Raw genomic sequence first — 115343 nt, forward strand, 5'->3', positions numbered from 1 at the left:
GGAAGTTCACACCCCGGATGCGGGTGCTGGAACACACCGGCGTGGGTCGGGCGCGCTCCATTGAGCAGTTTGCTGACTACGATCTCATTCTGACGACCTACGGCACGCTGCGCCGCGACATTCTGCTGCTCAAGGACTTTGCTTTCGATTACGTCATCCTGGACGAAGCCCAGGCCATCAAGAATGCCCGCAGTGAATCGGCCAAGGCCGCCCGCCTGCTCAACTGCCGCCACCGGTTGGCGCTGAGCGGGACGCCGGTGGAGAACCACCTGGGGGAGTTGTGGAGTCTGTTCGAGTTTCTCAATCCGGGCATGCTCGGCGCGGCCTCGGTGTTTCAACTTACGGCGTCCGGCGGGCGGACGGTGGATGCCGAGCTGCAACCGCTGCTGGCCCGCGCGCTGCGGCCCTTCATCCTGCGCCGCACGAAAGAGCAGGTGGCGCGTGACCTGCCGCCCAAGACCGAGCAGACGATTTACTGCGAAATGGAACCTGAGCAGCGCCAGGCGTACAACGAACTCCGTGACCACTACCGCCGGACCCTGCTGGGCCTGGTGGATACCAAAGGGCTTCAGCGCACGCGCCTTCAGATTCTGGAAGCGTTGCTGCGGCTGCGGCAGGCAGCCTGTCATCCGGGACTGCTCGATCCGGCGCGGGTGGAGGGCCCCAGCGCCAAGCTCGACACGTTTTTCATGCATCTGGCGGAAGTGCTCGAAAGCGGCTCCAAGGTACTGGTCTTCTCGCAGTTTACAAGCCTGCTGGCGCTGATTCGGAAGCGCCTCGACGCCGACGGCATCACGTACGAATACCTCGATGGGCGCACGCGCAACCGCCAGGAACGGGTGGAGCGTTTCCAGCAGGACCCGAACTGTCAGCTTTTTCTCATCAGCCTGCGGGCTGGAGGCCAGGGCCTCAATCTCACAGCGGCGGAGTATGTGTTTTTGCTCGATCCGTGGTGGAATCCGGCCGTGGAGACCCAGGCCATTGACCGTGCGCACCGGATTGGGCAGGTTCGTCCGGTATTTGCCTACCGGCTCATTGTACGGGATACCGTCGAGGAAAAAGTCCTGGAGTTGCAGGCGACCAAGCGGGAGCTTGCCGACGCCATCATTACGGCCGACAATAGCCTGCTGCGCCAGCTCGAACGCGCCGACCTTGAACTGTTGCTTTCATAAGGGGCCGGCCATCCAACCGGAACAAAACCGATGCTTGATTTCACCCACGACGCCAGCCGCCAGAGTTGGGTCGCATCAGCCAACGCGGCTGACACGGAGTTTCCCCTTCAGAACCTGCCTTTGGGACGTTTTTCAGAACCTGCTCAGCCAGCGCCCCGGCTGGGTGTCGCCATTGGCGACCAGGTGCTTGATCTGACCCGCCTGGCGGCGACGCTTTCGCCTGTGGAAGCCGGCGCTGCCGCCGCGTTTTTTGCGGCTTGTGCAACCGGTGACCTGGCGGCTGTGTGCGCCCTGCCGCCGGAGGCGGTAACGGCCGGGCGGCGGTGGTTGTCCGACGCCCTGTGGGAGGGGGCGGCCGATACCGCAGCCTGGCAGGCGCGGTTGTCGCCGTGGTTGCTGCCGCAGGCGGCTGTGACCATGCACCGGCCGCTGGAGTTCAAAAACTACACGGATTTTTACGCCTCGGTCTTTCACGCGACGAACGTCGGCGCGATGTTCCGTCCTGACAATCCGCTGCTGCCGAACTACAAGTACATTCCAATTGGCTATCACGGCCGGGCATCGTCGGTGGTCGTCAGTGGGACGCCCGTCCGGCGGCCGCAGGGGCAGACCCGTCCCGACCCGGAAACGCCGCCGGTCTTTGGCCCTTCGCGCTGGCTCGACTACGAGCTGGAGGTTGGCATTCTCGTCGGACGGGGCAACCGGCTTGGCGAGCCGATTCCCATTGCCGAAGCAGAAGGGCATATCTTTGGTTTGTGTCTGCTCAACGACTGGTCGGCGCGGGACATCCAGGCGTGGGAGTACCAGCCGCTGGGGCCGTTTCTTTCCAAGAGTTTTGCCACGAGTGTTTCGCCGTGGGTGGTGACGCGGGACGCCTTGGCGCCGTTCCGGTGCCCGGCCATGGCGCGGCCGGAGGGTGATCCGGCGCCGCTTGATTATCTGTGGAATGAGGCTGATCAGTCCGGCGGGGGCTTTGATGTCACACTGGAAGTCCATTTGACAACGGCCCGGATGCGGGAGCAGGGACTGCCGCCGGTACGGTTGAGCCAGAGCTGGTTGCGTGATCTCTACTGGACGCCGGCGCAGATGATCGCCCATCACACGAGCAATGGCTGTGACCTTCAGCCGGGAGACCTGCTGGGGAGTGGCACGGTTTCGGGCCCGACGAAAGACGCGCGGGGGTGTTTGCTGGAGCTGACCTGGCGGGGCAGCGAACCACTGGCGTTGCCGTCCGGCGAGACGCGCCGCTTCCTGGAAGATGGCGATGAAGTGACGCTGCGGGGCTTTTGTAAGCGTGATGGCTTCCGGCGGATTGGCTTTGGGGAGTGCCGCGGGCGCATTGCAGGCTAGGGAACAAGGGGGCGTACGGCACGACCGGTGCGCGTCACGCTGCTGGAAGGAAGCTATTTGAACAGCTTTTTCACGTGATCATCTGCTTCGCAGGCAGTGGTTCGAGTTCTGGTGCTTTCATGGTTCCTCCGGGGGCACCAGTGGCTCAATCATCCCGATCAACGCCGGCACATCATGTTGGACAATCTCCCACATTCTCGTCAGGTCAAGGTGAAAGTAATCGTGGGCGATTCGGTGGCGCAGTCCAATGATCTGGAACCACGGAATCTCAGGATGCGCGGCTCTCGTCTCGTCGGAGACCTTGCGCGCTGCCTCACCAATGTTCTCCAAGGCCTTGGCGATGGCGTGCTGGTGCAGGGAACTCTGTTGAAATACCTCCCAGGTCAGGTCCTTACAGAACTCGCGGGATTCTCGGGCAGCAATGAGCATGTCGAGCAAAAGAGCCGAGTCACGCCACATAGATGTGCTCCAGGTGACTCAGGATATGTTTGCGCCGGATATAGTTCCTGCTCTGCTCAACCAGTCGCCGTTCGACCAAGTCCACCTTGCGTCCGAACAAAGACTCCAGTTCACGGGTCATCTCCGACTGGTCATGAAACCCCCAGTGGACACCCGGCTCAAAAGTGACCAACACATCCACATCGCTATCGGGCCGGAAATCCTCGCGCAATGCTGAACCGAAGATGGCGAATTCCCTGATGCGCCAGCGCCGACAAAAATCGGCAATCGCTTCGTGTGACAGTTCAATGCGCAGGGCCATGGCTATGTCTCCAGCAGGGTTTTCCGGGAGTTGATTGGCAATGGACAACATTACCATCTCCGGCAGGAATCTTCAGACGGTAACGTCTGATTCCTTGACGAAAGCGGCGATCCGGCGGGTGGCAAGGGCGATGTCCAGTAAGGTTGCTCATCGCGCCACATAGAACGTCTGCGCACTCTCCAGAATGTGACGGCGACGAATCCAGTTGTCGCTGTGCTCGATGCACTGCCGCTCAACCAGGTCCACCGGACGCCCCAGAATCTCGCTCAGTTCCTGCTCCGCGCCAGAGATGTCCAGCAGGCTCCATCTGGCTTCGGGCGCAAACTCCACAAGCACGTCCACGTCGCTTTCGGGGCCAAAGTCATCCTGCAAAACCGATCCGAACAGCCACAGGCGCTGCACCTTCCATTTACGGCAGAACGCCTCGATCTTTTCCATTGGGGCTTGAATCGGCAATGGCATGACACCCTCTCCACCGGCACAACTCAGGTGCGCGTTACGATACTCCAGCAGAAAAATTCCAACGCCTCTGGAACTTGTATCACAGCGGGTTGCCGGGGTGTATCGCCGCCCAGGGAAAAGGCAGCCTACAAAACAGGGGTAAGCCGAAATGGTGCGAACCAGTCGCCGTCTGGCCGCCGGTTCAGGCCAAGGCGGGCAAGCGGGCCGGGCATGAGCCAGCCATGGCGCTGAACGTGTCGAGGCATCCGGGACAGAAGCTCCTCGCGCGCTTCGCAGGGGAATTTCCGAGCAGCTATCACTGTCCTGCCATCAAACCAGAGTTGATTCCAGGATTTTTCAGACTTTGCCTTGATTCGCCTGCTCTCTGTGGGATACGAAGGCGATAAACGTCTGCTTTTATTACATCTCCCTATTGTCACTGGTTCTGGAGGCTTGCCCATGGCACGGTTGATGCCGCCCCGTCGCTTGTGTATTGGATTTCTGGTTGGTTTGCTTGTCATGCTCGTCGCCGTTGGGCTGCCTGTTCGGCAGCAGGCGGCCGGACGGGGCTATTCCGTAACCATGTCAGAGGTGGCCATGCCGACGGATTTCACCATTTCCATTGGGGGTTTTTGTTTTGATCCCAGGAAGGACGACCCGGCGCGGGCGCTGGCGGCGCGGGGCGGGTATCTCACGGAAGCCGCCGGTGACAGCTACCAGATTGTCCAGTTCAACGGACGGGCGCAGGATGCCTGGCTGGCAGAACTGCGGCAGGCAGGCATCGAGCCGCTGCAATACATTCCGCATCAGGCATACCTGGCGTATGTCCCGGCTGGCGTCCGTGAGGCGGTAGCGCAAAAGGAGTACATCCGGTGGATGGGGCTGTACCAGCCGGCCTACAAGCTCAGCCCGGCGTTGCAGTGGCTGCTGACCGGAAAAGCCGGAAAGCCGTCCGCAGATGGGACGTACCTTGTGGCCACGTTCAAGCGTTCGGGACTGGAAACGGCGACTGAGCGGTTGGAAAGCCTGGGCAAGGTCATCACGGTGGAGACCATGCCGGCGGGTGCGGTGTTTGATGTGCTGCGGGTGCGGTTGTCGCCAGCGGCCGTCATCCAGGCGGCACAGGCGTCTGAAGTCATGGCGATTGAGCCGTATGTCACGCCGATGCCCGAAGACGAGCGCAATGCGCAGGTCACGGCCGGAAACTACACCGGAACCGGCATAGATAACCTGGCCGCGCCGGGCTATAACCCACAGACGCAGTTTGGCAGCAACGGCAGCGGGATTACGGTCGGGGTGGTGGATGATGGGGTGGAGATTCCCGGTCCGCAGGGCTTTTACATCACGACGGCGAATGCCGTGGCGGGACCGCCCCGTGGCGCTGACAGTTCACAGTCGTTTCGCGGCGGTCACGGGCATCTATGTGCCAGCATCATTGCCGGCACAACGCCCTTTCCGAACATTCTCGACCCACGCGGCTACAACTACGGACTGGGCGTTGCGCCAGGCGCACACATTGTCAGTGTGCCGCTGATTACGGGCGGAGCTTTTCAGGGGGGCGACGTAGCGGCGGTCAACGATACTGTCACGACACTGCCGCCAAATGGCATTCGGGCGACGATTTCCAACAACAGTTGGGGCGCCGGCGTTGCCACCGACTATGGCACCCGTGAGGCGCAGTACGACACCTTTACCCGTGATGCTTCGCAGGCGGATGGGATCGATCCGGTGCTGTTTGTGTTCTCTGCCGGCAATGACGGTCCGGGCCCGCAAACCCTGACGCGCCCGAAAGCGGCCAAAAATATCATCACCGTTGGTTCATCGGTGGGGCTGCGCCCGGAGTTGCCGCCCTTTCAAGGCGTTCCCAACACCAACATAGACTTTATCTCCAACTATTCGAGCCGTGGGCCGGCGGCGGATGGCCGTATCAAGCCGGATGTCTGCGCACCGGGGCAGCAGATTACCGGGCCACAGACAACCTCGGCCCGGGTTGGTACGCCGTTGGGGGATGGCGTTCACATTCGTGGCAGCGGGACTTCCTTTGCCGCGCCGCATGTCTCCGGGGCGGCCGCTGTGTTTTCCGGCTGGTGGCGTGCGACAAATGCCGGGCAGTTTCCGGCGCCAGCGCTCATCAAGGCGGCCCTTATCAATGGCGCGGTGGATATGAATGCCGAGCATCCGGGCGTGCCGGGCAGCAGCTCGACGGAGCCGATTCCCAACATTGCGGAAGGGTGGGGGCGCATCAACCTGCGCAACTCCATTCCCGGCGGCGTCCCCACGGTGTATGTCAACGAAAACGTGCCGCTGCTGGACAACGGGCAGACGTACGTGTTTACCGGGCAGGTGGCCAACGGCGGACAGCCCTTACGGGTGACGTTGGTCTATACGGATGTGCCGGGTGCGCCCGGCGCCAACCCGGCGCTGGTCAATGACCTTGACCTCAGCGTGTCGGTTGGGGGACAGACCTACCGGGGGAACGTCTTTGCCAACGGTCTTTCCACGCCAGGTGGCAATGCCGACAACCGGAACAACGTCGAGAATGTCTTTCTGCCGCCCCAGCCGGCGGGGACGCCGGTTGTGGTGCGGGTGGCGGCGACGGCACTCAACGGAGATGGGATTCCAGGCAACAGTGATACGACCGACCAGCATTTTGCCCTGGTCATCAGGAATGCCGTGGCCAGCACGCCAACCACGCCGTTGCTTGCGGTGTCGAATGTCATGGCAACAGAGGTCGGCGGCAACGGCAACGGTTTCATTGAACCCTGCGAGCAGGGCAGTCTGATGCTTGGGTTGCGCAACGATGGGACGCCGGCCACGGGACTTTCGGCGACCTTGACGGCGCTGACGCCGGGTGTCTCCATCCTCAGCGGCACAGGAACTTTTGCCAACATTGGGCAGGGGCAGAGTGTGACCGGCCCCAGCCCGGTCTTTCGCTTTTTGCTTGGGCCAACAGTGCCATGTGGGCAGGCTGTGCAGTTTCAACTGACGGTGAACTTCACCGGCGGCGGCAGCCCGTTTGTCACCACGGTGCAGGTGCCAACCGGGGGAAACAACTATGTGTTTACGCCATCGGGTGGGGCCACGATTCCCGCCGGTGGGCAGCTCGTTGCTGGCAGCCAGCAGGACGATGCCTTGATTCCACTCACGGCCCCATTTGCCTTTTCCATTTACGGGACGAATGTCGCTGCTGGCGCAACGGTGACTGCCGACACGAACGGCGTTCTGCGTCTGGCCGGTGGTGGTGCAAGTGAGTTTGAAAACACGTCGCTGCCATTTCTCGGTTTTGGCAGTGCGCCGGCGCTCTGCGTGTTTTGGGATGACATTGACCTCCGGGCTCAGCAGTCGGGGCCACCCAGTGGCATCTTCACCCAGGTTACGGGAAGCGCCCCCAACCGGCAGTGGATCATCGAGTGGCGCGGGGTACGGTTTGGGACCTCAGAGGAAATCCGTGTGGCGGTAGTGCTCCAGGAAGGCACGAACCGCTTTGAGTACCGCTATGCCCAGACCGGTCCGGGAAATGGCAATAGTGCCACAGTGGGCGTCCAGGCTACGGGAAGTGGTTCGCTCTTCACACAATTTTCGTTCGATCAGCCCAATGTGACGCCTGGATTGCGGCTTGAGGCACAGCTTGGCTGTGGGCCGTGCGTTTTGTGTGAGTATGCCGTCAGCCCGTCAACCTTGAGCGTGGGTGGGGATGCCGTACCGAGCGTGACGGTGACGGTGACGACGGGTGCAGGCTGCGCGTGGGAAGCGACGGTGCGCAACACCGATGCGCCGTGGGTGAAGCTGGTGTCGGCACAGTTGGCCAGTGGACAGGTGGTAACGCCCCGGATGGTCGGCGAGCTTGGGGATGTGAACCGGCGGCTGGCGCTGACGGGGACGGGAAGCGCGACGGTGACTTTGGCCGTCGGGCGCAATCCGGGCGGGGCGGCGCGGACGGGGACGGTGCTGGTGGCCGGGCAGGTGGTGACGGTGACGCAGGCTGGTGGCAGTGGTGGCGGTGAGCCGTTAGGGGTTGGGATGGCGATGTTCCGTCCGTCGAACGGGTATATGTACCTGAAGAACCGGCTGATTTCGGACTTTGCCGACCAGGACTTTTTCTACGGGACAGCCGGAGACGTGCCGATTGCCGGGGACTGGGACGGGGATGGTATTGACACGCCGGGGATTTACCGGAATGTGGGTGGCGTGATGACCTTTTTCCTCATCAACAACAACACGGGTGGTTTTGCGGACGTGTCGTTTGCGTTCGGGCAGCCGGGGGATATTCCGATTGCCGGCGATTGGGATGGCAATGGGACGGTGACGTGTGGGGTGTACCGTCCGGTCAATCAGACGTTCTTCCTGCGGAATACGAATACGGCCGGGAATGCGGACTTGGCGGTGGTGATTACCGGGGCGCAGGCGACAGACCGGCCGGTGGTTGGGCGGTGGGTGGCTGGCAGCCCGGTGACGGGAGTGGGGCTGTACCGACCAAGCAACGGGCAGTTTTTGCTGAAGAATGCAAACGTAAGCGGCCCGGCGGATGCGACGTTTGTGATGGCAACGACGGGGACGGTGGTGGCGCCGGTGGCTGGGGATTGGACGCGGCAGGGATTTGCGACGGTGGGTGTAGTGGTCAGCCTTGGGGGGACGATTCAGTTCCAGTTGCGGACCTCGAACACGGCCGGGCCGCCAGAGCTACGGGTGAACTATGGTGTGCCGGGGGATGTGCCGCTCATTGGCAACTGGGACGGGCAGCCCAAGCTACCGCCGGTGTCAGTGCCGTGAGGAATGGCGAGTGGCGAATAGCGAGTGGCGAGTGGTAGGGGCGGTTCCGGGAACCGTCCCTACGGGGAACCGCCCGTACCGGCGAATGGCGAATGGAAAATGAAGAATGAAGGGCAACGATGGGGTATTCTCCATTCGCCACTCGCTATTCGCTACTCGCCACTCGCTACTCACTGCATCTTCCATTCAGGCACGATTATGACCCAACTGGCACACCTCACGCGCCTGCTGGCGAAGCTTGGGAAAAAGCCGAACATTGCGCCAACGCCGTCGCGTTTGGTCTATCAGGAAAACAAGTTGCGGGTACTTGGCTACGCTCCTGCCGGGAAGCAACGGGGGCATAGTCCTTTACCGGTGCTTATCGTCAATTCGCTCATCAACAAGTACTACATCCTGGATTTGACGCCCGGCAAAAGCTTTGTGGCGTATCTGGCCGGAGAGGGCATCCCGGTGTACATGATTGACTGGGGCGTACCGGATGCCGGCGATGCCCGCCTCACCCTGGCGTATCACGTCAATCACTATCTGCGGCGGGTGGTGGAATCCGTCTGCGCCGACGCCGGCGTAGAGCAGGTCATCCTGCTGGGCTACTGCATGGGTGGGACGCTGTCGCTGATGTACACGGCGCTGCATCCGGCACGTGTCGCGGGGTTGGTGTTGCTGGCCACGCCGGTGGACTTTGCCAATGACGCCATACTCAACCTCTGGACGCGCCGGGAGTATTTTGATGTGGACAAGCTCGTGGATACGTTCGGCAACCCGCCGGAGCAGCTTCTGCAATCCACCTTTATGATGATGAAGCCGACGAAAAACATCACCAAGTATGTGGATTTGCTCCAGCATGCCGACAATGAGGATTTTGTGGAGACTTTTCTGGCCTTTGATTACTGGGTCAACGATGTTGTTTCGCTGCCGGGGGAGACGTTTCGGCAGTTTGTAAAGTGGTGTTATCAGGAAAATCAACTCGTGCAGGGGAAACTCAGGCTGGGGCGGCGGACGGTGAAGCTGGAGCAGATCGCCGTGCCGGTGCTCAACGTGGTGGCCAACCACGATGACGTTGTGCCGCGTGTATCTTCGGAGGCGTTGATGGAGCGGGTTGGGAGCCGGGAGAAGGAACTGCTGGCGGTCAATGGTGGGCATCATGGGTTATCCATTGGGAAGAGTGCCGTGGAGGTGGTGTGGCCGCGGATTGCGGCGTGGGTGCGGGAGCGGCGCGTGGGGTGAGGTGGGTTGGTGGTCTGGGAAATTCCTTAGTCTGATAACGTAAGTAAGGTTGACGGGCTTTCGGAGACTGGGTTTCGGAAGCTTTGGCGGCGGTGACCACAAGCCTGTGACGGTGACGTGTGTGACCGCGAAGCTGGCGGCTCTCGACGGGTGAGAGGGAGCAGGGAAGTGGTTGTGGGCAGGTGGTGTGTCGTGAGGTGGGGGGGATGCAGACGTTTGTCTGATAACGTAAGCCCTACCCGGAAATCAGCAGCGCTGCCAGCGACAGGAAATTTTCAGGATTGAGGACGAAATCATGGAGAAACGGGACCAGTTGGTCGACTAGCTTGAAAAGCGGCTCGCCCAGCGCACCAGCACCGAGACCTTGTTCACCATCCGCTGGGCGGTCGTTTAAGGCGCGCGCATCATGGGCGCAAGGAAATCAAATAAGAGAGGACGATACCGGAAATGAGCCAGAAATACGAAAAGCTGAAGGGTCTCCTTAGAGAACTATTCCAGCTTGATCAGCCTGACCTCGACTTCGGCATCTACCGTATCCTGCACGCCCGTGCAGAGGAGGTCACGCGATTTCTGGACCAGGACCTGCTGCCGCAGGTCAAGGCCGCCTTTGCCCAGTACCAGCTGGCGGACAAGGCGACGCTCGAGAAGGAACTGGCCGAGGCGATTAAACAGGCTCGCGCGCTCGATGCCGACCCGGAGACGCTGCCCAAGGTCAAGGAGCTGCGGACACGCCTTGCCGAAGCTGCGGTAGCTGCGGTGGACCTGGAGGCACTCGAAGCCGAGGTCTATGACCATCTCTACCGCTTTTTCCGTCGCTACTACTCCGAGGGCGATTTTCTGAGCCGGCGCGTTTACAGGCCGGGCGTCTATGCCATCCCCTACGAGGGCGAGGAAGTGAAGCTGCACTGGGCCAATGCCGACCAGTACTACATCAAGACGAGCGAGTACCTGCGCGACTACACCTTCCGCCTGCGGCCCGAAGACTGGCAGAACCCCATGCGCGTGCATTTTCGCCTTGTGGACGCCGCCGAGGGCGAGCACGGCAACGTCAAGGAGCAGGCCGGCAAGGAGCGCCGCTTCAAGCTGGCGGCGGAGAACTTCGCCACTGTGGAAGACGGCGAGCTGGTGATCCGCTTCACCTACGCGCCCGACCCGGCCAAGCAGAAGGAACTGAACACTGCTGCGGAAAAGGCAATCCTGAGCCTCGGCGATCCGTCACTGTCCGGCTGAGTGCGGCTGCTGTCTGCCCGGCATGTGCGCGCCGACGGCACCCTGTCCGAGGCCACACGCCTGCGCGTCCATCTGGACCGCTACACCGCGCGCAACACCTTCGACTACTTCATCCACAAGGACCTGGGCGGCTTCCTGCGGCGCGAGTTGGACTTTTACATCAAGAACGAGGTCATGCACCTGGATGATGTGGAGAGCGAGTCCGCCCCGCGCGTCGAGCAGTATCTCTCCAAGATCAAGGTCATCCGCCGCATCGCCCACAAGATCATCGACTTTCTCTCGCAGCTCGAAGACTTCCAGAAGAAGCTGTGGCTCAAAAAGAAGTTTGTAGTGGAAACACAGTACTGCGTAACCCTCGACCGCATCTTTGCTATCCAAGACGAAATCATGCGGCAGGGGCTAATCCACGAAATCATCGAGAACGATGCTCAGCGGGAAGAATGGGTTCGGCTCTTTGCCATTGATGAGATCTCCGTAGAGTTCCTCAAGGCGAACCCCTACTTGGCGCTGGATACCCGCCACTTCCCCGAAGACTTTAAGTTACGGCTTCTGGCGTCCTTCGACGACCTTGACAGGCAATGTGACGGTCTTCTCATCCATAGCGAAAATTTTCAGGCGCTGTCACTTTTGCGAGGACGATATTATCAGCAGATTTGTTGTGTGTATAACGATCCTCCGTATAACACAGAGGCCGACCGAAGCTCAGGGAAGTTCCTCTACAAGGACGGCTACGAGAGATCTTCTTGGATCAGCTTTCTCTACGACCGGATCCATCAAACCTTGCCTCTACTTGCTGATGATGCACTGTTTCTGGTGAGCATTGACGAACACGAGTTTGGTCGCCTGAACGAGTTGCTCAGCCGGCTACTCCAAACGCGCGTCGGAGTATTCACGTGGGTAAAGAAGGCCAAAGGCAGTCACTTGTCACAAACAATCCGCGATATGACGGAGTTCGTTCTGGCCTACTGCCGAGTGAAAGACGGATTGGTTTTATATGGAGAAGCAGCTTACTCAGAAAAGACCCAGCCCCTTGCAAAGAAGACCAACGCAAGAAAGACCTTGAAATTTCCGCCGCGATGTGTCAGTACGAAACTGGCTGATGGCAAATATCAGGCTGGCAAGAGAGGGGAAGGGGATTCAGCACTCACATTCATCGAACCGTTCGAGGTTGCCAATGGCATTGTAACCACCAAAATTGTGGTGGAAGGACCTTTCGTCTGGACCCAAGAAAAGCTGTGCAAAGAGCTTAAGTTAGGAACAATTCCGCTGTTGTCAAGCCAATTCGGCTTCAACGTCATGAGACACGACCAAGCGAAAAAGTTCAAACGTCCGTCCACGCTCTTGAGTTCTGAACAAGGTATTGGAACGAATGAGACCGCATTTCAAGAATACGCCAGCTTGTTCGGTATCGAGCCTCGTGGCCTTTATCCGAAACCGGTGAGCCTGATTTCATACCTTATCCAAGCGCGGACTTTCTTTTCGAAGGAGGGGCTGATCCTTGATGCTTTTGCAGGCTCGGGGTCCACAGCCCACGCGGTTATCAACCTCAACCGCGAGGACGGCGGCAGGCGCAAGTACATCCTCGTGGAGATGGGCGAATACTTCGACACGGTGCTCGTGCCCCGCATCAAGAAAGCGGTCTACTCCAAGGATTGGAAGGACGGCAAGCCCGTCTCCCGCGCGGGCATTAGCCATATGTTCAAGTATGTGCGCCTTGAGTCCTACGAGGACACGCTCAACAACCTGGAACTCAGGCGAACGCAGGCGCAGCAAAGCCTGCTCGACCATCCGCAGGCACAGGGGCCGGACCGGCTCAAGGAGCAGTACCTGCTGCGCTATATGCTAGACGTGGAGTCGCGCGGCAGCCCGTCGCTGCTCAATGTCAAGGCTTTCGACGACCCCACGGCCTACGCCTTCAAGGTCAAGCGCCCCGGCTCGGACGAATCGCGCGTGATGAACGTCGATCTCATCGAAACCTTCAACTGGTTGATTGGCCTCAGAGTGCAGCACCTCGCTGCGCCGCAGACCTTCAGCGCCGAGTTCGAGCACGACACCGAGGGGCGTCTGCGCCTCAAGGGCCAGCTCATGCAGATTGCCCCTCACCCCGGCCCTCTCCCAGCAAACGGGGAGAGGGAGAAAATTGTGTGGTGGTTCCGCACCGTGACGGGCACGACACCCGATGGACGCAAGACACTGATCATCTGGCGTACGCGGCCCGGCGGGGAGTCTCTCAAGGGCATCGAGCAGGACAACCTGGTTCTCGACGCCTGGTTCACCAAGCAGGACTATTCGAGTAAGGACAGCAAGTTCGACCTCATCTACGTCAACGGCGGCAACAACCTCGAAAACCTGAAGGCCCCCGATGACACCTGGAAGGTGCGCCTGATCGAAGAGGACTTCTTCCGCCTGATGTTCGAGACGGAGGGGGTGTGATGCCGCGCGGACGCCCCAGAGGAAGCACAGGCGCAGCAACGGCGGCGGGCCAGAGGCGTCAGGCCAGCGTGCGCGCCTCCGTGCCGTTCAACCAGAAGCTTGTCCTCAACCAGTGGCTGCTTGACCTGTTCGGCGTCGGGCACTTCGAGCAACTGGCCGGGCACCTGCGCGGCGAGACGCTGGAGGGGCTGGACACGAACAACATCCACCGTTTCCATCACGCGCTGTGCCTGCATTTGCCGGCAGAGAACCGGCCCGGACTGCCGGACGAGCGGCTGCTGGAATACGATCAGTCCATTGTCTCCATCACGCAGCGTCTGAACGAACGGCGCCTGACCCGGGGCGAGTCGCCTGTCGTCTGGAAGTACTTCCAGTATCTGGCGCTGCTGTTCACGGAGATTTACCTTGACGCCTACTTTCGTGACCCACGCGCCCTGCTTCGCCAGATCAACGAGCGGATTGCCGCACTCAATCACGGACTGGACGAAGCCGACCGCGTGACGCCGCTCGACGAGGGCGAGGACGCCGACGCCTGGCCGCAACTCAACAAGATCGCCTTCTGGATGGCCACCGGCAGCGGCAAGACGCTGCTGATGCACGCCCACATTCTGCAGTACCGGCGCTTCCTTGAGACCCACGGCCGGGCGCGCGAGCTGAACCGCATCATCCTGCTCACGCCCAACGAAGGGCTTTCGCAGCAGCACCTGCGTGAGTTTGAAAAGGCCGGCATCGAGGCCGAGGTCTTCAACAAGGACGGCCGGGGGCTTTTCACCGGACAGGCGGTGGAGATTCTCGAAGTCACCAGGCTCAAGGAGGAAACGGGTGAGAAGACCGTTGCGGTGGATGCCTTCGGGGACAACAACCTGGTGCTGGTGGACGAAGGACACCGCGGCGCATCAAGCGGCGGCGAAGGCGCGTGGATGAAGTATCGCAATGCACTGTGCGAGAAGGGCTTTTCGTTTGAATACTCGGCCACCTTCGGCCAGGCGGTGAAGGGAAGCAGGCTGCTCACTGACCTCTATGCCCGCAGCACGCTGTTCGATTACTCATACCGCTGGTTCTATGGCGACGGCTTCGGCAAGGATTACCAAATCCTGAATCTTGAGGATGACAGCGACGAGGAATGGATGCAGTGCTATCTGACCGCGTGCCTGCTCGCCTTCTTCCAGCAACAGCGGCTGCACCGCGAGCACGAGGCGGCATTTCGCCCGTTCAACATCGAGCGACCGCTGTGGGTCTTTGTGGGCGGCAGCGTGACGGCGACACTGGCCAACCGTGACGCCTCGGACATCGTGGAAATCCTGTGTTTTCTCGCCCGGTACGTGGCCAATCGCGCCGAAAGCATCGGGCGCATCCGCCGCGTCCTGCATGAAGGGCTGGTCACCGCGACCGGCAGGAATCTGTTTGCGGGCCGCTTCAGCTACCTGAACACCTGTGGGCTGACGCCGGAGCAGGTCTTCGAGGAAACCCTCGCCACCCTCTTCAACGCGCCGGCGGGTGGGGCCCTGTACATCGAGAACCTGAAGGGTGCGGCTGGCGAGGTTGCCCTGCGGGTGGGCGACAACGATCCGTTTGGCGTCATCAACGTCGGCGACGACGCCAGACTGGTGAAGCTCTGCGAAGAAAAGAAGCTGAACGTCGGCGAGCGCGAATTCAAGGACTCGCTGTTTCATGGCCTGGAAAAGCCGGATTCGACCATCAATGTGCTCATCGGCTCGAAGAAGTTCACCGAGGGCTGGAGCAGTTGGCGGGTGAGCACGATGGGACTGATGAACGTGGGGCGGAGCGAGGGCGCGCAGATCATCCAGCTCTTCGGGCGGGGGGTGCGGCTCAAGGGCGTGGGGATGAGCCTCAGACGCAGTGCGCGCGCCACGCTGCCCGCCGGGCTGGAGCGGCCGAAGCACATCGGGACGCTGGAGACCTTGAACATCTTCGGCATCCGCGCCGACTATATGGCGCAGTTCCGCGACTTTCTCGAAGAGGAGGGCCTTCCTTCCAACGACGAGTGCATCGAGATCATCCTGCCGATCGTCAAGAACCTGGGCACGCGCCCGCTTAAGACGATCCGCCTCAAGAGGGTGATCAACGGTGTCAGCACGGAGTTTGGCGACGCCTTCCGCAGGCTCGGGCCGGTGCCAACTGTCAATCCGCCAGACCCAACGCGCGAGCCGGCGACTGCTTACCTGCAGAAGAACCAGGTTGTCCTCAACTGGTATCCGAAGATTCAGGCGATGAAATCCGCCGGGGTGGTGGGCGGGGACGATGACAGCACGCCCAATCAGGACTGCCTGACCGCACATCACGTTGCGTTTCTCGATCTCGACCGGCTGTATTTCGATCTGGAGCGCTTCAAGGCTGAGCGCGGGTGGCACAACCTGAACCTGACCCGAACGGGCATTGTCGCCTTGCTTGCGGACACGACCTGGTACCGGCTGCTGATCCCGAAGTCGGTGCTGGCGTTCGATTCGTTCGGGAATGTGCGCATCTGGCAGGAAGTGGCGCTGGCGTTGCTGCGCAAGTACGTCGAGCGCTACTACACCTTCCGCAGGCGCGAGTGGGAGTTGCCACATCTGGAGTACTGCGACATCAGCGCGGACGATCCCAACTTCCCCTGCGTCAACGGCCAGCGCGGCCCCGAATACGGCTATCGCATCCTGATTGAGGAATCACAGGAGGAGATTGTCAGGAAGTTGGCCGAGCTGAAGGGGGCCATCGGACAAGGCAGCCTCAAGCCTTGGGAGTTTCGGGGGATCAAGGCCATCTGGTTCAGCCGGCACCTCTACCAGCCGTTGCTCTCTCTCGATGGCAGCGTGGTTGAGATTTCGCCGGTGCCTCTCAACTTGGGCGAGCGTCGCTTTGTCGAAGACCTGAAAGCGTTCTACGATGCCAACCCGGCGTTCTTTAACGGGTGCGAGCTGTACCTGCTGCGCAACCTGAGCCGGGGCCGTGGTGTCGGGTTCTTCGAGGCCGGCAACTTCCACCCCGATTTCATCGTCTGGCAGCTTGTGGGTGATAAGCAGCACATTGCTTTCGTTGATCCCAAGGGTATCCGCAATGTCGGACTGGAAGACCCCAGGATGAGCTTCTACAAGACGGTCAAGGAGATCGAGAAGCGGCTGGGCGACCCGAATATCACGCTCGAGGCCTTTATCGTCTCAAACACACCGTCGCATGTGATGTGCCGGCAGTGGGGCATCGGGAAGGACGAGATGAACAGGCGCCACGTGGTGTTTCAGGATGAGGACGGGGACAGCTACATCCAGACGATTCTTCAGCTCGCAACCGGCGGGCAGCCCTGATGCCTTGACGTTTCAGCGGGAAGGGGGCGGTGAAGGCGGAGGCGGAAGGGCATCGCCATCTGGTGCTGGAGCGCATTTTCCCTCGCAGGGGATAATCACACCCAACAGATGGCAGACGGTAAAGGTGTCCGGTTGGGCCGGAGGTGTGGGAATCCGGCAGACCGAACCCGGCATGCAGTCCACATCCGTGGCGCAGTCACAACTCGCCAGGCGCGGCGCCGCAAAAAGACCATCGGTTTCGTAGCGTGTGGCAAAGTCAGGTGCGCCGGGATCACCCGGAAAGGGGCTGAAGGGAATGGGGTCAATGTCTTCCTGGAGCTTTTCGTACCGCGCCAGCCACCCTTTGATGACGGGCACACTGGCGGGCAGTATCCACACCTGGTTCCGGTGGCGCAGGTGCAGACTGGGGTGAAACCACTCCCGGTGCAGGGCCAGGGCAAGGTTTTTTTCTTCCGGGGTCAACTCCTGCAACCAGTCTGCACCCACTTCCCGAAACAGGCGGAGGGCGTTGGGGTTGTTGGGCGGTGCATCCTGCAGGCGGTACAACTCAGCAGTCTTGGCAAACAGGCTCCGCACCACAGCTTCCTGCTGGGGGAAGCGTTGCCGGGCTTTTTCTTCCAGCAGGGTGAGAAGTGTCCGGGTGGTATCGGGATCGTTGATGCGCAGCACAAAAAAACGCATTGGTGGCGGGATGGAAAAAAGGTGGTCCATCCATTGCTCAGGTGGTCGTTGGTCAAATTCCAAGGCCATCTCGACGGTCAGGGAGGGCATCACCGACATGCACGGAACAGAGCGCATCCGACACCACCATTCGTCCAACTGAACCTTCTGCTTCAACGGAACCACCCATTCCCACGTGACCAGCAGGAGCACCGCCAGGCCGGCCATCAGCCCGGTCCATTTCGCAGCCCGTTTCAGGCGCGGATAACGCTGGTGCCACTTTCCCGGAGGCGGCCCGGAAGGAGCAGGTGAAGCAGACATGACGCAACCTTCGGAAAAGGTCTCACTACGAGTCCCATCACAGCAGACTTGCCGGAGTCCCCGGCGTGTTGTTGATTTACGCCAGTTTACCACGTCCGGTGCAGCAGGAAAACCCGTACCCACGATACCCACGATGTCATCGGTGAGTGACCGTTGGGCGAGGGGCATAGTTGGTCTAAGAGTCTGATAATATAGATTATGTTTCCATGTTCGTCCGCAAGGATTTCGTCCGCAAGGATGCAGAAATGTTGCCGGAATGTCCAACAGACGTAGCACCAAAAGCCTAACCACAAACAACAAAAGTTCAATGCCGGGTTTTGTCTGGTTCACGCCAACTGGAAAGGTATCGAGCCATGCCCACAAAACGTCTACGGACAGGACGCCAAGGCTGATTCGTCAGTCTGCTGGCAGGACTTGTCACACTCAGTCAGGCCAACGTCACTGCCGGCAGACATCCCCCGCCAGCCAACCACGAAGCCGTTTCCGTGGCCGGGCTGAATCTGAGACCGGAAGAACAACGGCTTCTCGACACCGGCGGCATTGTCGTCCGTCCGCTCCCGGCCGGCCACGCCAAAACCATCGCCGCTCAGGGACTGGCCATAGTGAAAAGCCCGCCGGAAACGTTTCTGGACGCCTACCGCTCCCTGGAAGCCATCCGGCATGGCGGAAGCGTCACCACCTGTGGGCGATTCAGCCCCGTCCCGACGCTTGCAGACGTGGCGCACCTTCCTGTGAGTCCTGACACCCTTACGGAGCTTTCCACGGCGCACGTGGGAGACTCAAAAATCAAGCTTTCTGCGGCAGAAATTGAAACCCTGACGCAACTCCGGCAGACCTGCCCGGCGGCACAGCTCCGCCCGTCGCTGGCGGATGCCTACCGTCAGATGCTCTGGAAACGTGCGCTGGCGTACGCCACCCACGGGCCACGGGGACTTCCAGCTTATGCTGACAAGAAAGTGCCGACCGACGTACCGGCCGCCGTGGCCTCGCTGGTGTCTGAGTGTTTTCGTCTGGCACACCCGGCATCCCGGGTGCACACAATGCTTGAGCATTTTCCCCGTCTGGATGCCGTCCGGGGCGAGTCTTTTCTCTACTGGGCCGTTCAGAAGTACGGTGATCTCAAGCCCGTCACCACCGTTGTGCACGTCCTGATGTGGCAGGACAAGGGGCGTGACTATATTGCCTCAACGCTCATCTACGCCAATCACTACACGGAAGCCGCCTTTGTTCTGGCGGAACTCATTCCCTTCACTGACCCCACCGGACGGACACAGACTATTGTGGTTTACAGCGTGTGCCTTCAGACTGATCTTCTGGGTGGGCAGCTTGGGTTTTTGAAGAAGAAGTTTGCCCAGTCAAAGCTGCTGAGTACGCTCAAGGGTGGGCTGACGACGTTGCGGACGACAGTCTTGGCGGCCTCCCGGGTGCGTGGGACGGGTCCGGCTGAGGTGCCTGGGAGCGCGAGCTTCCAGCCCGCAGGCAAGTCTGCGATTTGCCTGCATTTTCATGTTCCCTGACATTTGCCATTGCAGGATATGATCAACCCCAAAAGGTGGCATCCGGTGTAGTAACCGGTTTCATCCCTGGAATGGGAATTAGTGTTGAAAGGAAAAGAAAAAATCAGTGTATTTGGCTGCTTCATATCCCAGGGTCTTGGGATAACTTCAGGCATGTATTTTTCAAACTGTTTATCAATCACTGGTAGTTTATCCGACTAGACCCAAACTATATTGCTGTGCCGGAGTGTTAGCCCCGGAGCAAACCACTCCCGATGTACTTTCGTCGCCACAGCTTTTTCGTCAGGTGTCAGTTCATTCAGCCATTCGTCTCCAACTTCTGCAAACAACCGGTTAGCTTTCGGAGCATTGACGATGTTGCCATCCTGGAGAGGGGGGATGGATTCAAGATGTTGCAGCCATTGTTTCCGTGGGATGGCTTCAAATCTTATGGCTATCTTATTCTTACGGTTAGTGGGAGCAGGCTGCTGGCGGTTGTCCGGCCATCGAGGTCGTTCCCGCAGACGGGGAACTGTCCCCGCCATCCACATCCACCAAGGAAGAACTGGAGGGACACGAACAGGTGCTCGAAGAAGCCATTCGCCGCGAAACCAGCCTGCTGCCCCCGGCTCCGAAGGTGTTGAGTGTGGTGCAGGTTATCCCCTAACCTGCGGCCGATGAAGCTAAGCGGTCCAATGCGCAGACAGAAGCCATTGGTATGCAGGTAGCCATGACCTGTGAGCGGGAGCACGGGCGCGCACCCGAAGATGTCTCAACGCAAAACCTGGCGATGACATCCGCTCAAGGATACCATCCACGGAAGAGGAACAGGTGGAAAGCGTGCGCCACATCGAGGTCAAAGCCCGTGCCACAACCAGCGCCATCGCGCACACCCCCAATGAATGGCCCATGGCGCAGTGTCCGGGGAACGACTATACATCGTCGGGCAGGCGGCAGCCCGGCCGGTGCTCCATATCGTGCAGTACGTGGTGAAAAACTGACATGAGGTAAGCGATGAAGACGGGTGAGATTCCCCAATCGGTGCGCTTGGCCCTGCGAGAACTCAAAGCCGCACTGATCAATCTCTACGGCGAGCGGTTGGGGGGGGTCTATCTCTACGGCTCGTATGCGCGCGGCGATTTCACCGAAGATTCGGACATTGATGTGCTCATCGTTCTCAAGGGTGAAGTAAAACCGGGAGCCGAGATGACCAGGCTTAGCCCGCTTCTTTCAGAAATATGCCTGCGCCATGGGTTTCTTCTTTCTGTTTTCCCGGTTTCGGCGGAGAAGCACAAAGCGCGTCAGTCACCCTTCATGGTCAATGTCAGAAGGGAACAGATCGGGGTATGAAAATGGAATTCCAGTCCGCTATCCAGAAATCACGGCAATTCCTGAAGTCCGCAAAGCTCCTCAAGGATGCACGTGATTATGACTCATCGGCTTCAAGGTTATATTATGCCATGTTTTATTGTGCGGAAGCTCTTTTGTTCTCCAAAGGCTTGACCTTTTCAAGTCACCAGGCCGTCATTTCTGCCTTTGGTCAACATTTTGCCAAAACCAACGAAATACCTGTCGAAATGCACCAGTGGTTGATTGATGGCTTCGAGAAACGCCAGGCGGGTGATTATGAAACGGTTAGCGGGCTGGAAGAAGAAGATATAAGTGTTCTACAACCCCATGCGGAGCAATTTGTGTCGTGGACTGAAGAATATCTCAGGCAGCAAGGTCTGCTGTGAATAGCCAGCGTTTATCAGTTTTGTTCCTGACAACTCATCGCACAACCCGAACCCACCCTCAGTCAGGAGCAATTCACTTGGCTGAATCTGTCGGCCAGCCCAGCGCCTGAAGCGTGACCTTGGCCAGCCGCTTGGCCGCCAGTTCGGACTCCCGGTTTCCGTTCTGCTGCGCGTCAAGGTGAAACGTCGTCATCAGCCCGCCAAACAACAGGCAGGTGTCATACAAGGCTGTCAGTTCCGCCGCTGGTTGCTGCATCAGCTTCGGGTCAGAGGTCAACAGTTCGTGAACTGCACCCAGAAGAAACTCCGACTCCTCATCGGTGAGGTCCCGTCCGCGTTCAATCCCGACGGCAACGCCAACCGCCAAAGCCACAGCATACGTCAGATTGTTTCTGCGGAAGTCCGGGCTGCGTTCAATTTCCTTGAAAATGGCGTCGCCCAGCGAAAGCAGCGTCGCCCGCTGCTGCGGGTCGTCGGAAAGTGATGCAAACTGCTCGGCAATGGACTGCCGCCGGCGCGGACGAAAATCCGTCACGGCATACTGGCGCGGTGTCTGTACCGGACGGCTTTCCGGTGCGGCCGCCGGCGTACGCCGTTGGGCATTGCTGCCGGCCCGCCCCCGGTCGCCGGAAAGGCGCAGCGGCACCGACTGGTAAAACACACTGCGCTGGGACAACGACAGCATGAGACTCAGGTTCGCCATGGCCATGGTCTCAAACTGCATCCCGCTCAGCGGATCGGTAAACTGGGCGCGCGCCTCACCGGAGGCAGCCGCAAGCCACGACGCAAACAGGAAGAAAAAAACAAAACTCCGGCGCAGCGCCCTGCACTTCAACATCGCTTGCGCAACTCCTTTCACAACCGGCCCGCATCGGAAGGGGCCGGTACAAAATGTCGTGTGGTACAAGGATACGTGCTTCACTGTGTCAACGCAATACAGCGCCGGGGATTTTGAGAAAATTTCGCGTACTTTCAGATTTTTGTACGGCGCGCCGTCCCTTGCTTCTGTCACACGGCCCAGGATCATGGCCACCGGCAGCACATCAGCAATCATGCCGGACAAACTCACACAAGGGTGCGACTGCGTATGAAATCCCTGACGGAATACCTGACCTTCAACCTTCCCTCCAAAATGGCCTTCGTCAACATCACGCCCCAGGTTGAGGCAATTGTGCGCCGCAGCGGCGTCAAGGAAGGGCTGGTGCTGTGCAACAGCATGCACATCACCTCCAGCGTCTTCATCAACGACGACGAAGCCGGCCTGCACCACGACTTCGGCGTGTGGCTGGAACAGCTCGCGCCTTTCAACCCGGACCCGAACCACTACCACCACAACCGCACCGGCGAAGACAATGCCGATGCCCATCTCAAGCGCCAGATCATGGGACGGGAGGTTGTCGTCGCCATCACCAACGGACGACTGGATTTCGGCCCGTGGGAGCAGATTTTTTACGGTGAGTTTGACGGCTACCGGCCCAAGCGGGTGCTCGTCAAGGTCATCGGCGAGTGACTGCCTGCGCCCCGGTTCCCGGCTCTCATGAACGCTGCGCCCGCCCCCGGCTTTCCTGCCACAGGCGGCAACGGGCCACCATCTGTGCGGCCAGCCGCGCATCCTGCCCGAAATGCAGGTGAATGTAGCTGGCATGCAGGTGGCCGCTGGCAAACCCTTCGGCGCGTGGTTGTTCTGCCGGATGACGCGGCTCAATGACGTAGGCCGGCGGCGCTCCTTCCGGGCGCTGCCACGTCGAGTAGTGAAACTCGTGCCCCCGCAGCCGTTGTCCGGCCGCGCCCAGAAGTCCGTCGGCAGCCAGCCTGACTTCCCGGTAGCCCATGACCAGCCGGCGCTCCATCCGGCAGACACCGGGAACAAGGCCAACCATCGGATGGCGCTGCCCTTCGGCATCTTCCAACGCCTCGGTCAGATACATCAACCCGCCACACTCGGCGTAGATCGGCATCCCTTGGGCGTGGGCTTCCCGAACGGCCGCCAGCAACGGACGGTTGGCACTGAGGGCGGCGGCATAAATTTCAGGATAGCCACCGCCGAAATACAGCCCGCTGATACCGGGCGGCAGAACGGCATCGCGCAACGGACTGAACCACACGACCTCCGCACCCGCGGCCCGCAGCGCGTCCAGATTGTCCGCATAGTAGAAACAAAACGCCTCGTCACGGGCGACACCTATCCGAACCACGCCATCCGAAGCCGCGGCCAGGGCCGCAGCCAGTGGGCCGGCGCTGTCCGGCAGCGGTAGCGGCAGCGCGGCTTCAGCCAACGCCACGACCGCCTCCAAGTCAACATAACGCGCCATGGCTTCCCGCGCCCCGGCCAGGAAGGTCTGTACCGCATGCGGCCGTTCCTCGACGGTCAACAGCCCAAGGTGCCGCTCCGGTATGGCAAGGTCGGGCAGGTACGGAAGACAGCCAAGTACTGGAACGCCGTACTGCGTGATGGCCTCCCGCAGCCATGCGGCATGGCGCTCCCCGCCAACCCGGTTGCAGATGACGCCAGCGATATTGACCTTTGGCATAAACGTGTGAAAGCCGTGGACAACCGCCGCCGCACTGACCGACATGTGGCTGCAATCCACGACCAGAATGACCGGAGCCGCCAACAACAGCGCCATCTGCGCCGTGCTGCCGTCGAGCGGGTCAGCGCTGGCGCCGTCAAAAAAGCCCATGACGCCCTCGATGATGCTCACGTCGGCCGTAGCGGCCGCCCGCGCAAACACCAGTTGCACCGCAGCCGGCGGCAGCATCCAGGCGTCGAGGTTGCGTGAGGGCCGCCCCGTGGCCGCCGTGTGGTACATCGGGTCAATATAGTCGGGGCCGACTTTGAACCCCTGTACACGCCGGTCCGCTGCCAGCGCGGCCATAAGTCCCGTGGCGACAGTGCTTTTGCCGTGACCACTGGCCGGCGCGGCAATGATGATTCTGGGAGGGTTCACGGCACGTTATTCAAGACGGGTCACCAGACCGAGTTCGTAGCCGATGGCTTCGATGTCGGCGATGGAAAGCACCACTCCTTCCGGTGGACGCTGATTGAGGCGTAGCACAATCGCCGACTCGCCTACCAGATGCTCAACCGTGACCCGGTTGAACGGCACTTCAATGCCCAGCAGCCGGGTCATCAAGGCTGCTGTGGCGCGATGCCCGACTGCCGAGTAGAGCGTCCGTCCCGCCTGGCGAAACCGGGCAATGAGCTGCCGTGCCGCTTCCGGTGTCACCGGCTCGTAGCGATAAACACCATAGGCGGTGAGAATGCTGGCGTTGAGAAACAGGAGACGCCCCGACGGCCGGTTCGACGGAGTTGTCAGACCTGCCGGCTGATGTGGTGTCTCATGTAGGCTGTGACCTAGTTCCTGAACCGGGTCATCGGCGGGGTTTGACATGCTGGTTCCTGATGCGGTGTGCCGTGGTGTACGTGCCGGCGGATGGTGGGCGCATAAAGCTGGTCAAGCAGGGCCTTGCCGCTGGTGAAATCGCGTGTCCCGTACTGCTCGGCAAAATACTGCCGGAGGCGATGCCACAACCGGCGATAGGGATGTGCGGTTGTGTAATGCTTCAACGGCGTGTGTCCCCGGACAATGCGGATGATGCTTTCCGCATTTCCCGGAATCGCAAGCGCCGCCGGAGCGCCGTTTTTTTCTGCGTTTTTCCGGGCAAAAAGGGTGATGTTCCCGCCATCGTCGGAGGTCAGTTGACCAATCCCGGTGAAGCCTGTTTTTTCAGCAAGCTTTTGCAGCGTTGAGAGGTTGAAGTTGAAGATGTGGGCTTCGTGAAAGGTGTTTTGGGGCGCCTGGCAGGTCGCCTCAACATTCGGCACTTCGATAACCAGTATCCCGCTGGGCTTCAGCAGCCGGTGCAGTTTCAACAGGACTTCGGCCGGTCGTTCGGTATGCTCCAGGACGTGCCACATCGTGATCAGGTCAAAGTGTTCTTCCGGCAAGGCCACATCCTGAGCAAAGCCGATATGGACCTGAAGCCCATACTCACTTTCGGCATATTCCGCATAACCCCGGTTTGGCTCAATGCCCTGCACGGTGTGACCCAGTTTGTGAAGCAGATAGATGAACTCCCCTCCCCCGGAACCCACATCCAGGATCGTCTGTGGGGTCGGCAGCAGATGCCGGATGGTCTGACAGCGTGCCAGTGCCAACCTGCCGGCGCGCAGAATATGCTTTGGTTTGGGCGTGTACGTGCCTTTGTAGTGGAGGCGGTAGTGTTGTGTGTAGAACTCACGGGGGTTATGGGGAAGCGGGTCTGACCAGACCAGCCCGCACTGAAGGCAGATCACCGTTCGGAGAGGTTTCCCATGGCGGCCGCGGTTAGCCAGGACAACGCTTTCAGGGTTGCCGCACAGCTGGCATGGCGATGCGCCCACGGCACGCGGAGCCAGAGTGGAGAGGGTTGCAGATGGGCTTTCCAGAGAAATCATCAGCGAAGCCTACCGGCTAGAATTCAATGCCCCGCTGCGCCTTGATGCCGCTGCGGAACGGATGTTTGACAAGCTTCATTTCGGTGACGAGATCGGCCAGCTCGACCAGCTCCGGGCGGGCGCTGCGCCCGGTGATGACGACGTGGAGCGCCGGACGTTTCTGCCGCAGCTTTTCCATGACCGGTTCCAGAGGCAGCGTGTCATCGCGCAGGACAATGTTGAGTTCATCGAGCACCACCAGATCGTAGTGCGGGTCTTCCATCAGGGCGCAGGCTTTGGCCCAGGCACGTTCAGCCGCGGCGCGGTCGCGTTCCCGATCCTGGGTTTCCCAGGTGAAACCTTCGCCCAGTGCAAAGAAATCCACCCGGCCGGCGAGTTCCCGGGCAAAGGCAGCTTCCCCGCTCTCCCACGCCCCCTTCGTAAACTGGACGATGCCAATCCGCATCCCGTGCCCCAGTGCCCGAAACACCATCCCCAACGCCGCCGTGGTTTTTCCCTTTCCGGGGCCCGTGTGGACGATGATCAGCCCTTTTTCCTGGGTAGCCTGCGCGATGCGCGCGTCCTGGAGGGCCTTTTTGCGCGCCATCTGCGCCCGGTGCCGTGCTTCATCGCCTTCAGACGGTTGCGTTATGTCCTCCGCCATCATGTGTCCTTTCCTTTCCCACTGGGTCTTTGCCACGGCACTCACTGCGGCAGGGCATTGACAGCACGAACAATATCACCTACGGCGTCGGCAATGTGGTGCGATACCGTCCGCAGCGACCGTGACGGCAGCGCCACGACGCGCCGTTTCCGAATGGCACTCAGGCTGGCCAACCGCTTGTCGGCCAGCAATTGTTCCCGGAAGCCACGGTCGGCCGCCAGTCCCGTCGCCACAAAGATGACGTCCGGGTCACGCGCCAGCAAGGCCTCGGCCGAAAGCGCCACGTGGCCGGTCAGGTCCGCAGCGGCATTGCGCAGACCGGCCGCGGTCAGTTTCACATCCGCCATGGTATCGCACCCGGCCACCATCAGCGGTGGCATCAGGTACAGCGCCCGCCACCCGGCCCGGTCAGGACGTAGCCCGTCCCGCGCCTCAGCCAGTTTTGCCCGCATGTCGGCAATCACGGCCTCGGCACGCTCCACTTCACCCACCGTCTGACCAATCCGACGCAGATTGTTTTCAATGTCAGCCAGTGACCGGAAATCCTCGACGACCACGGTTGGCGTTCCGGTCTGCTCGACGGCCTGCCGCAGTTCCGCTTTGGTGTAGCGCGCCAGCAGCACCAGATCGGCCCGCAGCGAAAGAATCCGCTCCGGCTCCCGTTCGACAAAGACACCAATCCGGCGGGCCGTATCAGCCACGTAACTCACTTCGGGGTCGGCAGCGTACTTTGACAGCGCAACGATCCGTTCCGGCGGCACGAGCGCGCAGAGGATTTCATCCGTACCAACCGAAAGTGAGGCGATGCGTTGTGGCTTGGGCGCGGTTGTGTGTGCAGCCGGCCGGTGGTTGTCGGCTGGCGCACGAAAGGACTGACAGGCACTGCCCGGCCACACGACGGCTGTCACAGCCGCAACGGCCGTGGCCGTCCATGACCAGTTCCCTTGCGCGTTATGTCTCCCGGTCACAGTTCACCTCCGTCTGCTGGATGGCTTCTTCAGCCGTTGCCTGGACGGCGGCCAGACGACGTAGTACCGCTGGCGGCGGCTGCGCCCACAGCCCCCGCCGGGCCGCTTCCAGAAGCCGCGCAGCGATGTCCCGCTGCGCCCAGGGATTGCTCCGGCGCAGAAACGCGGCAGCCGCTTCATCAAAAAGGTACGCCTCGGCAACCCGCTCATACATCCAGTCCGCGACGAGACCGGTCAGCGCGCTGTACCCAAACAGGTAATCCACGGTGGCGGCCATTTCGAGGGCGCCCTTGTAGCCATGTTCCTGAATGGCCCGCAGCCACTTTGGATTCGTCACCCGTGCGCGCAGGACCCGGCGCAGTTCTTCGTCAAGTGAGCGCACTTGCGGCCGCGCCGGATCAGACGAGTCGCCCAGCAAAGTCGGCGGCAGTTCCCCCCGCAGGTTGTGGACGGCGGCCGCCATGCCGCCGTGAAACTGCATGTAGTCATCGCTGTCAAGAATGTCATGCTCGCGGTTGTCCTGGTTCTGGGCCACGACTTCGCAGGCCGCCAGTCGCGCCGCCAGGATGGTTTCGGCCGGTGTGCCATACTCGCCCGCCGTGTAGGCGTAACCACTCCAGCGCAGGTAAATCTGCGCCAGGTCTTCGCGGCTCGTCCAAGCGCCTTCGGCGATGGCGGCCAGGATCCCCACGCCATAGACGCCGGGCCGGTTGGAAAAAACCCGGAAACGCGCCTGCTGGCGGGCTACTTCGGGCGGCGTACCGGCGGCAATCCGCTGCTGTTCCTCCACCCGGACATGCTTGCGGACGTAGTTCCATTCGTCCGGTTCATCCGCTTCGGCGGCCAGATGGACGGCTTCATCGAGTAACGCCAGCAGGTTGGGAAAGGCATCGCGGAAAAAGCCGGAAACCCGGATGACGACATCAATGCGTGGGCGCTGCAACTGCTCGACCGGCAGCAGCCGGAGACCAGCCAGGCGCTGGTTGGTCACATTCCATACCGGCTCGACGCCAAGCAGCCAGAGCACCTGGGCAAGGTCATCGCCCTGGGTACGCATGTTGGCCGTTCCCCACAGCGTCAGGCCGATGACTTCGGGAAAACGTCCCTGCTGCCGGACGTATGTCGTCAGCAGGGCGTCCCCCAGTTGTCGTCCCACCTGCCAGGCAAAACGGGAAGGAACGGCGCGGATGTCCACGGCATAAAAGTTCCGCCCGGTGGGCAGCACGTCCACCCGGCCACGGGTTGGCGCGCCGCTGGGACCCGGTGGAATGGACTTCCCTTCGAGGGCATCCAGCAGGTTGCGGATTTCCTCCGGCGCCTGCCGTATCCGGGGCAGGATGTCTTCCACCAGATACGTCAGTGTGCGTTGCGTCTCCGGTTTCTCTCCAGTCAGGTCGGTCACGGCCATCGGCGCAAAGTTCCGTTCAGCCAACTGCCAGACCAGGTTCCGTACAGCGGCGTCTATGGCCCGCCGCAGCCTTCCGACCGTGGTGATGGGAGTGTCACTGAGCACCGCCAGGGAGGGTGGTGTCGCCGCCGGGGACCACGGCGTTTCGGCCGGAAGGGTCAGGAGGTCGGCCGGCAGGTTGAGGTCGCGCACCAGCGCTGCCGGCAGTCCCAGGCAGGAAGTCCCTCCCTGCCGTGCCAGCGCACAGAGGAAGTCCACCAGCCGTTCGCCAGCGGGGACTTCCCCCAGAATGTGCAGTCCGTGACGAATCTGGATTTCCCCCAGGTCACAGAGATAGCCGTCGAGTTTTTTCAGAAACGCCGGCAGGGCGTCTTCGTCCGGACGGGTGGTGTAGCCCAGGTCGTGGTGCAGGTTGGCCGCTACGACGGCTTCCCAGATAGCATCCACAATGAGGCTTCGTTTGTCAGGGTCGAGTTGGTCGGCACGTGCCAGTTCCGCCAGAAGCCCCTGGAGTGGAGCCAGTTCACCTTCCTGGTCGGCTTCGGCCTGCGTCATGGGCGGCGGCAGGTGGCTGACCAGAACGGCCTGCCACCGCCGTTTGGCCTGTAGCCCCTCACCCGGATCGCCAATCAGAAAGGGATACAGCACCGGCGTATCCGGCAGGACGAGTTGGGGGTAGCACCGGTCGGACAGCCCCAGCGACTTGCCCGGCAGCCATTCCACCGTGCCGTGCTTGCCGCAGTGGATGATCGCATCCACACCAAACACGGACCGCAGCCAGTGATAGACGGCCAGGTAATGGTGCGGCGGGACGAGTTCCCCGCTGTGGTAGATCGCCCGTGGGTTTTCCCCGTACCCACGCGGCGGCTGAATGAGCACCAGAACGTTTCCGTAGCGCCGTCCGGCAATGTAGCCCACATCGCCTTCCACCATGACGCGGCCCGGCGGCTCGCCCCAGGTTGCCCGGAGTTCCGCCTGGCACACCGCCGGCAGGGTTGCAAACCAGTTTTGGTAGTCCACTGTGCGGTAGTGCGCTGCCGATGGTTTCTGTTCTGCGGAAAGCATGGGCGCTTCGTATCCGCCCTGGGCCAGCAGTTCCGCCATAAGGGTGTCGCCGTCCGGCGGCAGTTCGCCGACGTGGTAGCCCCGTGCGCGCAGCGCCCGCAGAAGGTTGAGGACGGAAGCCGGTGTGTCCAACCCGACGGCGCTGCCGACCCGTCCGTTGCGGTTGGCAAAGTTCGTCAGCACAATCGCCAGCCGCTTCGTGTGGTTGGGCAGGCGACGCAGCCGCGCCCACCGGGCCGCATAGGCAGCCAGCCGCTCCACCTGCCCCGGAATGGATTTCTGGCGGCCGGCGCCGGAAGGGGTTGGCTCCTGAACGCCGACCACGGTCGAGATAATCCGTCCGTCGAACTCCGCCATGACGACTTTCATGGCGGCATCGAGCGGTGACAATCCGGCCGGATTGGCTTCCCAGGCGTCCAGCGTGTCACGCACCGTCAGCCCCTGAATGACAGGAATCCCCAGATTGACCAGGGCTTCCAGGGTGGCTCCGGCAGCTTGTGGGCCGCGCGGCCCGTGGCCGATTTCAGCCAGGGCGTAGCTGACCAGACTCACGATGACTTCCACCCGGGCCTGACCGGGTTGCCCGAAGTAAGCGGCCAGTGTTTCCGGCGCCAGCTCCCGCAGGCTGTAGCAGAATACCGGCAGCACCCGGCAGGAAGTGGCTTCGAGCGCGCGTATGAGCGCATCCACAACGGCCAGATCGCGGCTCTGCCAGTAGGCCCGGTAAAACAGCACGCCCACCAGCGGTGCGGTTGGGTCGCGCCAGTGGTGGCGGCCGAAGGTTTCGATGTCCAGTGTCGCGGTCACTTCCAGGTCGGCCGCGGCGGGGTGGTACAACCCACACAGCGGCATGGCGGCCGGCGGCGCGGCGTCAAAGGTGGTGCCCAGCACCTGATCGGACAAGTACCGCAGCCCTTGGGCATAGTTGGCGCTACCGCCAGCGACGCAGTAGGCAAAGAATCTCGCGGCTACCTCCGGCGCAACCGTCGTGTAGTCGGCCAGGTCAGCATCAGGCCGGTCATCCCCCGGCAGCGCCAGCAGTGCCACGCCCGTTCGGTGGTGCATGGCGCGCAACTGTTCCAAGCCTTCCCGAAAGTATGCCCGTCCGCCCAGGATGCGGACAATCACCAGGCGGGCGGTGGGAGCGATGTCGGACAGAAACGCCGCCACTTCGGCCGGTGTTTGCAGGGCGTAGCTGGGGTGCATGTGCAGCGGTGGGAAGCCATCCGGCAGTTGGGCCCGGGCGGCTTCCAGTACCGTCAGCTCGGTATCAGAGGCGGAGATGAAGACGACATCCGGCCGCAGCCGGTAGGGGTTGTCGTGCGCTTCACGGCAGCGGTTGTCACTTTGCCTGGCGGCGACAACGGTGTACCGCGACGATTTGGATTTGGGCGGCGTCCCGCCGGGATTCGTCGGGTGGTAAATCCCCATGTTGAAAGGGCAGACTGTGAAGGGTTCCCGGTTTCCGGGCCGGCTTTACCAGGGCGGGCCTGGTTCGTAGCCAGGTTTTATGCGAAGTTGGGCCGGGTCATCAAGTCAACGTCGGCGGGTGTCCGCGACATAAAGTGACCGTCCGGGCTGCGAGGCGGGTGAGTTCGTCCTGCGGGTGACACGTGCCGACACATCGCCGCACACGTTCTGGATGTCCCGTCTGGAAACCACCGCTTCAGGATGGTCTGTTCCAGTCGTTCAGGTACCGGCCCAGGGCCTGGTAGAAATCCGGGCGGTCCAGCTTTTTCAGGACGTTACCCTGTTCGGGGTGCAATGGCAGGAATCGTCCTTGGTCATGTGCTTCCCCGTAAGAATGCCCATCGTCAACGGTCACCACCCCTGTGAGGAGGATGGCGTCGGGGCGGAAGGCGATGGCGTTCTGGATTTTGAACCGCTCGAAGACAACCGGGTGGATTTCAGCTTGGTCGAGGGAAGGGGCTGGCAGGTGAGGTGGCGGGCTGTACATGGACATGGCGGCGCCTTCCAGCAGGAAGAAAACCACTCCCGGGAAGCCCTCCGGGAAGATGATCCAGTACAATGGCTCCAGACGCTCACCATGTGGCGCGGTACCCCCGGAGCCCCCCACCTCGAACTGATCACTCTCGGACAGATGATGCGCACCCGCGCCGGGCACACCCCACCGGCGGAAACCATTGCCGCCCAGCTCGCCGCCACCCCCGCTCTCGTCCGCCACGGAGACTACTGGACCGATACCGCCACCGCCGAACTCGACCAGGACGTCTGGCAGCGCCTCCGCGCCATCCCTCCCCGGCCTCAACGCCGGGGTTTCCCGCGCAATTCGATGATGCCAATTGTTCAGTGAACAATTGCAGACCTGAGTCGCCTTTCCGGTATTTCCCGGCTGAGTTGGACTCCTCTCCCACTTCCAGTAGGCTGGCCTTGGTAGCCCCACTCTCCCTCTCCATGCACGTTATCGGATTGCCCATCAAAATAGTTGAAGTATGTTCTCAGCATTGAGTACAAGATTCAGCGTGAAAAAAGCGCAGAAAAAAAGCATGTTATCGGCATTTCGCAAGACACTGTAGATAAACGTTATCAGTAAGTCGTATTCGGCGGTTGTCACTCTGCCTGGCGGCGACAACGGTGTGCCGCCGCCGGTGGGTGTCCGGGATGCCAAAGCCATGTGGCATTTGGCTGTGCCCGGAATCGTGCTTTTCCTGTGGTGAGGTGCCTATGCTGAATGTATGCCGTGTTGTTCTTGGGTTGTGGATGGTTTTGGGTGGCGTTATCTGGGTGCCGGGGCAGAGCCGGCCGGCTTCCCGCCCTCCGGCCAACCCTGACTGGTATGACTACGAGCGGGTCGGCCGCCGGCCGACCATCAACGGACGCCCGGCCCGGGAGAAGATGCACACCTACGAGGAGCGGGCCGGGGCAATTTTTTCCGACCGCCCGGTGACACGCCGCGGGACGACGCTCCCCAATGCCCCACAGCGCGGCCCGCGCCGCAGTGTCACGAGTTACCGTCCCGTGGCGGATATGCTTGCCCCGGAGATTCTGGCCCAGGAAGCCGATGGCGATCCGCTTCAGGTACGCCGCTTTTATGAGGAAGCCTTGCGGGAGTACCGCCGTGGTCTGGTCGAGCAGGGCTGGCCCGTTGAAGATGTCGGCTCGGCGATTGCGGTGTACCTCAACAACCACTACACCGTCGTTTTCGGCCAGCCGATGCCGCCCGGCGTACCTTATGCGCTGTATGAGCTTTTCCAAGGCATCCTGACAGAAGATCAGGATTTTGTGGCTTCGAGCGACCGCGAGCGGCAACTGCTGGCTGAATCCTTGGCCATTCTGGCAACAGCGATGTACTCGCAATATACGTCGGCGGCCGGACGCGAGCGTGAACGTCTCCGGCAGCAGGCCCGCGCCAATCTGGAATCCTTCACCGGGCAGTCAGCCGAGGAATTCCGTGACTTGGTGCTGGCCATCCGTGACCAGTTATAGATTGGTCGTTTCCCGTCGTTTGTAACCGAAGCCATGCTGAAAGCGCGGCCCTTTCTGAAATGGGCAGGCGGAAAAAGCCAACTCTTGGATCAAAACTACTACCCAAGTGACCTGCGAGCCGGTCGCATCAGGCATGATGTCGAGCCTTTCCTGGGCGGCGGGGCGGTGTTCTTTGCCATCGCCCGGCGTTACCCCATCGAAAGCGCCTGGCTTTCGGACATCAACCCGGATTTGGTTCTGACCTGGCAGGTTGTACAGCAGCGGCCGGCTGACCTGCTGGACACTCTGGAAAGCTACCAGAGAGCTTATGACCGGACCCCGGAAGAACAGTGCGGCCATCTGTTTCTGACCGGGATGCGCGGCAAGCCCCGCCGTTCAGGGCGGGGAAGGATAGCGCAGACGGCGGAGCCGTCCTTTGGGTTTATCTCAGTGCGGTGTCTGTTGCTGCTCGATGTACTGGCGCACGATGGTATTTCACCAAAAAGACCACGTGAACGTGCACCTTGAAAACACAGTGCCGCCCATGTCGAATATCGTTGTCATCACCCATAGACCAAGAGTATAATTGCGGTTATGCAACGCCTCCAGGCCTTCAGATTCGAACTCATGCCAAACGGCCAGCAGGAGCGGCAGATGCGCCGCTTCGCTGGCGCTTGCCGGTTCATCTACAACAAGGCATTGGCCTTGCAGAAGGAGCGCTACGAGCGTGGCGAGAAGAAGCTCGGCTATGCCGGGCTGTGCAAGCTGCTCACTGAGTGGCGCAACAGCGCAGAGACGGCTTGGCTGGCCGATGCACCGATTCACCCGCTGCAACAAAAACTCAAGGACTTGGAGCGCGCCTACAGCAACTTCTTCGCCAAACGCGCCGACTTTCCGCGCTTCAAGAAGAAGGGGCGGTCGGACAGCTTCCGCTATCCCGACCCCAAGCAAATCAAACTCGATCAGGGCAATAGCCGTATCTTTTTGCCCAAGCTCGGTTGGCTGCGCTATCGCAACAGCCGGAAAGTGCTGGGCGATCTGCGCAACGTCACCGTCAGCCTGAGCGGCGGCAAGTGGTTCGTTTCCATTCAGACCGAGCGAGAGGTCGAGCAGGCCATCCCGCAGGGTGGCGCGGTCGGCATCGACATGGGTATTGCCCGGTTCGCTACGCTCTCGGACGGCACGTTCTACGCACCCCTCAACAGCTTCAAGCGGCATGAGGTTGCCCTGCGCAAAGCGCAGCAAGCCATGAGCCGCAAGGTCAAGTTCAGCAACAACTGGAAGAAGGCGAAAGCCCGCGTCCAGCGCATCCATTCCCGCATCGGCAACGCCCGCCGCGATTTCCTGCACAAGGCCTCGACCGCGATCAGCAAAAACCACGCGATGGTGTGTATCGAGGACTTGCAGGTGCGTAATATGTCCAAGTCGGCGGCAGGCACGGCAGATGCGCCGGGAAGAAACGTTCGGGCCAAGTCCGGCCTGAACAAATCCATTCTCGACCAGGGCTGGTTCGAGTTCCGCCGCCAACTGGACTACAAGCTGGCGTGGAAAGGCGGCCATCTCATTGCCGTGCCGCCGCAGAACACCAGTCGCACTTGCCCAGGCTGCGGCCACGTGTCGGCGGACAACCGCCAGACCCAAGCCCGGTTCGTATGCGTGGCGTGCGGCTATGAGAATAACGCCGACGTTGTTGGCGCGATCAACATCCTTTCTCGCGGGATACAACGATTGCGGGACGAAGGGCAGGACACGGCCAACGCTTTGGTCGGGATGCAGGTGGACTGGCTGCCTGTGTCAGCCCGGATGGCCTGTGGATCGAACTGCATAGGCAGTCGGAAGCAGGAACCCGCCGAGACGACGGCGCGTGGAGCGATCTGTGCGTAGTTGTGGTAGGAATCTCCGCCCTTTAGGGCGGGGAGGACGTCAAGAATCAAACCTGCTGGCCGCTTCCCGCGTTCTGCAGAAGGCGGAAATACGGCAGGCCGACTACACGGAATGCTGGCCCAGGGTCAACGAAAGCACGTTTGTCTATTTTGATCCGCCCTATCGTCCACTCAGCCGGACGGCCAGTTTCACCACCTACACCGGCGGCGGTTTTTCTGATGCTGAGCAAATCCGCCTGGCCCAATTTTTCCGCCGGCTGGACCGGGAAAAAAACGCCCGCCTGATGCTTTCCAATTCCGACCCGACGAATGAAAACCCGGACGACAGCTTCTTTGAGCGTATCTATCCGGGATATAACGTCTTCAGGGTTTCGGCCGGCCGCGCCATCAACTCCAATGGCGAAAAACGTGGGAAAATCAGTGAGCTTCTGATTACCAACTATCCGTGCTGCCCACAAAATGCAGAAATATGGTAGGGGCAACTCCGGAAGTTGCCCCTACATTGACATACTCCCCTGCCTAAAGGCAGGGGATTCTGATTACTGGTTCAGCGACAGCACTTATCGCAGAAGGTTGCCCTACTGCGACAGCGGTGCTTATCTCCCCAGTCGTTCGGGATTTCTCCCCAGTTCCCTTTTGCCCAAAGGTACTGTTTTGCCACTCCATTCCCAAGATGCTTAGTCCCTTCTTGAGGATGTTCAAAGCCGCATTCTGGTCTCTGTCTAATTTAAATCCACATTTAGGACAACTATGGGTTCTAGTGGATAGGGTTTTTACTACCATAATGCCCACAGTTACTACAGTCCTGTGTGGTGTACTGCGGCGGTACGCTGACGACTGCCTTGTCCCACACCTTGCCGTAGTAGTCCAGCCACGCAGTGAATTGAGACCAGCCAGCATCATGAATGGATTTGGCAAGATGATGATTTTTGACCAGGTTCTTCACCTGCAAGTCTTCATACGCCACGACATCGTGAGATGCCACCACGCACCGTGCCTGACTGCCCAGTCTTTACGCTGGCGTTGCACTTTCAGATGAACTTTACCTAGTCGTTTTCTTTGCTTGTGGTAGTTCTTAGATTGGGATTTTGCCCTCTTCTTGAACTTCCGACTTAATCTGCGCTGGTGTTGCTTTAACCTCCTTTCGCTACGCCTCAAAAACTTAGGACACTGTACAGGGTTGCCGTTCTGGTCGGTGTAGAAAGCCTTTACGCCCAAGTCAATGCCAATAACATTGCCTGTGTATGCTCCCTGCTCTTTGCGCTCCACATCCAAGCAGAACTGAGCATAGTACCCATCTGCCCTGCGTATCACCCGCACCCGATTGATTTTGGAGTTTAGGATATGGTGTCTTGCCTCACCATTGCAGTACAGAGCAAAAGCACCAGCATTGAAGCCATCGGTGAACGAGATAGTCATCCCATCTTCTGACAGCTTCCAGCCCGATACCTTGTATTCCACTGAACGACAGTTTTTCTTGAATTTGGGGTATCCCTTCTTTGCCTCCTTGTTTTTGCAGTTGGTATAGAACCGAGAAATGGAAGCCCAAGCTCGCTCTGCACTTGCCTGCCTTGCCGCTGAGTTTAACTTCTTGGCAAAGTCAAACTCTTTGGCCAGGTCTTGGCAGTAGGCATAGAGAACAGCTTTGTTTACGCTCTTGTTGTCCATCCAGTACCGCACACGTATGTTTCTGACAAACTGTGCGGTACGGACGGCTTCATCCAGAGCCTGATACTGCTCTGCTGTCCCGTTGAGTAGCTTGGCTTCCATTACTCTCATACTGCTGTTTTATCACAGGTTTGGCTTGATAAAACAGCGTGCGCCTTATATCCCTGCCCTAAAGTGCAGGGCTTTACGGCGCTTTTTCGGTAAATGCCGGTTGCCATCCCTATTTGGCCACCCACTGGCCGCCGCGCCAGCGGTACTCCAAGTCGTAGTTTTCATCATCCCGTGATGCCACCTGGCGCTTTGTCGGCTCGCCGTTGACGATGGTGATCTTTTCATCCCACCGGTTGTTGCGGTTGAGATCAATCTTGGCGCGATTCCAGCCCGCTCCCGGATTGTCGCAGTAAAGGGTGATTTTATACGGCCGACCCGGAAAAGCATCTTTGATGCGGTCACTTGTCACCGGCCGGCGCAGTGCCTCCAGCAGGTCGCGATCCACCGGGCGTAAACTGCCTGTGGTGGTCGGTGCGGGCAGCGCCGGTGGTTGAGATACAACCGGCCGCGACACAACCTCCTGTCTTGCCGGTTGGCGGAGAAGCCATACGCAGGACCCGATAATAACGGCTGACAACACCAGCCCGCCCGTGATGACCAGCGCCAGAAACGTTTTGAACTTCATGCCCTCACCCTGCCCTTTCTGTCCAAGCGGACGTTACCGGTTCACGAACGCGCCATCATCCCCCGCTCAATGGGGACGGTACAGTTGCAATAGGCATACTGGCACGGCTGGGCTGTCTCACGGAGCGCAAACGTGCCATCCAGAAAGTTCCCCAGATACTCCTGCCGGTACCGCCGCGCCGGATAGCACCGCCAGGCCGCACCCCGGTCATCAAGCGTGAAGGCATAGGCCCCTGCCCAGCAGGGCCGCCCCTGAAACGAAGGCGCAAGCATCCCCAGACCGTTGTGTCCGCCCAGCGCCAGAATCTGCGCCTGCTCCCCGGCTGTATAGGCAATGACATCCCGCTGCTGCTTTTCAGGCTGCACCTTGAGGCGAATCCCGGCGGCGGCAAAACGCTGTACCAGTTCCGGCAGAACGGGCAGGTTGGCGCGTGTGGCCACACAGGTGACGTGAAAGCTCGCCCCCGGCGGCAGCCGCGTCATCACATGACGCGCCTTCTCAATGAAGGCTGTTTCTTCCTGCTCCGTCGCCACGTACTCCCGGTGCAGGCTGGCCGAGAAGACCCGCAGCGCCGCTCCTGCCGCCTCCAAGAATCGGTCGAGCTTCTCAGTGCCGGCCGAGAAGTTCGTCACAACGCTCACGTGATGTCCCATTTCGGCCAGGCCGGCAACGATGTCCATCAGGGTTGGGTGCAGAAATGGCTCGCCGCCCGAAAGCTTGACTTCCCAGCGTCCCGGCAACCGCCGGAAGCCCTCCAGAAAGCGTGGCGTATCGCGCGCCCAGCGGGTCCGGTCATCCAGAAAACGCTGCGTACAGTATGAGCAGCGGTAGTTGCACGTCGTGTTGATGTTCCACATCACGACGCCTTCCGGCGGACGCGGCGGTACCGGCCATCCGGCATCATCCCGTGTGTCGGTCGCCATGCACGTCACCTCCGCTTTCGGGCGTTGCAAGCCCTTCAATCATGCCCCGGTTGGCCGGGACTGTACAGGGGCAAATATCGTACGGACACACTTCCGGGCCGGCTTTTAGGCGAAAGCTGCCGTCAAGCACGTTGCCCAGGTAGCCCTCCCCGAAACGCTTTGCCGTGCGGCAGGAAAAGGCATAGCCAAACTGGTCAATGACGAAGTAGGCCGCCCCCGCCCAGCAGCGCCGTCCACGGTAGGAAGGCGCGATGTTGGCTTCCCGCGCCGTCGGGTGTGCTCCGGTCAGCGCACGCACCAGGGCGGCTTCCACCGCGTCATACTCGTAAACGCCGTGCTTGGTTTTCATCACCTGGGGAAAGTACCTAAGCCCCGCAGCTTCCACGGCGGCCCTGACTGCGGCCAGTTCGCTGACGGTTCCCGGCACGAGCACGTTGTTGACGACAAATGCCGTTTCCGGGCGCAGCCATCCCCGAAACGTGACAGCTTTCGCAATGAAGTCAGCGACATCCACATATTCCCGGTGCAGACTCGCCGAGAAAACTTCCAGCTTGTTGCCCACCAGGTCCACAAACCGCCGCAGCACGGTCAGCGGCGCTGAAAAATTGGTCAGCACGGAAACCCGGTGCGGCAACGCCGCCAGACCGGGAACGATATGCTGCATAAAACCCCGGAAGGCAAACGGCTCGCCGCCAGACATCTTGATTTCCCACACGCCCGGCAGCGTCGCAAAAAACGCCAGGAAGCGTTCGATGTCGGCGTCGGACGGGTGCCCCTGACGATAGCGGCGTGACTGTATGCAGTACGAACAGTCGTAGTTGCACACGCCGTTGGTCTGCCATTCGATGGTTGGACGCGGCGGCATGATGTTCACCTTAGCCATGGTGTCGCCTAAGTAGCGTTACCTAACCTAACCTATGACCGGCCGTGCCGTTCCTTCTCTCAACGTTATCAGACGCTTGTCCTGCAGAACGACCGGTCAGGGACGCATACACCACCGCCCCAAACCGCTCCCGAACCTTCGCCGCCAGCTTGACGTTCTGGTTGAACTTCCCACACTGCCGACACGACGGCGCATACTGCCCGGCCCGCAGCGATGCCCGCAGTGCCTCCCACGCCGCCCCAAACCACTGCTCCGAAAACGGCCCCCAGTCCAGGTGCCCGACCTGCAACGTCGCCGCACAGCAGTACAGCAGCGCCCCTTCAACCGTAATCCGCGCGTAGTGCCAGCCCATAAAACACCCCACTTCCTCGATGGGCGTCGTCGCCAGTCCTCCGGCCGTAAGCTGTTGGGCGAAAACCTCCAGGTTCGTCACTACACCCAATTCCGCTGCCGCCGCCCGCGCCGCCGGAACGAGTTGCTCCCGCAGTTCCACCCGCTGCGCTTCCGTAATGGCACAGGCTTCCGTGCCATTCCCCAGGCTGGCCAGCTTGAACGTCACCTGCCGCGCCCCATGCCGCGCCGCGAAATGCACCATGTCCACCAGCTCCGCAGCCGTATCCCGGTTGATGACCTGAACGTGCTTGACCGCCACCCCCAACTGCCGCCACCGGGTCAGCAGCCATTCCAGACGCGCGAAATCGCTCGCCCGCAGGTTGGGATGAAACGCGGTATAGGATGCCGGACTCACGCCATTGACCGACACCAGCATGGCATCCACACCCAGCGCCGCCACCCGGTCGGGATCGGCCAGCAGCGCATTGGTCAGGATGGTCACGTGCCACGCGTAGCGTTTGCACTCGGCAATGATGTCGTATATCCCCGGATGGACAAACGGATCGCCCATTCCTGACAAAATGACCGACTCGACGGACTGCATCCCGGCCAGATCGGCCGCCAGGGCCCGAAATCGCTCCAGGTCAAACAGCTTCCGCTTCCAGGCCGTCGGGCGCGGTGTGGTCAGCAGCGGCGAATGGTCCCAGCAGGTTGTGCAGTTTGTGTTGCAGCCGTTGGCGAGGTCCACATGCACGGTCTGCGGCCCAACCACGGTCTTCCCCACTGCCAGACCTGCCCACCGCCGCTTACGCGCCTGCGCTATGTCCATGACGCACCTCCTCGGCCGCCTTCAAAACCGCCGACAGCCACTGCCATGGGTCAGATTCGGCTCCGGCCGTATGGCGCTCCAGCACGGCCAACCCCCGGTACAGACTTTCCCCAGCCGTATCAACTGCTGTCAGAAACGTCGTCAGAACCCGCACCTGATCTTCGGCCGTGGCCCGGCGCGACCATGGCATCTGCCGCAGAAACACCGTCCGGGCACGCTCATCCCCCACCGACGCCAGCGCCCCCGCCAGACGCCGCCACAACCCGAAGGCCCGGTCGAAATCGGCCACATCCCCCAGGCGCGGTAAACGTCGCAGAAAGGTGAGCAGATCATCCAATGTCATCCCCTCCGGGATGGCTTCCAGCCACTCGGCCAGCTCATCCCCATCCGTGATGGCCGCCGTCAATGTCCAGAGTTGCGCACAGGATTCCGCACCGGGTCGCCGCTGCTCCAGCCAGCGGCAGAGACGCGGAGTTGCCCGTGCCGTTGCGGCCTGGAGTTCGCCGGTGTCGAGAACGAGTTGTAACCCATACCAGGCAGCCTGGCGCGCGCCCCCCAACGCCACGACGGACTGGGACTGCGCCCGCAACCGCGCCCGGACTTCCGGCTGTCGCAAATCGGCTATTATGGCGGCCAACCCGGCGGCGTCCGGCGTTCCATCCGCATTGAGCAGCAGCGGCAGCACGGCGCCGGCGGCAGCCAGCCGCGCCACCCGCGCGGGCTGGTCATCGGCAATCTTTTCCTGGGCAAACAGCGCCGTAGGCACCCCGGCGGCCAGCAGTTCGTGTGTGGCGTTGAAACCGGCGGCCGAAATGGCGGCATCCAGCCCGGCAAAATCCTCCACCGCCAGCGGCTCCGTCAGCCAGGTGATACCCCTTCCCCGCCGGGGCGCACCGGTAAACAGCGGCCCTGCCCCTACGACAAGGTGAAGGTCATCCAGTGGTTCCAGGGCCGTAATCAGCGCCGTCAGCGTTCGCTCGGCCAGCGCATCCCCGCCACCGCCAGCGCTCAGCCACAGCGCCAGCGCCCCGTCGGGAATCCCCAGCCGCCGGCGCGCGGTTGTGCGATCGTGCAGTTCTTCCGGTTCGCGTAGCAGGATGGGCGGAACACGCCGCACCCGCGACCGGACGGCTGCCGGAAAGACAACCCCGTTGGACACCACTGGCCCGGACGGAAGCCATCCGCCCTGTCCGGCGTCAGCCACGCTTTCGCCCGCAGCCGGCGCTCCCCGGCCTTTGACCGGCAGGTTCCGGTCCGCGGTTCCATCCACCGTCACACCCGGAAACGGGTCTTCCAGTGGTTCTTCCAGAAACGAGTCGGCAAACGAGTCGGCCGGTGCAGAGAAATCAAAATCGTTATCAGACGAATGTCGCACCGCCCCGCCCTCCCCAACCACCACAATCCGGTCATAGAACGGCAGCCACGCCGCAAAACCCGCCGCATCAAAGCCCGCCTTCACTTCCCGGCACACAAACAGCTTCCGCGCTGGCACATCCAGTACCGGACCCAGTTCGCCAAACGTCCCACCGGGAAACGTATCCACCACCAGCAGGTCCGGCTGGAGCAGCCCCAGACTGTGCCACACCCACTGCCGCGCCAGCCGCAGATAATCCTCCTTCGGCAACCCGGCCGCCCGCACCGCCGTCTTGCTTGGCAGCTTGAAAACGGCCACCCCTTCGCGCAACGCCAACGCCCCGGCCTCGGATGTGGTCAGCACATATACGTCGAGCCGCCGCCCGGCGCACAGCGCCAGCCGGCGCATCCAGCGCAATATCGCCAGCACGCGCGTCAGGTGCCCCACACCGGCCCCGTTGACCGCATAGGCCACGACTTTAAGCGGCCGCGTCATGACACATCCATTCCCTGGTAGTAGCTGTATTGTGGCTCCGGCGGACGCACATACGTATAGCCCGGATGCGCCTGCCGGTACTCATAGACTTCCGGGATGAAGTTTCCATCCAGCCGCCCGTCTGTCATCACGTCCCACCACAGCATGTCCACCGCGAAATCATACCGGTCGTAGCGATCATAGGTCGCCACGCGGTCATACTGGCGCCAGAAGCGCGCCCGTTGCGCGGCCAGGCGCTCCCGTGGATCGCGCAACCAAACCTGTGCCTCATTGGGAGGAATCCAGGCGTTCGCATACTTCGGACGGGAATACTTGGTGATTTTCCGGTCCAGCCTGGTCAACTGCTCGGACAGGTAACGCCGCTCCTCCTCGAAACGGCGCTCCGCCATGGATTTGGTATAAGTCATCTGCTTCTCGACCCCATCGAGCCGTTTGATCAGCGACTCGCGGACGCGATCCCCGCCGGCCCACTGAAACAGTTGCTTCCGGTCGGCCAGCGCCAGATGCTCCCGCAGCATCCGGCGGAAGTCCCCCAGAACGGCCTGTGGCAAATGGCTCAACCGCTGCTGCGCTGTGTTGAGTTCGGTAATCAGCTCGCGCACCTGCCGGATGTTCTTTTCAATGCTGTTCAGTGTCTGCTGACAGACGGCTTTCCCCCGCAGCAGGTTCTCATAGGCCGCGCGCACTTCGGAAAACGCCTTGCAGCCGAACTTTTCCGTGATCTCGTCGCCCCGCTTCCAGTCCTTGTAGTACTGCAACGTCAGAGCGCTCTGCCGGTAGCTCGGCGTCCGGTAGCCGCGCCGGTACAAATCCAGAAAACCCGGCTCCCGCTCGTAGCGTTGGAGGCCGCTTTCGATGAGCGTCAGTTCATCCCGCGCCTGTTTGGCGCGCAGGGTCAACACACCGGCCGTCGGATCGAGCAATTCCTCGCGCCGGATAAACCGCTCATCCGCCGTGATGGCCGCAATGCGCTGTGTCAGCCGCTCCTGCTCGGCCGCCAGATGGGCCGCCAGGTTCAGTCCGCGAAACCGCCCGTAACCGGTAAACCGCTCCACAGCGTCGAGCGTTGCCTGGTCAAGAGTCGGCAGGTTGACCTCGGCCAACGCATCGAGTGTCTGTTCCCGGAGCTGCTCCAGAGCTTTCCCCCGTGCCCCGTGCCGCCCCATGAGTTCCGTGGGCAGCGCCGCCAGCGCCTGTTGCAGTTCCGTCCGGCGCTGCCGGGCCAGAGAGAGAAATTGGCTGACGTGCACAGAAAGGCCGCCCCAGAAAGAAAAGTGAGAAATGGTACATTTGAACCCTACGGCAAAAGCCGGTTTCCGGCAAGCTCCCGCAGGCGGTTGCTCACGGCCGCCCGTTCCAGTTCCCGACCACCGGCAGGTCATTCACATTGCCATAGTTGAACGACACATCGGCAAAGCCGGGACTCAGCTCGTTTTTCAGGAAAAACCGCCAACTGCCTTCGGTCAGACGGACAATGCCAATGCCATCCCGCCCATCACCATCCCAGTCGCCGGCAAAGGGCAGGTCATCCGCCAGCCCGTAAAAGAACGCCCCTTCGGCCACGCCCGACAGCAAATCATTGCGGTAGTAGAAAAAGCCGTTCGCACGGCGGTAACAGCCGACCGTCGTCGTGCCGTTGCCATCCCAGTCACCCACCACGGGTACATCCGTGCCGAGGCCAAAGTTGACGATGCTGTCCGCCATGCCGGCGCTGTTGGTATTGCGCAGCAGGAACACGCCATTGCGAAAGACGCCCACCGTATCCCGGCCGTCCCCATTCCAGTCCCCGACCACCGGAATGTCTCCCGGCGCGCCAAACGAAAACGACACATCGGCAAAGCCGGCGCTGTTGCTGTTTCTGAGAAAGAACGTTGCCGTTCCGCTCACGATCCGAAACACGCCAATCGTCGTGGTGCCGTCGCCGTCCCAATCGCCGGACAGCGGGATGTCATTCCCCTGCCCAAAGAAAAAGGCCACGTCGGCGAAGCCGCTCGTCAGGCTGTTGCGCAGGTAGAAAAAGCCATCCGACCGGCGGAACAGCCCCACGGTCTCGAAAGCTGAAACGGCCTGATTGACCGTGACAGTCCGCCCCGCAACGGTCAGCGTCCCCGTCCGCGCACGTCCCCGGTGGGCCGCCACGCGGTACGTCACCGTCCCGTTCCCGCTGCCTGTCGCCCCGCTCAGGACCGTGATCCAGGGCACATCACTGACCGCACGCCAGGTACAGCCTCCAGCAGCCGTTACTGTCACAACCCCTTCCCCGCCCAGTGCCGAAACGTTTGTCACCGCTGGCAACACCGATGAAGCGCACCCGGGGTCATCGCCAAGCAGACGAACAATACCGGCCTGGGGCGTGCCGTTGAAGGTCGTAAACGTCCCGCCCAGGATGATCCGGCCATCGGCCTGCAACGCCAACGCCAGAACGGTGCTGCTGGCCCCGCTGCCAATGTCAAAGCCGGTGTCCAGCGAACCATCCAGCCCGTTGAGCCGGGCGACAGAGTTGCGCGGCGTTCCATTGATGGTTGTGAAGTCGCCGCCGACAAGAATGCGCCCGTTCGGCTGAAGGCCCACCGCATGAACCGTCGGCAGCAACCGTCCCCCCACACCGCCCAATGCGCCAAAAGATGTGTCCAGTGCGCCACCGGGTTCCAGACGGGCAATCCCGTTGCGCTCGATGCCACTGACAAAACGAAAGGCGCCACCTACAACGATGCGCCCGTCAGGCTGAACCCCCAGCGCCAGCACCGTGCCATCCATCGGACCGCTTTGTGAAAAGGTCATGTCAAGCCCCCCATCTGGCGTCAGGCGCGCCAACCGGCTACGGGGACTTCCATTGACCTGGGTAAAGGCGCCACCCACTAAGATGCGCCCGTTAGGCTGGAGAGCCAATGCAAAAATGGTGCCGTTAGCGGCCGCATTGGGGTTGAAGCCGGTATCCAGAGTACCGTTGGGTTCGAGCTGGGCGATCCGCTCCCGCCGTTGGCCTGCCAAAGCAATAAAATCTCCGGCGACGAGCAGCTTCCCATCGCTGCGAAGTGCCAGGGCATAGACAGTGTTATCGGCATCAGCCACAAACCCCGTATCCAGAGAGCCATCCGGGTTGAGCCGGGCCAGGTTTCGGCGGGACACACCACCTACACTGGAAAAATCCCCCCCGATGACCACCTTGCCATCGGACTGGACAACAAGCGCCTCCACCTCTCCCGTAATGCTACCGGGTGCGAAGGTCGTATCCAGTGAACCATCGGCATTGAGCCGCGCCAGGTTGCTCCGTGGTACGCCGTTGAAGGCTGTAAATTCCCCGCCAATGACCAGCTTCCCATCAGCCTGCACGGCCACGGCATAGACAGCGCCATTGACACCACTTCCCGGATTGAACGTGCCATCCACTGCCCCAGCCTGCCCAAAAACCTGCCCGGCTGACATTGCCAGAAGAAAAATAATCCATACTGAAAAAGCTTCCACCGACTGCCTGTTGCACATTGCCCGTGTAACCCCTACCTGGTTGCTATTTATCCAGAAATCTGAAATCTCGCTGTACCTAACCTGGACGTACTATCGGCAAACGTACTTTGCCCTGCTAGAGGTATAGGATAGCTTTGGACAAAAAACCTTACGACATAAAGTGAGCGTCAAACACAGAAATTGATCTTCATCATTTCGGGATTCAGTCATCTGCTTGATTTAAAAACTTTCAGTCATAGGCGACCAGGAAAATGTACGGCTCAGGAAAAAATACTCTCCATAAATTTCTCGGCGTCAAGACCTCTGGTAATTGGCTTTATGACTCTATAAGATGCGTCCCCCATATTAAGATTGGTAACAGAAGAAATGCGACTATCGAACATCATTTCACGAGATGCCCCGCCGGCAAAGTAAACCGAGATTTCCCTATTATTTTTATACCTGCCTAATAATGTATCTGGTTCACAGAAGAAGAAAATAAATGCATAAAAATCCTTGACATCCTCACTGTGTTTTTGATTTGTAGTGTACGGTCCAATAATTGAAAACGCCCGTGAAATGACTGAGTCAGGCGAACTGGTGCGGTACGCAAAGGAAGACCTCGTTTCTATGGTGATCACCTTGTCCTTATACCTGACGATATGGTCAATCTGATAGTCCTCTGAATCTTTTTTCGATAATACTGAGTTGTCTATGATGAACGATAATCCTTTTTCTACTGCTTCCTTTTCCAGTAAATCAGAAACAAGCTTTTCAGAAATTAGTCCTCCGAAATTCTTTACCAGTTGCTCCGACTGTGTTCTTACTTTACCACTTGTATCTTTTGGGTTTAGTGACTTGCAGAGTGCTTCAGCTCTTGAATAAACATGCTCAAGCTCTTTCTTGGTATAGTCTGCTCTGTAATAGACAAATTGATTTATCTTGAAAATATTAATCTTCATAAAAATAGGTCACTTTTTAGGACGAGATTCTGGGTTATTTGCTTTTAGTAAATTAACCCGTATTTTTTATTCTACAATCCTGCCCGAATCTTGGGTTCCCAATACTCGAAATGTCATCTTTTTATTATCTCCTCAATCTTGTAAGTTCCAGTTTCTAGGGGGGTTCTTCACAAATGAAAACCTCCCGGCGCAGCACAGTCCGCCCACATCCCTGGCCACCCGGCTGTGTTCGAGTTCCGCAACTAAAGCCAAATCGTAAGCCCCAAGCTACACCACCACACCCACTGCTACAAAATCCTGCTGCGCCTGGTCCCTGGCTACCGGCGCAACCAGTGTTTCGGACTGCTTCATGTCTCAATGCATCATGGCATCATGTGCAATCACACGATGCAATGACACAAGCGACAAAAGCATCGGCTGCGTTGCTATGGCCTTCCCGGTTCCGCCCCGAACATCAGGGGAAAAAAGTCTTCCTTGCCAAGCCGCACCTTCCAGGAGTCACTGCGGGACTTGAGGTGAGCGAGGTCGTTGTCCCCGTTCACCTGCGGCCAGGTCAAGTTCGCTATCCCTGCCTGAATGGCCCTGCCAGCCCCGGCCAACCCATGCTTACCCACCGACACACTGCCACGGTCATCACCAACCTCTGCCGCGACAATGGCTGGCAGACTGCCGGAGACGGCCGTTTTTCGCATCAGCACAAAACAACAACCTGTCTTTTTGCGGCAATTTCAAAGATACGTATTGACGCGCATCAAGCAATTGCGTAAAACAGCCCATGACGCGCCCATGCTTATGCCTGACACACGTATCATCAAACGCTACGGCAACCGTCGGCTCTATGACACGGCCTCCGGGGGGTATCTGACCAGCCAGGACGTGGTGGACATCATCCGCCAAGGGTACGATATTCGCGTCGTGGACTCGCGCACCGGCGAAGATGTCACCAAGCCGGTGCTCGTCAACATCATCCTCGAAGAAGAAAAACTGCGCCAAAACCTGCTGCCGGTGTCCTTCCTGCTGCAACTCATCCGCCTGCAGGGGGAAATGCTCCAGGACTTCTTTCAGAACTACCTCACGGCCAGTCTCGAAGCCTATATCAAGACGCGCCAGGAATTTGACCGACGGTTCCGGGAATGGCTCAACCTCGGCGCGGCCATGTCCGGCCTCAGCAGCCCGGACGCGGACGCGGCCAGTCCCGCTCCAGCGCCACTGCCGGCCCGGCTGTCTGCCAAACGTCCGGCCAAACGCCAGTCCAAAAACCAATCCAAAGACCAACCCAGGCGCCAGACGGAGCGCAAAAGCCGTCGTTCCCCGTCATGACTGTTCTCCCGGCTCCGACATTTGACTGGCTGGCCATTCGCGCGCGGCTTTCCCCCGACCGCATCGCGCTGCGGGATGCCGCGCAGGACTATGCGTCGGTGACGTATCGCCAGTGGTTCGAGCGCGTCAATCAAACGGCACACTTTCTGCACAACCGGCTGGGCGTCCGCCCCGGCGACCGCGTTGCCGTCCTGGCGCGCAACAGCATCGCCTACCTCGATGTCTGGTTCGCCCTGGGACAACTCGGCGGCATCCTGCAAAACCTCAACTGGCGGCTGAGCCGGCGCGAACTGGCCACACTTGTGGCCGACGCCGCCCCGGTTGCCATCCTCGCCGACGCCGCCCATGGTGAAACCGCCACCGAACTGGCCCAGGCGCACCGGCTTCAGCGCGTCAGTCTCGATGACCGCGATTCCACGTCCATTGCCTTTGGCGAACGTGCCGCCTGTCCCACGACCCGAATGCCCCCGCCGCCCATCACACCCGAAGCCCCGTGGGTGGTCTGCTACACCGGTGGCTCCACCGGTACACCCAAAGGAGCCGTCCTCTCCCACCGCGCCATCTTTGCCAATGCCGTCAATACGGTGCTGTCCTGGGGCATACGGCCCGACGACGTGACGCTGCTTGACGCCCCGCTGTTTCACACAGGCGGGCTGAACGTCCTCACCGCACCGCTCGTCGCCATTGGCGGCACGAGCATTGTCGCCAGCGGGTTTGCACCGGAACAAACCTTTGACGCCATCGAGCGTCACGGCGTGACGATCCTCTTTGGCGTGCCCACGATGTTCATCGAGCTTCAGCGCCATCCCCGCTGGGCTACGGCGGACTTCAGCCGGCTCCGCTTTGTCATCAGCGGCGGAGCCCCCTGCCCGATGCCCGTGTTTGAAGCGTTCTGGGCCAAAGGCGTCGCCTTCAGAACCGGCTATGGCCTGACCGAAGCCGGCCCCAACAACTTCTGGCTGCCGGATGCCGAAGTCCACCGCAAACCCGGCGCCGTCGGGTATCCGCTCTGGTCCGTCGAAGCCTGTATTGTGCGGTCGGACGGCACCCCCTGCACCGCCGACGAAGTGGGGGAGTTGTGCCTGCGCGGGCCGCACCTTTTTTCAGGCTACTGGAACAATCCCATGGCTACAGCCGCCGCACTGGACGCCGAAGGCTGGCTCCATACAGGCGATTTGGCAACCTGTGATGGCGACGGCTGCTTCCGCATCGTCGGCCGGCTCAAGGAAATGTTCATTTCCGGCGGCGAAAACGTCTATCCGGCCGAGGTCGAAAGCGTGCTGCACGAATGTCCGGCCGTCGCCGAGGCCGCTGTGCTGGGCGTCCCTGATCCGACCTGGGGTGAAGTCGGCGTGGCCTTTGTCGTTCTGACCGAAGAACGCTCCGATGCCGAACTGACCGCCTTCTGCCGCGCCCGGCTGGCCGGTTACAAAGTCCCCAAACGCTTCATCCGCCTGCCAGCCCTGCCGAAAACCGGCGCTCACAAAGTGGACAAAGTGACGCTGCGGGCACAACTCACCCAACCGGACGCACCACATTGACACCCCACAGGAAAGGAACCAGCCAATGCCTCACCTGGACACCAACGGGATCAACCTCTATGTCGAAGACACCGGCGGCCCGTATCCGCCTGTCCTGTGCATTGCCGGACTGGGCTATGACGAGTGGTTTTGGGCGCAGTCGGTGACACCCTACCTGCGTGACCATTACCGGCTCATCATGCCAGCCAACCGGGGCGCCGGGCGCAGCGACAAACCGGCCGGGCCCTACACCACCGCCCAGATGGCTGCCGACATGCTGGGCGTCCTGGATGCCCTGGCGCTCGACCGCGTCATCGTCGTCGGCCATTCCCTGGGGGGCTTCATTGCGCAGGAATTGACGCTGGCCGCGCCGGAGCGGGTGCAGAAGCTCGTTCTGGCCGGCACGAGTTTTGGCGGCCCGCAGTCCATCCCGCCGACGCCGGCGGCTATGGCCGTTCTCATGCTCGACCGGAACCTCGACCCGATGGAACTCATCCGCCGGGGGCTGGAAACCGCTGTGGCACCCGCCTTTCTCGCCGCCAAACCGCCAATGCTCGAAGCACTGATTGCCTACCGGCTGACGACGCCCGTGCCGCCCGAAGCTTTCCAGAGCCAGCTTGTGGCTGGCGCGACGCATGACGCAGCGGAACGCATCAGCGCCATTACCTGCCCGACCCTGTTGCTGGCCGGGGAACTCGACCAGGTGGTGCCGCCCGGCAATGTCGAGCTTCTCAAGGCCAAACTGCCCCACGCGGAAACCGCCATCATCCCCGACGCCGGACATCTGTTCCCTATCGAGAAACCCCAAGAAACCGCTGCTGCGCTGGCCAGTTTTTTTGCCCGCCCCCTGGAAGGCGTGCCCGCCTGACGGCAGCCACAGAAGGAGTGCGCCCATGTCGCGCCACGTACAGATTCTTGCCACCGGCTGTTACGTCCCTGCCCAGGTCGTGCCCAACGCGGTCTTTGACGAGCGCTTTGGCGAACCGGTCGGAGACTGGCTGGTGGCCAATGTCGGCATTCACGAACGGCGCTACCTGAGCGAAGGTGAGACCACCTCCGACATGGTGACGGCCGCAGCCCGCCAGGCGCTCGAACGGGCGCAACTGAATCCAACCGACCTGGACCTCATCATCGTTGCCACCGACACGCCGGATTACCTTTCGCCGGCAACGGCTTCCGCCGTTCAGGCGAAGCTGGGGGCATCGCGCGCCGGCACGTTTGACCTCAACGCCGCCTGCGCCGGTTGGGTCACGGCGCTCAGTCAGGGAGCACTGACGCTTCTGGGTGACACTGACTACCGCTACATTCTCGTTGCCGGCGGCTATGCCATGAGCCGCTTTCTCGACCCAAACGATAAGTACACCGCCACGTTGTTTGCCGATGGCGCCGGGGCCGTCATCCTTGGTGCCGCCGAACGTCCGGGCTTTCTCGCCGGCAAGCTTCAGGCCCTTGGCGCGTTCCACGACGCCATGGGTATTTACACCGGCGGCGCTTTCCGCCCATGTACGCCGGAGACACTCGCCACGTACGGGCCGCCCAGAGTGCAGTTTGTCCGCAAGTTTCCACGCACCTTCAATACGGAATACTGGCCCGGACTTATCCGTGCAGCGCTTGCCAAAGCCGGCCACGCCCTCGATGACGTGGATTGGTTCCTGTTTACGCAAATCAACCTGCGCACCATCGAAATGGTGATGCAGCAACTCGGACAACCGCTCGCAAAGACCCACTGGGTCATGGACAAGTGGGGCTACACCGGCTCGGCCTGTCTGCCCATGGCGCTCGATGACCTGGTTGTGACGCGGCGCGGTTTGCGTCCGGGGCAACTCGTCGTCTTCTGCGCCAGCGGCGGCGGCATTGCGCTGGCAGCTTCTGTCTGGAGGTGGCAGCAAGGATGATTGGGCTGGGTGATTACCTTGGGCGACGCGCTGTGTATTCGCCTGAAGCGTTGGCCTTCGTGGATGCTTCAAAGCCGGAGCCGCTTCGCCTGACCTTTGCCGAAGCCAATGAGCGGGCCACGCGCGTCGCTGCTGCTCTGCGCCGGCTGGGCGTCACCGCCGGCGACCGGGTGGCCATTCTTGCCCGCGATGGCATTGAGCATCTCGACTTGTTCTTTGCCTGCGCCAAGCTCGGCGCGCTGCACGTGCCGTTCAACTGGCGGCTTCACTGGCGGGAACAACTGACCATCCTGGGGCAGATTCGCCCGCGCGCACTGGCCTTTGGCGCGGATTTCGTCCCGACGGTCAGCGCCATGCAGGAGACCGGCGAACTGGACGGGGTACAACTCGTCCATCTCGATCCCCAACCGGTGGCTGACAGTCTGGCCTTTGCCGACTGGCTGGCAACGCCAGCGCCGGATTTCGTCCCAACCCCGGTACAGCCGGAAGACATCGCGGCGCTCATCTTTACCGGTGGGACAACCGGAACTCCCAAGGCCGCAGCCATTTCGCACCGGCAGATCGCCTGGAACACCCTCAACACGGTCATCCACGACCTGCGTCATGGCGACCGCTATCTGAATGTGTTTCCGCTGTTTCACACCGGCGGGTTGTTTGTCTATACCGTCCCGCTGGCCATTCTGGGCGGGACGACCATTCTGGTGCGGCAATTTGACGCCGCACAGACGCTTGACCTCATCGCCCGCGAGCGGGTGACGGTCTTTGCCGGCGTTCCGACGATGTACCAGATGATGCAGGCCGCGCCCAACTGGGACACGGCTGACCTGTCTTCGCTGCGCTTCTGTACCAGCGGAGGCGCGCCGCTGCCGTTGCCCGTTATCGAAGCCTACCGGACGGCCAAGGGTATTTGTTTCAAGCAGGGTTTTGGGATGACCGAGTTCGGTCCCGGCGTCTTTGCCCTGGCGCCGGAAGATGCCGAACGCAAGGCCGGCTCCATCGGACGGCCCAACTTCTTTGTCGAAGCCGCCGTGGTGGACGAACAAGGTCACAAACTGCCGCCGGATACCCCCGGCGAGCTGGTGCTGCGGGGGCCGTCCGGCTCATCCGGCTATTTTGGCAACCCGGAAGCCACGGCGGCCAGCCGCGACGCTGAAGGGTGGTTCCATACCGGCGACATGGCGCGGCAGGATACCGAAGGCTACTTCTTCATTGTGGACCGCAAGAAGGACATGTTCATTTCCGGCGGCGAAAACGTCTATCCGGCTGAAATCGAACAGGCGCTCTATGCCCATCCGGCCGTGGCCATGTGCGCCGTTGTGGGCGTTCCTGACCCCAAGTGGGGCGAGGTCGGCGTGGCGTGCGTCGTACTGAAACCGGAGATGACCGCCACCGAGCCGGAACTCATCGCCTTTTTGCGCGACCGTCTGGCGGGCTACAAGGTGCCCAAGGCGGTACGGTTTTTCGACGCCCTGCCCATCAGCGCCGCCGGCAAGCTGCTCAAGCGTGAGCTGCGCGAGCGGCTGCTTGGTTCACCCAACGGATAAACCATCCTGGAAAAAATCCCTACCAGTTCACTCAGGAGTAAGGAGTTCACCCCCATGTGCAACCGACTTTTGCGCCTCTGTCTGGCGCTTTTCATTGGCTGTCTGGCCGGGGCGCCCGTCTTTGGGCAGGTCTCGACCGGACAGTTGAGCGGCACCGTGACCGATCCATCGGGCGCCGTTGTTTCCGGTGCGACCGTCACCGTCATTCAGAAAGGCACGGGCACAACCCGGACGGTGACGACGGGCGACGCCGGCACTTATACCGTGCCGCTGCTTCCACCGGGCACCTACCGGGTCGAGGTCACGGCACCCAACTTTCGCAAAACCGTTCTGGACGATGTTCCGGTGCGGATTACCGAAAACACCACAGTTGATCTCACCTTGCAGGTCGGCGATGTCAGCGGCGAAGTCGTGGTCGTCACGGCCGAAGGGCCGCTGGTGCGGACGGACTCATCCAGCCATGGGCGCGTCATCGAGGAGCGCAGCCTGCGCCAGTTGCCGCTTCCAACCCGCAACTTCCAGCAGCTTCTGACGCTCAGCGCCGGCACCTCGGCCAACATCACCAACACGTCAGAAGTCGGACGCGGCGACACGGCCATCAACGTCAACGGCCAGCGCACAACGAGCAACTCGGTGCTCATCAACGGGATTGACGCCAACTCGATTGGGACGGGTTCAACGCCCAATCTGGCTGTTCCTGCCACGGACTCGCTCCAGGAGTTCATTGTGCTGACCAGCCAGTACGATGCCTCGGCCGGACGCAATGCGGGTGGTATCGTCACCGCCGTGACGAAGTCGGGCACGAACGAGTTTCACGGCAATGCCTACTTTTTCCTGCGCGACACCTCACTCAACGCCAACAACTTCTTCCTTAAGCGCCAAGGCATTGATCGTCCCACCAATGAACGGTATCAGTACGGTGGCACGCTCGGTGGTCCGATCATCAAGGACCGGCTCTGGTTTTTCGGCTCCTACCAGGGCACCCGTGAAACCAACGGCACGTCGCTGACCAACAGCCTGTCGGTGGTCGGCACGCCGCCCGACCTGACCGATGACCGTTCGGATGCGGCGCTGGCGGCATTGTCCCGTGCCCGCGCCCCCGGACTGGCCGCGTTTGGACAGCTTGGTTTTGTCAACCCGGTGGCCCGCCGTCTGCTTCAGGCGCGCTATCCCGATGGCTCCTTCCTCATTCCGTCGGGCAACGGGCAGATTGCGCGCATCCTGCCGGCGCTCTCGAAATTCCGGGAAGAACAGTTCAATGCGAACGTGGATGCCCAGCTCGGCAACGCCAACCGGCTGGCTGTCAAGTTCTTCTTTGCCAACAACCGGACTGACCAGGGGCTGTTCAGCCAGTTTGGGCTAGGCAATGTCCTGCAGACGCCGGGCTATCCGGTGCGAACAGATGCCAACAACCGCTTCCTTGCTGTCACCGACACCCACGTGTTTGCCAGTGGCTTCATCAACGAAGCGCGCTTTGGCTTCAACATCATTCCGGCAAAAGCGACGCCGACCGAACCGTTCACGGCGAATCAGTTTGGCATCAACTCGCCCAATCGCAGCCGCTTCCCCGGCATGCCCGCCATTGGTCTGAACAACTTTTTCACTGCCGGACCCTCCGGCTTTTCGGCCAGCGACAACCAGGCCGACACCCTCACGGCCGGCGATACCGTGACCTACACGACCGGCAACCACGCCCTGAAGTTCGGCGGTGAGTACCGCTACAACCGCGTCCGGGTGGAGTTTGACATTTTTGCCCGTGGTTCGATTACCTTCACCGGCGCACTGACCAATCTGGCGGCCCTGGCGCCGCTCTTTACACCGGGACGGCGCGATGCCTTCACGGAATTTCTCGTGGCGGATGCCTTTCCGGGCTTCAATCCGGTGTTTTCGATTATCGGCCCCGGATCGGCCAAACGGCAGGTGCGGGCGCATGACTTCGCGTTGTTCTTTCAGGACGACTGGAAAATCCATCCGCGCCTGACCCTTAACCTTGGCATCCGGTACGACTACTTCGGGCCTTTTTTCGACACCGAAGGCCGCTTCGTGACCTTCGATCCTGACCGCTTCCGCGCCAACGCCCCCGGCAACGGCTTCCTGCAGGCCGGCAATGCCAGCCCTGGCATTCCCAACGTGCCTAAAGTCGAGCGGGGACTCGTGCCGCCCGACCGCAACAACGTTGCGCCCCGGATTGGGTTTGCCTTCCGGCCGCTCGACAGCAACCGGTTCGTCATCCGGGGCGGCTACGGCATCTACTATGACCGTCCGAACTCGCGCGTTGTCAACAACCAGGGGCTGACCTATCCCTACTACACGCTGGCGCTGGCGCAGTTTTCGCGACCCTTCGCCAACCCGTTCGTACCGATTCCACAGCAGTACCCGGTCGGCTTCCCCTTCATCGTGCCGAATGACCTGTTCAACCCCTCGCTGCCGGTAGGGCCGACCAACCAGCCGAACATTGTCATTCCGGTGCAGGGCATTTACCTCAACCGCAACCTGCGCACGCCTTACGTCCAGCAGTATTCCCTTGGCGTGCAGTGGGAGTTCATCAAGGACACCCAGCTTGAAATCGCCTACGTCGGCTCGGTCGGCCGCAAGCTGACGCGCTTCCGCAACCTCAACCAGACGACCTCGCCGAATGCGGTCGGGACGTTCACCCTCAGCCCGCTGTTTTCGACGATTCCAACCATCGGTTTTGGCGTCCACGCCCAGGAAACAACCGCCAACTCCAGCTACAACTCGTTGCAAATCAGCGTGACGCGGCGGCTGGCCAAGGGGCTTCAGGGGTTGTTTGCCTACACGTGGTCACACACGATTGACAACTACTCCGGGCAGATCACTTCCGCCGGGACGAGCGACGTGTCGGCCGACGTGGGCGACCAGGCCACCTTTGCCGGAACGCGCGGGACGGCAGACTTTGACCGGCGGCACCGCGTCGTGGCCAGCTTCGTCTATGACCTGCCGAAGTTCTATCAGGGCGACGGGGCGCTGAAATACCTGGTCAACGACTGGCAGATTGCTGTGGTGTCCATCGTCCAGTCAGGACTGCCCTTCAACGTGATTTCGGGGCGCGGACTGTTCGATGCCTCACGGGCGGACTTTGTCCCTGGCTTCCGGGGTAGTGCCGCGCGCAGCGGGGATGTGCGCAGCCGGCTGGACAACTACTTCAACACAGGTGCGTTTGTTGTCGCCACGGGCGTTGGCAACTTTGGCAACACCGGCCGCAACATCCTGCGCGGCCCGGCGCAGGCCAACAGCGACATGTCCATCGTCAAGTTCTTCCCGATTGGTGAACGGCAGCGGGTTGAATTCCGAACGGAATTCTTCAATGCCTTCAACCAGACGAACTTCGCCAATCCGGTCAGCACCGGAGCGCCACTTGTGCCGGGTGGCCCGCCGTTGAACCCCAACTTCGGGCGCATTCTCTCGACTTCGACGGGGCCGCGGCTCATTCAGTTTGCGTTCAAGTACAGCTTCTGACCGCCACCGGCAGGCAAAGGCCGGCAACATCAAAAGGGGTGGAGGACACGTTCCCCACCCTTTTTATTCTTCGCGTGGCCCGGTTTGCCGGCCGTGTGTTCCGGCTACTCGATATTGACCGAGATGAAACGGAACTCCCAGCGGCCGTTGAGCTGCACTTCGACTTCGAGCACCACGGTTTCACCAAGGCGCAGGTTCTGGGTAAGTTGTGCCAAGTCTTCGGGCGACCTGACCGGACGCCGGTTCAGGCTGTGCAGCACCATCCCCTTGACCAGGCCGGCTTCGTCGGCCGGGCTGGCAGGACGCACCGACTCGACGAGGACACCTTCCGGACGACGCAGTTTGGAAACCAGATCAGCCGGAAGCGGCACCGCCTTCAGGCCCAGCAGGTTGGCATCCTGGGCAGCCTCGGTTTTGGGTGTTGGCCGCATCGCCGTTTCGGCGGCTGGGCGCTCATCAATCGTCACCTGCGTCTGCTGGCGCTGCCCATCCCGGATGAACTCGACCGTCACCGTTTTTCCGACTTCGGTTTCAGCGACTTTGGTCGTCAGTTCGCGCTCATTGCGGATGGGCATGCCGTCGAAACGCACGATGAAATCTCCGCTCCGCAAACCGGCGCGCGCGGCCGGGCTGTCGGGGCCGACCGTATCCTGAACCAGCGCCCCTTCGGTACCGGGCAGGCCCAGCGACTTGGCCTGGGCTTCGGTCAGCGGTTGCACCGGCAGGCTCACACCGAGCCAGCCCCGGCGTACCCGCCCTTCCAGAATGAGTTTGCGGCAGATGCGTTCGACGAGGTCGGAAGGAATGGCAAACCCGATGCCTTCACTGCCGCCTGACTCGGAAAGGATCATAGTGTTGACGCCGATGACTTCCCCCCGCAGGTTGAGCAGCGGCCCCCCGGAATTGCCCGGATTGATGGAGGCATCGGTTTGCAGATAGTTGTTGTACTGCGCAAACCGGTTGGTGCGCGAACTGGGCAGGTTGCGGCCCGTGGCGCTAATGACGCCCACGGTCAGGGTTTGTTCAAGGCCGAACGGCGCGCCAATCGCCATCACCCAGTCGCCCTGCTCCATTTCTGACGGATCCCCAAGTGTCACCGGCGTCAGTCCCGTCAGGTCAACCTTAATCACGGCCAGATCGGTAGCTGCATCCACGCCGACCAGTTTGGCCAGGGCCTGCCGGCCATCATCAAACGTCACCCGGATTTTGTCGGCTTTGCCAACAACGTGTTCGTTGGTGACGATGTATCCATCGGGGCTGATGATGAACCCGGAACCAGAGCCACGCTGTTTGAGGCCGTCTTCCATTCCCGGAATCGGCGGATGATTCCGTCCCAGCCCCAGCGATTCGGCGGAAATGGTCTCGACGACCCGGAGGCTGACCACTGACGGCTTGACAAGTTTGCCGATCTTCCGAAAGACCGTGGAAAGGTCGGCCGCCACGCCGTTGAGCGGCTCTCCCCGGTGTGACACGATGGAGAGCTTTGACAGATCGGGGGCCGCCGGGCGCGCGGTTCGGGCGAGCACCATCCAGCCGCTCACGACCAGTGCAAACCCGATAGAGACAACCAGCACCGACTGGAGCGCAAAACCAAGCAACTTGCGACGTATCTGCATAGGGGCCACGTCCGATGGGAAGGAATAGGTAATGGGAGGAGGACAAACGAGTGTGAGGCGCATGCAACCCGACTGTCAACGATGGTTGTCGCTTGGTGTGCCGTTTCCAGCGCAGGTTACGGTGCGAATTTTCCGACTTTTTCCCCCGGCTAGGTCTCTACAGTGGCAGGTGCTTCCAACCCACACCAAATGAACTGAACCAAGGCCATGATGCCACGTTTGTTGCCAGCCGGAATGTTCTGCCAATTGCTTTTTGGCGGCCTGTGGCTAGGCGTCACGGGTGGATGGCTGGTTGCCCAGCAGCCATCCCGCCCGATGCCGGAACCGGACGCCGATGGGGCCATCCTGCGCCAGGGGGCAGAACTGCCGGCAGCCCTTTATGAATCGCGCCTGCTGGTACGGGTGTTGGGGCTGACGCCGGAACAGCGCCGGCAGATGCAGGAAGTGCGCCGCCAGGAGGGACCAACCCTGAATGCGGCGCGGCGGGAGGTCTTCCGGCGTCGTCAGGCCCTCACGGAAGCCATCTACAGTGTGGAAACCAGTGAGTCATTGGTTGAACAGTGCGCCCGTGAGCTGGCCGAAGCCGAAGCCAACCTGACCCGGCTTCGGGCGCGGATGCAGTATCGCATCCGAATGGTCCTGACGCCCGACCAGGTGCGTATCCTCAATGAGCTGCGCGCCGATCCGGGAACATTCCAGCCCCGTGCGCCGGAGCGCCCCGGTCAACGTCAGCCTGGCCGTCCGCCAACGCCATAGCCTTGCCCATCGCCTCGAACGTAAAGTCATCGTGGTGGCTTTCCCGTGTGGGATGGGGCTTCGGCATCGGCGTGCTGTGCTGGCTCAGCGCCGCGCGCAGCGGAACAACCCCGGAGCGTTACGGCAACGATTTCACCGTGTTTTATGCCGCCGCGCGGCAGGTGTGGCTGACGGGGAATCCCTACGAGATTCCCATCCGCGCCGCCACGCCCTATCTCTATCCGCCTTTGTTTGCCCAGCTTCTGACACCACTGGCGTGGCTTTCCTTGCCGGTGGCGGCATTCCTGTGGGCTGTGGGTAACATCCTGGCCGTTGGCTGGCTGTGGCGACTGGTACAGCCGGTTCTGCCGGCGACGCCCGACCAGAACCTGCCGCATGCCGGGTGGTGGCTGGTGCTGGGACCCGTTCTGCTTGGCAACTTCCTGCTGGGGCAGGTCAATCTCTGGATCGCCGCGCTCGTGACCTTTGCCTTGCTGGCAGATGCCCAACGGCAGTGCGCCGCAACCGGCGGACTGGCGCTGGCGGCAGCCGTCAGCGTCAAAATTTCGCCGGTATTGCTGATTCCATACTTCGTCGGGCGGCGCGCGTGGCGTTTGCTGGCGTGGTGGGCCGTGTGGATGGGGCTGGGCAATGCGCTGTCCTGTTGGGGGCTGGGCCCCCACAGGTGGGCCATCCTGCACAACTGGTATCGGGAAATCATCCTTCAGGGGTGGCATTTTGATTTTGCCGTCGCCAGCAACCAGTCGCTCTACGGTGCGCTTTTGCGGGTTATCCGGTGGGCTGGTGTTGGGGAACAGCTTCCCTACTGGCCGGTGGCCTTGCTTGGCAGCGGCGGGCTTTTCCTTCTTGGGCAGGTCTATTGCCGGGGAGTAGGGCCGTCGGTGTACCGGGTGGCAGCCGTGGCCGGCGCGTGGGGCGTCCTTGGCAGTCAGCTCAGTTGGGTGGCGCACTTTGCAACATTGGCCCTGGTGGTTGCCATCCTGCTTCGCTGCCAGAAAAACCATTCTCTGGCGCGGATGTGGCTTGTGGCCTTCGGGGTGTGTACGTGGTCGAGTTTCCAGGTTGTCCCAAGCGCCCTGCGCCTGGGGGTTGAGGCATGGTCGCTCTTTGCACTGGTGGGACTGGGCGCTACACTGACGCTTGCCTTTTCAACTGAACAGGACTTGCCGGAGCGTCTGGAAACGACGGAGTAACCTCTGTCGTTTGCCCAGTGGACTTTGCCGCTGCATGTCATCCACCTAGATCGCCACTGAGACAAGCCAGATGGAGTTCGATACCAGTCCGGCCGCAGAGCGCCGTCTGACGCGCAGTGATACCTTCGCCGTAGGCCTTTTCACCGTGCTTTACATCCTTCAGGTGGCGCATGCAGCAGTGACCCGTTCTTTCTGGCTGGATGAATTGTTTACGTTTTACATCGTCACTATGCCGGACTGGGCCGGGATGATGGACCTCATCCAGCGCGGCCCCGACCAAAACCCGCCGCTGTTTTATGCCCTGACGCGCCTGGTCGTCTCGGTTTTGGGCGAAAGTGAAGGGGCCTTCCGCCTGCCGGCGATGGTCGGGTACTGGGTTCTCTGCGTGACGCTCCACCTCTGGGTACGCCTGCTGGGTGGCGGACAGACGGCAGCCCTGGTGGCGATGACGACGCCGGTGTTCACCAACGTGGTGTACTACGCCAGTGAAGCCCGTCCTTACGGCTTGATGCTTGGTTGTTTTGGCGCGGCGCTCGTCAGCTACACCCTGGGCGATATTTTCGCCCAGCAGCCGGATTACAGTCGCCGGGCCTGGCTTGGCTTAGGCGCCAGTTTGTCCTTGGCCATGGCTTTTCATTACCTGGCGCTGATTCCCATCGGATGCCTGTGGCTGATGGAAGCCTGCCGCACCTGGCGTACGCGGCAGTGGCGGTGGGCCGTCTGGGCGGCGCTCTGCGTGCCGTTGGTCGTCCTGGCTTACAACTGGCCTGTTTTCACTGAACAATCCAAACTCCCCTACTGGAAAACAGAACTACACTGGTTTGAGCTTCCCGACTTTTACCGCTGGATGCTGGGCGACTGGGTTTGCCTGGCCTTTCTGGTCATGGTCGGGATGGCTGTGCTTTGGGAGTGGCGACAGCGTCGCACCGCACGCGAGACGGTATCACCCGGCAGCCGACGGAATGCACTGGAATGGCTCGTGTTGGGGCTGGTATTGACGTTTGGGTTGCCGGCAGGATGGATGGGGCTGATGCAGGTAACGGGCAGAACCATGTTTACGCCACGCTACCTGCTGCCGGCCGTGGCTGGTCTGGCCATCCTGTTGACCTTTGGCGTCCGGCATCTGGCCAGGTGCCGCGCCAGAACACTTGCCGCCGGAATCTGGATGCTTCTGACGGTTTCAACCCTGTGGGTAAGCCTTCAGCCGTGGCAGTTGGCGCGTCCAGGTATCGAGGAAATCGTGAATCTTCCCAACCCAACGCAACCGGTTGTTCTCAACGTCCCACGCTTCCTGACCATCAAACACTACTACCGCGACCAACTTCCACAGGTGGTTCACGTGCTGGGGATGATGACTTACCGGCAGCCTGAAGACCCAGAACGTGGACTGCGGGCGCTTTCACGAAACCCACGCGCCCCACGTTTTGAAGACCGGGACAGTTTTCTGAAAACCCACAGCCGTTTCTACTACGCTTGCCACAAAAGCAACAAAGAGGTGATTCAAGATTTGGAAGAGCTTCAACTGCCAGTCATCCGGGAAACAGATGAATACATTGTGTATGAGGTTTTTGAACCACACTTCTAACCTGCCTTGACGACTAAAGTGGTCGGGTTTCCAGGTTGTCCCAGGTGTGCTGCGCCTGGGGGTTGCGGCGTGGTCGCTCTTTGCGCTGGTGGGACTTGGCACTACACTGACGCTTGCCTTTTCAACTGAACAGGACTTGCCGGAGCGTCTGGAAACGACCGAGTAACATCTGTTGTTTGCCCAGTGAATTTTAGGTTTGCATGTCATCCGCCCAGGTCGCCGCTGAGACAAGCCAGATGGAGTTCGATACCAGTCCGGCCGCAGAGCGCCGTCTGACGCGCAGCGATACGCTGGTCATCGCCCTGTTCACCGCGCTGTATGTACCTTACGTAGCCCACGCGGCAGTGACTCGGCCTTTCTGGATAGATGAGTTGTTCACCTTCTATGTCGTCACGATGCCCGACTGGAACGGAGTCATGGACCTTTTGTGGCGTGGTGCTGACCAAAACCCACCGCTTTTCCACGCAGTGACACGCCTGATTGTACTGGCATTCGGTGAAAGCGAATGGGCTTTTCGCCTGCCGGCGATGGTCGGGTACTGGGTTCTCTGCGTGACGCTCCACCTCTGGGTACGCCTGCTGGGTGGCGGACAGACGGCAGCCCTGGTGGCGATGACGACGCCGGTGTTCACCAACGTGGTGTACTACGCCAGTGAAGCCCGTCCTTACGGCTTGATGCTTGGTTGTTTTGGCGCGGCGCTCGTCAGCTACACCCTGGGCGATATTTTCGCCCAGCAGCCGGATTACAGTCGCCGGGCCTGGCTTGGCTTAGGCGCCAGTTTGTCCTTGGCCATGGCTTTTCATTACCTGGCGCTGATTCCCATCGGATGCCTGTGGCTGATGGAAGCCTGCCGCACCTGGCGTACGCGGCAGTGGCGGTGGGCCGTCTGGGCGGCGCTCTGCGTGCCGTTGGTCGTCCTGGCTTACAACTGGCCCATCTTTGCTGCACAGTCTAAACTTCCTTACTGGAAAACCAAACTTTGCTGGTCTGAGCTGGCCCACTTCTATGGCTGGATGGTGGGCTTCCGGGTCATACCGTCTGAAACAACGGATATGCGTCAGGCTTGGACGCCAAATGCATGGACCTGCTCTGTTTTCCTTACTCTGGTGGGCGGGGCAATGGCTTTGAACTGGCAACAGGGCCGTGCTGTCGAGGGGTCGGCATCGCCCGGCAGCCGGTTTAGGGGTTCAGCATGGGCTATGTTCGGACTGGTGTTAGGTTTTGGGTTACCTGTGGGGTGGATGGTGTTGATGCAGGTAACGGGCAAAACCATGTTTATACCACGCTACCTGCTTCTGGCCGTGGCTGGTCTGGCTATCCTGTTGGCCTTCGGCGTCTGGCATCTGGGAATGTTCCCTGCCAGGATACTCACCGCCGGAATCTGGATACTTCTGACAGTTTCAGCCCTGTGGGTAAGCCTTCAGCCGTGGCAGTTGGTCCGTCCTGACATCGAGGAAATTGCAGACCTCCCTAATCCATCGCAGCCGATTGTCCTTACCCCCCAACACTTCCTCCCCATCAAGCACTACTACCGCAATCAACTCCCGCAGGCAGTTCATGTGTTTGGACTTATGACCTACCCGCAGCCTGAAGACCCAGAACGTGGACTGCGTGCACTCTTGCGAAATCCACGCACTCCACGTTTTGAGAACATAAGAGATTTCCTAAAATTACATAGAAAATTCTACCTGGACTGTCATAAGGTTGATGACGCAGGAATAATTCAGGTACTGGAGACAGAAAAGATGCCGGTTGTCCGGGAAACGGCTGAATACATTGTCTATGAGGTTGGTATTCCGGACTAAGCTCCAGGCCCTGTATGCCTTTTACGCGACTATAGTCCACGCGGCAGTGACTCGGCCTTTCTGGGTGGATGAACTGTTTACGTTCTACATTGTCACCATGCCCGGCTGGGCCAGGATGATGGACCTCATCCAGCGCGGCCCCGACCAAAACCCGCCGCTGTTTTATGCCCTGACGCGCCTGGTCGTCTCGGTTTTGGGCGAAAGTGAAGGGGCCTTCCGCCTGCCGGCGATGACCAGCTACGGGTCTGATGAAAAACCCACCTTACCCAAGGGTATCCTCTGCTTTCACGCCCCTGATCTCCATCTGCGGGCGGTCCCCATCGCGGGAAAGTAACCGGACCGTCGCCTTCATGTTCGGCGTCAGGTGCAACGCCTCCATCAAATCCGTCGAAAGCCGTAGCATTCCACCCCGCCCGCCGGCAATGTAAGCCGTTACACTGCCCAAGACACCGTTGATCTCAAATGTAACGGTAACGCAGGTCGCCGAAGGCAACCCATGAGCTTCCTTGACCGACGGCGGCAACCCGATAAACGTCCGCTGGTGCGGATCAACACAGGCAAAGTTTCTGGCAAGCTGCGCGGCTTCACCCGGCAGAATGGGCGAAACCGGCGCGGTGTACTCAAAAATTGGACTCAGCATCCCAGTGCCCCTTTGTGAAAAACACCAAAGCTACACGCCGGGCAGCCGGTGACCCGCTGGCTTGACGGTCACTTGTCACTCAAACCAGAATTTCCCCACCGGAGTACTCCCGGAATCCTCATGCCAAAAGCATCATTCCAGTATTCAACTCAAGGTCACGCCTATGTCCCAGACCAAGACACCCCGCAACGTCCTTGGCGGCCCGCTCGAAACCTGCTGCACCTCCCCGATGACCGGCTTTTACCGGACGGGCAAGTGCGAAACCGGCCCCGATGACATCGGTACCCACGTCGTCTGCGCCCGGATGACGGCCGAGTTTCTGGCCTTCACCAAATCGCGGGGCAATGACCTGTCAACCCCGGCCCCGTGGTTCCGCTTTCCCGGACTCAAACCCGGCGACCAGTGGTGCCTTTGCGTTTCCCGCTGGAAAGAAGCCCTTGAAGCTGGCGTCGCGCCACCTGTCATCCTCGAAGCCACCCACGAAAAGGCACTTGAAGTCGTTTCGCTCGAAGACCTCAAACGTCATGCTCTGCCGGAGCCGTTCAGCGACGTGGACGAAATTGTCCTGCCGGAAGACGAATAAATCAAACTGCCCAGGCACGACGGAACATCGCGCCCGGGCAGTTGTGTTTCCCAACCTCAGAACGGACTCATCAACAAATCGCCCAGTTCGACATAGACATTTTTGACCTGCGTGTAGTGGCGCAGCGCCTCCGCGCCTCCCTCACGGGCATTGCCGCTTTGCTTGTAGCCGCCAAAGGGCGCGTGCGGGAAAAAGATGTTGTGGTTGTTGATCCATACCTGCCCGGCACGCAGGGCTTTCATCATGCTGAGACCGCGCTTGATGTCGCGCGTCCAGACGGAAGCCGCCAGCCCATAAACCGAATCGTTGGCCTGGGCAATCACCTCGTCTTCATCCTCGAAAGGAATGACCGACGCCACAGGCCCAAAGATTTCCTCCTGCGCAATGCGCATGCGATTGTGCGCGTCGGCAAAGATGGTGGGACGCAGATAGTTGCCGGCTTCCGGCAGCCCGGCCGGATGCGTGCCGCCCGTGATGAGCCGCGCGCCCTCAGCCCGTCCCAACTCGACGTAACCCAGTACCTTCTCGTACTGGCTGCGGGTCACGAGCGGGCCGTTGTTGGTCGCCTCATCGAGCGGTGGACCCACTACGAGCCGGTCAGCTTCCGCGGCAAAGCGCTCCAGAAATTCCTCATACACGGCGCGGTGGACAAAAATCCGCGTGCTCGCCGTACAGGTCTGGCCGGAGTTGTAAAACGTCCCCATCAGCGCGCCCGTCACGGCCAGCTCCATGTCGGCGTCGGCACAGATGATGAACGGCGACTTGCCGCCGAGTTCGAGCAGCACCCGTTTGAGCGTCCCGGCCGCGGCCCGGCTCACCAGCTTGCCGGTTTCCGTCCCACCGGTCAGCGACACCAAATCCACTTCAGGATGTTCAAGCAGGTAAGCCGCCACTTCATGCCCCGGTTCGGTGACGATATTGAGCACCCCATCGGGCAGTCCGGCGGACACACACAACTCGCCCAGTTTCAGCGCCGTGAGCGGCGTTGCCGGCGATGGCTTAAGCACCACACTGTTGCCAGCCGCCAGTGCCGGAGCGATTTTGAACGCCGCCAACACCAGCGGATAGTTGTTGGGCGCAAACCCTACACACACGCCCACCGGCTCCCGCAACGTAAAATCCAATCCCGATGCCGGCACCGGGATGGTTTCGCCGTAGATTTTGTCAGCCCAGCCGGCAAAGTGCCGGAACGTGTCCACCACCACCGGGATTTCAAAGGCGCGGGCATAGCCAACCGGCTTGCCCTGATCCATAGCTTCAAGCTGCGCCAGAACATCGAGATTGGCTTCGATGAGGTCAGCCAGCCGGTTCAGAATCTTCGCCCGCATCGAGCCGTCGGCATTGCGCCAGGTGCCCAGTTCAAAGGCTGCACGCGCCGCCTGTACCGCCCGCTCGGCGTCGGCGACTGAAGCATGGGGAACGGCCGCCAGCGGCGTCCCATCGGCCGGCGAAACCGTGTGAAAAACACGCCCGTTTTCAGCCCCAACGAGCTGTCCGTCAATGAGCATCTGGTAGGTCGGCAGGTCCCCGGTCGCCGGGGTATCGGGTGCGGTGTGTGGAGCAGACATGGAGGTTGGTACGTCCTTTCGCCAGGGTGAACACTGGGGCTTACGTTAGGCACACCTTCGTTCCAAAACAAGGGCCAGCGCCCTGTCTGTTTCCTTGTCAGGGCACCCGTTGGGTCATCCCCACGGCATTGCCGCTTTCGCTGGTCCGGAAACATGTTCCGCGCAACACCGGACGCCGGAAACCTGCGAGGCTCAGCAACGGAAGCCGTCATTGTTGCTGACTGTCAGATGTGATACCAACGGCAACCTTGAAAACGCCAAGTGCAAGGACAATCACCGGCACCACCGGAGTTTTCCCAAGTCGCCTACGCCGAGACCCAAACATCATGCGCTTCCCCCTCCAGTTCACGCTTGCACAAGCGCGCCACCGCGCCAGAATGGAACGCCTTGGTCGGAAACGTTACCCGACCGTGCTCATGCTTGAACCGCTCTACACCTGCAACCTTGCCTGCCTGGGCTGCTCAACCGAGCGTTACACCGGCAAACTCTCCGACCGGTTGCCACCGGAAAAATGCTTTGCCGCCGTGGACGCCTGTGGCGCGCCTATTGTCAACATCTGTGGCGGCGAGCCATGCCTGTACCCGGAACTCAAAGAACTGCTCGAAGGGCTGTTTGCCCGCGACAAGCACGTGATCTTCTGCACCAATGCGCTCAAGCTCGAAGAAAAACTCTTCGGCGTCGTGCCGCCCACCCACCGGCTGCTGCTGATGATTCATCTCGATGGCATGCGCGAAACCCACGATTACGTCACCAACCGCGCCGGGGTGTTTGACAAGGCCATTGATGCCATCCGAAAAGCCAAAAAACTCGGCTACAACGTCTATCTGAACACAACGGTCTTCCGCGAAACCAGGATCGAGGAAGTCGAGCAGCTTTGCCAACTCGTGGATGAACTCGGCGCGAACGGGATTTTGATTTCTCCGGGCTACGAGTACCAGAGCGTCAAAAACGACATTTTTCTCAACCGCGAACAGACGCACGAAAAATTCCGGGCCATCCGCGCCTTTGCGAAGAAATACAGGATCAACGCCACGCCCAAGTTTCTGGACTTCGCTGCCGGCCTCATTGAGCTTCCCTGCGCGCCGTGGTCCACGGTCAACTACACGCCGAAGGGCTGGAAAGCGCCCTGCTACCTCATCGAGGGCGAAGGCTATTTTCAGGACTTTGAGACCTTCTGGAACACGGTTGACTGGAACTACTGGGAAAGCCGCCAGGACCCGCGCTGTGTCAACTGCAAGATGCACAGCGGCTCGGAACACAGCGCCGTCGAAGAAGCCATGAAAACCCTGCGCGGCAAGCTGCAACTCGCCGCCTGGTCGCTAGGGATGGGCGTATGAACACGGCGCAGGACGGGCAAGCACCAGGCCGCCAGTCACGGCTGAAAAGCAGCCTCAGTCAAACCGACATCAAGCCGCAGATCACGCCATTCGGTCAGACTGACCCGTTGGCCGTCCACGGTTTCGAGCAACTCGATGGGCAGGTTGACCTGGGCATCCACCACGTAAAGACGCACCCGATTGCCCTGCGCCAGCCGCAGCAGGTAGGCGTCGCCCCGGAGCGTCACAGCGGCTTCCGCGCCAGCCTGCAACATCTGCTCGATCTCTTCGATCAGGCTGCCAAAGTCACTGCGGGCAAAATCGCGCAACTCCTCTCGTACCAGGAAGGTTGGAATGGGAAAGCCATTTTTGCGCAGGCTGGTTTTGCCGTCCCGGCCCAGGACGACAACCGCTCCCTTCGACCGGCCGACACGTCCCACCAGCTTAATGAAATGCGGCTTCTTGAACGCATAGTCGCTTTCGGAAAATTCATCGGGCCGTCTGAAGTTCCGCTCAATCAGACGACAGGTGTAGTCCTGCACGCGCTCAAACGCGGCCCGCATGCGTTCGACCAGTTCCGAGGGGGCCAGATCATCCGCCCCGGCCGGGCCGGGCAGCCCGATCAGCAGCAACCCCAGCACGACGGCGACCAAGTTGCGACGAAATACCGGTCCGCTCATGAAACCCGCCGCCCTCCTTCGGGCCGGGGAACCAACCGTCTGGCAACGGACAGCCTTGAAATCAACCTCCGGGCGGAGGCAGTGCGCCCTCCCCACGGGATCACGGAGAACATAAACACACTATGCCGATGAAAACCTTGCTGCTCAATCCACCTTCCTTCGAAGGCTTTGATGGCGGAGCCAGTTCGCGCTGGCCGGCGACGCGCGAAATTGCGTCCTACTGGTATCCGGTGTGGCTGGCCTACCCGGCCGGCATGATTCCCGGCGCGCGGCTGCTCGATGCCCCACCTCATGGCATCAGCCTCCAGGAAACCCTGAAGATTGCTCAGGATTACGAATTCATCGTGCTGTTTACGAGCGCACCCGGACTGCATAACGACCTCAAACTGGCGCGGATGCTCAAGGAGCAGAACCCGCACGTCAAGATTGCTTTCGTCGGCCCACACGTGACCGTCCGGGCGGAAGAGACGCTGCGGCTGGCCGACGGGGCGATTGATTTCGTCACCCGCAAGGAATTTGACTACAGCGTGACGGAGTTTGCCATGGGCAAGCCGCTTGCCGACATTGAAGGCATTGCCTACCTTGACGCCAACGGACGCTTTATCTGCACCCCCGACCGGCCGCCCATCCACGACCTCGACGCCCTGCCCTGGGCAACCGAAGTCTATGCCCGCGACCTGGATTACACAAAATACAACGTGCCGTTTCTGCTGCACCCCTACGTGGCGTTTTACTCCACCCGTGGCTGCCCGGCCCTCTGTACCTTCTGCATGTGGCCGCAGACGATTTCCGGGCACCCCTGGCGCAAGCGGTCAGCCCAAGACGTAGCGAATGAATTTGCCCACGCCTGGGAACTGTTCCCCAAACTGAAGGAAATCTTCTTCGACGACGACACATTTTCCTACCAGCCTTCACGTACCATTGAAGTCTGCGAAAAACTCAAGCCGCTCAAAAAAACCTGGTCCTGCACGGCGCGCGTCACCACAACCTACGACGCCCTGAAAGCGATGAAGGAAGCCGGTTGCCGCCTGCTGATTGTCGGGTTTGAGTCCGGCGACGACCAAATCCTGAAAAACATCAAGAAAGGCGCAACGACCGACATGGCGCGGCAGTTTATGAAGCACTGCAAAAAGCTCGGTCTGGTCGTTCACGGCGATTTCATCCTGGGTCTGCCCGGCGAGACGCCCCAGACCATCGAGAAAACCATCCGCTTCGCCAAGGAACTCGACTGCGAGACCATCCAGGTTTCGATTGCCCACGCCTACCCGGGGACGGAACTCTACGACTATCTCGTGGAGCAGGGCTGGCTGACGGAAGGGGCGATGACGGACGAAGAAGGCCATCAGCTTCCGCACATCGAATATCCCGGACTGACCAAGGGCCAGATTATGAAGGCCGTCGAAGACTTCTATGACGGCTACTACTTCCGGCCCAGAATCATCGCCCGGATTGTCGGGAAAGCCATCTTTGACGGGCAGGAACGGAAACGCCTCTACAGGGAAGCGCGTGATTTTCTGCGGCTGCGCTCCAAGCGGCAGGCGTATTACCGCAGCCAGGTGGAAACGGCCGGGACTCACAAGGGGGTGTAGCACCGCCACTTCCGGTACGCGCTTCCTGTGCCGGGCACTTTGCGGGCGATGTCCATCAAGCTCATCATCAATGCCGACGACTTCGGGGTTTCCTCCACGGTCAACCAGGCCGTGGTCACGGCCCATGACGAAGGCATCCTGACGAGTTGCAGTCTCATGGTCGGGGGCGATGCCTGCGACGAGGCCGTGGCGCTGGCCAAAGCCCGTCCCCGCCTGAGCGTCGGACTGCACCTGACGCTGGTGTGCGGCAAATCCGTCCTGCCCCCCACGGAAATTCCACACCTCGTTGACGGCCAGCGGCAGTTTGCTTCCAATCCGGTCGTTGCCGGAGTACGGTACTTTTTCGATCCACGCTGCCGGGCGGAGTTGCGCCGGGAAATCCGCGCCCAATTCGAGCGTTTTCTGGCCACGGGGTTGCCCTGCTCCCATGTGGACGGCCACCTGCACTTTCACCTGCATCCGGCGGTTTTTCCCGTTGTTGCCGCCTGTGCGGCCGCGTTTGGCATCCGGTTTGTCCGCCTGCCACGGGAGCGGCTCTGGCGCAACCTGGCCATCCGGCGGCAGGGGTGGCCCGTCAAGGTCGGACACCGGCTGGTGTTTGGCTGGCTTTCCGCGCTGGCCATCAGACACCTGCGGCGGCACCACCTGCGTGCTGTGGACGAAGTTCACGGACTCTACGAGACCGGGCGCTTCACGGAAGACTACTGGCTGGCGCTGCTCGACCGCCTGAGCGCCGCCCCCCAGGAAGTGTATTGCCACCCGGAGGTCGCATCGCCTATGTTGCCGGCACACAACGCCCAGGGTCCCGCCGAACTGGCGGCGCTGTTGAGTCCGCAGGTCAAAGCCCGCCTCCGGCAACGGCACATCCAGCCTGTGACCTACGCAGACTTGTCATGAAACTCCATCCTTTTGTGGCGGCTTCGGTCATCGTCAATTCGCTGGGCAATGTTCTGCTGACGCTGGCGATGAAGCGTCTGGCCCCAACCCTCGAAGCCCACCTGGCAGCCTATGACGTGGGTGCCGTGCTTCTGACCCTCGCCACCGACGTGACCTTTCTGGGCGGACTGGCTCTGCTCATCGCGTTCTTCATCCTGTTTTTGACGCTGCTCTCCAAGCTCGATCTGAGTTATGTCCTGCCGGTCACGTCGCTGGGCTACGTCATTACGGCGCTGCTGGGTGCGCTGCTGCTCGGAGAAACCGTCTCGGCGCTGCGCTGGACAGGCATTGTTGCCATTGCCACCGGGGTGTATCTGGTGACGCGCAGCGCCGAAGCCGACCGGCAGACATCACATCTGGAGGCAGCGTCATGACGGCCTCGGTCTCTGTTGTCATTGCCCTGATTGCCGGCATCGTCGTGTTCGGCACAGTGGGCGATCTCATCCTGAGCCGGACTATGAAGCAGGTCGGCAAGGACGAGCTTCGTACCTGGCGTGATGCCCTGCGGCTTGCCGGACGTACGCTCGGCGCACCGGGGTTTTACCTTGGTGTGGCCTGTATGGCCGGCGCGTTTGCTTCGCTTCTGGCGGCCCTTTCCGTTGCACCGGTGAGCCTGGTGGAGCCGGCAACGGCGCTGAGCTTTGTCCTCAATACCTTGGGCGCTCAGTTCCTTCTCAAGGAACGGGTCAGCCCCACCCGCTGGATCGGGACGCTGCTCGTCACCGGCGGCGCTTACCTGTTGTTTTTCTGAACCCTCACTGCATCGCCATGGTGGCTGACGGTCTTCTCATTTCATCCCCTGCCACGGAGACTGGAGACTAGTCCCATGCATGCCGCTCCCTGGTTGTTTGCCGGTCTGGCGTTACTCGTGGTGGCATCGAGCGCTTACCAGTTCGTCGTTCTGCTGGGCACGCTCTGGTTCCGGCGTCTCCGCTTCCGGGAACAGCGCAGCCTCACCAGCTTCACCCCTCCGGTCAGCGTCCTCAAGCCCATCCGTGGCGCCGATGACGACCTCGAAGCCTGCCTGGAAACCTTTTTCCGCCAGGATTACCCGCACTATGAGATTGTCTTTGCCCTCCACGACCCGGAAGACGCCGCTGTTGCCGTCATCGAGCGCCTGCGCCAAACCTATCCTGGTGTGCGTACCACCTGCGTTTTTCAGCCGCCGCCGCTGGGCATCAACCCCAAAGTCGCCAACCTGGCCCATGCCTTCAATGCAGCACAGTACGAAACCGTCGTGCTGAGCGACGCCGACATTCGTGTTCCGCCTAACTACCTGCGCACCGTCGTCCGCCCGTTGCAACATCCACAGGTGGGGGTCGTGACCTGTCCCTACCGGGGAACGGCAAACGGCGGACTGACCGCCCATCTTGAATGTCTGGGCATCAGCACGGACTTCATAGCCGGGGTGCTGGCAGCCTGCCTGACTGAAGGGATGAGCTTTGCCCTTGGCGCCACGATTGCCACCCGCAAGGCGGTCATCGCGGATTTTGGCGGGCTGTCCCGCCTGGCCGACCATCTGGGCGATGACTACCTGCTCGGACATCTCGCCCACCGGGCTGGCTACGAAGTGTGTCTGTCTTCCTGTGTCGTGGAAACGGTTGTGCCACGCATGACCTGGCGCGACTTTCTCAGTCATCAACTGCGCTGGGCACGCACCATTCGGACGGCCCGCCCCGGCGGTTACACCGGAATGTTCATTACGCATACCTTCTGGCTAGGGGCGCTGCTCGTCGCGGCATTCCCCGCCGTCCCGCTTGCCTGGCACCTCTTTCTGGTTGCCCTGACCCTGCGGTTTCTGGCGGCGTGGCAGATGGCAAACATTCTGGGAGACCGCGAGACAATCCGCCGCCTTGGCTGGCTTCCGCTGCGGGACCTTCTCCAGATGGCCATCTGGATGGGCGGCTTTGGCGGGCGAACCGTCACCTGGCGCGGGCAGATGTACCGTCTGACTGGCGACGGACGGCTGCTTCCCTATCCCCTGCCGGAGCGTCACTAGCCAGCCATCCCCCATCCAACTTCCGGGAACAGCGCCACGGCTTGCTTTTCAGGTTGTAATCTCAAAGCGTTTTGGTATGTTTGCGGACACTTTCGGGCCACTTCACCTGCGCGATAGCCGCCACATACACAACGGACCCGACGGATACACACCTTGCAGACGGGTTCCTCTTTGGCTTCCACAAGGAGATGTCCATGCGTTGCCTGCGTTCACTTCCACACCTGATTTTGGGGTTGCTCATTACAGGTATTCCACTGCTTTCGGCCTGCGGTTCACGGAACATCTCCGGCAGTAACGCTGTTCTGACCCCGCCTCCCCAAACTCAGGCGCTCAACAAGCCGTTGTGCCCAAACCCAAACGAACGCGCCCTGTCCGTCAGTGATGTCACCCAGATCATCACCCAGGCTGTCACCCGTGCTGCCGCCCTGAACCTGCGCGCCACCATTGCCGTGACTGACCGGGAAGCCAATGTCCTGGCGGTGTTCCGCATGACCGGTGCCAATCCCAACACGTTCATTTCGGGCGGTCCACTGGGTGGACGGCCGATCCCCAGCGAACTGGCGGCCATTTCCAAAGCCGGCACCTGCTCGTTCTTTGCTACAACCGGCAATGCGTTCACCCCACGGACGGCGAGCTTTATTGTCCAGGAGCACTTTCCGCCGGGAGTGTCCTTTACGCGGGGCGGGCCGCTGTTTGGCGTCCAGTTTTCGAGTCTGCTCTTCAGTGACATCAACCCCCGGCTGCCGCTGGGGCTGTCGGCCGATGCCGGCGGCGTGCCGCTTTACATCGGCGACTCACCGGTAGGCGGCATCGGAGTGGAACTTGACGGCAACTATAGCCTCGACCCTGACCCGACCGACAATGACCAGTCGCCGGAGGAAATCATCGCCGTCGCTGGCTCACGGGGTTTTGAAGCGCCAGCCGGTATCCGGGGCAATCAGATTCTGGTGGATGGTGTCGCCCTGCGGTTCGTCAATGCCCCACCGCCTGTCGCCGAACCACTGGTCAACCTCGCCACCCAGGGAAGTTTCATGGTCATTCCGGCCTTTGGCACTCAGGCCACTCCCAGAGCCGGCGTGCCGTTCCTGGGCCCCGGCAGCCAGTTTATCTGCGGCACACTCGGTGGGCGGCCGGTACGTATCTTTACGCCGCTGGCCAACATCACGCCCAGCGCCCAGCTTTCGGTGGCCGAAGTGGAGCGAATACTGTCCCAAGCCATCCAGCAGGCGTACGCCACCCGCGCCGGGATTCGCCTTCCCCTCAACAACTTTGCCGAAGTCAACGTGGCCGTCGTGGATGCCAACGGCAACCTGCTCGGACTGCGTGGGACCCCCGACGCCCCGGTTTTCGGATTGGATGTCTGTGTGCAGAAGGCCCGCTCGGCTGCCTTTATGAGCAATCCCAATGCCGGTGCCATTCTCACCGCGGCCGGGCTGGGCAGCTACGTCAGTCGCGCCGCAGCCGATGGCATTCAGCTCAACGGCGCAATTGCCTTCAGTTGCCGGGGTCTGGGCGATATTCATCGTCCGTTTTTCCCGGATGGGATTGACTGCACCGGCTCCGGGCCATGTGTGCCCAATGCGCCGGGGCCGTTCTCCACCGGAAGCCGGCTGTTTACCAGTACCAACGTGTGGAGTCCGTTCAATACGGGCCTCCAGCTTGATCTTATTGCCGGTACGCTGGCCGATATTCTTACCAATTATTCCAACCCCGGCAGCGTACCGGTCATCCGGCGCCCACCGGCAAATATCCGCAACGGACTTCAGATTTTTGCCGGTGGGGTGCCGCTCTACAAAAACGGCGTCCTGGTTGGGGCCATCGGTATCAGCGGCGATGGGATTGACCAGGATGACATCATTGCCTCGTTCGGCTCGGCCGGCTTTGAATCTCCGGCCAACATACGGAGTGACCAGGTGTTCGTCCGTGGCGTCCGCCTGGCGTTCGTCAAATTCCCGCCCAATCCCAATCTGTGAAGGCTGGCGGCGAGCGAACCCAGGCGGGCCGGCAAAGCAAGGTGAACAAGGTAAGGTGGGACGTGGTCAGGACAACACACTTCAAACTGGTCATCCTGTGGCTTGCTCTCATAGGGAGTGGCTGGTTCAGCCTGGCCCAGTCACCAGGCAAGCTGTCGCCGGCCCAGGCACCTGCCGGGTCGGCGACGGGCACTTCCGCGCCAGCGCCGACCGGGACGATTTACCCTCCCGCGCCGGAAGACAACCTACCGGAAGGGGCGTTCCGGCATGACCAGCACCCGACGGGCGACGTGGCCATCGTGGACAAGGAACTCATCCGCTTCAACGGCGGCAAGCCCACCATTCAGCTTGACTGCAACTACTGCCACCTCGTGCGGCCGGAAGAAGTCCGCGCCGACGGATTTGGGCAATACCCGCTTGAAACGCCGGCCTACCTGCAGAAGTACGCCGGACGGCAGGCCCCGGTCAAACACTCCGCCTGTACTGCCTGCCACAGTTTTATGGTGACGCCTGGCAACCGCGCGCGTATGGCCAAACTCCAGGTGATGTGCGCGGTCTGTCATAACGGGCCTCCGGTTGGTCAGACGGCCAAAGACATCCACCCGTTCCCCAATCCGGCGCGGCAAACCCAGTTCGGGGCACTGTACTCCCACGCCATTTCGGCCCATGCCAAGGAAAGCTGTGAAAGCTGCCATCAGGTGCAGGCCACACCGCTGATGCCAACCGGTACACCGGAAGCGGCGCGGCGCAACATCTATGTGTCGCGCCCCGAACACCGCGAATGTTTCGTGTGTCACATCGAGAACGCCAAGACACTTACCGGCCGGGATGCCGCCGAGCCGTATGCAACCAACTGTGCCGGGTGCCATCCACTGGAGCGCCAGCCCGACCGCCGTCTGCTCCGTGCGCCGCGCTATACGGCTATCACGTCAGAGTTTCAGCACGGCAGCCACCATGCCGTGTTCAACCGGCAGTGGAATCCCGGCAAACCGTTTGAGACCATCGAGTTTCTCAACAAACTCGGCAAGGCGACGCCCCTGGCGGCCATGACGCACCCCGACGCCGCCAGCCGGCAAACGGCTCTTTCCTGCCGGAGTTGCCACGGCAATCTGCTGACGCTCACGAAGGAACTCCGGGACGCCCGTCCGAAACGCGGCAAAAAAAGCAAGGAAGAGTTTGCCAAAGAAAAACTCGAATGGGACTGGCTGGTGCAGACCACCTTCCGGCGCAACCCGACCTATCCGGCCAACCAGTCCTGCGCCGGTTGCCATGGCTTCGAGCGCATCGAGAAAATCAACGACAAGGACACCAAGGAACGGGTGCAGCGCCTGGCTCCCCTGCCCGGCTTTGCGCCGGCACAGCACAACTTCATTGCGGTGTTCAACTTGGGAAGCTGCGATAGCTGCCATCCGTCAACCGTGAGCAAGACCAAACCGGAAAGCCACAAGCTGCGCCGTCCGGCAGCGTCAGAAAGCAAGTAAGCTGGCGCCTGTCACCCACGGGAGACGCCTGCACTCCGCCTGTATCCCATGCCAGAAACATCCGATGTCTCACCACCAACTGCGACACCACCTGCGCTGCCACGGGAGATCAGCCGGGCGCGCCGGGCGGCCTTTCTGGCGCTGATGCGCGTCGAGACCGATGAAGCCTGGTCCAATGAAGCCCTTGATGCGGCCTTCGCCCGGCTGTCCCCTTACGGCGACCCGGAACAACTGGCCGCCGACCGCCGCCTGGCGACAGACATCGTGCTGGGCACGCTGCGCTGGCGCGGCAAGCTTGACGCCGAGCTAAGGAAACACACTGGACGGGAACTGAACACCCTCGATCCGGCCGTACGAACCGCCCTGCGCATGGGGCTGTACCAAATCACCTTCCTGACGCGCACGCCGCCCTTTGCGGTCGTCCACGACGCGGTGGAACTCGTCAAACAGTCGTCCGAAAGCAGCCATGCGGCCGGGTTTGTCAACGCCATCCTGCGTGAAATCCTGCGGCAGCGCGGTCTGGACGAGAACAAGCTGGCTCCGGTCCGAAGGATTCTGAAAAAACCGCCGCCGCCGCCGGTTCCGGCCAAACGGACCCGCCGCAAGGCGCCGCCTCCGCCGCCACCGGACCGTCCTGCACCGGCCACCATCACCGACCGGGAAGCCGAGCTGTCCCATCCGGCCTGGCTGCTGAGCCACTGGGCGCGCGCCTTGGGAGAGACCCGCGCCACCTGCATTGCGGCCACCAACAACCTGCCAGCGCCGACCTTTATCTGGCTCAATCCGCTCCGCCAGGACCCGCCAGTCACCTGGCAGGAACTGACCGCTGCCGGGTTCACACTCCAACCTTTCGCCGGGCTGCCGGAAACCTGTATGGTCGAAGGCGACCTCTCTGCTCTGGGTCCCTTTCTGACAAGCGGCAAGATTTACGTGCAGGACGCCGGCTCGCAGCAGGTCGCCCGCTGGCTGGGCGTCCAGCCGGGACAGCGGGTGCTCGATATGTGCGCCGCGCCGGGCGGCAAAACGGCCCAGCTTGCAGCCCTGATGCAGAACGAAGGCACGATTACGGCGCTGGATGTCCATCCGCACCGGGTCGCCGCCATGGAGCAGAACCTGGCCCGGCTGGGCGTCCGCATCGCCCGGTGCTACGTCGCCGACGCCACCTCGACGCATCTGATCTCCCCGGCCGACCACCGCCGCTCCCGCAAAAAACTGCCCTTTTCACTCTTCCCGGATTCCTTCGATGCCGTGCTGCTCGATGCCCCCTGTTCCGGCACCGGGACGCTGCGCCGCCACCCGGAAATCAAGTGGCGGCTGACGCCGCGCAAACTGTCCGAGCTGGCCGGGATTCAAACCCGGCTGCTCTGGAACGCTGCCCAGGCCGTCAAGCCCGGCGGCTTTCTGCTCTACGCGGTCTGCTCCCTTGAAGCCCGCGAAGGGGAAGAGGTCATACGGATTTTTCTCAAACACCACCGCAACTTTGAGGTTGTCCCCCCACCTGATGCCGGTGACGCGCTGACCAGCGAAGGCTTCCTGCGGCTGTGGCCCGACCAGGACGGGACGGATGGCTTTTTCGCGGCGCGGCTGCGTCGCCACGGCCCGGACTAAGGCAGACGCCTGAGAAGCCACCCGGAGAAGCTTCTGGAGAGGAACCCACCCGCCGTGAAAATCGGTATCACGTGCTATTCGTCCTATGGCGGAAGCGGCATTGTCGCTTCCGAACTCGGTCTCGAACTGGCCGCCCGCGGCCACGAGGTGCATTTCATCTGCGCCACGCTGCCCCTGCGCCTCAGCCGCATGCCGGACCACATGCACTTCCACGAGGTCGAAGCCACCAACTATGCCCTGTTTGACACCGCGCCTTACGCCCTGGCTCTGGCGGTACGCATGGCCGAAGTGGCGCTCGAATACGAACTCGACCTGCTGCACGTCCACTACGCCATTCCACATTCGGTCAGTGCCTTCCTGGCGCGGGAAATGCTCAAGGACACCCGCCCGGTGCCCTTCATCACCACGCTTCACGGCACGGACATCACGCTGGTGGGAACCGACCGCTCCTACCTGCCCATCACGCGCTTTGCCATCCGGCAAAGCGACGGGGTGACCTCCGTTTCGGAGTACCTGCGCGCCGAGACCTGCCGCGAATTCGACATCTGTACCGACACGCCCATCGAGGTCATTCCCAACTTCATCAACAGCCAGGTTTACCGGCGGCGGGAAAATCCGGCGCTCCGCGCCACCTTTGCCAAACCCGACGAACCCATCCTGGTTCACGTCTCCAACTTCCGCGCCGTCAAACGTACAACCGACTGCATTCGTATTGCTGCGCGGCTCAGCCGCCACCTCCCCGTACAGTTGATCATGGTCGGCGACGGCCCGGAGCGCGCCCAGGCGCAGTGGCTCGCCCGGCAGAAAGGCATTGCCAACCGGGTTCACTTCGTCGGCAAGCAGCCGGACATTCCCGCCTACCTGTCGCTGGCCGATGTACTGCTCCTGCCTTCCGAGTCGGAATCCTTCGGGCTGGCGGCGCTCGAAGCCATGGCCTGTGAAGTGCCGGTGATTGCGAGTTGCACAGGGGGGTTGCCGGAACTTGTCACGCCCGGCGAAACCGGCTTTCTGGCCGAAGTCGGCGACATCCAGGCCATGGCCGACCACGCGCAGCGGCTGCTGACCGACGCCGACCTGCACCACCGCATGCGTCAGGCCTGCCGGCGTGTTGCCGTGGAAAACTTCAACGCCAACGACATCGTGACCCGCTACGAAGCCTACTACCGGCGGGTCATCGAGCAGTTCCGCGCCCGGCGTGGCTGAACCGGCACCGCCCGGCGCATCCGCCCGCCACCGCCAGGTTCCAGGCACAGGTCCCGGGCAGCGGCCCCGTTTTGTGAAAAAACATGCGAAAAGGGCTTGGAATGTTCGGAAAAACACGCTAGATTAGCGGCACTTCGTACGGCAGCACACGAAGCCCGAGGCTTCGGCGGTAGTGCGAGCCACCTCCCCGGTTCATCTGCCGCGGCTGTCCAGCGTACGAAACCAGACGCTTGATAACGACGTTTCGAGTATCCTTCCCGTTGCTGTCCCCCCACCTACTGTTGCGTCCAGGCACCTGCGGGATGAGGCGACTCGATGGCTACCCTGAACAACAGTGACGACGTCCCAGATCGGAAAGCTGTGTCCTGCCTCCCCATCGCGCCCGTCCCCTGCCGGATGGACGGGCAGTGCTCTGGCTAGCACCTGGTTTTCAGCCGGGCGGGGAGTGGCGCGCAACAGAGGGGTTTGATTATGGCTCAACATTTCCATCGCAGTATGAACACGGTTGCGAAGGTGTCCATTTTCGGGGCCGTGTTCATCATCGGGTTCAGTGCGTGGCTGCTGCTTGAAATCAACCGCTCGTCGAACGTCACCAACGTGGGGATTGCCCTGCCCCAGCCGGTGCAGTTCAGCCACCAGCACCACGTCGCCGGGCTTGGGATCGAGTGCCGCTACTGCCACACCTCGGTCGAACACTCGTCCTTTGCCAACGTGCCCCCGATTTCGACCTGCATGAACTGCCACCAGCAAATCTGGTTTGGGGCGCCGATGCTTGAACCCGTCCGTGCCAGTTGGAAATCCGGGCAGGCCCTGGAGTGGAACCGCGTCCATAACCTCGGCGATTACGTCTATTTCAACCATGGCGTCCATGTGCAGAAAGGCATCGGGTGTGTGTCCTGCCATGGGCGGGTGGACCAAATGCAACTCATCTACAAGGACCAACCCCACACGATGGAATGGTGCCTGAACTGCCACCGGAATCCGGCACAGCACATCCGGCCGCGCGACCAGGTCTTCAATATGACGTGGAAGCCAGAGGACATTGGCGAAACGCAAGCCAGTTTGGGAGCGCGTCTCGTCAAGGAATACAACATCGAACCGGCTCGGAAGCTCACGAGTTGCTCGACCTGTCACCACTGAACCACTGAAGCGCGACGCCATGACCGATCATTCTGTACCTTCCTCCGTCCCTTCCCCGCCGAACGCCCGCCAGCCGGAACCGGCTCACTGGCGCGGCATCGAACGGCTGCTCGCCGACCCGGAAGCGCAGGCGGCGCTCGCCGAGGCCTTTCCGCGCCAGGCGTCACTGCTCGGCGATGCCCTTGACCGGCGGCACTTCCTCAAAATCATGGGCGCCTCCTTCGGGCTGGCCGGACTCACCGCCTGCAGTGCCTACCCGGACGACGGCAAAATCGTGCCCTACGTCAAAGCGCCGGAGGAGATTGTTCCGGGCAAGCCGCTGTTCTACGCCTCGACCTTCAGCATGGGCGGGCAGGTGACGGGCGTACTCGTCGAAAGCCACATGGGCCGCCCGACCAAAATCGAAGGCAACCCCGATCACCCGGCCAGCCTGGGGGCGACGGATGCCTTCACCCAGGCGGCCATCCTGACCCTCTACGACCCGGACCGCTCCCAGACCACCCGCTACTATGGCGATGCGCGGCCCTATGACATGTTTCTGCGCGACCTGCGCAAGATGCTTGACCAGCACCGGGCTGACCAGGGCGCCGGACTGCGGATTCTGACGGAAACCGTCACCTCACCGACGCTTGGCTTCCAGCTTCAGCGCATTCTGGCTGCCTTTCCAAAAGCGAAATGGGTGCAGTACGAGCCATGCGGCCGCGACCAGGTGCGCGCCGGGGCCAGGCTGGCCTTTGGACGCGCTGTGGCGACGCAGTACCGCTTCGAGGCCGCCGATGTGGTGGCGGCCTTCGATGCCGACTTCCTGGCGGCCGGCCCCGGCCACGTGCGCTATGCCCAGGATTTCAGCCGCCGGCGTCGCGCCCGCTTCGGCCAGGACACGACCAAACAGATGTCGCGGCTGTACATGGTGGAGTGCACGCTCACGTCCACCGGGACCGTGGCCGACCACCGGATTGCGGTGCGCCCCAGTGAACTCATCGAAATTGCCAATGCTGTCGCCGTCGGGCTGGGAATTGACACCGGACGCCCGGCGCAGCCGCCGGCAGCCCATGCGAAGTTCGTCGAAACGCTCGTCAAAGACCTGCAGGCCCACGCTGGCAAGAGCCTGTTTCTCGTCGGGGACTACCAGCCAGCGGCCCTGCACTTCCTCGCCCACGCCATCAACGCCAGGCTGGGCAACGTCGGAAAAACCCTGTTTTACACCGACTCGCCCGAAATCGCGCCGACCGATCAGGAAGCTGAGTTCCGGCAGCTCGTGACAGACATGCATGCCGGCGCGGTCGAAACCCTCATCATCCTGGAAGGCAACCCGGCCTATACGGCGGCGGCGGACGTGGACTTTGCCGGCGGGTTGCAGAAGGTCAAACTGGCCGCCCACCTCAGTCTCTACTTCGACGAAACCTCAGCCCGCTGCCATTGGCACATCCCGGCCTCGCACTTCCTCGAATGCTGGGGTGATGCCCGCGCCCACGACGGCACGGTTTCCGTGCAGCAGCCGCTCATTGCGCCGCTTTACCGGGAAACCAAATCACCGCTGGAACTTCTGGCGGCCTTTCTGGATGAGTTCAACCAGAACAGCGATGAAATCGTCCGCCACTTCTGGCAGCGCAACCTGGCGCAGTTGAAGTCCGGCAAAGCCTTCACGCCGAATGCCACTGGCCCGGTGCGCGTGGGACGCAATGCTGTCGGACTGCAAGACGACTTCGAGAAGCAATGGCGACGCACACTGCATGACGGCTACCTGGACGGCTCGGCCTTTACGCCCATCGAGGTCACACTGACCGGTGTCGCCTCCCAGGTGCTCGCCACGCTTCCCAAACCAGCCGGTGACGGGTTGGAAGTGGTTTTCCGCCCCGACCCGATGATTTACGACGGACGCTTTGCCAACAACGGCTGGTTGCAGGAAACACCGAAACCACGCACGAAACTCACCTGGGACAACGCCGTCATTGTCTCGCCCCGCACCGGAGCCAAACTGGGTGTTGTACGGACGCACGACACCGACCCCTATGCGGTTGTCGAAGTGGAAGTCGGCGGGCGGCGGGTACGCGGCGCGGCACTCATTGTCCCCGGCCACCCGGACGACACGCTGACGCTCCACCTGGGCTACGGGCGGGAGCGCGCTGGCAGTGTCGGCAACGGCGCTGGTTTCAATGCCAATGTCCTGCGGGCAGCAGACCACCTGTGGGCTGCCAGCGGGGCCAAGGTCGCCAAAACCGGCGAAACCGCCCGCCTGGCCTGCACCCAGATGCACTGGGAAATCGAAGCCGCCGGGGCCTTTGAGCGCCGGCAACTCGTCCGGGAAGCCACCCTGACGGAATACCTCTCCGACCCGCAGTTTGCGCGTACCGAGTTCGATGACCCGAAAGCCCGCAAATTGACGCTGTTCGAGCCGCCCGACGACTACACCAAGGGCTATGCCTGGGGCATGGTCGTGGACATGAACGTGTGCACCGGCTGCCAGGCGTGTGTTGTGGCCTGCACGGCTGAAAACAACATCCCCATCGTGGGCAAGGCCGAAGTGCTGCGCGAGCGCGAAATGCACTGGATTCGGATTGACCAGTACTATGCCGGCGACCCGAACGACCCCAACCTCGCCCTGCACCTGCAACCCGTCATGTGCCAGCACTGCGAAATGGCACCGTGCGAGCTGGTCTGTCCGGTGGCCGCAACGACCCACAGCCCGGAAGGCATCAACGAGATGACCTACAACCGCTGCGTTGGGACGAAATACTGCGCCAACAACTGCCCCTACAAGGTGCGCCGGTTCAACTTCCTGCACTACTCCGACTATGACACGCCGGTACTGAAGCTGGGGCGCAACCCGGATGTGACCGTGCGGACGCGCGGCGTGATGGAAAAATGCACCTACTGCATCCAGCGCATCAATGCCGCGCGCATCGAGGCCGAAAAAGAAGACCGGCGCATCCTGGATGGCGAAGTCATCACCGCCTGCCAGGCCGCCTGTCCGACGCAGGCCCTCATCTTCGGTGACATCAACGATCCAGACAGCCAGATTGCCCAGTTGCGCCGGGAGCCGACGAACTACGGGCTGCTGGCCGAACTCAATGTCCGTCCGCGGACTTCCTACCTGGCGAAAGTGCGCAACGTCCATCCCGACCTGACGCCTTCCCGCAAGCAGGCGACCGGTCACGGCGGCGGTCATTCCGGCGGACACCACAGCGGCAACGCCGCGGAACCCCACGGCAGCGGCACGCCGGACAAGCCCACCGGAAGTCACGCGCCCGGTCACTGAGAAAGCACAGGAGCGACCTTGACCTATGTCCGAGTCGAACACGTTTGAACACTCTCAGTCGCCCACGAGTCGCCTGCCCATCATCGGGCCGGGGCATACCTACGCCAGCATCAACGAAAAGATCAGCGCCATCGTCCTGCTGCGGGGAACGACCTTCGGCTGGCTGGTCGGTTTTGGCATTGCCTTCATGATTTTCATGATGATGCTCGGCTCGATCAGCTACCTCCTCTACAAAGGCGTCGGCGTCTGGGGCATCAACAACCGGGTCGGCTGGGGGTTTGACATCATCAACTTTGTCTGGTGGATCGGTATCGGGCACGCCGGAACGCTCATCTCGGCCATCCTGCTGCTGCTGCACCAGAAATGGCGCACCTCGATCAACCGTTTTGCCGAAGCCATGACGCTGTTTGCCGTAGCCTGTGCGGCACTGTTTCCGGTGCTGCACCTGGGGCGGCCGTGGTACGCCTACTTTCTCTTTCCCTATCCGAACACGATGGGGATGTACTTCCCGCAGTTTCGCAGCCCGCTCGAATGGGACGTGTTCGCCGTCTCGACCTATGCCAGCGTGTCGCTCGTGTTCTGGTACGTCGGTCTGATTCCCGACCTGGCCACGATGCGCGACCGGGCGCGGAGCTGGTTTGCCAAAACCGTCTATGGCTTCTTCTCGCTGGGCTGGCGCGGCTCGGCCCGCCACTGGCACCGGTACGAATCCATCTACCTGCTGCTGGCCGGTCTTTCGACGCCGCTGGTGCTGTCGGTACACACCATCGTCAGCTTTGACTTCGCAGTATCCATCATTCCCGGATGGCACGCGACGTTTTTCCCGCCCTACTTCGTCGCCGGCGCCATCTATGCCGGGTTTGCCATGGTGCTCACGCTGGCCATCCCAGTGCGCTGGGTCTATGGGCTGGAAGATTTCATCACCGACAAGCACCTTGAAAACATGGGGCTGATTACACTGGTGACGGGGAACATGGTGGGCTACGCCTACATCATGGAACTGTTCTACGGCTGGTACAGCGCCAACGAGTACGAGCAGTTCATGGTGCACAACCGCGTCTTCGGCCCCTACTGGGCGCTGTATGTGGGGCTTATCGTGTGCAACATCATTGCGCCGCAGTTCCTGTGGTCGAAGCGGATTCGACGCAATGCCTGGTGGCTGTTTGCGATTTCGATGTTCGTCAGCGTCGGCATGTGGCTGGAGCGGTACGTCATCATCGTCGTCAGCCTCCACCGGACCTTCCTGCCCTCCGGCTGGGGAACCTACGCCGGGACATTTTGGGACTGGACGCTGTACATCGGCACGATGGGCTTCTTCCTGACGCTGCTGTTCCTGTTCATCCGCCTGCTGCCGATGATTTCGATGTCTGAAATGCAGATGCTTCTGCCGGGCGCTACGGGCGTGCCGGAGAAAGGAGCGGCGAAATCATGAAGCCAAGCAACCGACCGCGTTACTACGGGGTGTTGGCCGAGTTCGAGTCGCCGGCGGCGCTGGTTGCCGCGGCCCGCGCCACGTATGACGCTGGCTATCGCAAGTATGACGCCTATTCGCCCTTCCCTATCGAGGAACTGGCCGAGGCGATGCACGACCACAAAAACCCCATTTCAAAGATTGTCTTTTTCGCGGGGCTGACCGGGGCGTGTGTCGGATTTGGCATGCAGGCGTACGCCAACCTGGTGCACTACCCGATGAACATTGCCGGCCGGCCGCTCTATGCCTGGCCGATGTTCATCCCCATCACCTTCGAGTGCACGGTGGCGTTCGCAGCATTTACCGGCGTGCTGGCGATGCTGGCGCTCAACGGGCTGCCCCGGCCGCATCATCCGCTGTTCAACGTGCCAAGTTTTTCCCAGGCCACGCAGAGCCGGTTTTTCCTCTGCATTGAGTCGGCCGATCCAAAGTTTGACCTCGATGCCGTCCACCGGTTTCTCGAAGGTCTGAAGCCAATGGAGATTCACGATGTTGAAGACGACTAGTGGCCCTGTGCAGCGCCTCGTCTGGGCCGGCATCGTGGCAACGCTTCTGGCCGGCGGCGCTGGCTGCAAGCAGAAGATGAGCTACCAGCCACGCTATGACCCCCTGGAGCGGAGTGAAACGTTCAACGACCGGGCTTCGGCGCGGCCGCTGGTGGCCGGGACGGTTGCCCGCGGCTTTCTGCGCGATGACCCGGAAGTGTTTCTGGGGCGCAAGGAAAACGGCGACTACGTGACGACCTTTCCCTTCCCCATCACCGAAGAAGTTCTCAGGCGGGGGCAGGAACGGTTCACCATCTACTGCACGATGTGCCACGGGTTTTCGGGTTACGGGAACGGCATGATCGTCCAGCGCGGGTTTTCTCCGCCGCCATCGCTTCACGACCCGGAAACCCGTGAAAAATCAGTGGGTTACTACTTTTCCGTCATCACCAACGGCTATGGCGCCATGCCGGGCCATGCCCATCAGATTCCGGTTTCCGACCGGTGGGCCATCGTGGCGTACGTCCGGGCCCTGCAGTTGAGCCAGAATGCCCGCCTTGAAGACGTACCGGCCGACCAGCGGCAGCAGCTCGACGCCCAGCCGACCCCTCCGGCGGCCTCCAAACCGGCCGCTTCACCTTCGGCCTCACATTCGGGAGGAACGCACTGATGAGCTACGACGCGACGCAAGTGCAGTGGGACGCCCCCGTGCCGGCGGTTGTCAGGCAGCTCCAGATGCCGGCGCTCATCATCGGCATCCTTGGTGCCGTGCTCGCTATTGTGGCGGCAGTTCTTGACTTCCGGCAGTTCCTGCACGCCTACCTTTTTGCCTTCACCTTCTGGAATGGGGTGACGCTGGGGGCGATGGTTCTCCTGATGATTCAGTACCTGACGGGCGGCGGCTGGGGCATTCTGGGGCGGCGCACGATGGAAGCCGCCGTCCGCAACATGTGGCTGATGGCTCTGTTTTTCCTGCCGATTCTTGCCGGGGTGCTCCTCAACAAACTTTACATCTGGACGGACACCGCCCGCGTGGAAGCCGATCACCACCTGCACCAGAAAGCCACCTACCTCAACGTACCGTTTTTCCTGGGGCGTCTGGCGTTTTACTTCACGGTGTGGATCGTCTGGGCGTACTTCCTGAGCCGCTGGTCGCTGGAGCAGGACCAGAGCGGCGACAAGAAACTGGCCCAGAAACTGCGCAACCTGAGCGGCCCGGGGCTGCTGGTGATGGCCATCACCATGACGTTTTCCAACATTGACTGGCTGATGTCGCTCGAACCGTACTGGTTCTCCTCGATGTATCCGCTCATCAATATGGTGGGCAATCTGCTTTCCGCCATCTGCTTCACGGTGGCCCTGGTGGCCCTGATGTCGGATATGCCTCCGTTCAAGGGGCTGATTGCCTCCAAGCACTTCCGCGACTTCGGCAACCTCATGCTGGCATTCACAATGCTGTGGACGTACACCTCGCTGTCCCAGTTTCTCATCACCTACTCCGGCAACCTGCCGGAAGAAACGCCCTGGTATCTGAACCGGCTCAACGGCGGCTGGGGCTATGTGGCAGCCAGCCTGCTGGTCGGCCACTTCATGCTGCCCTTTGCCGTCCTGTTGCAGCGGCAGGTCAAAGACCCCGGCAAACCGCTCATCTACGTCGGGGCCTTCATCATCTTCATGCGGATGGTGGACCTGTTCTGGTGGATCAAGCCGACGTATGACGCCGGACATGGATTCCACGCCGTCGAGCATCTGTCGCACTTCAGCCTGACCTGGATGGACATTGTTACCCCGCTGGCCATCGGCGGCATCTGGGTGTGGTTCTACCTGCGCAACCTGCAACAGCGGCCGCTCATTCCCCGGCACGATCCGAACATGAAGGAGGCGTTTGCCCATGGCGGACACTAAGCCCGACAAATCCAATCACCACGAGTTACCCAACGGCGTCGGTTTTGAGCAAAGCGACGCCAACATCAAGGCGGTGTTCGGCGTCGGCATTGCTGTCCTGGTCTTCACGATCTGCTGCGCTGTGGTCATCAATGTGCTCTACAGCTACCTGGATGAGCGCGGCCACCGCGTTGTCCAGCCAAAGACGGAACGCCCCAAAACGGAGCCACGGGTAATCAACGATCACGAACCGCCGCTTCAGGAATCGCCGGAAGCTGACATGCGGATTTGGCGCGCCAAGGAAGAAGCCCACCTGAAAAGCTATGGCTGGGTCTCGAAGGAAAAAGGCATCGTTCACATCCCCATTGAACGGGCCATGAAGCTGACGCTCGAACGCGGTCTGCCCAGCAGCAACCGGGTTCAGCCGTTCAATGCGCCCACGGGTGTTCATCGTCCGGGCGGAACGGGGATGCCGCTGTTCGACAAGGAAGAAGTACTGCGGCATTCGGGCGATTCCAACTCCGGGCGGCCACTGCCGCGCCCGGCGACGGCGGCGGCTGCAACGCCAACAGCACCGGCAGTGCCGCCCACAACGGCCCCCACGGTCGGGCCACCGGCCGCACCCGGTAAGACAGATGTCTCCCACGGGGGACCCCACTGACGCTACCTGGCCGGGGTGATCGGGTCTGGCCGGAGCTGGGTATGGCGCGGCGGGTTTTTTCAAAGGATTGAGTGGTTTTGTATGAAGAAAGTTTTTGCAACGGTTTGGTTCATCTGGTTGGGACTCGTGCTGGCCACGCCGCCAGCCCTGGCCCAGTACGGCATCGGACAGCAGGTTGAGATGCCCAGCCAGACCGGCATGCCCTCCGGGTCGCCGGAGCTGCTCAAGCAGATTGGCGTCACGCAGAACCTGGGCGCACAGCTTCCTCTCGATGTCCAGTTGCGGGATGAAACCGGCCAGGAGCGCCCCCTGCGCACCTACTTCACCGATAAGCCAGTCATCCTGGCGCCGGTTTATTTCACCTGCCCGATGCTCTGCACCCAGATTATCAACGGCCTCATCAAGGGCCTGCGCGAAGTCCACTACACACCGGGACAGGACTTTGAAGTGGTGATTGTGAGCATTGATCCGCGCGAGACGGCGGAACTGGCGGCTGGCAAGAAGCAGAGCTACCTCAAACGTTACGGCCGTCCCGGCACGGAAGGCGGCTGGCACTTCCTGACCGGACGGGAAGAAGAAGTCTCCCGGCTGGCAGCGGCGCTTGGCTTCCGTTACGCCTGGGATGAAGCCACCCAGCAGTATGCGCACGCCAGTGCCATCATGGTCGCCACCCCCCAGGGCCAGCTCTCACACTACTTCTACGGCGTCGAATACCGCCCCAATGACTTGCGCTTCGCGCTCATTCAGTCCTCACAGGGCAAGATCGGCAGTCCGGTCGAGCAGGTTCTGCTCTACTGCTTCCACTACGACCCCGTGACCGGGCGCTACACGCCCCTGATTCTGACGGCCGTCAAGATTTTCGCAGTTCTGACGGTGCTGCTGCTCGGCAGCCTGATTGGTTATTTCCTGTGGCAGGAACGCAAGGAACGGCAGGCGCTGGCTGCCGGTTCAACCACGGCCAATGCCGGATAGGGATGTTGTCATGATGCCATTGACCATATTGACCACATGCTTCAATTGGACGGCAGCGGCGCTGCGGCTGCCGCTGTTTCCAGAACAGGCATCGGCGAATGCGCCCAACGTGGATGCCCTGTACTTCTTCATGCTCGCGGTCTGCGGCGGCGTCTCGATAGCCATTGTTCTGCTGATTTTCTACTTTGCCGTCAAATACCGCCGGCGGACGCCCGACCAGTTGGCTGAAGAGGCCCATGTCCCTGTCGCACTGGAGTGGGCGTGGATCATCATTCCCTCGCTGTTCTTCATGTCGTTTTTTGGCTGGGGGGCGTTTGTGTACTTCAAGGACGCCAAAGCGCCCGAAGGTGCCCTCGAAATTGCCTGCACGGGCCGCCAGTGGATGTGGAAGTTTCAGCACCCGGACGGACAGCGTGAGATCAACACGCTGCACATCCCGGTCGGGAAACCTGTCAAACTGGTCATGGTGTCGGAAGATGTCATCCACAGTATGTTCGTGCCGGCCTTTCGGATTCACATGGACGTGATTCCCAAGCGGTACACGGAAGTCTGGTTTGAGGCGACCAAGCCGGGGACGTACCACATGTTCTGCTCGCAGTACTGCGGCACGGAACACGCCAACATGATCGGTTCAGTCATCGCCCTCGAACCCCATGAATACCAAACCTGGCTCAACGGCGCGGCGACCGGCTCGCTGGCACTGCGGGGCGAGGCCCTGTTCAACAAACTCGCCTGCAATGGCTGCCATACCGGCGATGCCGAAGCCCGCGGGCCCTACCTGCCCGGACTGTACGGCCGCAATGTCCAGCTCACGACCGGCGAGGTTATTGTCGCGGACGAAAACTACATCCGCGAATCCATCATTAAGCCCGGTGTCAAGATTGCTGCCGGTTACGACAACATCATGCCTGGCTACGATGGGCAACTGACCGAGGAACAAATCATCGAGTTGGTGGCCTACATCAAACACTTGGGCAAGAAGTACGAGCAGTTTGAGCCGGTGGCGCCGCCGACGGCGCCGGCCCCGCGCCCGGCCGGTCAGAATCCCGACCAGACGCTCCCCACCGGCAACGTCAAACCAAGTATGACGCCGGGCACATCACCTCCGGCGACGGTTGCGCCGGCCGGTGCGGCCCCCACGCCCTCCCCGGTGTCAGAAGGAACCCGTCCGAAACCCAACTGATCTGATTCCGCCTGTCGGCAGCCCCTCGGACCGCATCGAGTGACAATCGAGTGACACTATGATTGAAGAAAACGTCTCCCTACCGCGCATTCACTATCTGAACTCCCACTACGGGTGGAAATCGTGGCTCTTCACGACCGACCACAAGCGGATTGGTCTGCTCTACATGGTTTCCATCACGCTGATGTTCTTCCTTGGCGGCTTCTTCGCGCTGCTCATCCGGCTCGAACTGCTGACGCCCCAGGCGGACATGTTCACAGCGGATACGTACAACAAGTTCTTCACGCTGCACGGGGTGATTCTCATTTTCTTCTTCCTCGTGCCCTCGATTCCGGCCACCCTGGGGAATTTCCTTATCCCGCTGATGATTGGCGCCAAGGACGTGGCCTTTCCCAAGCTCAACCTGCTGAGCTGGTACATCTTCGTCATCGGCTCGCTGTTTACCCTGTGGGTGGTGGCCGTGGGCGGGATTGATACGGGGTGGACGTTCTATACGCCGTACAGCACGACCTTCGCCAACACGCATGTCATTGCGGCGACGCTGGGCGTGTTCTTCACCGGGTTTTCCTCGATCCTGACCGGTCTCAACTTCATTGTCACGATTCACAAGATGCGCGCGCCGGGACTGACCTGGTTCCGCCTGCCGCTTTTCATCTGGTCACTGTATGCCACGAGCATCATTCAGGTGCTGGCGACGCCGGTGCTGGGCATCACCATGGTGCTCATTGCCGCCGAACGCTTCGCCAAGGTGGGCATCTTTGACCCGGCGCTGGGCGGCGACCCGGTGCTGTTCCAGCACATGTTCTGGTTCTATTCCCACCCGGCGGTGTACATCATGATCCTGCCAAGCCTGGGTGTGGTCAGTGAACTGATCTCGGCGTTCACGTGGAAGCGGGTGTTTGGCTACAAGTTCGTGGCCGTCTCCTCGCTGATGATCGCCATCTTCAGCTTCATCGTGTGGGGACACCACATGTATGTCTCCAGCATGTCCATCTATGCCGGCATGCTGTTTTCCATTCTCAGCTATCTGGTGGCCGTGCCTTCGGCAGTCAAGGTCTTCAACTGGACGGCTACGCTGTACAAAGGCTCGGTTTCCTACGATACCCCGATGCTGTATGCCCTGGGCTTCATCGGGCTGTTTACGATTGGCGGTTTGACGGGCCTGTTCCTGGCCTCAATGGGTCTTGACCGGCACCTGCACGACACCTACTTCGTCATTGCCCACTTCCACCTCATCATGGTCGGTGGCGCAGTGATGGGCTACTTCGGCGGTCTGCACTACTGGTGGCCCAAGATGTTCGGGCGGATGTACCCTGAATGGTGGGGGCGCCTGAGCGCGCTTATCGTGTTCGTGGGTTTCAACCTGTCGTTCTTTCCGCAGTTCATCATCGGCTACCTGGGGATGCCGCGCCGCTACCACGTCTATGCGCCGGAGTTCCAGGTGCTGAATGTGATGTCCACCGCCGGATCATCCATTCTGGGTGTGGGCTACCTGTTGCCGCTGGTGTACTTCATCTGGTCGCTGCGCTACGGCAAGGTGGCGTCGAATCCCTGGCGCGCCAAGGGACTGGAATGGGAGACGACTTCACCGCCGCCGCCGGAAAACTTCCTCGAGCAGCCCATCGTCACCGAAGAAGCCTACAACTACCCGACACGTCCGGCGCTGCCTGCCAGGCAGACTGGCAAGCTCACTGGTGGACTGAATCCCCCTGCATCCCCCACGGCAACCGCAACTGGAACTGGAAGGGAGGCCGAAGTTGTCTAACGCACACAGCCCTGTCGCTCATCACTTCTACACCATCGAGCAGCAGAAGGAATCGGCCACCATTGGGATGTGGCTGTTTCTGGCGACGGAAATCCTGCTGTTCGGTGCCCTGTTTACGGCGTATGCGGTCTATCGTTACAAGTTTTCCGAGGCCTTCATGGTGGCCAGCTCACGCATGGACTGGAAAATGGGCGGTCTCAACACGCTCTTTCTCATCGTGAGCAGCGTGACCATGGTGTTTGCCGTTTCCTCGGCGGAAAAGGGGCGCCGGGGTGGTCTTCTGGGTTTCCTGGCAGCGACCGGCTTCTTTGGGACGCTGTTTCTCGTCGTCAAGTATTTTGAGTACAAGCACCACTACCTCGACCACGACGTGCCGGGCCTCAACTTCCAGTGGACCGGAGCCCCCGAACTCGCCAACGGGGCGCAGATATTCTTCTTTCTCTACTTCTTTATGACAGGTCTGCACGCCCTGCACATGGTTGTCGGGTTGGGCCTGCTCATCTGGATTTTCATCACGGCTTATCAGGGCAAGTATTCCCCCGAGTACTACAACCCGGTTGAGATGTTCGGGTTGTACTGGCACTTCGTGGACTTGGTCTGGATTTTCCTTTTCCCCCTGCTCTACCTGCTTGGGGCACACCTGCCGCCGGGCGGTGGCGGACATCACTGAAGCGGACATCACTGAATCGGAGGCAACGGCCATGGGACAGGCGACACAACAGCCAGCCACACACCATGCCAACGGGCATAGCCATGCCCATCCCACGATTTCCCCGGCAACCTATCTTCTTGTGCTGGCGGCGCTGGTCATCGGCACGGTGGTTACGGTCTGGACAGCCAGCATGGACCTGGGAGCGTTCAATACGCCGGTGGCGCTGGCGATTGCTATCGGCAAGGCGGCGCTCATCATTCTGTATTTCATGCACATCCGGTACAGCACCTGGCTGACGCGAACCGTCGTCATCGGTTCGTTTTTCTTTCTCATCGTGCTGTTCGGACTGACTTTTGCCGACTATCTCACGCGCGAAAAAACGCATGAGATTCCTTCGCTCTACTCACCTGATCCCATACTGAAACAGCAGTAGGCTGTGTTTCGGGCGTTTTGCCCTCCCGGTTGTTACAGGTCGTCATGCCGAAATCACTTGTACTTGCCTCTCCGACGCCGGTTGTGGCCCTGGGTCTCCGTGACCGGCTGGCCGCTTACTGGGCCCTGACCAAACCCCGGATTACCTTCGAGGTTGTCCTGATTGCCGCCTTTGGTTTTCTGCTGGGCACGCCGGGGCCGGTGGACTGGGCCCGGTTCTGTCACGCCATGCTTGGCATCGGCCTGCTCTCCGGCGGGATTGCGGCGCTCAATCAGTGGATGGAACACCCGGCTGACGGGCAGATGCGGCGCACGGCGACCCGCCCGATTCCCAGTGGAAAGGTGACACCCTTTCAGGCGCTGCTCTTTGGTCTGGTGCTGACCATTGGCGCTGAAGCCTACCTCTGCCCGACGGTCAACCCGCTGACGGCTGTTCTTGGGTTGGCCACCGCCATCGGCTACGTGTGGATTTACACCCCGCTCAAAACGCGCACCTGGCTTTCGACGGCGATTGGTTCCTTTCCCGGTGCCATGCCGCCGCTGGTCGGGTGGGCGGCGGCTGCCGGTTCACTGTCGCTCGAAGCGTGGGTGCTGTTTGCCATCATGTTTTTCTGGCAGTTCCCGCATTTCTACGCCATTGCCTGGATGTACCGTGAAGACTACCGCCGGGCCGGAATCGGGATGCTGCCGGTGATTGAAGCCGATGGCCGTCGTACCATCCGCCAGACGCTCATCACGGGTCTTGTTACCGTTGGGCTGAGTCTTTTGCCCTTCTGGCTGGGGCTTTCGGGCTGGATATACCTGGCTGGGGCGCTCGTGCTCGGCGCGCTTTTCCTTCAGTCCTGCCTGACGCTGGCCCGCACGCGAACGAACCTGGCTGCCAAACGGGTGTTGCGGGCTTCCGTGATGTATCTTCCCATGTTGTTTCTGCTGATGACGCTCAACCGTCTCTAGTCCGCCGAGCGACAGCAGCCAGGCTTCCCCCATCCCAACCTGGGAGTCATCATCCATGCCCATTCAGCTTACGGTAGTGGACGCTTTCACGGACAAACCTTTCCGGGGCAATCCGGCGGCGGTATGTCTGCTCGATGAAGCCCTTGACCGGACGCTCATGCAGTCCATTGCCCTGGAAATGAACCTGTCGGAAACAGCCTTCGTTCTGCCCGACGCCGACGGACGGTGGCAGCTACGGTGGTTCACCCCGGAAGCTGAAGTCCAGCTCTGCGGCCACGCGACCCTGGCTGCCGCCCACGTGCTCTACGAACAGGGGCGCGTTCCAGCCAACGACGTGGTGCTTTTTCAGACACCCAGTGGTGTCCTCACCTGCGTTCGCCACGCAGATGGCGACATCGAGATGGATTTTCCCGCCATTCCTGTCACGCCCACAGTGGCACCGATGGAGTTGTTTGCCGCCTTGGGCGTGCCGCTGGCCTACGTCGGCGCCAGCGAGTCGAACTATCTCGTCGAAGTCGAGAACGAAGACATCCTGCGCTCCATCCAGCCAGACATGCGCCTGCTGGCGACCCTGCCCAAGTGGGGCACGATTGTCACCTGCCGGGCGACAGCGCAGGATGGACTCCCTGACCACGACTTTGTTTCACGCTTCTTTGCTCCGGCCAAGGGTGTGGGAGAAGACCCGGTGACGGGTTCAGCGCACTGTTCCCTGGCCCCCTACTGGAGTGCCAAGCTCGGCAAAACCCGGCTCATCGGCTTCCAGGCTTCCAGGCGTGGCGGCATCGTCCACGTCGAAGACCGTGGGACACGGGTCAATCTCGGCGGCCGTGCCGTCACCGTGCTTCACGGCAGCTTTCACTTCTAACCAAAGCCTGTCCAGGAAGACCGACGAAACGCTGAAAATTGATTGCAAAACACTTTCCTATTCGTTCACACTGTGTTCACATAGGTACGAATAATGGCGTTACGTGTGGCCTCATGACGCCAAACGAACTTGAAAAAGGGTTCTCATGGCGGAAGGCGTTTCGAGCAACGGTGGTCTGCCGGGCAGTCCAGCGACTTTGTGCGAGGGGCGTTCTCCGTCTGGGATTCCATCCTGTCCTCTGTGTGTAAAGGGAGAATCATCATGCGAGATGTTTTGCGACTGAAGCGGCTCTGGCTGCTTACGGTGGCACTGTGCTTTGGCTTTTCAGGACCAGCCTGGGCCCAGGCACAGGCCACGACTGGACAGATTGCAGGCGTCGTTGTTGACCAAACCGGGGCGGCCATCGCCAATGCAACCATAACCGCTGAAAACCTGCAAACCGGTTTCAAACAAACGACGACCTCCAAAGCCAACGGTGAGTATGTGCTGGTTCAGTTACCGGTGGGGAACTACAAGCTGACCGCGGAAGCGACCAACTTTGCCTCCACCACTGTTGAAAACGCCACGGTCGTCGTCGGGCGGACGCTCAACGTCAACCTGACGCTCGGCGTGGGAGCCGTTACCGGTGAAGTCATCGAGGTGACGGCCAGTGGTGTCAGCATCCAGACGACCCGCAGCGAGGCCGACGCCATCCAGAACTCGACGGCCATTCAAAACCTGCCCATCAACGGGCGGCGCTTCCAGGATTTCGTCACCCTGGCACCCAATGCCCAGGTTGAGCCGCGCCGGCAGCAGATTTCCCTTTCGGGACAGCGCGGGATTTACGGCGCCAACGTCAACGTGGACGGCATGGACTACAACCAGCCGTTTTTCGGTGGCATCCGCGGCGGCGAACGCTCGAATTCCGCCTTCACCATCCCGCAGGAATCCATCCGGGAGTTCCAGGTGGTTTCAGCCGGCTATTCAGCCGAGTTCGGACGCTCCACGGGCGGAACAGTCAATGCCGTCACCAAGAGCGGCACCAATGAATTCCACGGCACGGCTTTTTACCTGATCCGCCCGCAGGAAGCCGCCCGTACCAATGACTTCTTCCGGGCACAGGAAGCCCAGTTTGTCGCGCAGGGCATCACGGGCAAAATCAATGCCGCGCCGACGCAGCAGCAGTTTGGCGGCTCCATTGGCGGCCCCATCGTCAAGAACAAGTTTTTCTTCTTCTTTGCCTACGAGCAGCAGCGGCTGCGCCAGACGCGCAGCACGGCCTTCCCTAACCTGGCACAGGTCAATCCAGCCACGTTGACGCCTTCACAGCGGGCTGTGTATGACTTCTATGTCAGCGAGCAGGGGAATTTTGAACAAACCAACGATGCCTGGGCCCCACTCCTGCGGTTGGACTGGCAGATCACCAGCAAGAACCTTCTGACGGTGCGTTATAACTTCAGTTATAACCGCGCCCTGAATGCCAACTCCAACGGCCCGCAAATTTTCCCGACAACCAACAGCTCCCTGGCCAACAACGGTGCGGAGCGCAACCGCAACAACATTGGCGTGGTGTCGCTCTACAGCACGCTCACACCGAGCCTGTTCAATGAGTTCCGCTTCCAGTTTGCACGTGAGGACCGCCCACGTGGCTCCAACTCCAGCCGTCCAACATTCAACAGCTTCATTGGTAATGTTGGGGCCGTCTCCTTCCTGCCAACCACGCAGTACGATACGCGGACGCAGTTCGTCAACAACCTGACAGTGCTGGCCGGTAACCACACGATGAAATTCGGCTTCGAGTACAGCCGTGTGTTTGCCAACCAGTTGTTTGGCTTCAATCAGTTTGGCAACTATTCGCTTATCGGCGCCAACACCACGCTGGCCGTTCTCAATGGCGTCCAGGTGCCGGTCGTGCCACCTGGCGCGCCGCCGACAGCCCAGCGTGGACGGTTTGACGTCGCCGCCAACTACACGGTGCAGATTGGCAACCGGTTCACCGAATACACTGTCCATCAGTTGGCCTTCTTTGGTCAGGACTCGTGGCGGATTCGCCCCAACTTCACGCTCAACTACGGGCTGCGCTGGGAAGGGCAATACAACCCCACCCCGGCGGCCAACAATACGAACCTCGTCAACATTGTCCGCAGCGTGCAGTATCCGATTGACGTTCCCGGACTGCGGCGCAATCCCACCCAGATTCCAGACGTGACCAACCAGTACGCCCCACGGCTGGGTATTGCGTGGGACCCGTTCAACAATGGGAAGTCAGTCTTCCGCGCCAACGGCGGTGTTTACTACGCCACGACACCCCTGCTGCTGTTTGCCGATGCCACCAATAACTTCCGCATTCCGCCGGGTAACCTGTCGGCACAGATTCCCTTTGCCCTGCCAGCCGGATTCAACCAGGCGGCGTTTGACGCCTCGCCAGCAACGGCTGGATACCGGGCCATTATGGGTACGGGCGCGGCACCGAACACGGTGTTCCGGCAGTTCCTGCTGGCTGGCATCAACCTCAACAACTTCCAGCTTGGGGCGCTGCCGACGGTCACACCAGCGCAACTGACCCAGATTGCCAACGTGCTCAACCAGTTCCTCCCGGCTGGTGCTACGCCGTTTTCGCTTTCGGCTGCCGCATCACCACTCTTCATCGCTGAAGACTTCCGCAACCCACGCTCTGTTCAGGCCAACTTCGGGTATGAATATCAGGTGGCACGTGGTCTGACGGTGGGTGTGGATTTCTCGCTTATCAACACGGTGTACTTGCAGCGGAACCGGCAGTTGAACCTTCCGCCCCCGCGCATCAACCCGGATAACATTCCGGGCGACATCTCGCTGCGGCCGATCTTCAACCCGACAGTGGCGCCTTTCGCCACCCGGCCCAACCTTGGCGTTGGTCAGTTGACCGTACGTGAATCCACAGCCCGGTCGCGCTACCGCTCCATGGTGCTGCGAATGAAGTTCGAGCGGCGGTGGGGGCAATTCTCGGCTTTCTACACGCTCTCGGACAACGTCTCGGATGATGACAACGAACGCGAAGCCGGCGGCTCATTCCCGGCCAACTCGTTTGACCTGCGCGCCGAGCGCGGCTACTCGAACATTGACCGGCGGCATCTGTTCGTCGTCAACCCGGTCATTTTCCTGCCCTACGGATTTGAAGTGTCGAGTGTGGTGCGGTTGCAGTCAGCCTTCCCCGTTGACGGCATTGTAGGCAACATCGGCGGTGGCCTGGCCGACGTCAACCGTGACGGAACGCTCGGCGCTGGAGCGGGCGGACAGCTCGACCGGCCGTACCGCGCGCCCGGCCAGCCGTTCCCGCGCAATGCGTTCCGCAACCGCCCGATCTACAACGTTGACCTGCGCCTGCAGAAGCGTTTCAAGATCACCGAATCCCAGGATGTCACGATTTCGGGTGAGTTCTTCAACCTGTTCAACCTCATGGGACTGCAATACAGCGGCGCCGCGGTGACGAGTCTGTGCAACTTTGCCGGATTGACGGGCAATGCCCTGATCGCTGCGCAACGCAACTGTGGTATTCCGCAGGCGAATGTGCCGCTCAACCCGAACTTCCTGTCCCTCCGGGAGCGCAACCTGAACAGCCCGCGGCTTGGGCAGCTTCTGCTCAACAACACGCTGGGGAACTCGGTGTTCCAGTTCCAGGTTGGCGTGCGGTATCAGTTCTAAACCAGGTAGCTACAGTTGGCTTTCCCGGCGGCAGCGCAGCAGCGCTGCCGCTTTTTTCTTTGGCTTTCGGCTTTGTCTCTTTGGCTTTCCAGCAAGGCGTCAGTGTGCTGGGCGGGTACGCATCGCGGACGTGACGACCTCCCAGTAGGCATCAAGTGCCAGTTCGCGCCGAAAATGCTGCTCAAAGCATTCACGGGCGCGGCGCTGCATGGCGGTCAAAGACTCCGGCTCGTCGGCCAGCCGGCGCAGCGCAGCGACCAGTGCCGCCACGTCACCTGGTGCAATGCGAACACCACAGGCATGCGCCTGAATGATGTCAGCCACCTCGGTATGCTCACCGACCAGTCCGAGAATGGCCTGCCCGGCGGCCAGCGAACCATAGATTTTGCTGGGAATGATAAGACCTTCGGCCGCCGGCTCCATCGTCACCACTGAAAGATCGGCGCAGGTCAGCGACAGCGGCAGGCGTTCCACCGGCTGGTAGGGCAAAAACTTCACGTTGGGCAACTGCTTGGCCGCGGCTATCTCCACGAGGCGGGTCCGCTTGCCTCCATCGCCAATGAAGAGGAAGAAAAACCGCGGATCATGACGCAGGGCGTCAGCGGCAGCCAGAACGGTTTCCAGGTCATGCGCCAGCCCCATGTTCCCGGAGTACAGCACGGTGAGCCGGTCATGAGTGCCATGTTCCAGCGCAAAGGGATTTTCCGCCTTTGGGCGGGGATGAATGGCCGTTCCATCCGCCCAACTGGGGATGACACGTACCGGAAGGAAGCGCCCTCTGGAACGGGCATGGGTGGCTTCGAGCGTCACGCGCATGCGATTGCCCAGCGTAATGACCGCCGCTGCCCTGTCATAGACCAAGGCATTGACGGCATCCCACAACCGCCGCACCAGAGAATGTTCCTTCAGGACACCGAACCGTACGGCCAGATCAGGATAGATGTCCTCTACGACACAAACATAAGGGCGGCGCTGCACCATCCACCCCAGCCACCCGACGAGGCCAAGTAATGGCGCATTGCACACCAGCAGTACGTCATATCCCCGAAAACCCACAGTCGTCTCGATGGCAGCCCCGGCGACGAAGGTCGCCAGGTTGAGCAGCCGGCCCCACAGACGACGCTTGTCAAAACGGGTACCCAGCACCCGGCGGATGCGAATTGCTCCCAGCCGGTCATAGGCCGGTAACGGCTGAGCATCCCGCTGGTAGGGGGCGCGGCTCGTCACCACCATCACCTCACTGCCACGCCGGGCGAAGTCCTGGGCAATTTCAGTAGTGAACTGCGCCACCGCGGCCGTTTCGGGATAAAAATAGTGGGTCAGAATGAGCAGGCGCGGCACCGGTGTGGCCGACGGCGCTGAAGTGGGCAACCTTTCCGAAGTGGAAGGGACGGTCTCCCGGTGGCGCGTCATGACGGTTGCGACACCTGGGCGACAGATGGCTCTGTCGTGCGAAGCACCCGCTGCCGCACCCACTGCGCCGGACATCCGCGATAGATGCTGTATGGCTCGGTTTTGCCGCCGATGACACTGCCCGCCGCAACGACGACGTGACTGGCAATCTCGGTTCCCGGCAGCACGATGCTTTTGGCGCCGATCCAGGCCCCATCCGTGATGACAATCGGCCCCACCATCAGGTCAAAGGAAGGCGAGGTGTAGTCGTGGTTGCCAGTCAGCAGGTACGCCCCCTGTGAAATGCAGGCGTGGGCGCCAATCGTCACCTGAGCCAGGTTGTCAATCCACGCCCCTTCGCCAATCCATGTAAAGTCGCCAATCGAGAGAAACCACGGGTACTTGATGTTGACGTTCGGTTTGATGACCACGCCCTGCCCCACCCGCGCGCCGAACAGCCGGAGCAGGGCCGCTTTGAGTGCCGAGGGATAGGGCAGGTCAGACTTGAAAATCCAGGCATTGACCAGCATCCACAGCACACGCTTGAACACCGGGCCGGGCCGATACCAGGCATTGTCAAAACGGGAGAGGTCAACCTTCGTCATGTCGCCAGGATGCGCTCATACGTTGCCAGCAGTTTTTGCGCCACCCGTTCCCAAGTGTAGTGGTCAAGAATAAAGGCTCTTCCGCGGGCACCCATTGTCCGGGCGGCGGCCGGATCACCCAGATAGCGGTCGAGCGCCTGTGCAATGGCTTCCACGGAACATTCAACGATACAGGCCGCGCCAGCCGCCCCAGCCTCCGGGAAGTTGCAGCCATCCGTCATGATGGTCGGCGCGCCTGCAGCCAGACACATCAGAATGCCCATGCTGAAGCCCTCGGAGTAGGAAGGCGCGATGTGGAGTTCAACGCTGCGCAGCATGGCATAGAGTAGCGGCCCGCTCATCCAGCCGGCAAAGGTTACGGACTCCAGACACCCGGCTGCGGCAAAAAACTCCTTTGCCCGTGGCAGAAAGCCGATGTTGTCCTGTCCCACCACCAACAGGTGGGTGTCCGGGTATTTGGCGTGTATCCGGGCAAAGGCCGGTGCCAGCAGATCAAGCCCCTTTTTGGGATCGATGCGCCCGAAAAACAGCAGAAGCCGTTTGTGGCGCAGCGCCGGGTAAGCCGCATAGAACACCTCGCGGTCAGGTAGCGTCTCAAACTCGGCACGGTGTAACCCGTTGGGGATGAGTTCAATCGGTGTCTCCAGGCCGAGCGCCTGAATGTGCTCGGCTTCCCGTGAAGCCGTGGCCTGAATGAGCCGGGCGCCGCGCAGCGCCGGACGCTCCACCAAGGCATAGTAGGTGCGCTTTTTCCACGCCTTGTAGGCCAGCGCCCATGGCTCAAGCATGCCGTGCGGCGTGGTGACGTATGGCCACCCGTGCTGCCGGCACTGCCACTGTACCGCTGCTATAAGCGGCGCAAAAATGGAATGCGTGTGAATGAGGTCATACGCCTGCCCCTGCTGCCCAAACCACCGGACGAGCGACTGACTGAGGATGAAGTCCTGGCGATGCCAGCAGGGGAAGTACATGACGCGATAACCATCTTCCGCAATCCAGGTGTGATGGACAACCATCCGCCGCTGCTCGCCGTCGGCATCGGTGGTGATGATGTCCGCCTGGACACCGGCGCGCCCGACAGACTGGGCAATCCCGGTGACCACTTTCGCAATTCCACCGTATTTGGCACCCAGATAAGGAACGACATACAAAATCCGCATGCCCGGTTTCCCAGCTCTTCAGGACAACAGCTTTGCCGCCTGCATCCAGGCAGCCGTCCGTGCAATGCCCGCTTCCAGTGAGGTCACTGGATGCCAGCCAAACGTGCGCCGGGCGGCTTTACAGTCAAGGCAGACGAAAGGCGCATCAATGCGGCGTGCCGGCTCGTAGCGGACGGTCACCGACCGTCCGATGACTGATTCAATCGTGGCCACGAGTTCATTCAGGCTGTAGGCGTGTCCGCCGCCCAGATTGAACACCCGATTGACCCCGGCCGTACCGCTTCCGGCCTGCACCAGCGGTTCCAGCATATCCGTGACGAAAAAGAAGTCGCGGCTGGTTTGCCCATCACCAAAGATGACAACCGGTTCTCCCCGCAGGGCGCGATACAGAAAGACGGTCACGGCTCCCTGCCGACCGAGTGGGTTCTGACGCGGCCCATAGGGCACCGAAGGACGGAAGATGACATATTCCAGACCGTAAAGGTGGTGGTAGGCCCCAAGATATTTCTCAACGGTCAGCTTCGTCACCCCATAGGCATTGATGGGCTGTGTGGGATGGTCTTCCGCAATGGTTCCGGCGCAGGGCGTTCCATACACTGTGCCACCGGAGGAGACGTACACCACCCGCCGTACACCGGCTTCCCGACAGGCATCGAGAAGCTGCACCGTGGGCAGGAGATTTGCCTCGATGTCGGCAACCGGATGCCGGGTCGCCGTCTCGTGAATCGAACTCCAGGCGAGATGATACACCGTCTCAACGCCAAACTCCGTCAGGACATTGCGCACGAGGTCGCGGTCGGAGAGGCTTCCCGTCACAACCCGCACCCCCGGCGGCGGGGGGTCATAGCGGCGCTCCCGGCGGTCAAAGACAATGACCGAAGCCTGCCCGGCCAGGCGGTCAACCAGATGGGAGCCGATGAAGCCATTGCCGCCCGTGACCAGAATCGTTGCCATGGTGCGCGTTGTCCGGCTTCAGGCCCGGATGGGAATCGGCCGTGGCCCGGGCCAGGGGGCCGGTTGGTTCACCTGTTTCAGCAGCCGGCGGTTCGACCAGGCAAACATCAACACCGTCAGGGAAGACATCCCCAGCCAGGCATAGATGCCCGGCAGGTCACCGCCCCGCAGGAGCGGGATCATCCACGCCACAAACAATCCACGCAGCACGCTGTACACGAACGGGTGCAGTGTGGTCATCCATTCCGTTATGGCAGCCAGACCCAAACCGTAGAGCACCGCAAAGACAGCAATCCCGATGACGCCCCCTTCACCGTAGAACGAACCGTAGATGGACTGGGAAATCCCCAGTATCCCCTGCGATGCATCGCGCAGACCAAGCTTGTTGACATATCCGCCCACCGGCTTGTCGGGCCAGAGTTCCCGTGGAATCGGACGGGTCAGCACTTCGAGGTGCTCCATGCCCAGCGTGAAATCCATCAGTTCGGGATAGACGAAACAGACGATGGCAAATCCATCCAGCATGTTGGCGTCTTCCCCTGCGACCAGCCGGTCCCACGACGAGTCAAAACGCTGGAAAGCCGCCGCCTTGTCGTTGACGTTGTCAGCCTGCCGGAGCCCCCCTCCCAGACTAAACGCCAGCACGGCGATGATCGTCCCCAGCAGCAGGGCGACCGCCCGTTTCCGTGGGGCATAAAACACCGAAAGCGTCACGGCCATCCCGATGATCAGGCCGACGAACTGAAACCGCAGGAAAGCCCCAAAGTTGTTGTAAGCGGCAGCCGCTACAATGAGCAGACAGACGCCCTTCTGAAAGGGTGTGTACAACGCCCCAAAGCGCCACGCCGCCACCAGCAGGGTTGCCACCCCGATCAGAGTGAGGGGAAACAGATAGACGTAGCTGCTGCTCGTCAGATTGAAGGCGGCACTGCGGGCATACTCGCTCAGGAGGAAAAATACAATGCCCAGGGCAAGCAGGGATGACACCGTACGTGGCGGCAGCCGCTGGAGACCTTCCGCCGCCACCACCGGCAGTTTCCGCCGCATCCGAACGCAGTAGGTCGCCATCAGGACGAACTCCCCAAAGGCGATGAACGGCAGGACCTCCAGGGCATCCTCATCCGTGATGGGCGGTAAGCCAAAGGTATAGACCGTCTCTATCCATTCCCCCCACCCCTGGGTCACGGCAAAATACCGGTACGAGCTGAAAAACATCGTCAGCCCGGCAATGATCAACGGAACTTCATCGTTCCGCCGGAAGAACCACACGCCAGCGAAAACCAGAAGCGCCGTCTGGATGAGGACGATGAGCGGGAAAAGCGTATCCATAGGGTATGTCCACCAGCAAGAGGCCCGGTCAGCGGGCGGTTTCGAGCAGTGTTTTCCAGCGGATGCCGTAAGCATCCCAAGTGTACGCCGCGATGCGCTGGCGCGCCAGTCGTCCCATATCGAAGGTTTCGGCCGGTCGGGACAGCGCCGTTTCCATCAGCGCCTGTAACCGCGCGGCATCGCCGGCCGTCATCAGCCAGCCATCCACACCGTCTTCAATCAGGTCGGGGCCAACCGTGGCATCTGAGGCAATCACTGGGACGCCGCAGGCCATGGCTTCCAAAACAACCAGCCCAAAGCCCTCGAAGTAACTTGGAAACACCAGCACGTCACACGACCGGATGATGTCCGGCAGGTCGCGGTGCGGACGCTTGCCCATGACCTTCAGTCCCGGCAAATCGGGAATATGCGGCTGCACCTCCGGTGCAACCGGCCCCACCAGCCACAATTCGGCGTGCCGTGGAGCCAGCTTTTCCCAGACTTCCAGGAGCAGCGGAACACCCTTGCGGGCCGTCACCGAACCAAGAAACAGAAAGCGAAAGGGGCGGCCGGCCTCCGGCGGCGGACGCGGCGTGAAGGCCTCCAAGTCAACACCATACGGGTTACAGACAATCCGCTCCACGGGAACCCCATGAGCGACAAGCGACCGGGTGGTAAAGCTGCTCGCCACCACAATGGCATCCGCCAAGACATGTTCCTGCGCTTCGTGGGCCAGCATTGCCGGCAGCGGCGGCACAAGGCTTTCGCGCCAGTCGGGATACCGTGCGGCGACGGTTTCAAAAACCCGTTTTTTCCACAGGGGATGGGCAATGCTCTGGTCAAGGATGAACCGCCGGCCCAGGTCACGACACCGCTCGGCCAGTATCCACGAGGACGTATCAAAACCAATGACCACATCCACCGCACGCAGCGCCGCCGTGGGGATGCTTTCCTGAAAATGCTGGTTGCGGCGCAGAAAGACCTCCAGCGCTGGCGCTCCCTGCCGGAGCGCCCACAGCGCCGCCAGCTCACGCCACGGGCGCAGATGAAGCTGCCGCCGCCCCACGCCCGACAGCAGCCGGTTGCCCAGTCGTTCCCGGATGGCTTCCACCTGCGTCAGTTGCCGGACCCACCACGCTTCTTCACGCAACGCCAACCCTGTCCAGAACCCCTCCAGCATCCCCAGCCGTGCCAACTGCCGGGCAAGCTGGAAGGCATGCTGCGTTCCGGGATGGGCAAGCAGAACCTTCATCGTTTGGCGGAGTTCACTCGCTGGAAGTCGGCGACGGGAGGCGTGTCGTCACCCAGCAGGTGGGAATCGTGCGTGCCTCCGGGCCGAACAGCCAATGGGGACGCAACGGGTGAACATCCACCGTCCGGCCCGCTGCCCGCAGCCGGCTCAGGACCGGCTCCAGCAGGTGCTCGCCATGGACTTCCACCAGCCACTGCACCGGCGCGGCCAACAACCGCCGTGCGCCGTCGAGCACGTCCACTTCAGCGCCTTCGACATCCACCTTGACCAATGCCGCCCGTCCGGCCAGCGCCGGCCGGGCATCCAAAGCGGCATCCAGCGTGATGGTCACGCCGTCGTTTCGGGCCCCGACGTACAACGGCAGGAACTCAAACGTCGCGCCAGCATAGGCGGCAGCCCACCGTTGGGCAGGGCCGGTGAGTTGTTCTGCCAGAGACGGCGTATCGTCCATCCCCGGCTCAAAAGCCACGATATGCGGGTGACGGCCCTGCCCGAGAATGGCTGCCGCACACCCGTAGGTGAAATAACCATCGTTGGCGCCGACATCCCAGATCACATCCACCTGCCGCAACGCCGCCTTCAGCCACGGATTGAGTACATGCTCATAAGCGCCCAGGATTTTTCGCTTGGAGTGGGCCGGATTGAGAATGAGCCGCGCCCCGCGAAAGGGCCCGGCCAGAATCGTCACGGGTGTCGGCGTCTGTTTCGTCAAAAGGGCCAGCAACGTCATGCCTGCCGACGGGACAAAGACGGCGGGCGGCTTGCCACTTCATTCTCGCCGTTGACAGTGATCATCGTCCCATCCCCTTCTTCCGTGAAAATCTCCCGGAGCAGCGCCCCGGCTTTCATGCCGTTGATGACGTGCACTGAGTTGACTCCGGCACGCAGGGCGCGCGCCGCAGCTTCCAGTTTCGGCAGCATGCCACCGGCCACCTTTCCGGCGTCCATCATGGCGGCGGCTTGCCGCAGCGTCAGGCGGCTGATGCGCTGCCCGTGCTCATCCAGCACACCATCCACGTTGGTCGCCAGAACCAGTTTTTCAGCCCGCATCTCCGCCGCAATGACAGCCGCCACGGTATCGGCATTGACATTGTAGATGTCACCATCCTCGTCGGCGGCCAGCGACGCCATGACCGGAACAAAGTCCTTCTCGATGAGCGTGTCAAGCAACCGGGTGTCCACATCCAGAATTTCGCCGACGTAACCATAATCCACCGTCTGCGGCTTGCCGGTTTCCAGATTGACGACCACCTGCGGCGGGCGCTTGCGTGCCGTCAGGATGTTGCCGTCCACCCCACTCAACCCGACGGCGGGAACGCCGGCCTGGCGCAGCGCGCCGAGGATTTCGACGTTGACCTTGCCGCCAAAAACCATCTTGACCACATCCAGCGCGCGCTCGTCCGTGATACGCCGGCCGTTGATGGTCTTCGGCTTGATGCCAAGCTGCTGGCTCAATTCATTGGCCTGCACCCCACCGCCGTGTACGGCCACGACGCGAATCCCAATCTGGGCGCACAGCGCCAGTTCTTCACAAAACGAATCGAGGGTGTCTTCCTCTGCGGCAACCTTGCCGCCAAACTTGACGATGAAGGTCTTTCCCTTGAAACGATTGATGTACGGGAGGGCTTCCCGCAGCACATTGGCGTCAAATCCCATAGGCCGTCAAATCAGATGCAAACAAAACTGCAAAATGGATTTCTGAACGTGCAGCCGGTTTTCGGCTTCGTCGTAACAATCGTTTTGTGCCGATGCCAGCACCGCGTCTGTCACCTCGACGTTGCGCCGCAGCGGCAGGCAGTGCAGAAACCGCGCTGAACCGAGTTTTTCCGGTGTCAGTATCCAGTCCCGATAGCGTGCTGGCGGCGGTGCGCCGTAATTCACCAGCGACGCCCAGGACTTGGCATAGACCACATCCTGCCGGGCCAGCACCGACTGGTCATGCACGACCTCGACATCACCGAGACGCTCCATGACCACGTCTGGCAGCGGAAACTCCGGCGGGGCCACGATGGTCAGCCGGCAGCCAAGCTGGGTGGCCGCCAGCGCAAACGAGTTCGGCACCGCCGTGGGCAGCGCCTTGATATGTGGCGTCCACGCCAGCGCGACCCGTACGCCTTCCGTCCGCCCGAAACGCTCCCGGATGGTCAGCATGTCGGCCATGGCCTGGCAGGGATGGTACAGCGCCGATTCGAGGTTGATGACCGGAACCGTGGCATACCGCCGGAAGGCCTCGATGACCGGATCGGCCGCGTCCTCTTCGGGCCGCTTCAGGGACGGGAAACAACGGATGGCCAGCACATCGAAGTAGCGCGAAAGCACCTGCGCGGCGTCGGCAATGTGCTCCGGTTTGTCGCCGTCCATGACGACGCCTTCCTGGTATTCCAGATTCCAGGTTCCGCGCCCGACCTCGAAGGTGACAGAAGTCCCGCCCAGTTGCGCAATACCGACGGCAAAACTGGCGCGGGTGCGAAGTGAGCTGTCAAAGAACATCAGCGCGACGGTCCGCCCACTCAGGGCTGTTGAACGCTCGCCACGGTGCGTCATGGCATGCGTCAAAATGGTTTCGAGTGTGGCGCGGTCATAGTCCCCGGTGTTGATGAAGTGTCTCATGGATTGCACGCAAAAGCGGTCAGACCGAGCGTTTCAGGCAGACCATGCATGAGGTTGAAGCACTGGAGCGCCTGCCCGCCGCCGCCTTTGATGACATTGTCCAGCGCCGCCCAGACGATGGCCGTTTGCCCACGGACGGCCAGCCCAAGGTCACAGTAGTTCGTCCCACCAACCCACTTGATGTTGGGCGGTGTCTCACGCAGGCGGATGAAAGGCGCGTCGGCATAGTGTTCCGCGTAGAGCCGGTGCAGCCCTTCGGGTGAAAGGTTCTGGCGCAACCGGGCATAGACGGTGACGAGAATCCCCCGCACAAACGGGCCGGAGTGCGGCTGGAAGACAAAGTCAACTTCCTGTCCGGTTTTGAGCCGCAGGGCCTGGGCAATTTCGGGCACGTGCCGATGGGTGAACGGCTCGTAGGCAAACAGGGCATCCGCCCGGAAGGGATGGTGCGTCGTGGCCCGTGGGCTGGCCCCCGCTCCCGAAGAGCCAGTGACACCGTTGACAAAAGCCTGTTCCAGCCAACCGGCAGCAACGAGTGGGTACAAAGCCAGCGTGACCGCCGTGGCAAAACAGCCCGGTGCCGCCACATAGTGCGCCCGGCGGATGTCTTCGCGGAACAGCTCCGGCAGGCCATACACAAAGCGCGAAAGCCACGCCGCTGCCGCATGTGGACGCCCGTAGGTTGCGGCATACACCGACCGGTCACGCAGCCGGAAATCAGCCGAGGCATCCACAATGCGCGCCTCTCCGGCAAGCGCGTCAATGTGCGTCATGGCTTCGCCATTGGGCAGGGACAGAAAGATGACTTCCGCACTCCCGGTTTCGGTTAGCGGAGCAAACACCAGACCCGTTCCCGTCAGGTTGGGATGAACAGCGTCCAAGGGTTTGCCAGCCGCTTCCCGCCCGGTGATGGCAACAACTTCAACCTGTGGGTGCGCCAGCAGGAGGCGAAGCAGTTCTCCGCCAATGTAACCGGAGGCGCCGACGACGGCGACGCGCCGCCGCGCCGCCGATGTGGATGACGATGCAACCATTCGTTATCAGGCCACAGCAACGCCTGTTTCGTAACAGGCGGCTGGCGTCGCCATACGCAGCAGGCTGCCAGTCAAGTCGAGCGTGGCAAAGAGTTTTTCAGGGTACTTCAGGCCGTTGACGGCCGGAATGCCAAGATGCTTTTCCAGGTAATCGGAGCCGGAAATGTTTTCCGTCGCCAGCCCGCTGAAGGCGGCAATCCGCACGCCGAGCGGCTCCAGATAGAGACGCGCGCCATAGGCGCCCATCAGGTCTCCGGCGCAGACGACGACGGCGGCCACCGACGCCATGATGTCCGCGTCGGCAATGACCGAATCCACCCGATAGTGCCCGAAGATGCCGTCGCCCAACTCAAAGATGAGCAGATCGCCATCGAGTGCGTTGGCAACGGTTTTGACGATGGGTGCGAGGTCTGCGGCGTCCACTGTCGAGGGCAGCCCGCAGTCAAGGAAGCTCTTGACATCCACGGCACCGGCGGCCTCGAACTTTTTGAGGTCCCGGATGGCTCCGACGCCCGACAGCTTGGCTGCCCCGACGCGATAGCCATGCGCCGTCGCCACCCGGATGAGTTCCGCCGCCGTAACCGTTTTGCCGACGTTCATGCACGTTCCCACCACCAGCACAATCGGACGCCGCCGCAGCAGATGACTCGCCGCCGGCAGGGCGTCACGTTCCAGGTTGACCGTGCCGCGCTCGTCGCACAGCGTGCCGAGATAACGCACGCGCGTGGCTTCCCCAAGCGCCGTCGTGGCATCAAGGAACCTGCCGATGACCCCACCCACATTGAGGATCGAAAGCTCGTCGCCTTCCGCCAGGGTTTCAGGGACGCAGCCGACGAAGCCACGTAAGGCCTGGCGTGAGCCGAGCACCCCGATGATGCGTTCGCCGACGGTCAGCGGGACCGTCGCCCCATCAATCAGTTCGAGGTTTGGATAGTTCTGGTTGATGGTAAGCACCTCCACAGCCACCACGTCGCCCAGTCGCGGCGTGGATTGCGGCTGGATGGAGACACCTTCGCCAATAAGCGCCCGAAGCGTTGAAGAACCTCGTTTCATGGTACGTCCTCCCGGCGCGTGGCGCGCGCCGCAGCAATCTGGTCGGCAATTCGCCCTGGCGACGTGCCTCCGTGGGAAGCGCGTCCGGCAATGGACTGTTCCGGGGTCAAGGTTTCAGGCATGACGCGCAGACCGAGCGTTGCCCATTCATCCGCTGCGACTTGTGAAAAGGCTACTCCGCGCCGCACCAAATTGCCAATCCTGGCGTAGGCCGTCCGAAACGGAACCCCGTGGGAAACCAGTTGTTCAACCAGGTCAGTGGCGTACAGCTTTTCATCTGACGCCGCCTGACGCATGACTTCGCGGTGAACCGTCATGTGCTGCACGGCCAGCGTACAAACCTTGACCGAAGCCAGTACCGTCGCACTGACCCGGATCACCGGCGGTTTCGTTTCCTGCAAATCCCGGTTGTATCCGGTTGGCAGTCCCTTGAGCGTGGTCAACAGGTTGACCAGCTCGCCAATGCACTGCCCGGCCCGCCCGCGCACCAGCTCCAGGCAATCCGGGTTTTTCTTCTGTGGCATCAGGCTGGAGCCAGTCGTCAGCTCATCCGGCAGGCGGATGAAGTTGAACTCCTGCGAACACCACAGGATGAGCGTCTCGGCAAGCTGCGAGAGATGGACGGCCAGCAGCGCGCTGGCAAACACGAACGCCACCGCGAAATCCCGGTCCGTGACCGCATCGAGCGCATTGCTGAACACACCGTCAGCGCCCAGTTCCTGTGCCGTCCGGTGTGGATCAATGGGAATGGCCGTACCGGCCAGCGCCCCGGCGCCCAGCGGTGAAATCAGCGGTTGCCGCAGCCGCTCCCGGTCGCGCCCCAGTGCCGCATGGTAAGCCAGCAGGACGTGCGCCAGCGAAACCGGCTGCGCCCGCTGAAGATGCGTGTAGCCCGGCAGGACGACATCAGCATAGGCTTCCGCCTTGTCCACCAACGCCGTTGTCAGCTCATCCAGCGCCTTCCGCAACCGGTTCTCGCAGTCGCGTACGTAAAGCCGCAAATCCAGCGCCACCTGATCGTTGCGGCTGCGCGCCGTATGCAACAGGCGGGCATCTTCGCCAACCAGCTCTTCCAGCCGCCGCTCGACGTTCATGTGCACGTCTTCGTAGGCCGGATCGAGTTCAAGGCCCTCGGCGCGAATCTGCTCCAGTCCCTGGCGCAGGCGCGCTGCCTGTTCGGCCGTCAGAATGCCGCAGGCTTCAAGCATGGCGACGTGCGCGAGCGAGCCGCGCAGATCGGCATCGAGCAGATGCCGGTCTTCCTCCACCGAAGCGACGAAGCGGGCGATCTCCTCCTGCATCGGCGCAGTAAAAGCCGCCCGCAGCGCCTGGGCGTTGGATACGTCAGCACTCATCGGCGGTTATCCTCACTCATCCCGGACAGATTGTTTGGCAAACAGGTGCTGGTAGGTCGTCACCTCCAGCCCGAAGAGCGCCACCGTCAGCAGGGCAAACGCAGCATGGGTCAACAGGTTGATGCGCGCTGACGGCAACGTTCCAAACACCACAACCAATGCCGTCGTTATGGCCAGCATAAATCCCAGTGTCGCCAGCACTTCTTCCCAGAAAAGCGACTGGTGACGGGCTTTTCCCACAGCAGACCGGGCAGAAACAGCAAACGGAAACAACGGCATCGGCGGCACCTCCATCAAGAACATTTCCAGTAGAGACCTTCGCCGCACCCGACAAGGTGCGCGATACGATGGGGGCGATGCGTAAACTCGGCGTTTCAGCAACGCATCGCGCTCGTAAACCCTCAGCCCGCACTGTCTTCGGAAGACAGGCGAGCCTGCTGCCGCAAACGTAAGGAATGGATGGCGATGAAGCCTCCGGCGTCGGCCGGTGCAACCTGCGGGCGCGTCTCGAAACTCACCGCCTCGGCATTATAGAGACCAACCGGCGACTTCCGACCGACAACATAGGCCGCGCCCTTGTAGAGCTTTAAACGCGCCGTTCCGGTTACGTTCCGTTGAGTGTGCGTCAGGGTCGCCCGCAACAACTCCATTTCAGGCGAAAACCAGAAGCCGTTGTAGACCAGTTCGGCAAATTTCAGACCCAGCGTTTCCTTGAAATGGGCCACTTCGCGGTCGAGCGTCAGCGACTCCACCGCCCGGTGTGCCTGCATCAGCAGCGTCGCACCCGGCGTTTCATAGACGCCGCGTGACTTCAGCCCGATGAAGCGGTTTTCAACGATGTCCACGCGCCCAATCCCATGACGCGCTCCCAGCGCGTTGGCGCGCTCCAGCAGCCGGAAGGGTGACAGCGCCTCGCCGTCAATGGCCACGGGCCGTCCGCGCTCGAAGGCAATCTCAACAAAAGCCGGCTCATCGGGAGCTTTTTCGGGATCGGTCGTCCACTGAAACATCCCCTCCGGCGGCGCCTGCCAAGGGTCTTCCAGTACACCGCCTTCATAGCTGATGTGCATGGCGTTGGCATCGGTCGAGTAGGGCTTTTCGGCTGTGACCGGCGTCGGAATGCCATGCCGTCCGGCATAGGCCAGCAGGTCGCGCCGCCCCACAAACGACCAGGTGCGCCAGGGCGCAATGATGCCCAGCTCCGGCGCCAGGGCAGCGACGGTCAACTCAAAGCGTACCTGATCGTTGCCCTTGCCCGTTGCTCCGTGGGCAATCGCGTCACAGCCGGTCGCCCGCGCCGCCGCGACGAGTGCTTTGGCAATGACCGGCCGGGCCAGCGCCGTCCCCAGCAGGTAGGAGCCTTCATACACGGCATGCGCCGCCAGCGCCGGAAACACGTAGTCGCGCACGAACTCTTCCCTGACATCCGCCACAACGACCTCATCCGCCCCGGTTGCCAGCGCCTTTTCCCGCACTGCAGCCAGGTCTTCGTTCTGCCCGACATCGGCCACGAACGCCACCACCGGCACGCCGTAGGTTTCCTTCAGCCACGCCAGAATGACGCTCGTATCGAGGCCGCCGCTGTAGGCCAGGGCTATTTTTTTCATTTCGCGGATTTCCCTCCCTTTTTTCGCTCGCGCTTGTTTCCATTGTGCGGCCCGCTGTCCAGACCGGCAATCGTCATAATCCGCTCCATCACCCGCCGCGCCTTACCTGCCGTTTTGACGACGACCAGCACCGTATTGTCACCGGCCACCGTGCCCACAACCTCCGGGAACGCCAGCCGGTCGAGCGCCTCGGCCACCGGATGGGCATTGGCGGCGTCGGTGTGCACCACAACCAGATTTCCCGCGTCCGCGACGCGCCGCACCAGCCGCGACAACAAAAACGCCTCGTTTGAGCTGGGCAGACTGCCCGCCAGCCGCCCGTAGTAGCTGCCACTGGCATCCGTCAGTCGCACGATTCCCAGTTCCTTGATGTCGCGCGAGATGGTGCCCTGGTCACAGGTGATGCCGTACCGGGCAGCCAGCGCCGCACACAGTTCCGCCTGGGTGCTGAGTCGCTCCTGGCAAATGATCTCCAGCAACGCCTGCTGACGCGCGGATTTGTCCATTGCAGCCCGCCGGGTCCCCCTTCTTCTGTCGCTTTGGCTGGCAAACGCTTCCGGCTTGCGGAACGAACGGCGGATATTACGCATATTTATGCACCTGTCAAGCATAGATATGCAAAAAACCGCCTCTTGTTCCGGCAGTCATCAGGGTTCGTCCAGGCCCCGGTCATCGGTCAGCTTGACACCCAGCCGTTCAGCCATGCGGTACAGCGTCCGGCGATCAACGCCGAGCACTTCGGCAGCGCGCGTACGGTGGCCGCTGACGGCTTCGAGCACATAGGTCAGGTAACGCCGCTCCAGTTCATCCAGCGTCGGCAGGTCGGCAAAGGGGTTCGGGTCGCTCCCGGCCGGAGATGTGTCCGGGACGGACGGCTTCACGGGTTGCAGTTTGAGCGGCAAATCTTCCGGGCGGATAACGTCATCGCGGGCGTGGAGCGCCGCGTACTCAATCACGGACTGGAGTTCACGGACGTTGCCGGGAAAGTCGTAGGCCGCCAGAACGGTGAGCGTTGCCGGTTCAAACCACAGGTGGCGTCCCACGGTCTGTGCCGCCTGGCGCAGAAAGGCCTCGGCCAGTAGCGGCAAATCGTCACGCCGCTGGCGCAGGGGCGGCACGTGCAGCGTAACCGTACTGAGCCGGTAGTACAGGTCTTCCCGGAAGCGTCCGGCGGCGACTTCGGCTTCGAGGGCGCGGTTGGTGGCGGCAATGACCCGGACATCCACCTGCTGCGGCCGCGCCGCCCCCAGGCGGCGGACTTCCCCTTCCTGCAAGGCCCGGAGCAGCTTGACCTGCATCGGCAGCGGAAGGTCGCCGATTTCGTCCAGAAAAAGCGTTCCGTGATGGGCTTCCTCCCACAGTCCCCGGCGGTCGGCCACGGCGCTGGTGAACGCCCCACGGACGTGTCCGAACAGTTCGGCTTCAAGCAGCGGTTCCGGCAAAGCGCCGCAGTTGACCGGGATGAAGGGGCCGCCTGACCGTGGGCTATGCCGGTGAATGGCCCGGGCGACGAGTTCCTTCCCCGTGCCGGACTCCCCCAGCACCAGCACCGTCGAGCGCGTGGGTGCCACCCGCGCAATTTCTTTGTACAGCGCCACCATGGCTGCCGAGCGCCCGACCAGGCCGGACGCATCGGCCGGGTTCACGGAAGGGACAGCCGCCGGTGCTTCCCCCTTCCGGGCTTCGTCCTTCCGGGCAAGGGCCGATTGGACGGCCGCCACGACCTCATCCACCTTGAACGGCTTGGAAATGAAATCCCACGCGCCGTCGCGCAACGCAGCCACGGCGGCATCGAGGGTTCCGAATCCGGTGATGAGAATGACCGGGCAGTGGGCACGGAAGTCAGTGAGCAGGTCGAGTCCCGTGGCTTCGGCTTCCAGGTTGATGTCGCTGATGACCAGGTCAAAAGCCTGCCGGGCAAAGCACAGGCGGGCGGCTTCCGGTGTGGTGGCCGTGGAGACCTGCCAGCCGCGCGCCGTGAAGATTTCACGCAGCAGCTCACACGAAGCGGCGTCGTCATCCACTACGAGAATATGTCTGGTCATGGGCGTGGCTCCGTCGCCGGCGGGAAGGTAAGCCGGACGGTCGTTCCCTGCTCCGGCTGGCTCATTACCGTCAGGTCGCCGCCATGTTCACGGACGATCTGCCGGGCCACCACCAGCCCCAGTCCGGTTCCGCTCCCACGCGGTTTGGTCGTGAAGAAAGGTTCAAAAATGCGTGTCCGTACGCTTTCGGGCATGCCCTGTCCGGTGTCACGCACCTCGATGACGAACTGTGCCACACCCGTTCCGGTCTCCCAGTGGGCACTGGTGACGGTGAGCTGCCCACCGGAAGGCATGGCGTCCATGGCGTTGTTGAACAGGTTGATGAAGACCTGCTGGAGCTGATCCACCGTGCCGCGCACGGGCAGCGGCGTCGGGCTGAGCTGTGTCACCAGATGGATGTGGCGCAGGGTCAGGGCCGGCTGGATCAGCTCGAACGTCCGGCGCAGGACAGCGTTCAGGTCAAGCAACTGGTGTTCGCTGGCGTCGGCCCGGGTTCGGTCGAGCATCGTCCGTACGATGCGCTCGATGCGCTCGATTTGCAGGCTGATGGTTTCGAGTCGGGCCTGGGCCCTGGGATTGCCGTTGAGGTCAGCGCCGAGAAGCTGCACGTGTCCGCTGATGAGGTTGAGCGGTGTGCCCACCTCGTGGGCCAACTGGGCTGCCGTCTGTCCAGCCGCCGCCAGACGCTCCATGTCGGTCAGGCGGCGGGTCATTTCCCACAGTTCGCGGTTGAGCGTTTCAAGCTGGGTATTGCGTTCAGAAAGCTCGGCCGTGGCTTCGGCCACACGGGCTTCCAGTTCCTGGCGCTGCTGCTCGCGTTCGTCGGTCATGGCGCGGACCTGCGCCAGCATCCGGTTGTAGCCGTCGGCGAGCCGTCCCAGTTCATCCTGGGTGCGGACTTCCACCGTGGCGGAAAGATCACCTTCCTGCACGCGCTGCATGGCGGCCAGCAGGCGCTCGATGGGCGCATAGACCGTCCGGCGGAAGAGCCAGTTCATCGCCAGGGTG

Annotated in this window: 94 protein-coding genes and 1 pseudogene (2 of these 95 cut by a window edge); 53 read left to right on the forward strand and 42 right to left on the reverse strand. The window is 61.3% G+C overall.

Going from position 1 to position 115343, the window contains the following annotated elements:
- Both J8C01_RS13345 and fahA read left to right on the forward strand, forming a co-directional pair.
- Positions 1-1172, forward strand: the end of a protein-coding gene (locus tag J8C01_RS13345; protein ID WP_211432745.1) for a DEAD/DEAH box helicase. Its footprint begins 2185 nt before the window's first position; only the last 1172 of its 3357 coding nucleotides appear in the window; its start codon lies off the left edge, out of view; the stop codon is at positions 1170-1172.
- Between the two features lie 30 nt (positions 1173-1202).
- Complete coding sequence (fahA, locus tag J8C01_RS13350; protein ID WP_211432746.1) at positions 1203-2522, forward strand: fumarylacetoacetase; 1320 nt, start codon at positions 1203-1205, stop codon at positions 2520-2522.
- Between the two features lie 117 nt (positions 2523-2639).
- Here the strand turns inward: fahA and J8C01_RS13355 are convergent, their stop codons facing one another.
- The 3 genes from J8C01_RS13355 to J8C01_RS13365 form a co-directional block, all read right to left on the reverse strand.
- The gene (locus J8C01_RS13355; protein ID WP_211432747.1) at positions 2640-2981 is read right to left on the reverse strand and encodes a HepT-like ribonuclease domain-containing protein; all 342 of its coding nucleotides are present in this window, start codon (positions 2979-2981) and stop codon (positions 2640-2642) included.
- On the reverse strand, positions 2971-3282 hold the full coding sequence (locus J8C01_RS13360; RefSeq protein ID WP_211423747.1) for a nucleotidyltransferase family protein: 312 nt from the start codon (positions 3280-3282) through the stop codon (positions 2971-2973). The genes J8C01_RS13355 and J8C01_RS13360 overlap by 11 nt, the downstream gene beginning before the upstream one ends.
- 147 nt (positions 3283-3429) lie before the next feature.
- Positions 3430-3744, reverse strand: a complete 315-nt coding sequence (locus J8C01_RS13365; protein WP_211432748.1) for a nucleotidyltransferase family protein — start codon at positions 3742-3744, stop codon at positions 3430-3432.
- A gap of 438 nt (positions 3745-4182) precedes the next feature.
- Between J8C01_RS13365 and J8C01_RS13370 the strand changes: the two genes are divergently transcribed.
- The 5 genes from J8C01_RS13370 (at position 4183) to J8C01_RS13385 (ending at position 16679) form a co-directional block, all read left to right on the forward strand.
- On the forward strand, positions 4183-8493 hold the full coding sequence (locus J8C01_RS13370; RefSeq protein ID WP_211432749.1) for a S8 family serine peptidase: 4311 nt from the start codon (positions 4183-4185) through the stop codon (positions 8491-8493).
- A gap of 198 nt (positions 8494-8691) precedes the next feature.
- On the forward strand, positions 8692-9717 hold the full coding sequence (locus J8C01_RS13375; protein WP_211432750.1) for a PHA/PHB synthase family protein: 1026 nt from the start codon (positions 8692-8694) through the stop codon (positions 9715-9717).
- Positions 9718-10164: 447 nt separating this feature from the next.
- Positions 10165-10947 carry a hypothetical protein gene (locus J8C01_RS15675; protein ID WP_371821104.1) on the forward strand — a complete coding sequence of 261 codons (783 nt, stop codon included), beginning with the start codon at positions 10165-10167 and terminating at the stop codon, positions 10945-10947.
- Complete coding sequence (locus J8C01_RS13380; RefSeq protein ID WP_371821105.1) at positions 10948-13380, forward strand: DNA methyltransferase; 2433 nt, start codon at positions 10948-10950, stop codon at positions 13378-13380.
- Positions 13380-16679, forward strand: a complete 3300-nt coding sequence (locus J8C01_RS13385) for a DEAD/DEAH box helicase family protein (protein ID WP_211432751.1) — start codon at positions 13380-13382, stop codon at positions 16677-16679. Before J8C01_RS13380 ends, J8C01_RS13385 begins: the two co-directional genes overlap by 1 nt.
- Before the next feature lie 12 nt (positions 16680-16691).
- Here the strand turns inward: J8C01_RS13385 and J8C01_RS13390 are convergent, their stop codons facing one another.
- A complete protein-coding gene (locus J8C01_RS13390; protein WP_211432752.1) occupies positions 16692-17660 on the reverse strand; it encodes a hypothetical protein in 969 nt (322 codons plus the stop codon).
- A gap of 485 nt (positions 17661-18145) precedes the next feature.
- Between J8C01_RS13390 and J8C01_RS13395 the strand changes: the two genes are divergently transcribed.
- The 4 genes from J8C01_RS13395 to J8C01_RS13410 all read left to right on the forward strand — a co-directional run bounded on the left by J8C01_RS13395 (position 18146) and on the right by J8C01_RS13410 (position 20892).
- Complete coding sequence (locus J8C01_RS13395) at positions 18146-19177, forward strand: hypothetical protein (protein WP_211432753.1); 1032 nt, start codon at positions 18146-18148, stop codon at positions 19175-19177.
- A gap of 819 nt (positions 19178-19996) precedes the next feature.
- Positions 19997-20149, forward strand: coding sequence for a DUF3883 domain-containing protein (locus J8C01_RS13400; protein ID WP_246604725.1), 153 nt, complete (start codon positions 19997-19999; stop codon positions 20147-20149).
- A 21-nt stretch (positions 20150-20170) separates the two neighbouring features.
- Positions 20171-20506 (forward strand): nucleotidyltransferase domain-containing protein, encoded by a 336-nt coding sequence (locus J8C01_RS13405; RefSeq protein ID WP_211427223.1) that lies wholly within the window; start codon positions 20171-20173, stop codon positions 20504-20506.
- Entirely contained in the window at positions 20503-20892 is a 390-nt protein-coding gene (locus J8C01_RS13410) for a HEPN domain-containing protein (RefSeq protein WP_211432754.1), read from the forward strand. Before J8C01_RS13405 ends, J8C01_RS13410 begins: the two co-directional genes overlap by 4 nt.
- 73 nt (positions 20893-20965) lie before the next feature.
- Here the strand turns inward: J8C01_RS13410 and J8C01_RS13415 are convergent, their stop codons facing one another.
- Complete coding sequence (locus J8C01_RS13415; protein ID WP_211432755.1) at positions 20966-21730, reverse strand: DUF6683 family protein; 765 nt, start codon at positions 21728-21730, stop codon at positions 20966-20968.
- 249 nt (positions 21731-21979) lie between these two features.
- On the opposite strand from J8C01_RS13415, the gene J8C01_RS13420 reads away from it, so the two are divergent.
- Positions 21980-22402 carry a secondary thiamine-phosphate synthase enzyme YjbQ gene (locus tag J8C01_RS13420; RefSeq protein ID WP_014101027.1) on the forward strand — a complete coding sequence of 141 codons (423 nt, stop codon included), beginning with the start codon at positions 21980-21982 and terminating at the stop codon, positions 22400-22402.
- 25 nt (positions 22403-22427) lie between these two features.
- Here the strand turns inward: J8C01_RS13420 and J8C01_RS13425 are convergent, their stop codons facing one another.
- The 6 genes from J8C01_RS13425 to cobN all read right to left on the reverse strand — a co-directional run bounded on the left by J8C01_RS13425 (position 22428) and on the right by cobN (position 30845).
- Positions 22428-23840, reverse strand: coding sequence for a cobyrinate a,c-diamide synthase (locus tag J8C01_RS13425; RefSeq protein WP_211432756.1), 1413 nt, complete (start codon positions 23838-23840; stop codon positions 22428-22430).
- A 6-nt stretch (positions 23841-23846) separates the two neighbouring features.
- Entirely contained in the window at positions 23847-24284 is a 438-nt protein-coding gene (locus J8C01_RS13430; protein ID WP_211432757.1) for a YddF family protein, read from the reverse strand.
- On the reverse strand, positions 24248-25189 hold the full coding sequence (locus tag J8C01_RS13435) for a class I SAM-dependent methyltransferase (RefSeq protein WP_211427228.1): 942 nt from the start codon (positions 25187-25189) through the stop codon (positions 24248-24250). The genes J8C01_RS13430 and J8C01_RS13435 overlap by 37 nt, the downstream gene beginning before the upstream one ends.
- Before the next feature lie 157 nt (positions 25190-25346).
- On the reverse strand, positions 25347-25973 hold the full coding sequence (gene cobO, locus J8C01_RS13440; protein WP_211433289.1) for a cob(I)yrinic acid a,c-diamide adenosyltransferase: 627 nt from the start codon (positions 25971-25973) through the stop codon (positions 25347-25349).
- 41 nt (positions 25974-26014) lie between these two features.
- The gene (locus J8C01_RS13445; RefSeq protein WP_211432758.1) at positions 26015-26941 is read right to left on the reverse strand and encodes an ABC transporter substrate-binding protein; all 927 of its coding nucleotides are present in this window, start codon (positions 26939-26941) and stop codon (positions 26015-26017) included.
- Complete coding sequence (cobN, locus tag J8C01_RS13450; protein WP_211432759.1) at positions 26925-30845, reverse strand: cobaltochelatase subunit CobN; 3921 nt, start codon at positions 30843-30845, stop codon at positions 26925-26927. The genes J8C01_RS13445 and cobN overlap by 17 nt, the downstream gene beginning before the upstream one ends.
- A 355-nt stretch (positions 30846-31200) precedes the next feature.
- Here cobN and J8C01_RS13455 point away from each other — a divergent pair, with 355 nt between their 5' ends.
- The 5 genes from J8C01_RS13455 (at position 31201) to J8C01_RS13475 (ending at position 35199) form a co-directional block, all read left to right on the forward strand.
- Entirely contained in the window at positions 31201-31728 is a 528-nt protein-coding gene (locus J8C01_RS13455) for a hypothetical protein (RefSeq protein ID WP_211432760.1), read from the forward strand.
- Positions 31729-32099: 371 nt separating this feature from the next.
- Entirely contained in the window at positions 32100-32861 is a 762-nt protein-coding gene (locus tag J8C01_RS13460) for a DUF6683 family protein (protein ID WP_211432761.1), read from the forward strand.
- 33 nt (positions 32862-32894) lie between these two features.
- The gene (locus J8C01_RS15680; protein ID WP_211432762.1) at positions 32895-33368 is read left to right on the forward strand and encodes a DNA adenine methylase; all 474 of its coding nucleotides are present in this window, start codon (positions 32895-32897) and stop codon (positions 33366-33368) included.
- Positions 33369-33434: 66 nt separating this feature from the next.
- Entirely contained in the window at positions 33435-34724 is a 1290-nt protein-coding gene (locus J8C01_RS13470; RefSeq protein WP_211432763.1) for an RNA-guided endonuclease InsQ/TnpB family protein, read from the forward strand.
- On the forward strand, positions 34717-35199 hold the full coding sequence (locus J8C01_RS13475) for a DNA adenine methylase (protein ID WP_249355494.1): 483 nt from the start codon (positions 34717-34719) through the stop codon (positions 35197-35199). The genes J8C01_RS13470 and J8C01_RS13475 overlap by 8 nt, the downstream gene beginning before the upstream one ends.
- Positions 35200-35242: 43 nt before the next feature.
- On the opposite strand, the pseudogene J8C01_RS13480 reads toward J8C01_RS13475, so the two are convergent.
- From J8C01_RS13480 to J8C01_RS13525, 10 genes and pseudogenes are all read right to left on the reverse strand, one after another.
- Positions 35243-36502: pseudogene (locus J8C01_RS13480) on the reverse strand (RNA-guided endonuclease InsQ/TnpB family protein).
- 109 nt (positions 36503-36611) lie between these two features.
- Positions 36612-37067, reverse strand: a complete 456-nt coding sequence (locus tag J8C01_RS13485; RefSeq protein ID WP_211432765.1) for a hypothetical protein — start codon at positions 37065-37067, stop codon at positions 36612-36614.
- A gap of 41 nt (positions 37068-37108) precedes the next feature.
- The gene (locus tag J8C01_RS13490; RefSeq protein WP_211432766.1) at positions 37109-37990 is read right to left on the reverse strand and encodes a radical SAM protein; all 882 of its coding nucleotides are present in this window, start codon (positions 37988-37990) and stop codon (positions 37109-37111) included.
- Positions 37968-38855, reverse strand: coding sequence for a radical SAM protein (locus J8C01_RS13495; RefSeq protein ID WP_211427236.1), 888 nt, complete (start codon positions 38853-38855; stop codon positions 37968-37970). The genes J8C01_RS13490 and J8C01_RS13495 overlap by 23 nt, the downstream gene beginning before the upstream one ends.
- Positions 38856-38895: 40 nt before the next feature.
- Entirely contained in the window at positions 38896-40035 is a 1140-nt protein-coding gene (locus J8C01_RS13500; protein WP_211432767.1) for a radical SAM/SPASM domain-containing protein, read from the reverse strand.
- A complete protein-coding gene (locus tag J8C01_RS13505; protein ID WP_211432768.1) occupies positions 40013-41884 on the reverse strand; it encodes a hypothetical protein in 1872 nt (623 codons plus the stop codon). The genes J8C01_RS13500 and J8C01_RS13505 overlap by 23 nt, the downstream gene beginning before the upstream one ends.
- Positions 41881-43134 carry a hypothetical protein gene (locus tag J8C01_RS13510; protein ID WP_211432769.1) on the reverse strand — a complete coding sequence of 418 codons (1254 nt, stop codon included), beginning with the start codon at positions 43132-43134 and terminating at the stop codon, positions 41881-41883. The genes J8C01_RS13505 and J8C01_RS13510 overlap by 4 nt, the downstream gene beginning before the upstream one ends.
- Positions 43135-43225: 91 nt before the next feature.
- Positions 43226-45349 carry a BACON domain-containing carbohydrate-binding protein gene (locus J8C01_RS13515; protein ID WP_211432770.1) on the reverse strand — a complete coding sequence of 708 codons (2124 nt, stop codon included), beginning with the start codon at positions 45347-45349 and terminating at the stop codon, positions 43226-43228.
- A 260-nt stretch (positions 45350-45609) separates the two neighbouring features.
- Positions 45610-46290 carry an NERD domain-containing protein gene (locus tag J8C01_RS13520; protein WP_211432771.1) on the reverse strand — a complete coding sequence of 227 codons (681 nt, stop codon included), beginning with the start codon at positions 46288-46290 and terminating at the stop codon, positions 45610-45612.
- 425 nt (positions 46291-46715) lie between these two features.
- Positions 46716-46988, reverse strand: a complete 273-nt coding sequence (locus J8C01_RS13525; protein ID WP_211432772.1) for a hypothetical protein — start codon at positions 46986-46988, stop codon at positions 46716-46718.
- A gap of 94 nt (positions 46989-47082) precedes the next feature.
- Between J8C01_RS13525 and phaR the strand changes: the two genes are divergently transcribed.
- Genes phaR through J8C01_RS13555 form a run of 6 tightly spaced genes read left to right on the forward strand, consistent with a single transcriptional unit; the run spans position 47083 to position 56046 of the window.
- Entirely contained in the window at positions 47083-47610 is a 528-nt protein-coding gene (gene phaR, locus J8C01_RS13530; RefSeq protein ID WP_014101005.1) for a polyhydroxyalkanoate synthesis repressor PhaR, read from the forward strand.
- Positions 47607-49151, forward strand: a complete 1545-nt coding sequence (locus tag J8C01_RS13535; protein ID WP_211432773.1) for an acyl-CoA synthetase — start codon at positions 47607-47609, stop codon at positions 49149-49151. The genes phaR and J8C01_RS13535 overlap by 4 nt, the downstream gene beginning before the upstream one ends.
- Positions 49152-49176: 25 nt before the next feature.
- Complete coding sequence (locus J8C01_RS13540) at positions 49177-49998, forward strand: alpha/beta fold hydrolase (RefSeq protein ID WP_211432774.1); 822 nt, start codon at positions 49177-49179, stop codon at positions 49996-49998.
- Between the two features lie 25 nt (positions 49999-50023).
- A complete protein-coding gene (locus J8C01_RS13545) occupies positions 50024-51025 on the forward strand; it encodes a 3-oxoacyl-ACP synthase III family protein (protein WP_211432775.1) in 1002 nt (333 codons plus the stop codon).
- Entirely contained in the window at positions 51022-52569 is a 1548-nt protein-coding gene (locus J8C01_RS13550; RefSeq protein ID WP_211432776.1) for an acyl-CoA synthetase, read from the forward strand. Before J8C01_RS13545 ends, J8C01_RS13550 begins: the two co-directional genes overlap by 4 nt.
- Before the next feature lie 54 nt (positions 52570-52623).
- Positions 52624-56046, forward strand: coding sequence for a TonB-dependent receptor (locus J8C01_RS13555; RefSeq protein WP_211432777.1), 3423 nt, complete (start codon positions 52624-52626; stop codon positions 56044-56046).
- Positions 56047-56150: 104 nt separating this feature from the next.
- Here the strand turns inward: J8C01_RS13555 and J8C01_RS13560 are convergent, their stop codons facing one another.
- Positions 56151-57662, reverse strand: coding sequence for a trypsin-like peptidase domain-containing protein (locus J8C01_RS13560; protein WP_014100999.1), 1512 nt, complete (start codon positions 57660-57662; stop codon positions 56151-56153).
- A gap of 207 nt (positions 57663-57869) precedes the next feature.
- Here J8C01_RS13560 and J8C01_RS13565 point away from each other — a divergent pair, with 207 nt between their 5' ends.
- The 4 genes from J8C01_RS13565 to J8C01_RS13580 all read left to right on the forward strand — a co-directional run bounded on the left by J8C01_RS13565 (position 57870) and on the right by J8C01_RS13580 (position 63001).
- Positions 57870-58418, forward strand: coding sequence for a Spy/CpxP family protein refolding chaperone (locus J8C01_RS13565; RefSeq protein ID WP_041569965.1), 549 nt, complete (start codon positions 57870-57872; stop codon positions 58416-58418).
- A 47-nt stretch (positions 58419-58465) separates the two neighbouring features.
- A complete protein-coding gene (locus J8C01_RS13570; protein ID WP_211432778.1) occupies positions 58466-59611 on the forward strand; it encodes a glycosyltransferase family 87 protein in 1146 nt (381 codons plus the stop codon).
- A gap of 70 nt (positions 59612-59681) precedes the next feature.
- Positions 59682-61196, forward strand: a complete 1515-nt coding sequence (locus J8C01_RS13575; RefSeq protein WP_211432779.1) for a glycosyltransferase family 39 protein — start codon at positions 59682-59684, stop codon at positions 61194-61196.
- 236 nt (positions 61197-61432) lie between these two features.
- Positions 61433-63001, forward strand: coding sequence for a glycosyltransferase family 39 protein (locus J8C01_RS13580; RefSeq protein WP_211432780.1), 1569 nt, complete (start codon positions 61433-61435; stop codon positions 62999-63001).
- Between the two features lie 262 nt (positions 63002-63263).
- On the opposite strand, the gene J8C01_RS13585 is transcribed toward J8C01_RS13580, so the two are convergent.
- Positions 63264-63641: a hypothetical protein gene (locus tag J8C01_RS13585; protein WP_148264099.1), complete on the reverse strand. Its 378-nt coding sequence runs from the start codon at positions 63639-63641 to the stop codon at positions 63264-63266.
- Positions 63642-63804: 163 nt separating this feature from the next.
- Here J8C01_RS13585 and J8C01_RS13590 point away from each other — a divergent pair, with 163 nt between their 5' ends.
- Positions 63805-64224: a DUF2237 family protein gene (locus J8C01_RS13590; RefSeq protein WP_211432781.1), complete on the forward strand. Its 420-nt coding sequence runs from the start codon at positions 63805-63807 to the stop codon at positions 64222-64224.
- A 56-nt stretch (positions 64225-64280) separates the two neighbouring features.
- Here J8C01_RS13590 and J8C01_RS13595 read toward each other — a convergent pair whose 3' ends face one another.
- The gene (locus J8C01_RS13595) at positions 64281-65792 is read right to left on the reverse strand and encodes an aldehyde dehydrogenase family protein (protein WP_249355495.1); all 1512 of its coding nucleotides are present in this window, start codon (positions 65790-65792) and stop codon (positions 64281-64283) included.
- Between the two features lie 326 nt (positions 65793-66118).
- Here J8C01_RS13595 and hpnH point away from each other — a divergent pair, with 326 nt between their 5' ends.
- Entirely contained in the window at positions 66119-67129 is a 1011-nt protein-coding gene (gene hpnH / locus J8C01_RS13600) for an adenosyl-hopene transferase HpnH (RefSeq protein WP_211432782.1), read from the forward strand.
- 35 nt (positions 67130-67164) lie between these two features.
- On the opposite strand, the gene J8C01_RS13605 is transcribed toward hpnH, so the two are convergent.
- A complete protein-coding gene (locus J8C01_RS13605) occupies positions 67165-67788 on the reverse strand; it encodes a hypothetical protein (RefSeq protein WP_211432783.1) in 624 nt (207 codons plus the stop codon).
- 122 nt (positions 67789-67910) lie between these two features.
- Here J8C01_RS13605 and hpnJ point away from each other — a divergent pair, with 122 nt between their 5' ends.
- From hpnJ to J8C01_RS13725, 24 genes are all read left to right on the forward strand, one after another.
- Entirely contained in the window at positions 67911-69377 is a 1467-nt protein-coding gene (gene hpnJ, locus J8C01_RS13610) for a hopanoid biosynthesis associated radical SAM protein HpnJ (RefSeq protein ID WP_249355496.1), read from the forward strand.
- A gap of 27 nt (positions 69378-69404) precedes the next feature.
- Entirely contained in the window at positions 69405-70274 is an 870-nt protein-coding gene (gene hpnK / locus J8C01_RS13615) for a hopanoid biosynthesis-associated protein HpnK (RefSeq protein ID WP_249355497.1), read from the forward strand.
- Positions 70271-70687 carry an EamA family transporter gene (locus J8C01_RS13620; protein ID WP_014100989.1) on the forward strand — a complete coding sequence of 139 codons (417 nt, stop codon included), beginning with the start codon at positions 70271-70273 and terminating at the stop codon, positions 70685-70687. Before hpnK ends, J8C01_RS13620 begins: the two co-directional genes overlap by 4 nt.
- Positions 70684-71064 carry an EamA family transporter gene (locus J8C01_RS13625; RefSeq protein ID WP_014100988.1) on the forward strand — a complete coding sequence of 127 codons (381 nt, stop codon included), beginning with the start codon at positions 70684-70686 and terminating at the stop codon, positions 71062-71064. Before J8C01_RS13620 ends, J8C01_RS13625 begins: the two co-directional genes overlap by 4 nt.
- 75 nt (positions 71065-71139) lie before the next feature.
- Positions 71140-72312, forward strand: a complete 1173-nt coding sequence (gene hpnI / locus J8C01_RS13630; protein ID WP_014100987.1) for a bacteriohopanetetrol glucosamine biosynthesis glycosyltransferase HpnI — start codon at positions 71140-71142, stop codon at positions 72310-72312.
- Between the two features lie 194 nt (positions 72313-72506).
- Positions 72507-74285: a GlcG/HbpS family heme-binding protein gene (locus J8C01_RS13635; protein ID WP_211432784.1), complete on the forward strand. Its 1779-nt coding sequence runs from the start codon at positions 72507-72509 to the stop codon at positions 74283-74285.
- Positions 74286-74347: 62 nt separating this feature from the next.
- Positions 74348-75766, forward strand: coding sequence for a hypothetical protein (locus J8C01_RS13640; RefSeq protein ID WP_211432785.1), 1419 nt, complete (start codon positions 74348-74350; stop codon positions 75764-75766).
- 48 nt (positions 75767-75814) lie between these two features.
- Entirely contained in the window at positions 75815-77374 is a 1560-nt protein-coding gene (locus J8C01_RS13645; protein WP_211432786.1) for a transcription antitermination factor NusB, read from the forward strand.
- Between the two features lie 54 nt (positions 77375-77428).
- Positions 77429-78577, forward strand: coding sequence for an N-acetyl-alpha-D-glucosaminyl L-malate synthase BshA (bshA, locus tag J8C01_RS13650; RefSeq protein ID WP_211432787.1), 1149 nt, complete (start codon positions 77429-77431; stop codon positions 78575-78577).
- Between the two features lie 495 nt (positions 78578-79072).
- Entirely contained in the window at positions 79073-79717 is a 645-nt protein-coding gene (locus tag J8C01_RS13655; protein ID WP_014100982.1) for a cytochrome c3 family protein, read from the forward strand.
- Between the two features lie 19 nt (positions 79718-79736).
- A complete protein-coding gene (locus J8C01_RS13660) occupies positions 79737-82976 on the forward strand; it encodes a TAT-variant-translocated molybdopterin oxidoreductase (RefSeq protein WP_211432788.1) in 3240 nt (1079 codons plus the stop codon).
- A 25-nt stretch (positions 82977-83001) separates the two neighbouring features.
- Positions 83002-84408 (forward strand): NrfD/PsrC family molybdoenzyme membrane anchor subunit, encoded by a 1407-nt coding sequence (gene nrfD, locus J8C01_RS13665; protein WP_211432789.1) that lies wholly within the window; start codon positions 83002-83004, stop codon positions 84406-84408.
- Positions 84405-84953 (forward strand): DUF3341 domain-containing protein, encoded by a 549-nt coding sequence (locus J8C01_RS13670; protein ID WP_211432790.1) that lies wholly within the window; start codon positions 84405-84407, stop codon positions 84951-84953. The genes nrfD and J8C01_RS13670 overlap by 4 nt, the downstream gene beginning before the upstream one ends.
- Positions 84937-85602 carry a c-type cytochrome gene (locus tag J8C01_RS13675; RefSeq protein ID WP_249355498.1) on the forward strand — a complete coding sequence of 222 codons (666 nt, stop codon included), beginning with the start codon at positions 84937-84939 and terminating at the stop codon, positions 85600-85602. Before J8C01_RS13670 ends, J8C01_RS13675 begins: the two co-directional genes overlap by 17 nt.
- Entirely contained in the window at positions 85602-86837 is a 1236-nt protein-coding gene (locus J8C01_RS13680) for a hypothetical protein (RefSeq protein ID WP_014100977.1), read from the forward strand. The genes J8C01_RS13675 and J8C01_RS13680 overlap by 1 nt, the downstream gene beginning before the upstream one ends.
- Positions 86824-87477: a hypothetical protein gene (locus J8C01_RS13685; protein WP_211432791.1), complete on the forward strand. Its 654-nt coding sequence runs from the start codon at positions 86824-86826 to the stop codon at positions 87475-87477. Before J8C01_RS13680 ends, J8C01_RS13685 begins: the two co-directional genes overlap by 14 nt.
- A gap of 81 nt (positions 87478-87558) precedes the next feature.
- Positions 87559-88449, forward strand: coding sequence for an SCO family protein (locus J8C01_RS13690; protein ID WP_211432792.1), 891 nt, complete (start codon positions 87559-87561; stop codon positions 88447-88449).
- Positions 88450-88459: 10 nt separating this feature from the next.
- A complete protein-coding gene (gene coxB, locus J8C01_RS13695) occupies positions 88460-89632 on the forward strand; it encodes a cytochrome c oxidase subunit II (RefSeq protein WP_249355499.1) in 1173 nt (390 codons plus the stop codon).
- 58 nt (positions 89633-89690) lie between these two features.
- Positions 89691-91397: a cytochrome c oxidase subunit I gene (locus J8C01_RS13700; protein WP_014100973.1), complete on the forward strand. Its 1707-nt coding sequence runs from the start codon at positions 89691-89693 to the stop codon at positions 91395-91397.
- On the forward strand, positions 91390-92067 hold the full coding sequence (locus J8C01_RS13705) for a cytochrome c oxidase subunit 3 family protein (RefSeq protein ID WP_249355500.1): 678 nt from the start codon (positions 91390-91392) through the stop codon (positions 92065-92067). The genes J8C01_RS13700 and J8C01_RS13705 overlap by 8 nt, the downstream gene beginning before the upstream one ends.
- Complete coding sequence (locus J8C01_RS13710) at positions 92051-92482, forward strand: cytochrome C oxidase subunit IV family protein (protein WP_211432793.1); 432 nt, start codon at positions 92051-92053, stop codon at positions 92480-92482. The genes J8C01_RS13705 and J8C01_RS13710 overlap by 17 nt, the downstream gene beginning before the upstream one ends.
- Positions 92483-92526: 44 nt before the next feature.
- Positions 92527-93435, forward strand: coding sequence for a heme o synthase (gene cyoE, locus J8C01_RS13715; RefSeq protein WP_014100970.1), 909 nt, complete (start codon positions 92527-92529; stop codon positions 93433-93435).
- Between the two features lie 55 nt (positions 93436-93490).
- A complete protein-coding gene (locus J8C01_RS13720) occupies positions 93491-94300 on the forward strand; it encodes a PhzF family phenazine biosynthesis protein (RefSeq protein WP_211432794.1) in 810 nt (269 codons plus the stop codon).
- A gap of 261 nt (positions 94301-94561) precedes the next feature.
- Entirely contained in the window at positions 94562-97960 is a 3399-nt protein-coding gene (locus tag J8C01_RS13725; RefSeq protein WP_211432795.1) for a TonB-dependent receptor, read from the forward strand.
- Positions 97961-98059: 99 nt separating this feature from the next.
- On the opposite strand, the gene J8C01_RS13730 is transcribed toward J8C01_RS13725, so the two are convergent.
- From J8C01_RS13730 to J8C01_RS13810, 17 genes are all read right to left on the reverse strand, one after another.
- On the reverse strand, positions 98060-99373 hold the full coding sequence (locus J8C01_RS13730; protein ID WP_014100967.1) for a glycosyltransferase family 4 protein: 1314 nt from the start codon (positions 99371-99373) through the stop codon (positions 98060-98062).
- Positions 99370-99957 (reverse strand): WcaF family extracellular polysaccharide biosynthesis acetyltransferase, encoded by a 588-nt coding sequence (locus tag J8C01_RS13735; RefSeq protein WP_014100966.1) that lies wholly within the window; start codon positions 99955-99957, stop codon positions 99370-99372. The genes J8C01_RS13730 and J8C01_RS13735 overlap by 4 nt, the downstream gene beginning before the upstream one ends.
- Positions 99954-101117, reverse strand: a complete 1164-nt coding sequence (locus tag J8C01_RS13740; RefSeq protein WP_211432796.1) for a glycosyltransferase — start codon at positions 101115-101117, stop codon at positions 99954-99956. Before J8C01_RS13740 ends, J8C01_RS13735 begins: the two co-directional genes overlap by 4 nt.
- 18 nt (positions 101118-101135) lie before the next feature.
- On the reverse strand, positions 101136-102071 hold the full coding sequence (locus J8C01_RS13745; protein WP_014100964.1) for an NAD-dependent epimerase/dehydratase family protein: 936 nt from the start codon (positions 102069-102071) through the stop codon (positions 101136-101138).
- 18 nt (positions 102072-102089) lie between these two features.
- Entirely contained in the window at positions 102090-103400 is a 1311-nt protein-coding gene (locus J8C01_RS13750; RefSeq protein ID WP_211432797.1) for a hypothetical protein, read from the reverse strand.
- 28 nt (positions 103401-103428) lie between these two features.
- Entirely contained in the window at positions 103429-104631 is a 1203-nt protein-coding gene (locus tag J8C01_RS13755; RefSeq protein WP_211432798.1) for a glycosyltransferase family 4 protein, read from the reverse strand.
- A gap of 13 nt (positions 104632-104644) precedes the next feature.
- On the reverse strand, positions 104645-105361 hold the full coding sequence (locus J8C01_RS13760; RefSeq protein WP_211432799.1) for an FkbM family methyltransferase: 717 nt from the start codon (positions 105359-105361) through the stop codon (positions 104645-104647).
- Positions 105358-106287, reverse strand: coding sequence for an acetylglutamate kinase (argB, locus tag J8C01_RS13765; protein ID WP_211432800.1), 930 nt, complete (start codon positions 106285-106287; stop codon positions 105358-105360). The genes J8C01_RS13760 and argB overlap by 4 nt, the downstream gene beginning before the upstream one ends.
- Positions 106288-106293: 6 nt before the next feature.
- Positions 106294-107241 carry an N-acetylornithine carbamoyltransferase gene (locus J8C01_RS13770; RefSeq protein ID WP_211432801.1) on the reverse strand — a complete coding sequence of 316 codons (948 nt, stop codon included), beginning with the start codon at positions 107239-107241 and terminating at the stop codon, positions 106294-106296.
- Positions 107238-108275 carry an N-acetyl-gamma-glutamyl-phosphate reductase gene (argC, locus tag J8C01_RS13775; protein WP_211432802.1) on the reverse strand — a complete coding sequence of 346 codons (1038 nt, stop codon included), beginning with the start codon at positions 108273-108275 and terminating at the stop codon, positions 107238-107240. Before argC ends, J8C01_RS13770 begins: the two co-directional genes overlap by 4 nt.
- 6 nt (positions 108276-108281) lie before the next feature.
- The gene (locus J8C01_RS13780; protein WP_211432803.1) at positions 108282-109328 is read right to left on the reverse strand and encodes a hypothetical protein; all 1047 of its coding nucleotides are present in this window, start codon (positions 109326-109328) and stop codon (positions 108282-108284) included.
- Complete coding sequence (gene argH / locus J8C01_RS13785; protein WP_211432804.1) at positions 109325-110683, reverse strand: argininosuccinate lyase; 1359 nt, start codon at positions 110681-110683, stop codon at positions 109325-109327. The genes J8C01_RS13780 and argH overlap by 4 nt, the downstream gene beginning before the upstream one ends.
- A gap of 12 nt (positions 110684-110695) precedes the next feature.
- Entirely contained in the window at positions 110696-110962 is a 267-nt protein-coding gene (locus tag J8C01_RS13790; protein WP_148264093.1) for a hypothetical protein, read from the reverse strand.
- A gap of 122 nt (positions 110963-111084) precedes the next feature.
- Entirely contained in the window at positions 111085-112290 is a 1206-nt protein-coding gene (locus J8C01_RS13795) for an argininosuccinate synthase (RefSeq protein ID WP_211432805.1), read from the reverse strand.
- On the reverse strand, positions 112287-112796 hold the full coding sequence (locus tag J8C01_RS13800) for an arginine repressor (protein ID WP_014100953.1): 510 nt from the start codon (positions 112794-112796) through the stop codon (positions 112287-112289). The genes J8C01_RS13795 and J8C01_RS13800 overlap by 4 nt, the downstream gene beginning before the upstream one ends.
- Before the next feature lie 141 nt (positions 112797-112937).
- Positions 112938-114335: a sigma-54-dependent transcriptional regulator gene (locus J8C01_RS13805; protein ID WP_211432806.1), complete on the reverse strand. Its 1398-nt coding sequence runs from the start codon at positions 114333-114335 to the stop codon at positions 112938-112940.
- Positions 114332-115343 carry the 3' portion of a sensor histidine kinase gene (locus tag J8C01_RS13810; protein ID WP_211432807.1) on the reverse strand. It continues 551 nt past the right edge of the window, so only the last 1012 of its 1563 coding nucleotides appear in the window; the start codon falls outside the window, past its right edge; it ends in the stop codon at positions 114332-114334. Before J8C01_RS13810 ends, J8C01_RS13805 begins: the two co-directional genes overlap by 4 nt.

Source organism: Chloracidobacterium sp. D, from assembly GCF_018304685.1.
In the GTDB taxonomy this organism is placed as follows: domain Bacteria; phylum Acidobacteriota; class Blastocatellia; order Chloracidobacteriales; family Chloracidobacteriaceae; genus Chloracidobacterium; species Chloracidobacterium thermophilum.

Bases quoted from the DNA above. Each gene is read 5' to 3' on its own strand.
- J8C01_RS13550 (WP_211432776.1), top strand. From the start codon at position 51,022: ATGATTGGGCTGGGTGATTACCTTGGGCGACGCGCTGTGTATTCGCCT.
- J8C01_RS13385 (WP_211432751.1), top strand. From the start codon at position 13,380: ATGCCGCGCGGACGCCCCAGAGGAAGCACAGGCGCAGCAACGGCGGCG.
- hpnH (WP_211432782.1), top strand. From the start codon at position 66,119: ATGCGCTTCCCCCTCCAGTTCACGCTTGCACAAGCGCGCCACCGCGCC.
- J8C01_RS13585 (WP_148264099.1), bottom strand. From the start codon at position 63,641: ATGCTGAGTCCAATTTTTGAGTACACCGCGCCGGTTTCGCCCATTCTG.
- coxB (WP_249355499.1), top strand. From the start codon at position 88,460: ATGATGCCATTGACCATATTGACCACATGCTTCAATTGGACGGCAGCG.
- J8C01_RS13720 (WP_211432794.1), top strand. From the start codon at position 93,491: ATGCCCATTCAGCTTACGGTAGTGGACGCTTTCACGGACAAACCTTTC.
- J8C01_RS13495 (WP_211427236.1), bottom strand. From the start codon at position 38,855: ATGCCGCCGCGTCCAACCATCGAATGGCAGACCAACGGCGTGTGCAAC.
- J8C01_RS13795 (WP_211432805.1), bottom strand. From the start codon at position 112,290: ATGAAAAAAATAGCCCTGGCCTACAGCGGCGGCCTCGATACGAGCGTC.
- J8C01_RS13375 (WP_211432750.1), top strand. From the start codon at position 8,692: ATGACCCAACTGGCACACCTCACGCGCCTGCTGGCGAAGCTTGGGAAA.
- J8C01_RS13500 (WP_211432767.1), bottom strand. From the start codon at position 40,035: ATGGACATAGCGCAGGCGCGTAAGCGGCGGTGGGCAGGTCTGGCAGTG.
- J8C01_RS13700 (WP_014100973.1), top strand. From the start codon at position 89,691: ATGATTGAAGAAAACGTCTCCCTACCGCGCATTCACTATCTGAACTCC.
- J8C01_RS13605 (WP_211432783.1), bottom strand. From the start codon at position 67,788: ATGAGCGGACCGGTATTTCGTCGCAACTTGGTCGCCGTCGTGCTGGGG.
- J8C01_RS13800 (WP_014100953.1), bottom strand. From the start codon at position 112,796: ATGGACAAATCCGCGCGTCAGCAGGCGTTGCTGGAGATCATTTGCCAG.
- J8C01_RS13430 (WP_211432757.1), bottom strand. From the start codon at position 24,284: ATGTCAAACCCCGCCGATGACCCGGTTCAGGAACTAGGTCACAGCCTA.
- J8C01_RS13355 (WP_211432747.1), bottom strand. From the start codon at position 2,981: ATGTGGCGTGACTCGGCTCTTTTGCTCGACATGCTCATTGCTGCCCGA.
- J8C01_RS13805 (WP_211432806.1), bottom strand. From the start codon at position 114,335: ATGACCAGACATATTCTCGTAGTGGATGACGACGCCGCTTCGTGTGAG.
- J8C01_RS13575 (WP_211432779.1), top strand. From the start codon at position 59,682: ATGGAGTTCGATACCAGTCCGGCCGCAGAGCGCCGTCTGACGCGCAGT.
- J8C01_RS13590 (WP_211432781.1), top strand. From the start codon at position 63,805: ATGTCCCAGACCAAGACACCCCGCAACGTCCTTGGCGGCCCGCTCGAA.
- J8C01_RS13685 (WP_211432791.1), top strand. From the start codon at position 86,824: ATGGCGGACACTAAGCCCGACAAATCCAATCACCACGAGTTACCCAAC.
- cyoE (WP_014100970.1), top strand. From the start codon at position 92,527: ATGCCGAAATCACTTGTACTTGCCTCTCCGACGCCGGTTGTGGCCCTG.
- J8C01_RS13540 (WP_211432774.1), top strand. From the start codon at position 49,177: ATGCCTCACCTGGACACCAACGGGATCAACCTCTATGTCGAAGACACC.
- J8C01_RS13750 (WP_211432797.1), bottom strand. From the start codon at position 103,400: ATGGATACGCTTTTCCCGCTCATCGTCCTCATCCAGACGGCGCTTCTG.
- J8C01_RS13595 (WP_249355495.1), bottom strand. From the start codon at position 65,792: ATGTCTGCTCCACACACCGCACCCGATACCCCGGCGACCGGGGACCTG.
- J8C01_RS13410 (WP_211432754.1), top strand. From the start codon at position 20,503: ATGAAAATGGAATTCCAGTCCGCTATCCAGAAATCACGGCAATTCCTG.
- J8C01_RS13460 (WP_211432761.1), top strand. From the start codon at position 32,100: ATGCTGAATGTATGCCGTGTTGTTCTTGGGTTGTGGATGGTTTTGGGT.
- argH (WP_211432804.1), bottom strand. From the start codon at position 110,683: ATGAGTGCTGACGTATCCAACGCCCAGGCGCTGCGGGCGGCTTTTACT.
- J8C01_RS13770 (WP_211432801.1), bottom strand. From the start codon at position 107,241: ATGAGACACTTCATCAACACCGGGGACTATGACCGCGCCACACTCGAA.
- J8C01_RS13745 (WP_014100964.1), bottom strand. From the start codon at position 102,071: ATGGCAACGATTCTGGTCACGGGCGGCAATGGCTTCATCGGCTCCCAT.
- J8C01_RS13620 (WP_014100989.1), top strand. From the start codon at position 70,271: ATGAAACTCCATCCTTTTGTGGCGGCTTCGGTCATCGTCAATTCGCTG.
- hpnJ (WP_249355496.1), top strand. From the start codon at position 67,911: ATGCCGATGAAAACCTTGCTGCTCAATCCACCTTCCTTCGAAGGCTTT.
- nrfD (WP_211432789.1), top strand. From the start codon at position 83,002: ATGTCCGAGTCGAACACGTTTGAACACTCTCAGTCGCCCACGAGTCGC.
- J8C01_RS13740 (WP_211432796.1), bottom strand. From the start codon at position 101,117: ATGCGGATTTTGTATGTCGTTCCTTATCTGGGTGCCAAATACGGTGGA.
- J8C01_RS13680 (WP_014100977.1), top strand. From the start codon at position 85,602: ATGAGCTACGACGCGACGCAAGTGCAGTGGGACGCCCCCGTGCCGGCG.
- fahA (WP_211432746.1), top strand. From the start codon at position 1,203: ATGCTTGATTTCACCCACGACGCCAGCCGCCAGAGTTGGGTCGCATCA.
- J8C01_RS13780 (WP_211432803.1), bottom strand. From the start codon at position 109,328: ATGAAACGAGGTTCTTCAACGCTTCGGGCGCTTATTGGCGAAGGTGTC.
- J8C01_RS13565 (WP_041569965.1), top strand. From the start codon at position 57,870: ATGATGCCACGTTTGTTGCCAGCCGGAATGTTCTGCCAATTGCTTTTT.
- J8C01_RS15675 (WP_371821104.1), top strand. From the start codon at position 10,165: ATGAGCCAGAAATACGAAAAGCTGAAGGGTCTCCTTAGAGAACTATTC.
- J8C01_RS13560 (WP_014100999.1), bottom strand. From the start codon at position 57,662: ATGCAGATACGTCGCAAGTTGCTTGGTTTTGCGCTCCAGTCGGTGCTG.
- J8C01_RS13520 (WP_211432771.1), bottom strand. From the start codon at position 46,290: ATGAAGATTAATATTTTCAAGATAAATCAATTTGTCTATTACAGAGCA.
- argB (WP_211432800.1), bottom strand. From the start codon at position 106,287: ATGGGATTTGACGCCAATGTGCTGCGGGAAGCCCTCCCGTACATCAAT.
- J8C01_RS13645 (WP_211432786.1), top strand. From the start codon at position 75,815: ATGCCAGAAACATCCGATGTCTCACCACCAACTGCGACACCACCTGCG.
- J8C01_RS13405 (WP_211427223.1), top strand. From the start codon at position 20,171: ATGAAGACGGGTGAGATTCCCCAATCGGTGCGCTTGGCCCTGCGAGAA.
- hpnI (WP_014100987.1), top strand. From the start codon at position 71,140: ATGCATGCCGCTCCCTGGTTGTTTGCCGGTCTGGCGTTACTCGTGGTG.
- J8C01_RS13635 (WP_211432784.1), top strand. From the start codon at position 72,507: ATGCGTTGCCTGCGTTCACTTCCACACCTGATTTTGGGGTTGCTCATT.
- J8C01_RS13420 (WP_014101027.1), top strand. From the start codon at position 21,980: ATGAAATCCCTGACGGAATACCTGACCTTCAACCTTCCCTCCAAAATG.
- J8C01_RS13365 (WP_211432748.1), bottom strand. From the start codon at position 3,744: ATGCCATTGCCGATTCAAGCCCCAATGGAAAAGATCGAGGCGTTCTGC.
- J8C01_RS13660 (WP_211432788.1), top strand. From the start codon at position 79,737: ATGACCGATCATTCTGTACCTTCCTCCGTCCCTTCCCCGCCGAACGCC.
- J8C01_RS13535 (WP_211432773.1), top strand. From the start codon at position 47,607: ATGACTGTTCTCCCGGCTCCGACATTTGACTGGCTGGCCATTCGCGCG.
- J8C01_RS13470 (WP_211432763.1), top strand. From the start codon at position 33,435: ATGCAACGCCTCCAGGCCTTCAGATTCGAACTCATGCCAAACGGCCAG.
- cobN (WP_211432759.1), bottom strand. From the start codon at position 30,845: ATGGGGATTTACCACCCGACGAATCCCGGCGGGACGCCGCCCAAATCC.
- J8C01_RS13390 (WP_211432752.1), bottom strand. From the start codon at position 17,660: ATGTCTGCTTCACCTGCTCCTTCCGGGCCGCCTCCGGGAAAGTGGCAC.
- J8C01_RS13730 (WP_014100967.1), bottom strand. From the start codon at position 99,373: ATGACGCGCCACCGGGAGACCGTCCCTTCCACTTCGGAAAGGTTGCCC.
- J8C01_RS13370 (WP_211432749.1), top strand. From the start codon at position 4,183: ATGGCACGGTTGATGCCGCCCCGTCGCTTGTGTATTGGATTTCTGGTT.
- J8C01_RS13760 (WP_211432799.1), bottom strand. From the start codon at position 105,361: ATGACGTTGCTGGCCCTTTTGACGAAACAGACGCCGACACCCGTGACG.
- J8C01_RS13790 (WP_148264093.1), bottom strand. From the start codon at position 110,962: ATGCCGTTGTTTCCGTTTGCTGTTTCTGCCCGGTCTGCTGTGGGAAAA.
- J8C01_RS13690 (WP_211432792.1), top strand. From the start codon at position 87,559: ATGAAGAAAGTTTTTGCAACGGTTTGGTTCATCTGGTTGGGACTCGTG.
- cobO (WP_211433289.1), bottom strand. From the start codon at position 25,973: ATGGCGGAGGACATAACGCAACCGTCTGAAGGCGATGAAGCACGGCAC.
- J8C01_RS13415 (WP_211432755.1), bottom strand. From the start codon at position 21,730: ATGTTGAAGTGCAGGGCGCTGCGCCGGAGTTTTGTTTTTTTCTTCCTG.
- J8C01_RS13655 (WP_014100982.1), top strand. From the start codon at position 79,073: ATGAACACGGTTGCGAAGGTGTCCATTTTCGGGGCCGTGTTCATCATC.
- J8C01_RS13555 (WP_211432777.1), top strand. From the start codon at position 52,624: ATGTGCAACCGACTTTTGCGCCTCTGTCTGGCGCTTTTCATTGGCTGT.
- J8C01_RS13725 (WP_211432795.1), top strand. From the start codon at position 94,562: ATGCGAGATGTTTTGCGACTGAAGCGGCTCTGGCTGCTTACGGTGGCA.
- phaR (WP_014101005.1), top strand. From the start codon at position 47,083: ATGCCTGACACACGTATCATCAAACGCTACGGCAACCGTCGGCTCTAT.
- J8C01_RS15680 (WP_211432762.1), top strand. From the start codon at position 32,895: ATGCTGAAAGCGCGGCCCTTTCTGAAATGGGCAGGCGGAAAAAGCCAA.
- J8C01_RS13755 (WP_211432798.1), bottom strand. From the start codon at position 104,631: ATGAAGGTTCTGCTTGCCCATCCCGGAACGCAGCATGCCTTCCAGCTT.
- J8C01_RS13545 (WP_211432775.1), top strand. From the start codon at position 50,024: ATGTCGCGCCACGTACAGATTCTTGCCACCGGCTGTTACGTCCCTGCC.
- J8C01_RS13580 (WP_211432780.1), top strand. From the start codon at position 61,433: ATGGAGTTCGATACCAGTCCGGCCGCAGAGCGCCGTCTGACGCGCAGC.
- J8C01_RS13490 (WP_211432766.1), bottom strand. From the start codon at position 37,990: ATGGCGACCGACACACGGGATGATGCCGGATGGCCGGTACCGCCGCGT.
- J8C01_RS13625 (WP_014100988.1), top strand. From the start codon at position 70,684: ATGACGGCCTCGGTCTCTGTTGTCATTGCCCTGATTGCCGGCATCGTC.
- J8C01_RS13675 (WP_249355498.1), top strand. From the start codon at position 84,937: ATGTTGAAGACGACTAGTGGCCCTGTGCAGCGCCTCGTCTGGGCCGGC.
- J8C01_RS13505 (WP_211432768.1), bottom strand. From the start codon at position 41,884: ATGACGCGGCCGCTTAAAGTCGTGGCCTATGCGGTCAACGGGGCCGGT.
- argC (WP_211432802.1), bottom strand. From the start codon at position 108,275: ATGGTTGCATCGTCATCCACATCGGCGGCGCGGCGGCGCGTCGCCGTC.
- J8C01_RS13735 (WP_014100966.1), bottom strand. From the start codon at position 99,957: ATGACGAAGGTTGACCTCTCCCGTTTTGACAATGCCTGGTATCGGCCC.
- J8C01_RS13455 (WP_211432760.1), top strand. From the start codon at position 31,201: ATGTGCTTCCCCGTAAGAATGCCCATCGTCAACGGTCACCACCCCTGT.
- J8C01_RS13485 (WP_211432765.1), bottom strand. From the start codon at position 37,067: ATGAAGTTCAAAACGTTTCTGGCGCTGGTCATCACGGGCGGGCTGGTG.
- J8C01_RS13670 (WP_211432790.1), top strand. From the start codon at position 84,405: ATGAAGCCAAGCAACCGACCGCGTTACTACGGGGTGTTGGCCGAGTTC.
- J8C01_RS13360 (WP_211423747.1), bottom strand. From the start codon at position 3,282: ATGGCCCTGCGCATTGAACTGTCACACGAAGCGATTGCCGATTTTTGT.